Here is a 111823-nt window from a genome sequence, read left to right on the forward strand (position 1 = left end):
CGATCAAGAGATCAACCCGTTCAGTCCTTTCGGTCTCACGCGTCTTGTCCTTGAGGGCGGCGCGGGTGTACTCGACAGCGGCTGCTCCGACTCCGGCCTGCCCCACGGCCTTCAAAAGTCCCGTTGTGCTATTGGCCTCAGCAAGGGCCACCCAAATGCGTGTGCGCTCGTCGGTGCTCAAACGGGAGCAGTAGCGGCCAAGCGCGGGTGCTGTCATCGTTACCTGGCCAATCAGAGAACGCACCTCGTCGGGGGTGGGGCCGAGGCCGAGCCAAGCATCAAGAAGCGTGGTAGCTCGCTCTGCTGCAGGGACCCGGGCCACCTCGTCCACTGGCGGAGCGTCTCCGCCAAACACCGCTCGAACCCCGAGTTTGAGTCGAAGGACAGCCGCCTCTTCGCCTTGAGAGAGTTCGTAATCGTCAAGGCGGTCAGACAGCGACTTGGCGGAGTCCGGGGGAAGCTTTTCGCACAGCTTCAGCCAATTCGTCGTGACCGACGAGGTTAGGCCAAGACTGTGCGGTACGAGTGCCAAGTCCTCGACCAGTGGCTCGGCCAGCCTTGCCTCAGCGCCACTCGAGAGGAAGGTGACGGCGGTATTGAATAGCGCATCTTTGCGGGCCCACAGGAGCGTGGCTTCCTCATCGTCATTATCGGCCCCGTCCCAGCCTACCGCCGACAGTGTGATCGCCAGCGCTTCAGCCAAGTTCGCGGCGTCTATCGCGGACAGTTTGTAAACCTGGCGAGCCAGCGCTGGCAACTCCCTCAGGAAGGCCACATCATTGGAGGTCGCGATGGACGGCAAAATTTTGGAGGTCAGTACGTCCGCAGCCAAGGCAGAAACTGAAGCGTCCTCATCCGCCGGGATGTCCGGCAACAACGGGGACCAAGCGTCCCAGTTGGTCGTCGGGTAGTCGTGTAGACCGAGCAGTGCGTGACGCGCACGGAGAACAGGCGAAGCCATCGGGGCGATGTGACTATCCGCATTGTCCAGCGCCCAGTTCCGAAGTGGCCCGCAGGCCTTCACGGACTGTGCGGACGTGAAGATTTCCGACAACAGACGCTCGCCATCGGAACGAGATGTTGCGATCGCTATCAATTCTTCAAGCCGTTCGATACCCTTGCCGGTGCTTTCCTGCGTTGGCCTGGGGCGGCCAGGCTGAACCGGTGTCGGCTCGGGCGTCTCGAGGTCATTCAGCGTCTCCAGGACGGAATCTCGAACTCGATGCCAGAGTTCCTCGGCGTTCTTGATGGGGGCCTTGCTCAGGGCGGTAAGCAACGGGTGCGGAAGGTCATCGAACCTCTCCGCAAGGATCTCGATCATCGCCAGAGAAGATTCGTCGTCTAGCAGCGGCAACAGCTGTGCAAACCTGTTGAAGAGGCTTTCCAGGTCGGGCTCATGCCGAAGATCGTTGAGGATGTCCTCGACCAACTCGGAGGCATCGGACCAGCAAGCAACCAGGAGAGCACCTGGCAGCGATTCATGCGAGAGCGCGTTAGCCTTAGCCGCCGCAACGAGCGACGGTCCAGCATCGCGAGCGACGACCTCTCGATGTTCTGGGTCCAGGTGTTCGATGAGCTTGCAAGCGGCCTCGTAGGCGAACTTGCGTCCAGGTCCGGTCGCAGTGTCGCCCTCGGTAACCAACAAGGGAATGGCAATTGCCAACGTCGTCGATTCCTGGCCCTCAAACTGGGCGACCACCTGGTCGGGAGCAGTATCCGTGGCGAAGTCGATCACGTCTCCGAGCCGAGGATCACCCAGGGTCTCGCGACCTGCTGCCCCCTGCAGATACAACAGGTCGGGCCGAGGGTCGTTGATCCTCGCGGCAGCGACCTTGGCGAGGTAGGTGGCAAGGTGACGACGCAGCGTGGCGTTCGCTTGCTCGACATGCCCCGAGTGCGCGTCCCCAACGTCTACTAGCAACTCTCCCGCCGGAGCCTCTTCGGCCTTGTCCGGATCTGACTTTGCGGACTCGGCCTCTATCGAGAACCGACGAACTGCCTCGCGCGCTTCGATCGTCTGAGCCTCCTCGTCCCCCCTCAGATACCTGAGTAGGCGAGGTGCGCGTCGCAACTCCTCAGCAACCACGGGAAACTCAGTCTGCAGCACAGTCAGAACGGCCAACTCGTGCGCCCGCTCGAGCCACGAAATGTCTCGCGCCTCGGCAATACGGACAGTGGTCGCGTAGTTGTTCAGAAGGACCTTGACCCGTCGAGGGCTCCGGACGTGGACTGGGACGAGCGCAAAGATGGCGAGTTCGTAGGTGTGCTGACTCCTAGCACGCAACTCCTCCCACACGCCGCCCCGAGAATCGGCAAGATCGCGGGCGAATTTGGTCAGAGCGCGGGAGCGCAACGGTGGGAGCGCGATCTGATGCTGGAAGATCTTGTCGAGGAAAGCCCCGGGGGTTGCGTAGTAGGGTTCATCCTCCCGTACGGGCTTGGCTTGGGGAAGCTTTCGTAGTGCTCGTTCGAGTACCTCTCTATCTGCGGCGACGATGAATGCGCATCCGTCTTGATCAAGAAATGTCTTGAGATCGATCAAGGTCGCCACGACATCTTCGGGAGCGCATCGGTCGAGCTCATCAATGAAGACCACAAGCCGTTCGGTTTTGCCGGAGCGGACCATCTTGACGAGGCTCTGGAATCTCTTGGCGAACTGGTCAGCCCCGACCGGCGCAGGCTTCTTCCTGGTAATGACAGCGCCCTCGAAGGCCTTCGGCCCAACCAAGACCGCCACGAGTGCGAGACCAAATACCGTTCCTGCCTGGGGCAGGAGAGCGGTGGCACTCGCATTGAAGCCTTGGTCAGTGAACGCCATCGCGGCAAGGGCCTGCACGACGACCCATAACGCTGCGACGACTGCGGCAAGCCCGATGCCGGCGAGCAGCGAGCCCCAGTTCTCCTTCACCCACTTCAGGATGCTCAGATGTGCCTGGGTCTGCTCCTGGTAGAGGCCGTCGTCGAACTCCTCCTCCTTGCCTAAACCGAGGTCGTCCGAGATGGAGTCGATGAAGTTACGCTTTAGTTCCTGGCCGCCGTACTTCCAGGCGTCGTATCGGGCCATCCGAACCCTTTTGCCGGCCACGACGCGCAAGTGTCTCTCGATCATCGAGTAGACACTCGACTTGCCCGAGCCCCACGGTCCGAAGAGAGCAATGTTGACCGGCGCATGTGCCTTCAGCGCGATCTCGGCAACGCTCTTCGCGATGGCTTCATGCTCGAGAAGGTCGGTGTAGTCCTCCCCGAGACGGCTGTCTGGGATGAGATCTTCACCGCGCACCACCTCTGTCGGCGGTACAGCCCGTCTTCCCAACATGTGCGCCCCCTATGACCCGCGGGGAAACATTAGTACAACGGCCTGCTTCCGAGGTGCGCACCACGGGAGCAAAACTGCGAACAATTCGTAACTTCCGGGCAATTTAGGCGCATAGCCGGATGTGGCGCCACGGCGTGGCGCGTCGCCTAAGCGGTCGGATGGGGGCACCTGTGCCTACAAGGCACTCGCTTCGAGCCCCTCCGAGCGGCCAGCGTCTGATGCTGCTACTCGGCGACGAAGACGCCTACACCTGGCAAGGTCTCCGTAATTCCCTTGATCCGAAGCACCTGCATTGCGCGGTCGATCACCGGCTCGGTGACCCCGTAGTGCTCGATCAACTCTCGCCGGCTGGGCAGCTTCGACCCGGGCGGGAACTCGCCGGACGCGATGCGTTCGGCGAGGTCGTCGGCGATCTGCTCGTAGCGGTAACGCGGTGGCACTGTCTTCCCCTCGGTTGGCAACACGAGTAGACCACCTACGTCAGCCCTTGACTACCCAACGGTACCTATGGGACGTTGCCGAGGAGGTCGATCCCGTCGGTTGGCGCTGTTGGGCCGTCCTCGCCGGCGTGGATGTCCGGCGCATCCCCCGTGATCGGGCATCCACGCCTCTGCTCGGAGAAGCACGAGCAAGACGGGCTCGGTGGAGGTGGCATGCAGGGCCGGGACGACGAATCGGCGAGCCGGGGTGAGCAGGTCGAGGCGGCTGAGCGGGAGGCGGCGAAGCGACGCCTGCTGGAACAGGCCGAGGCGGAGCGCGTGCCCGTAAAGGACACCACCCGGGGCGATCCCGGACCGGCGGTGGCGCAGTGACCAGCGATGACCTGCCGATCGGGCGCCGGGTGGCGCGCTGGCGGGTACGGCGGCGGATGACCCAGCAGATGCTCGCCGACCGGCTGGGCCGGTCGAAGAGCTGGGTGGACAAGATGGAGCGGGGCGTCCGCGCCCTGGACCGGTACCCGGTGATCCAGGAGATCGCCCAGGTGCTGCGGGTCGACCCGATGGCCCTGCTCGGCCCGCACCAGCCGCCGGCACCGTCCACCTCACAGGCGCTGGACGGTCTGGACGGGATCCGGGCCGCCCTCGCCCGCTACGACAACCCGCCGCCGCAGCCGACCGGCGAGGTGCGGCGGCACATCGAGCACGCCTGGCTGACCTACCAGCACGGGCACTACCCGCAGCTCGTGCGGGTCTTGCCGGGGCTGCTCGACGCCACGCGGAGCGCAGAGCCGGGGCTACGCGTGCAGGCGTACCGGATCACCTCGTCGCTGCTGGTGAAGCTCGGCGAGGCCGACCTGGCCTGGCTGGCCGCCGACCGGGCGATGGGTGCGGCGGGCGGCGATCCGGTGCTCTCCGCGGCGGCGGCCGTGTCGGTCGGGGTGGCACTGCGCGCACTGGGCCGGCACCGGTTGGCCCTCGCCGCGACGCTCGCCGCCGCGGGCCGCCTCGCGCCGGTGCAGGCGCCGGCCGTGCACGGGACGCTGCTGCTCCAGGCCGCCCTGGCCGCCGCCGGCAGCGGCGACGCCCGCCGGGCGGGGGAGCTGACCGACCGGGCGGCCGGGATCGCCGCCGGAATCCGGGCCGGTGACGACCCGCACCGGACCGGCTTCGGTACGGCCGCCGTCGAGCTGGCCCGAGTGGTGGTGGCGGCCGAGCTGGGAGACGACGGCGCGGCGCTGCACAGTCACGGGAGGTTGACCCAAATGCCGGGGTGGCGGCGGCAGCCGGCCGAGCACCGGGCCGCCTACCGGGTGGACGTGGCGCGCGCGTACCTGGCGGTCGGTGACCTGCGCGGGGCGGCCCGCGCGCTGGTCGAGGCCGACGCCGTCGCGCCGGCCGAGGTCCGCTGCCGGCCCCAGGTGCGTAGGGTGATCGCCGAGATCGCCCGGGGCCACCCGGCGCCGGCCGGCGCGGCGCGCCTGGCCACCCTGGTCGGCCTCACCCGCTGACCGGAGACCGAGGCACGAACTCTGGCCGGCTCTGAAGGGGTACGTCAGGTCAGAAGGTGGCGATCGGGTTGACCGGGCTGCCGGACGTACCGGCGAAGCGGACCGGCGCGACCCCGAGGTGGAAGTCCCACTGGCCGAGCTCGGCGGCCGTCGTCGCGCACCCCTCCAGGTCGCAGTTGTCGAGCAGCCACAGACCCATCGCGACGAGGCTCACGGCGTGCACCGGCATCAGCACGTCGTCGTACCCCGACGGCTGAACGTCCTGCGGGGTGTCAGCGCCGATCAGCGCGACCTCCCGTTGATGCAGCCACGGCAGGCAGGACGCGTGCCAGCCGGCCTGCGTGAAACCGCTGGTCGCACCGGACTCGTGCCGGAAGCGGCCATAGCCGGTCCGCAGCAGTACCGCGTCGCCGGGTCGCACCCGCACACCCTGGCGTCGCTCGGCCTGCTCCAGGTCGTCGGGAAACACGCCCTGCCCCGGTTCCAGCCACGGCACGTCACGGACCCGCGCGATGTCCAGCAGGACCCCACGGGTGACGATCCCGTTCGCCGCCGCCGTGACGGCCGCCCACCCCGATCCGGTGGCGGCGTCGACCAGCGAGTGCGACCGCCCGTTGTACATCGTGCCGTCCCAGAAGATGTGGCACGGCGAGTCGAGGTGGGTGACGGTGTTGCCGTGGAACGTGATGCCCAGCCGCTCGGACGAGAAGCCCCAGCGCCGGTCGGCGTGGAAGGCGGGCGGCATGTTCTCGGCACCCGGCATGTCGGCGGCGCAGGGGCACGTCGTCGTCGACCGCTCCATCTCGTCCGCAACCTCCCACGCGCACGACACGCTCCTGCCGTGGCGTACGGCCCGCGCCGCCGCCAGCCGGACGTCGTCGGTGATGTGGTTGAGCGTCCCGAGTTCGTCGTCGTCGCCCCAGCGTCCCCAGTTCGACAGCGTGTCGAAGTACCCGAGCACGTCGTCCTGTGTCGGCGTCGGTCGCTCTGCCGTCATCCCAGCATCGACTCCTCCGGTCACGCGGTTCGCGGCGCCGCAGGTAGGCTATCCCGCCCTCCCGGGAGGACCGCCCGGTTACGGCTTCCAGTCGCGCCGGAGCAGGCCGTAGAGCACGAAGTCGGCGAAGCCGTCGCCGTCGTACTCGCGCTCCCGCTGGGTGCCCTCGTGCGTGAAGCCGCACGCCTCGGCGGTCCGCCGCATGGCCGTGTTGCTGGCCAGCGTCTCCAGTTCCAGGCGGCGCAGGTTGCGGTTGCGGAAGCCGTACCGGCAGAGCAGCTGGATCACCTCGGTCCCGTACCCCTGGCCGCGCGCCTCGGGGACCAGCGCGATGCCGAGGTGGCCGTACCCGTTGAAGGTGTTGATCCCCCACAGCACGCCGCGGCCCAGGAACGTGCCGTCGGCCACGGTCTCGGCCAGCAGCAGCACCGGGCTCTGGCCGTCGGGCGGCTCGATGACCTGCCTCTCCAGGAAGGCCCGGAGCTGGCCGACGTGGCGCGGCAGGAACGGCTCGCCGTCGGTGATCAGGTGCAGCTCGGGATCGTTCTTCAGCCGGAACAGGTTCGGCGCGTCGTCGGGCGTGGGTGGGCGCAGTCGCACCCGTTCGGTGGCGAACACCGCCCGACGCTAACAGCCGGCCCGGTGATCATCGACCGGGTTATTTCCAGCGTCACATGGTGACGACGATCTTTCCGGCGGGGTGGCCGTCCCGGAGGTGCCGGATCGCGTCCGCCGCTTCGGCCAGGGGGTAGGTGCGGTCGACCGCCGGGGTGAGCGCGCCGGACTCGATGAGCGTCCTCAACTCGGCCAGGTCCTCGGCGCGCTCCACGGCGCTGACGCTGCGCAGCCGTTGGCCGACGAACAGGGACAGCAGCGGCGCGCGGACCATCTGCCGGTCGTAGCCGCTGAGCACCGGGCCCTTGGTGTACGAGCCGCCCACCAGCGCCAGCGTCCCGCGTGGGGTGAGGGCGCGGCGCAGCAGCGAGAACGGCCGGTCGCCGCCGGTGTCGATGACCACGTCGTGGACCGGGCCGTCGCGGTCGACCTCCTCGCTGGTGTAGTCGAGGACGTCGTCGGCGCCGAGGGAGCGGACGAACTCGGCTCTGGCCGGTGCGCAGACGGCGGTGACCGTCGCCCCGTACGCCTTGGCGATCTGCACGGCGTGGGAGCCGACGCCGCCGGACGCGCCGATGACCAGCACCCGGTGCCCGGCGCGGACCTGGCCGCTGTCGCGGACCGCGCGCAGCGCGGTCATCCCGGAGACCGGGGCGGCGGCGGCCTGCGCGAACGACACGTTGCCCGGCTTGTGGGCCAGTCGCCGCTGCGGTGCGCTCGCGAACTCGGCGTACGAGCCGCGCAGGCAGGTGCCGAACACCTCGTCGCCCGGCCGGAACCGGGTCACCCGGGCACCGACCGCGGCCACCACGCCGGCCAGGTCCCGGCCGAGCACCGGCACCCGGGGCCGGCGCAACCCGCTGGCCAGCCGCGCCAGGTAGGGGCGGCCGGCCATGAAGATCCAGACGCCGGGGTCGACCGCGGCCGCGCGGACCTGCACGAGGACGTCGTTGTCGCCGATGGCCGGCTGGTCGATGTCGCGGAGCTGGAGCACGTCTGCCGGGCCGTAGGTGTGGTGGACGATGGCCTTCACGGTGCCGCCTCCTCGGGGTACTGGAACACGTCGTCGAGCCGCGCGCCGAACACGCGGGCGATCCGGAACGCCATCTCCAGCGAGGGGGAGTAGCGGCCCTGTTCGATGGCGATGACGGTCTGCCGGGTCACGCCGATCCGGTCGGCGAGCTCGGCCTGGGTCATCTCGTCGTGCGCGAAGCGCAGCGCGCGGATGTTGTTGGTGACGCGGGTCGGCTTCACCACTGCGGGACACCCCGGCGGTAGACGATCACCTTCGCCAGGGAGCCGACCACCGCCGACAGGACGAAGCACAGGTAGATGACGTTGCCGATCCAGAACCAGTCCCACTCGGCCAGCGCCATGAGCAGCGCCGACACCGCGCCGATGATGACGAACGCCTGGCCGACGTGGTCGCCGAGCCGCCCGATCTCCCGGTCGCGTACGTCCTTGACCCGGGACGCCCGCGGGTTCACCACGCCGATGGCGATCTCGGCCACGATGCTCGCGACGATGGCGCCGCCGATCGTCCACAGCAGAACGCCGGCGTAGTGGGTGGCGGCGAGTGGCCCGCCGTCGACCCGGCTCAGGACGACGATGGCGTAGACGGCGTACCCGACCGCGCTGACGACCAGCATGATCCAGGCGCGTTTCTCCTCGTGCGTCATGACCGCCTCCCCGATGTAAAGAATCCTTGACACGGTTCAGAGTAAGGCGTTCTTGACACCGTGTCTAGAAACTTTTACATCGGGTTGTGGCGGGTGACGATCACGACGGGCGTCAGCGGCGGGTCGCGAGGACCACGCCGGTCAGGCAGAGTGCGCCGCCGAGCAGGGCGAGCGGCGCCGGTACCTCGCCCAGCAGCGTCCACGACAGCAGCACGGTCACCGGCGGCGCCAGGTAGGTGGCGGCGGTGGTGCGACCGGCGGTCCAGCGGGACAGCACGTAACCCCAGGTGAGGAAGCCGACAGCGGTCGGGAAGACGCCCAGGTAGAGCATGCCCAGGGTGGCCGACAGCGGGGCAGTGGCGAGCTCCGCGAGGAGCGCGGGCGTGAACGGCAGCAGGGCCGCCGTCCCGGCCAGCGCGCCGAGCCAGGTCATCGTCACCGCGTCCACCCGCGCCAGCAGGCGCTTCTGCAGCAGTACGCCGAAGGCGTACAGCACGGCGGAGAGCACCGCCAGCGCGACGCCGACCTTGTCGGCGTGCCCGGTGAAGCCACCGGCCGCGATCAGGGCGACGCCCGCGAAGGCGACCGCCACCCCGACGCCGAGCCGGCCGGTGAGCCGCTCGCCCAGGACGGCGACCGCGGCCACCGCGACGAGGATGGGCGCGATCGCCACCAGCAGCGCCGCCGTGCCGGCGTCGACCAGCCGCTCGGCGGCGTTGAGCGCCACGTTGTACCCGCCGAACCAGGCCACGCCCCACAGCGCGATCAGCCCCAGGGTGCCGCCCCGGGGCAGCCCGGCCCGGCGGCCCGACCCCGGCGCGGCGTGCGGCGCCCGCCGGCGTCGGACGCCGGCGGTGAGGGCCACGAACGTGCTCAGCGCCACGGACGCCGCCGCCATCCGGCCCAGCGCCATCGCACCGGGGGAGTAGTCGTGCCCGGCGAAGCGGATGCCGACGAACGCCGACGCCCACAGGAACACCGTGGTTCCGGCGGCGGCCACGGTCGGCCAGGACCGGGGCCGCGGGGACGCCGGCGCGCGGGTGGGTGCCTCCCCGACCGCCGAAGGTTGGGCGTCGGAGCTGCTCGGGGCGGCGAGGCTGGCGGTGCGCGCACTGGTCATACGGCGATTCTGGCGCGGCCGACTGTGCAGCACCAGTGAATCTCCCTTCACAACGATTCAGTCGTGCTTTATGGTCGTCCCATGCTCGACGTCCACCGCCTCCGTGTCTTCCGTTCCGTCGTGGCGTCCGGGTCCGTCCAGGCGGCCGCCGCCAACCTCGGCTACACCCCCTCCGCCATCAGCCAGCACCTCACCGCGCTCCAGCGGGAGACGGGCCTCACGCTCCTCGCCCGGGCCGGGCGGGGCCTGCGGCCCACCGCAGCCGGGCACGCCCTGGCCGCCGAGGCCGAGCGGGTGCTCGCCCGGCTCGGCGCGGCCGAGTCGCTGATCGCCGACCTGCGGGCCGGCCGCACCGGCGCACTGTCCATCGCGTACTTCGCGTCGGTCGGGGCGGCGTGGATGCCGCTCGTGGTGCGGCGCGTCCTCACCGAGCACGCCGGTGTCCGGCTCGACCTGCAACTGCGTGAAACCATCCCGGACAGCCGGGAGGAACGCGCCGACGTCCAGCTCGTCGTGGCCCGCTCCGGCTTCGACCCCGGTTCCGGCTTCACCGCCCACCACCTCCTCGACGACCCGTACGTGGCCGTGCTGCCCGCCGGGCACCGCCTCGCCGGGCGGGAGGAGGTGGACCTGGTCGACCTCGCCGACGAGGGCTGGGTCGACAACGACTTCGCCCGCGGCTGGTGCCGCGACAACCTCATCGAGGCCTGCACCGCCGCCGGGTTCAGCCCGGCCTTCCGGGTCGAGGCGCACGACTACCCGACGGCGCTCGCCTTCGTGGCGGCCGGGATCGGCCCGACGGTGCTTCCCGGGCTCGGCGCGGCCCACCTGCCTCCCGGCGTGAGCTGCGTGCGGCTCGTCCGCCCGACACCGACCCGGTCCATCCACGCGGTGCTGCACGATGCGGTCGCCCACGCGCCGGCGGTGCGGACGGCGGTCGCCGCGCTACGGGAGGCCGCGACGTTGGTAGACCCGGCCCGGTGATTCGGCGCCCGCCCTCGTCTCCGCAGTGGCAGGGCCCGGTCAGCGGCGGCGCTGTGCCTCCACCCGCCGGATGAAGGCGTCCATCAGGGCGGCGCACTCGGCCGGATGGGTCTCCAGCAGGAAGTGCGGTCCGTCGAGGATGTGCGCCTCCATCCGCGGCAGCGCCCGCAGCCAGGAGAGGGTCTCGGCGAGGTCGAAGAAGATGTCGTGCCGGCCCCACAGCATCAGCGCGGGCGGCTGCCAGCGGTCGAGATAGTCGGCGATCTCCCCGAAGCGCGCGACGTGGTGGCGGTAGTCGAGCACCAGCGCGCGGTTCGTCTCCAGCCGGCCGGGAAGCGACATGACCCGCCAGTCCTCCGCCCACAGCCGAGGGTCGACGCGCTCGGCGACGTCCTCCGGCACGCCGCCCACGTACTGGTCGCGTACCCCCTCGAAGGTCAGGTGCGCGGTCGCCTCGGCCTCCCGCTCCGGCGTGGGGTCGTCCCAGTAGGCGCGGGTGGCCGACCAGGTGGGCCCCATCCCGCTCTCGTGGGCGTTGGCGTTCTGGACGATGAGGCTGCGCACCCGCCGCGGATCCCGGGTGGCGAGGTGGAGCCCCACCGGCGCCCCGTAGTCGTGCAGGTAGAGGTGGAACGACCGGGCGCCGAGCCGCGCGAGCAGCTCGTCGACCACGTCCGCGAACCGGGCGAACGAGGGCCGGTCGATCGGCGCGGAACCACCGAACCCCGGAAGGTCGGGAGCGATCACGAAGCAGGTCCGCGCGAGGGTGCCGATCACGTTCCGGAACGACGCCGAGGAGGCCGGAAACCCGTGGATCAGAAGCAGCGCCGGCTTCTGCCGATCGCCCGCCAGCCGGACCGCGATCTCAGCACCGTCGATGGCGAACCTGACCGGTTCCGGTTCGCTCGGGGCCGCGTTCACCCGGTAAGGCTGCCACACCACGCCGCCGGAATGGGGGGTGTCCACCCCGCCCGGACACCCCCAGCTCGCCGATACGGAGTCGATCAACCGGAACGGACGTCATCACCTCGGCGGAATCGGGTTCATCGCCCGTTTCCGGGGCATAGCGTCACGGTGGCGGATTCACCGCCAGGCCGCCCGCCGTCGCGCCGGGCGGCCTCGTGCCAACCGAGGAGGCCGACCGTGGACAGGTCCGACGAGGTGCTGTTGCCCGAACTGGACGGGCCGGAGCCGACCGCGCTGCTGCCCCGGGCACTGGGCTGGCTGAGCCTGGCGCTCGGCGCGGGCGCGCTCGCCGCGCCCGGCCCCCTGGCCCGGCTGACCGGAGTGGACGATTCACCGGCGGCCCGCGCGGTGATCCCGGCGGTCGGCGCCCGCGAGCTGGGGCACGCGGCCGGGCTGATCATGGGAGGCCGGCCGGCCGGCTGGGCGTGGACCCGGGTCGCCGGCGACGCGATGGACCTGACGCTGCTCGGTCGGGCGATGGCCGACCGCTGCGACGAGCGGCGCCGGCGGGTCGCCATCACCACCGCCGTGGTCGCCGGCATCGCCGCCATCGACCTGGTCACCGCGGTACGGGCCAGCCGCGCCCGCCGGGCCCGGAACCGGCTGATCCGGATGGAGCTGGCGGTCACCGTCAACCGCACGCCGGCCGAGGCGTACCGGTTCTGGCGGGACGTGGAGAACCTGCCCCGGTTCATGTCCCACCTGGAGTCGGTACGCGCCGAGGACCTGCGCCGCTCGCACTGGATCGCCCGCGGCCCGGCCGGCCGCGCCGTCGAGTGGGACGCGGAGATCATCGACGACCAGCCGAACCGGTCGCTGGCCTGGCGGTCGCTGCCCGGCACCCGGGTGCCCAACGCCGGCCGGGTCCGGTTCGTGCCCGCCCCCGGCGACCGGGGCACCGAGGTGCGCGTGCAGCTGCGCTACGCCCCGCCGGGCGGCGCGCTCGGCCGGACGGTGGCCAAGCTCTTCGGCGAGGAGCCGGAGCAGCAGGTCCGCGACGACCTGCGCCGGTTCAAGCAGGTGCTGGAGACCGGCGAGGTGGTCCGCTCCGAGGGCAGCCCGGACGGCACCTCGGTACGCCAGCAGGTCATGCAACGCCCGGCGCAGCCGCTGCCGGCCGCCACCCGATGACCGACCGACCCGGAAAGGAGAGCCGATGAAGGCCACCGCGTGGATGGGCAAGGACAGCGTCAAGGTCGTCGACGTGCCCGACCCGAAGATCATGAACGCCCGGGACGCGATCGTCCGGATCACCACCACCGCGATCTGCGGCTCCGACCTGCACCTCTACCACGGCTACATCCCGGCGATGCGCAAGGGCGACATCCTCGGCCACGAGTTCATGGGCGAGGTGGTCGAGGTCGGCCCGCAGGTGCGCAACCTGCGGCCCGGCGACCGGGTGGTGGTGCCGTTCCCGATCGCCTGTGGGCACTGCACCTCCTGCCAGCGCGGCCTCTACTCGGTCTGCGAGAACTCCAACCCCAACGCCGGGATCGCCGAGAAGATCATGGGCCACTCGCCGGCCGGCATCTTCGGCTACTCCCACCTGCTCGGCGGCTACGCCGGCGGCCAGGCCGAGTACGCCCGGGTGCCGTTCGCCGACGTCGGCCCGATCAAGGTGCCCGACGAGGTGCCCGACGAGCAGGCGGTGATGCTCGCCGACGTGTTCCCGACCGGCTACATGGGCGCCGAGATGTGCGACATCAAGCCGGGCGACGTGGTCGCCGTCTGGGGCGCCGGCCCGGTCGGGCTGCTCGCCGCGGCCAGCGCCCGGCTGCTCGGCGCCGAGCGGGTGATCGTCATCGACCGGTACCCGTACCGGCTGGGGCTGGCCCGCGAGCACGCCGGCGCCGAGACGATCAACTACGAGGACACCGACGTGCTCGACGCGCTGAACGAGTTGACCGCCGGCCGGGGCCCGGACGCCTGCATCGACGCGGTCGGCCTGGAGGGCCACCACGGCAACGCCGCCATCTACGCGTACGACCGGGCCAAGCAGGCGGTACGGCTGGAGACCGAGCGGCCGTTCGCGCTGCGCGAGGCGATCCTGTCCTGCCGCAGCGGCGGCGTGGTCTCGGTGATCGGCGCGTACGGCGGCTTCGTGGACAAGTTCCCGATCGGCGCGTTCATGAACCGGTCGCTGATCATGCGGACCGGGCAGTGCCACGTGCAGCGCTACACCCGGCCGCTGCTGGAGCGCATCCAGCGCGGCGAGATCGACCCGAGCTTCATCATCAGCCACCGGATGCCGCTGGCCGACGCCCCGAAGGGTTACAAGATCTTCCAGAAGAAGCAGGACGACTGCACCAAGGTGCTGCTCACGGTCTGACCCGGGCGGGCCCGGCGGCCGGCCGACCACTAGCCTGTCGCGAATGGACGCAACGCTCGCGGGGATCGAGCACGAGACCGATGGCCTCACCGTCCGGCTGCGCCCGGTGGCCGAGCCGGATCTGGCGATGTTCCGCCGGTTCGTCAGCGAACCGGGCCTGATCGGGTTGGACTGGAGCGGCTACCGGGACGCCGGCGCGCCGGCCCGGCGCTTCGCCGTCGACGGCTACCTCGGTGCCGACGACGGGCGGCTGGTCGTCGAGGTCGACCCGGAGCGCGCCGTCGGCATCGTCAGCTACCAGGCCGGGCGGTACGCCGGGCCGGCCGGTTACTGGGAGATCGGCATCGCCCTGCTGCCGGAGTGGCGCGGGCGGGGCATCGGCTGGCGGGCCCAGGCGCTGCTCTGCGACTACCTGTTCGCGCACACCCCGGCGCAGCGGATCCAGGCCGGCACCCACCCGGAGAACGCCGCCGAGCAGCGGTCGCTGGAGAAGGCCGGCTTCCAGCTGGAGGGCGTGGTGCGCGCCAGCGAGTTCCGCGCCGGCCGGTGGCGCGACGCCTACCTCTACAGCAGACTGCGCGACGACCCGTCCCCGTGGCCGGCGGAGGCGGGCTGACCGGGCTTGGCGCCCTCCGGGCGGAGGCGGGCTGACCGGGCTTGGCGCCCTCCGGGCGGAGGCGGGCTGACCGGTGCCGGCGCCTCCCGCCGTGATGTGCCGCTCGGCTCCCTGATACCTCAGAGTCATCTTGATGACTCTGAGGTATCACGCTTGCCGGTGAGGGCGGCCTCCGGTCGTAGGGGGCCGGGTCGGACTGACCGCAGCCGCCCTGGTCGGGTGCCGACGATCGGCCGGGGCGTGATCACTCGCTAGGCTGTCGCCATGCTCGTCGTGCCGAAGGCCCTCGCTGAACAGTCGCGATCGGCCGGTCGGCGCGGCCGGCGCCCGGGTGCGGTGCCGGGGCTCGCCGCCCGGTGAGCCGTCCCCGCGTGCCCGACCAGCGGCGGGCCACCGGCGTGGCCGGCTCGGGCTGGTCCACGGTGGCCGACCGGTGCGCCCGCGTCGTCCGGTCCCGGCCGTTCGAGATCGCCATCATCGTGCTCATCATGGCCAACGGGGTGGTGCTCGGCCTCGAGACGTACCGGGACCTCGGCCGGGCCGGGCCGGTGCTGCACGGGCTGGAGCTGGCGTTCCGGGTCGCCTTCGTCGCCGAGATCGTCATCCGGGTGCTGGCCTACGGCAGACGGCCGCAGGACTTCTTCCGGCACGGTTGGAACGTCTTCGACTTCCTGGTCACCCTCGCGATCTTCATCCCCGGTCTGCACGGCGACCCGGCGCTGCTGCGCGTGGTCCGGGTGGCCCGGATGCTTCGGCTGATCCGGTTCTCGCCCGGGCTCCGCACGATCGTGGCGGCGTTGCTGCGCAGCCTGCCCGGCGTCGCCGGCTTCCTCGCGCTGGCCATGGTGACCCTGTACGTCTACGGCATGGCCGGCTGGCTGATGTTCGCCGACACCTACCCGGAGCAGTACGGCGACATCGGGCGGTCGCTGCTGACCCTGTTCGTGCTGCTGTCGCTGGAGACGCTGCCGGACCTGATCGAGCAGGGCATGGCGGTGTCGCCGTGGACGCTGCTCTACTACGTCAGCTACGTGCTCATCACGGTGAACCTGCTGCTCAACATCCTGATCGCGGTCATCGTCAACTCGATGGAGGAGGCCCGCCGGCTGGAGATGACCGAGCGGCTGGCGCCCGGCTACGACGAGGACGGCGACGGCGTGCCCGACGAGGTGGACCGGATCGCGCTCACCCAGCGGCTGGACGACCTGCGGGCCGTCATCGCCGAACTGGAGCGGGAACTGCGCATCGACCGCGAGGACGGGCACGCCCGGCCGCCGCACCGGCACTGAGCCCGGCCACCGCACCGGCACTGACCCCGGTCAGGGCAGCGGCCACTCGTGCACGGGGCGGTTGCTGTGCATCAGGTCGACGTAGTGCCGGACCACCTCGCGCAGCGCCTCCGGCCGGTCCAGGTGGTCGGCGGACTCCAGCCGGTGCAGCGTGGCCACCTGCCAACTCGCCCCGTTCCGACCGGTCAGGCAGCGCTGCTCGATGATGCCGAGCAGCCGGTCCCGCTCGTCCGGGTCCAGTCCCCACCGGTCCAGCCCGTGGTAGGCCAGCGGCAGCAGCCGGCGCAGCACCAGTTCGGTCACCGGTAGGTAGCCCAGGCCGGGCCAGTACACCTGCGCGTCGATGCCGTGCCGGGCGCAGTTGGTGAAGTTCTCCTCGGCGGCGCTGAACGACATCTGCGACCACAGCGGTCGGTCGGCCTCGGCCAGCGCCCGGACCAGCCCGAAGTAGAAGGCGCCGTTGGCGACGGTGTCGAGCACGGTCGGCCCGGCGGGCAGCACCCGGTTCTCCACCCGCAGGTGCGGGCGGCCGCGCAGCACGTCGTAGACCGGCCGGTTCCACCGGTAGATGGTGCCGTTGTGCAGCCGCAGCTCGGACAACTTCGGCACCCCGCCGGCGGCGAGCGTCTCGGCCGGGTCCTCCGGCTCGCAGACCGGCAGCAGCGCCGGGAAGTAGCGCACGTTCTCCTCGAACAGGTCGAAGACCGTGGTGATCCAGCGTTCGCCGAACCACACCCGGGGTCGTACGCCCTGGGCCTTGATCTCCTCCGGGCGGGTGTCGGTCGCCTGCTGGAACAGCGGGATCCGGGTCTCCCGCCACAGCTCCCGGCCGAAGAACAGCGGCGCGTTCGCGCCGAGCGCCACCTGGACGCCGGCCACGGCCTGGGCGGCGTTCCAGTAGTCGGCGAACTGGGCCGGGCTGACCTGGAGGTGGAACTGGGTGCTGGTGCAGGCCGCCTCCGGCGTGATGGTGTCGGCGGTGACCGCCAGCCGCTCCACCCCGTTGATCGAGATCCGCAGGTCCTCGCCGCGGGCCGCGAAGATCTGTTCGTTGAGCAGCCGGTAGCGCGGGTTGGCCGAGAGCGTCTCCGCGGTCAGGTGCTCGGGGCGCAGGGTGGGCAGGATGCCGATCATCACCATGTGCGCGCCGACCGCGCGGGCCTTCTCCTCCGCCGCGTTCAGGCTGGCCCGCACGTGCCGCTCGAACTCGGCGGTGCCGGTGCCGCCCAGCCGGCGGGGCTCGACGTTGATCTCGACGTTGAACTGGCCGAGTTCGGTCTGGAAGCTCGGGTCCGCCACCGCGGCCAGCACGTCGGCGTTGCGCATCGCCGGCATCGAGTCGTCGTCGACCAGGTTCAGCTCTATCTCCAGGCCGGTCATCGGCCGGTCCACGTCGAAGCGGGACTCGCGCAGCATCTCCGCGAAGACGTCCAGACAGCGGCGGACCTTCTCCCGGTAGCGGGCCCGATCCTCCCGGCTGAAGTTGCGTACGCCGACGTCCTCGCCCATGGTCACCACCCTGTCACCGCTGGTTCCACCAAACTCGCACGGAGGTGACGAGCCGGGGAAGACCCCGCCTGGTCCTTTCCCGTACCGGACGGGTGTTAATCCGGCACGGACCGCACCGGGACGGCTGGTCGGGCCGAGTGGGACGCCGGGTAGGATGGCTCGCCGTGACCGCTGACCTCACCCTGCGTACCCGGCTGACCCGGCTGTTCGTGGTGGCCGCGATCGCCGAGGCGTGCTCCTGGGCGGGCCTGCTGGCCGGCATGGCCGTCAAGTACGGCCCGCCCGGCAACGAGCTCGGCGTGCAGATCTTCGGGCCGATCCACGGCGGGCTGTTCGTCGCGTACCTCGCCCTGGTCGCCGTCGTCTCCCGGCTGCACCGGTGGAGCTGGCCGGCCACCCTCGCGGCGCTGGCCTGCGCGGTGCCGCCGTTCGCCACGATCGCCTTCGAGCGCTGGGCGCACCGCCGGGGAATGCTGCGCACGGCCGCCGAGCCGGACCGCACCCCGACCCCGGTCGGCTGACCCGGCCGGGCTCCGGCCGGCAGCGCCCGCCCCGACCCCGGCGGCCGACCCTCAGGTCAGCGCCGACCAGGTGAGCACCGCGGCGACCAGCAGCGCGCCGAGCGCCGCCTGGAGCAGCAGCGGCGGGCCGAGGTGCGACCAGAGGGTCGCCGTACGCGGGGTGAGCAACTGCCCGGTGGTGAGGTTGACGATCTGCTCCACCTTCGGCGGCAGGTCGGGGTCGCGCTGCCGGCGCAGGGTCAGCTGGACGTGGTCCGCCGGGTGCAGGGCGCTCTGCGGCAGGTGCCCGTGCAGTTCCACCTCGCAGAGCTGGCCCACCGTGTCGCGGATCCGCAGCGGGGTCACCAGGTACTCCGGGCCCTTGCGCAGCTCCTTGAACGCCCGCCGGCTGCCGCCGGAGCCGATCGAGAGCAGCGCCCGAACCAGCGCCACCAGCAGCCCGGCCACCCCGGCCGCGGCGAGCACGGCGACCAGCACCGGCTGGCCCACCTTCAGCTCCCGGGCGTAGCCGTCCATCAGCCGGACGACCCGGCCGGTGACGATCCGGCCCGTCGGGTGGACGATCCGCCGGATATGCAGGTCGCTGTCCATGCCCACCACCCAGAGTCCGGTTGCGCTTACTGATGGTATCGGTACGCCTGGGTTGAACGACGTGAATGAACCCTGGTCACGCCCCCGCTCACGGGCCAGGTGACTATCGCAGTCGCGCGGGTAAGCGCAGGGCCGAGCTGGAAAGGGGTCGAGCATGCAGCTGTCCTTCCTGCGCCCGCTCTACGACCGACCCGGGCCGTGGTGCTCGGTCTACCTGGACGCCTCGGCCAACACCGAGGACGCCCATCCGGCGCTCGACCTGCGCTGGCGCGCGCTGCGCGACGAACTCCAGCGGCAGCGCGCCGACGTGGCGAGCATCGACGCCGTGGAACGGGTGGTCCGGGGGCACGATCCGATGGCCGGGGACTATGGCCTGGCCGTGTTCGCCACCCGGGGCCGGGTGGTGCTCTCCGAGTACCTGTCCGCCCCGCCGCTGCGGGACCTTGCCGCGTTCTCCGAACTGCCGCACGTGATGCCGCTGCTCGCCCAGCGCGGCGAACAGGTCGCCTGGGTGCGGGTGCTGGCCGACCGGACCGGCGCGGACGCGATGGCGATCAGCGCCGGCGGCGTGCCGCGCCGCTCCCACGTCCAGGGGCGGGAGAGCTACCAACTGCGCCGGGTGAATCCGGGCGGCTGGTCGCAGTCCCGCTACCAGCGGGCGGCGATGGAGGCCTGGCACCACAACGCCGGCGACGTCACCGCGGCCACCGTCGAGCTGGCCGAGAAGGTCGGCGCCGAGGTGGTGGTGGTGGCCGGCGACGTCCGGGCCACCGGGATGATCGCCGCCCAGATGCCGGAGCGCTGGCAGGACGCGGTGGTGCGTACCGACGCCGGCTCCCGGGCCGGTGGATCCGACCAGACCCTGCTGGACGACATCACCGTGCAGACCATCGCCGAGGTGGCCGACCAGCGGATCACCGCCGCGCTGGACCGGTTCGGCATGCAGGAGGACGTGGGCGCCGGGCTCGACGCCGTGGTCTCCGCCCTGCAACGCAACCAGGTGGAGAACATGCTGATCGTGGACGACCCGTCGGCCAACGGCCAGCTGTGGATCGGCCCGGAGCCCACCGAGATCGCCACCGACCCGCGCGAGTTGAGCGCCATGTCGGTGACCGACCCGGCGAAGGTCCGCGCCGACGCGGCGCTGGTGCGCGCACTCGTCGGCACCGACGCCGAGCTCACCGTGCTGGGCCCGGACGAGGCGCCGGAACTGGTCGACGGCGTGGGTGCGGTGCTGCGCTACGTGGACGCGAGCACCCCCGGGCGGGGCAATGGCTGAGCGCACCGTCGCCGACCTGGTGGTCGAACGGTTGCGGGCGTGGCGGGTACCGCGCGCCTTCGGCTATCCCGGTGCGGCCATCGCGCCGGTGGTGGAGGCCTTGGACGCCGCCGGCGGGGACCCGGCGTTCGTCCCGGCCCGGCACGAGGAGACCGCCTCGTTCATGGCCACCGGGCACGCCAAGTTCACCGGCGGCATCGGCGTCTGCCTGGCCACCCAGGGCCCGAGCGCTGTGCAACTGCTCAACGGGCTCTACGACGCGAAGCTGGACAGCAAGCCGGTGGTGGCGATCGTCGGGGAGGACATCTCCGGCCCGCTCGGCGGCGCGCACCAGGAGATCGGGCTGAGCCGGCTCTTCGGCGACGTGTGCAACCAGTTCGTCCGGCACGCCCGTACGCCGCAGCAGGTGCCGTCCCTGCTGGACCAGGCGTTCCGCACCGCCGCGGCCACCCGCAGCCCGGTCTGCGTGGTGCTGCCCCGGCAGCTGCAGGAGATCAGCGTGCCCGACCTGCAACCGCAGGCGGCCGGGGTGGTCACCGCCACCCCGGGCGAGCCACTGGCCCGGGTGCTGCCGCACGAGGTGGACCTGGACGCCGCCGCCCAACTGCTCGGCACCGGGCAGCGCCCCGCCATCCTGGTCGGGCAGGGGGCGCGCGGGGCGGCGGACGAGATCGTCGCGCTCGCCGACCGGCTCGGCGCCGGGGTGGCCACCTCCCTGCTCGGCAAGCCGGTGCTCGACGAGCGGCTGCCCTTCCACACCGGCGTGCTCGGCGAGGTCGGCACGCCGGCCAGCGCCGAGCTGATGGGCGGCTGCGACACCCTGCTGCTGGTCGGCACCAACGACCCGTGGACCGACTACTTCCCGATGGCCGGTCAGGTCCGCACCGTGCAGATCGACCTCGACGGCCGCCGGATCGGCACCCGCTACCCGGTGGACGTGCCGCTGGTCGGCGACGCCGCGGAGACCCTGCGCGCCCTGCTCGCCCGGCTCCGCAACGACCCCAACCAGGGCTGGCGGGCGACCGTGGAACGCTCGGTCGAGCGCTGGCGCGGCGAGGCGGCGGACCGGGCGGGGGCACCGGCCGAGCCGATCAACCCGCAGCTGGTGCTGCACGAACTCTCCACCCGGGTGCCGCGATCCGGGGCGATCGCTGTCGACGTCGGCTCGGTCATCTACTGGTATGCCCGCCACCTGGAACTGCCCCCGGGGGTCAACGCCCAGCTGTGCGGCACCCTCGGCTCGATGGGCTGCGCCCTGCCGTACGCGGTGGCGGCCAAGCTCGCCGCCCCCGACCAGCCGGTGATCGCGCTGCTCGGTGACGGGGCGATGCAGCTCAACGGCCTGGCCGAGCTGATCACCGTCGCGCACCACTGGTCGCGCTGGCCCGACCCCCGGCTGGTGGTGCTGGTGCTCAACAACCGCGACCAGTCCGGGATGGGCGGCGGCCGGCAACCCACCTCCGATCCGTCCCAGCGCCGGCCCGACGTGCCGTACGCCGGCTGGGCCCGGCTGCTCGGCCTGCACGGGGTGCGGGTCGACCGGCCGGAGCTGGTCGGCGCGGCCTGGGACGAGGCGCTCGCCGCGGACCGGCCCTGCGTGCTGGAGGCGGTGGTCGACCCGGCCGTGCCGTTGGCCCCGCCGGAGCCGGCCTTCGCCGACCTGCGCGGCATCTTCGCCTCCGGCGAGGCGGCCCGCCGGGTCCGCGACCGGATGCTGGCGGCCGGGGTGGCCGTCGAGGCGGAGGATCTCGTTTAGCGGCAGGCGGCCCGGGCAACTGGTGATCGTCAGTCGATGCTGGAGGTCACCTTGTCGGAGCTCGTTGACCGGCGGTACGGTCCCGCGCCCCTGCCGCGCTCGCGCGGGCCCGTCTCGGCGGCGGTGCTCGACGCCCTGCGGCGGCCGCCGCACGACCTGCCGGACAACCTCGCCGCGCGGCTCGACCCGGCCGACCCGCTGACCGACGAGGACCTCCAGCTCACCCTCTTCCTCTGCTACGAGACGCACTACCGGGGCTGGCGCGGCGTCGCCGACGACTGGGAGTGGCAGCCGTCGTTGCTGGCGCTGCGGTCGTCCGCCGAAAGGGTCTTCGAAGCGGCGGTGCGCCGGCTGGTCGGCCCGCTGCCGGCGGTGCGGCCCGCCGGGGTGCCGGCGGCGCTGGCCGACGTGGTCGCCGCCGACGACGGGCCGTCGCTCGCCGCGCACCTGCAGCGGCGGGCCACCCTGGCGCAGTTCCGCGAGTTCGTCACCCACCGCTCGATCTACCACCTGCGGGAGGCGGACCCGCACAGCTGGGCGTTGCCCCGCCTCGGCGGCCCGGCCAAGGCCGCGCTCGTGGAGATCCAGATGGATGAGTACGGCAACGGGCGGCTGGACCGGATGCACGCCGAGCTGTTCCGTACCACCATGGCCCGGCTCGGCCTGGACACCGGGTACGCCGCCCACCTGGACGTGGTGCCGGCGGTCACCCTGGCCACCAACAACCTGATGTCGCTGTTCGGCCTGCACCGCCGGCTGCGCGGGGCGCTGCTCGGGCACCTGGCGGCCTACGAGATGACCTCGTCGCTGCCGAACCGCCGCTACGGCAACGGCCTGCGCCGGCTGGGTCTGGACGAGGTGGCCACCCGGTTCTACGACGAGCACGTCGAGGCGGACGCGGTGCACGAGCAGATCGCCGCGCACGACCTGTGCGGGGGGCTGGTCCGGGTCGAGCCGGAACTCGCGCCGGACGTGGTCTTCGGCGCGGCCGCCGCCCTGGCGGTGGACCGGCTCTTCGCCGCGCACCTGCTGGACAGCTGGTCCGCCGCCCGCACCTCCCTGCGCACCCCCGCCAACCCCACCCGCACCCTCACTGCCCCCACCGCCCCCACAACCACCCCACCCCCACTCCCCGCCGTGGCCTGACCACCCCGGGCACCACTCCGCCGATCATGAAGTTGTTGTCCTGACACGCCGTGCCGGGTGACAACAACTTCATGATCGACGGTGAAATCCGGGGCCTCAGGATTCGCGGTCGGTGCCGGCGCGGAAGCCGATGGCCTTGTGGGTGCCGTCGCAGAAGGGTTTCAGCGCCGATTTGCCGCAGCGGCACAGGGCGACCGTGCCGCGGCGGGCGTCGATGGTCCGGCCGTCCGGGGTGACCAGGGCGAAGTCGCCCCGCACCAGCAGCGGGCCGTCCTGGTACGGGGTGATCGTGGCGGCCGGGGGAGTGTCCTGGTCCTCGCGCATGGGGCGTCAAGTGCCCGTCCCCGTCGGCGCGAAACCCGGCGCGCAAACCCGCCGGGTAACCCGCGGGACGCGGCGCCCACCCGGGACGTCAGCGCCACCCGGGACGGCCGGCCCAGCCGGGACGCGCGGGCCGGGACGGAGCCAACCGTCCGGGACGGCGATGGGCCGGAAGATCACCGGATTGCTCCCGCCCGGTGGAGGATGCCCCGTTTGAACCGCATCGGGACGGGAAGCCGGGCCGCGTGGTGAGCGATCGAGGCAAGGTGGGGCCGGTGCACAAGGTGCACGAGGGGCTCACGGCCGAGGGCGCCGGACTGACCGGCGACCGGGTCGTGACGCCCGGCAGCGCCGCGCGGATCCTGGTCGGCGCCACCGCCCGGGCCCTGCGCGGGGTGGACTGTGCCGATCTGGGGCACGTCGGCCCGCTGTCCCGGTTCACCGGCGCCCCCGAGCCGGTCCGCCGCGCGGCGGCGAACCGGGCCGCCGGCCGCGTCGCCCTGACCCGCGGGCAGACGGCCGAGGTCGAAGCGGCCCGGGTGGCCGCCTGGTTCGTCGGCCAGTACCCGCGGCGGCGCTACCCGGGGGTGCTGATCGGCTCGCCGCACGGCGCGGCGGCGCACCTGGCGGTCGCGCTGGGCGTGCCCTGGTTGCCCGCCGGCTTCGAGATGACCGTGCACTGGGCGCAGGGCGCGGTGGATCGGCCCAAGGCCGCCCTGGACCACGGCGCCGCGCTCGCCGCCCGGCTGCTCGCCGGCAACACCGACCTGCACGTACGCCAGGTGCACTGCCCGGCCAGCCGGGGTGCGCTGGCCGGCGCGACGGTGGCGCTGGCGGCCCGCTGGCAGGCGCTGCCGGAGGCCTACCGGCGGTTCCTGGCCGACCGGCTGGCACCGGGCGCGCCGGTGCTGCTGCTGCGCGACGCGCGCACCTGGCCGGTGCTCGACTCGGCACCCGGACACAGCTTCCAGGTCGGCTGCCCGGCCAGTGGCCTGGACCCGGTGGACTTCCACCCGGACAGCCACGCGTTGCGCCAGGTGCTCCGCTCGGCGGGCGGGGACGGCGCGCACTGGGAGCCGCCGGAGGTCACCTCGCCGACCGGTTACGCCGAACACGTCGTGGAGTCCGGTTTCGAGCTCAGCGCCCGGGAGTGGACCGGCCGGCACGGGCATCCGCTGCACCGGGTGCTGTTCCCCCGGCCGGAGGCACTCAGCGCGGCCACCGCCGACCTGTACCGGGGCTGGCTGCGGGCGGCCGGCAAGACCGGTGACCGGCTGGTGGTCGAGTGCGGGCGGCTGCTCGACCCGTGGCAGGTGGTCCGGGCCGGGCTGGTGCCGTACTGGTGCGAGAACGCCACCCGGCGCAGCGTCGAGGGGGCGGAGTGGTGGCTGGCCGGCAGCGAGCCGTTCAGCTCGGTGGACGTGCTGCCCGAGCCGCCCGGCGTCCGGTCGCCGGCGCTGGCCGGGCTGCCGCAGTGGCTGGCGGTCGCCGGGTTCGGCCGCCGCCGGCGCGCGGTGGACCGCCCGACCGCCCGCGGCTATCCGGTTTCCGCGGTACCGACCCGGCGGGCCACCGAGGTGCTGCGCGCCCAGCCGTACGACCTGCCGGTGCCGCCGCCGATGGCCGTGCCGGCGGCGCTCGCCGCGCTCCGCGCCGGTGGCACCCCGCACGGCCTGCTGGTCTGTTGAGGCCGGCCCGGCGAAACATCCTCGCGAACCGGGGATCCCGTGATTGAGTACCTACGGAGCGGGAACACCGCTGGCTGCGACGGCCTGATCACGCCGCGTAGTGCGGCGCCCGCTGGCACCCCAGTCACGTAACCCACTTCCGGCCCGGTGCGTGGTCCGACCACGCGCACGACCGGTTTCCCAAATCCGGGCGGGGGACCTTCCTGAGGGAGGCGCGGATGTTCGGACAGACCGGCACGACCACACCACCACCCACCGACCGGGGTCTGGAGGACCTCGACGCGGCGGCGATGGCGTACGCGGCGCGGATCGCGGGACTGCCGCCGGAGCGACGGCAGGAGGCCCGCGACGACCTGGTCCGGTTCGCCCTGCCGTTCGCCGGCCGGTTGGCCCGCCGGTACCGGGGGCGGGGGGAGCCGCTGGAGGACCTGGAGCAGGTCGCCCGGCTGGGACTGGTCAACGCGGTCGACCGGTACGACCCGGAACGGGGCTCGTTCACCGCGTACGCGGCGATCACCATCGTCGGCGAGATCAAGCGGCACTTCCGGGACCGCACCTGGGGGGTGCACGTACCGCGCCGGCTGCGCGACCTGATCCTCGAGGTCGGGCAGGCCACCGCGGCGCTGACCAGCGAGCTGTCCCGGGCGCCGACCGTGGCGGAGCTGGCCGCCCGGCTGGAGACCCCGGAGGAGGAGATCCTGGCCGCGCTGGAGTCGGCCGCCGGCTACAGCCCGGCCTCGCTGAACGCGCCGGTCGGCGGGGAGAGCTCCGCCGAGTTCGGCGACCTGGTGGGGGAGTCGGACAACGCGCTGGAATCCGTCGACGACCGGGTGACGGTGAGCGGACTGCTGCACCGCCTGCCCTGGCGGGAACGGCGGATCCTGGCCATGCGCTTCTACGGCAACCAGACACAGGCCGAGATCGCGGCCCGGTTCGGCATCTCGCAGATGCACGTGTCCCGGCTGCTGTCCCGGGCGCTGACCTGGCTGCGCCAGGCGATGCTCGCCGACGCGCCGCCGCCCTGGCAGAACGGCGCCGCCGAGCCGGACCCGGGCCGCACCCGCATCTCGGTGAAGCAGAACGGCGACCGGGTGGTGGTCGAGGTCGGCGGCGAGATCGACCGGGACGGCGCCGACCAGCTGCGCCGGGCCATGCTGGAGGCGGTCACCGGCCAGCCCGCCGAGGTGGTGGTGGACCTGGTGGGCGCCGGCGGGTTCGACGCCGGCGGGATCGCCGCGCTGATGGCCGGCCGGGAGGCCGCCGCCCGCACCGGGGTGCCACTGCGGCTGACCCGGGTGCAGCCGGCGGTGCGCCGCTCGCTCACCGCGGCCGGCCTGTCCCCGGGCCGGGACGGCTGACGGCGAACGCGGCCGGCCGGATGACGGGCCGGGACCGCTGACAGCGGAGGACAACGAGGCAGGGGCCGGCGCGGTGCGCCGGCCCCTCCGCGGATGCGCGGTCAGTTCTCCCGGGTGTCGCCGGGCCCGCGCGGGTGCCGCCACTCGTCGTTGGGCTGCGGCGCCCGCTGCGCGCCGAGGTGGGTCTGCTCCGGCTCGTCGGTCTGCTCGAAGCTGGGCCGGCGCACGTCCTCCGGCTCCGGAACGTCCACCGGCCGGGCGCCCGACTGCGGCGCCGGCTGGTACGCGGCCGCCTCCCGCGCGCCGTGCGCGCCCTCGGCCGCCGGCGACTCGGGTACGTGCTTCTCCATGTGCAACTCCTCGCGGAACGCCTGTGGTGGCTTGGTGGTGCGCTGCGGCAGGTCCCGGCCGAGGTCGGAGACGAGCGGGCCGTACTTGGCGTCGAAGGCGGGCCGCTCGGAGCGGATCCGGGGCATCCGGTCGAAGTTGCGCAGCGGCGGCGGGCAGGTGGTGGCCCACTCCAGCGAGTTGCCGAAGCCCCACGGGTCGTCCACGGTCACCATCGCGCCGTACCGCCAGGACTTCCAGGCGTTCCAGATGAAGAAGAGGGTGGAGGCGCCGAGGACGAACGCGGAGATGCTGGAGAAGGTGTTCAGCGCGGTGAACCCGTCGCTGGGCAGGTAGTCGGCGTACCGGCGGGGGAAACCCTCGTTGCCCAGCCAGTGCTGCACGAGGAAGGTGCCGTGGAAGCCGAGGAACATGGTCCAGAAGTGGGCCTTGCCGAGCCGCTCGTCGAGCAGCCGCCCGGTCATCTTCGGCCACCAGAAGTAGAAGCCGCCGAAGAGCGCGAAGACCACCGTGCCGAAGAGCACGTAGTGGAAGTGCCCGACCACGAAGTAGGTGTCGTGGGTGTGCCAGTCGGCCGGCGGGCTGGCCAGCAGTACGCCGGTGAGGCCGCCGAAGAGGAAGGTGACCAGGAAGCCGATCGCGAAGAGCATCGGCGTCTCGAAGGTGATCTGCCCCTTCCACAGGGTGCCGATCCAGTTGAAGAACTTCACCCCGGTCGGTACCGCGATCAGGTAGCTGAGGATGGCGAAGAAGGGCAGCAGCACCTGCCCGGTGGCGAACATGTGGTGCGCCCACACGGTCATCGACAGCACCGTGATGGCGGCGGTGGCGAGCACCAGACCCGTGTAGCCGAAGATCGGCTTACGCGAGAAGACCGGGATGATCTCGGTGATGATGCCGAAGAACGGCAGCGCGATGATGTACACCTCGGGGTGGCCGAAGAACCAGAACAGGTGCTGCCAGATCATCGGCCCGCCGGTCGCCGGGTCGTAGACGTGGGCGTTGAGCAGCCGGTCGGCCATCAGCCCCAGCAACGCCGCCGCCAGCAGCGGGAACACCAGGATGACCAGCACGCTGGTGAAGAGCATGTTCCAGGTGAAGATCGGCATCCGGAACATGGTCATGCCCGGCGAGCGCAGGGTCAGGATGGTGGCGATCAGGTTGACCGCGCCGAGGATGGTGCCCAACCCGGAGATCACCAGGCCCATCACCCACATGTTGGCGCCGACGCCGGGGGAGTGTTCCGCACTGCTCAGCGGGGTGTAGGCGGTCCAGCCGAAGTCTGCCGAGCCCTGTGGGGTCAGGAAACCCGCCAGCACCATCAGCCCGCCGAAGAGGTAGAGCCAGTAGGCGAGGGCGTTGAGCCGAGGGAACGCCACGTCCGGCGCGCCGATCTGAATCGGCACGATGTAGTTGGCGAACCCGAACGCCGCCGGGGTGGCGAACAGCAGCAGCATCACCGCGCCGTGCGAGGTGAACAGCTGGTTGTACTGCTCCGAGGAGAGGAACTGCAGGCCGGGCCGGGCCAGTTCGGCCCGGATCAGCATCGCCTCGATGCCGGCGGCGAGGAAGAACAGGAACGAGGTGAGCAGGTAGAGCAGGCCGATCTGCTTGTGGTCGGTGGTGGCCAGGAACCGGATCAGCTTGCCGCCCGGGATCGGCTTGCGCAGCGGTCCCGGATAGCCGCCGAACCGGGCCGGGGCCAGGATGGCCGGTCCGCGGTCGCGTGGTTCCGTGGTGACCCGTCTGGGCATTGACTCTCACCCCGCCATGACGACAGAAAGGACGGGCGTGGCTACCCGCCGCTCCGTCCATGTAACCAGGCGAAGGCGGTAATTTCGGTCAATTCACTGGCAGGGTGGCCCAGACGACCTTCCCCTCCCCGGCCGGCACGCTGCCCCAGCGCTGGGTCAGCTCGCGCACCAGCATCAGCCCCCGGCCGCCCTCGGCCTGCGGATCCGGCGTCCCGGGCCGGGCGGCGTCCCGGCTGCCGTCGACCACCGCCAGGTGCAGCCAGGGCCGGCGCAGCGTGAGGGTGACCTGCATCGGCGTGCCCGCGTGCCGGACCACGTTGCCGACCAGCTCGGAGAGGACCACCGAGGCCGGGCCGACCGCCTCCGGCAGGTTCCACCGGGCGCAGGCGTCGGCGACCAGTTCCCGGGCCCGCCGGCAGGCCTCCGCCGCCGGCTCCAGCCGGGCCCGCAGCCGGGGGACCGCCGCGGCGCCGGCCGCCCGGGCCGCCTCGTCGCAGTCCCGGCGGACCGGCACCACCCGGCAGGTGGTCGACTCGGCCAGCCAGGCGGCCGCCTCGGGCGACGGTGCGCAGAGCACCAGCGGCACGGCCGGCCAGTCGGCGGCCTGCCGGGCGGCGGCGGCGAACACCGACAGGGCGAGCCGGTCGTGGACCGTGACGTCGGTGAGGTCGACCACCAGCGCGTCGGGCTGGGTGGTCAGGCACCGGTCCAGCACCCGATGCACCGAGCGCATGGTCGTCAGGTCCAGGTCGCCGACGAGCCGGACGACGGTCGGCGACCCGTCGCACACCTCGCAGCTGATCCGGCTCGACATCTCCGCCCTCGTTCGAGTCTCGTCCGCAGGACTGCGAACTACCCGGGCACGCGGCCGGTCAAACGGGACGGGCCGCCGCCGCGACGACCGTCACGTGATCGTCGGCGGCGGCGGTCCGGCGTAGCGGTGGTGCGCCGTCGGCTGCGGTCGGCCCGCACCGGTCGCGGGCGGTGGCGCCTCAGCGGCGGGCGGTGCCGCGGGTGGTCAGCAGGCCCAGCGCGATCATGCCGACGCCGAGGACGAAATGCAGCCAGGTGACGGCGTCGTTCAGCGGGATGAAGTTCGCCCCGCTGTCGTGCTCGACCACCAGGCCGTAGAGCCAGAGCACGAGGTAGATCGCACCACCGCCGATCAGATAGGCCCGGGCGCCGGCGATCGTCCGGGCCATGACCAGCCCGACCACCCCGAACAGCAGGTGCACGAGGTTGTGCAGCACCGAGACCTGGAACACCCCGAGCAGCATCGCGTCCGACTTGTGGCCGGCGAACCCCAGGTCCTCGTAGTTGCTGGTGATGCCCGGGACGAACCCGAGCAGGCCGATGAGGACGAAGACCCAGGACACGATGGTGGCGGCCCGGCGGACGGGCGCCTTGCCGTCGGCCGGGTTGGATCGGGCGCGTGAGTGCGCCATCGGACCGGTCACCGCGGACTCCCTCCGTGCGACGGTGCAGAGCCGTGGGCGGCTACCCGCTCGCGGTGCCGGCAAACCCGCCGGCCGGGCCCCGCGCGGCGGGACCCGGCCGGGTGGCCGTCCGGCGCCGGTCAGGCCGGTTGCAGGTGGCGGGCCGGGACGCGCCGGCGGACCTGGTCGTAGAGGCGCACGTACTCCCGCGCCATCACCGCCGGCGTGAACCGGACGGCGGCCTCCCGCCGGCACTCGCCCGGGTCGAGCAGGCTGGCCGCCAGCAGCAGCTCGCCCAGCTCCTCCTCGTCCTTGGTGAGCAGGCCGGTGCGGCCGTGCTCGATCAGCTCCGGCAGGCAGCCCCGGGCGGTCGCCACCACGGGCGTGCCGAGCGCGAGCGACTCGACCACCGCGGTGCCGCCGGGCTCCTCCCAGCGCAGCGGGAACAGCGTGGCCCGGGCCCCGGCGAGCAGGTCGTCCCGCTCCTGCCCGGCCACCGTGCCGACCCAGCGGACCAGGTCGCCGTCCACGTGCGGGGCCACCTCGTCCAGGAAGAACCGGACGTCCGGGTTCTGCCGGGCCTCGTCGCCGGCGGCGGTCAGGTCCGCCGGCCGGTGGTACGGGCCGACCGGGCCGGCCAGCACCAGTGGTACGCCGACCTGCTGCGCGAGCCGGGCGCCCAGGTCCTGCCCCTTGCCGGGGTTGATCCGGCCGAGGATGAGCGCGTAGTCGCCCTTGCCCGTGGTGGGCCGGCGGTCGGCGCCGACCGCCAGCGGGGTGGCCAGGTGCACGTGCCCGACCGAGTGCGCCCGCAGCGCCTCGGGCGCCCGGGCCAGCTGGGAGGCGGAGACGCCGTTGACCCGCACCCGGTCGCCGCCGTCGAAGGTGCCGTAGAGCGCCGGGTGCTTGGCCAGGTCCCAGTGCAGGGTGTGCAGCGCGGGCGGGGCGTCCGGTCCCATCGCGGCGAGGGTGGCCAGCCCGACCGCCTCCACGTGGTCGTGCACCAGGTCGATGTCGTCGCGCGAGCGCAGCGCCCGGACCACGCCGCCCAGGTGCGCCTGGGCCACCCCGCAGACCTGGTTGTACGGCCGCTGCAGCTGCGGGAACTGCCCGTCGGGAAAGACCGACACCAGCTCGTCGACCGGCAGCGTGCTGGTCTGGACCGAGGCGAGCACCACCCGTACGCCGAGCCGGCGCAGCTCCGGCACCAGAGTGGCGATCACGTTCTCGATCCCGCCGTAGCCCGGCGGTGGCACGGACAGCCACGGCCCGGCGTTCATCAGCACGGTGAGGCTCATCGCGTCGCCTCCCGTCCGGCGTCGGGACCCGGATTCGCCGCTGCCGGCGGGCCGCCGGCCGGCCGGGGCCTCACGCCGCCACCCGGCGACGCGGCACCCGGTGCCGCAGCTGCGCCAGCGGCGGGCGCTCCTCGATGGAGACGTCGCTGACCACGATCTCCCGCTCCAGGTTCGGCAGCGCCTCCGAGCCACCCCGCCGGAACTGGGTGAGCAGCGCGGCGGGCATCGCGCCGGGGCTGACCCAGCCCCGCCGCTGCAACCGCGACCACGCGGTGAGCATGATCTGGGCCGACATCCGCCCCAACGCCGCGGTGTCCTGGTGGCGGTGCTTGCGCTCGCCGAGGTCCACCTGGGCCAGCGCGTCCAGCCCGACCAGTTCCAGCAGGTCGATCAGCATGGCCGTCTCCACGCCGTAGCCGGAGACGAAGGGGACCTGTTCCAGCACCTCGCGACGGCCGGCGTACTCGCCGGCCAGCGGCTGCACGAAGCCGGCCAGCTCCGGCCAGAACAGGTTGAGCACCGGCCGGGCCATCAGCTCGGTCACCCGGCCGCCACCGTCGGCCTCCACCCCGGCTGTGCCGACCAGCGGCCGGTGGTAGAACCCCTTGACGAAGTCGACCGACGGGTCGGTCAGCAGCGGGCCGATCAGCCCGGTCACGAAGTGCGGGCGGAACTCCCGCAGGTCGGCGTCGACGAAGGCCACCACGTCCCCCTCCGCGGCGGCGAGGCCGGCCCAGAGCGCGTCGCCCTTGCCGGTCAGCCGGGGCAGTCCCCGGGTCATCGCGTCCTGGCTGACCACCTCGGCGCCCGCGGCCCGGGCCACCTGGGCGGTGCGGTCGGTCGACCGGGAATCGACCACGATCAGCTCGTCGACCAGCGGCACCCGGTCCACCAGGTGCTCCCGGATGGTCGACACGATGGCGCCGACCGTGGCCTCCTCGTTACGGGCCGGCAGCACCACGCTGACCCGGGTGTCACCCTTGGCGCGCAGCAGCCGCCGCGCCGGCCAGTCGGCCGCTGACGTCGTCCGGTAGGTGGCCCACGCCTCCACCACCGGCGAAACCGTCGATTCCGTATTCCGCACAGGCACCCCCTGATCGAGGCGGAAAATCCAGGGAGGGTTTTCCCACTTCCCACCACGCGCTAACCGGATCATCCCCGACAGCCTGATCACGAACGTGACGTCCGGGGGTTCCCGGGTCGTGAACGTTTGATTGCGCCGGCCCGCGGGGAGTGCTGACCTCGGAAGGTGTGAACCGTGGGCGGGAGGGGCTTGGATGCGAACGTGCCGGGTGGGACTGGTAGGAGCCGGCGGGGTGGCGCAACGCCACGCCCGGGTGCTCGGCGGCTTCGCCGACGTCGAGCTGATCGGGGTGACCGACGTGCTGCCGGCGGCCGCCGCGGACCTGGCCGCCGCGTATGACACGCGGGCCTGCGCCGACGTCGAGGAACTGCTCGCCGCCGGGCCGGACGCGGTGTACGTCTGCGTCCCGCCGTTCGCGCACGGACCGGCGGAGGAGGCGGTGATCGCCGCCGGGCTGCCGATGTTCGTGGAGAAGCCGGTGGCCGTCGACCTGGCCACCGCCGAGCGGATCGGCGAGCTGATCGCCCGGCGCGGCCTGCGTACCGCGGTCGGGCACCACTGGCGCTACCTGCCGGTGGTGGAGCGGGCCCGTCGCCTGCTGGCCGACCGCCCGGTGCGGATGGTCGCCGGCGCCTGGCTGGACAAGGTCCCCCCGGTGGCCTGGTGGTCGCGGCGGGACCGGTCCGGTGGTCCGGTGGTCGAGCAGGCGGCGCACGTGCTGGACCTGATCCGGGTGCTGGCCGGCGAGGTGAGCGAGGTGACCGCCTACGCCGACGGGACGCCGCCCCCGGTCGACGGTGCGGACATCGACTCGGTCACCACCGCCGCGCTGCGCTTCGCCAGCGGCGCGGTCGGCACGCTGACCGCCGCCTGCGTGCTCGGCTGGAAGCACCGCGCCGGGCTGGAGATCCTCGCCGACGGGTTGGCCCTGGCGCTGACCGAGGACGGCCTGGTCGTCCGGGACGGTGACGGGGAGCACCGGTTCCCCGCCGACCCGGACGCCGCCCGGGTCGCCGTCGACCGGGCGTTCATCGACGCGGTGCGCGGCGTCGGCGACGACATCCGGGTCCCGTACGCCGAGGCGCTGGGCACCCAGCGGCTGGCCGTCGCGGTGGCCGACTCGGCCCGCACCGGCGCGCCCGTCCGGCTGGCCGCCTCGGCCGCCCCGGCGACCCTGCGCACGGGGGTGACGGTCGATGCCTGACAAGGTGATCACGGTACCGGGCCCCGGTCGGGTGGAACTGGTCGAGCAGGACGCCGCCGAGCTGCGCCCGGGCACCTTCCGGGTCCGCACGCTCTACAGCGGCGTCTCCGCCGGCACCGAGCTGAGCTACGTCAAGGGCACCAACCCGTACCTCAACGTCAGCTGGAACGCCGACCTGGGGTTGTTCCAGCCCGGCGGGGCGAGCACCCCGTACCCGGTCACCCGGCTGGGCTACATGCAGGTGGCCGAGGTGGTGGAGAGCGCAACCCCGGCGGTCCGGGTCGGCGCCGTCGGCGCGATGACCTACGGCCACCGCACCGGGCACGTCGCCGACCCGCTCGCCGAGCGGTTCGTCCCGCTGCCCGACGACCTGGATCCGCTGCTCGGCGTCTACGTCGCGCACATGGGGCCGATCTGCGCCAACGGGCTGCTGCACGCCGGCGCCGACCTGTACGGCACGGACGTGCGCGGGCTCGGCGACGGGGTGCGCGGGCGCCGGGTGGCGGTGGTCGGCAGCGGGGTGGTCGCCCTGCTCACCGCGCTGTTCGCCCGCCGGCACGGCGCCGCCTCGGTGGTGGTGCTCGACCCGACCCCGCAGCGGCGGGAGGTCGCCGAGGCGCTCGGCCTGGAGACCCTCGACCCGGAGGCCGACGACCCGGCGGTGGTGCTCAAGACCCGCTGGGCGCACACCGCCGGTGACCGGGGCGCCGACGTGGTGTTCCAGTGCCGGGGTCAGGCCTGGGCGCTGCACCTGGCGCTGCGCCTGCTCCGCCCGCAGGGCACCGTGATCGACCTGGCCTTCTACCAGGCCGGCGCGGACGCGGTCCGGCTCGGCGAGGAGTTCCACCACAACGGGCTGTCGCTGCGCTGCGCCCAGATCGGCCGGGTGCCCCGCGGCCTCACCCCCACCTGGGACCGGGAGCGGCTCTCCGCCGACACGATCGACCTGCTGCGCGCGTACGGGGATCTGATCCGCAAGCACCTGGTCTCGGCCGTGGTGCCGTTCGAGGAGGCCCCCGCCCTGCTCACCGACCTCGCCGAGCGCCGCCGCCAGGAACTCCAGGTGGTGCTCACCGGCTGACCGCTCTCCACCGTGATCTCGCGGTTTCGGCCCCTCCTGCGGCGTCCGCGGCATTCGTCCCGGCCGGCGGGTGCCTGATCGCGGGCCTCGGGCGGCGCGCCCAACGGCCGGGCGGGCCGCCCAAGGTCAGTTGCGTCGCGTACCGTTGCCGCTCATGGGTGTGTCGCAACGGTTGAAGACCAGGTTCCGCCGGTTCCTCCAGCGCCCGGGAACGACGGTCGACCTGGCGCCGCTGGAGAAGCTGCTGCCGGCCATCGAGGCCCGCGAGGAGGAGCTGTCGGCGCTCGACGACGTCGAGCTGACCGAGGCCGCCGGGCGGGCCGAGGGCTACCAGGAGATCTGCGCGATCGGCCGCGAGGCCGCCCGCCGCGGCCTCGACCAGCGGCCGTACGACGTGCAGCTGCTCGGCGCGATGGCGCTGCTCTCCGGCAAGGTCGCCGAGATGGCCACCGGTGAGGGCAAGACGCTCACCGCCACCATCGCCGCGTACGGGCACGTCCGGCTGGGCAACGGCCCGGTGCATGTGCTCACCGTCAACGACTACCTGGCCCGCCGCGACGCCCAGTGGATGGAACCGGTCTACACCCTGCTCGGCCTCACCGTGGGCTGGGTCAACGAGGCCTCCACCCCGCAGGAGCGCCGCGACGCGTACGCCTGCGACGTCACCTACGTCTCGGTCAGCGAGGCCGGCTTCGACTACCTGCGCGACCAGCTGGTCACCGACATCGCCGACCGGGTGCAGCCGGCGCTGCGCACCGCGATCGTCGACGAGGCCGACTCGATCCTCATCGACGAGGCCCGGGTGCCGATGGTGCTGGCCGGCGCGGTGCCCGGCGAGCAGGACCCGGTGCACACGGCCGCCGCGCTGGTGCGCGGGCTGCGCAAGGGCAAGCACTACACGGTGGCCGAGGACGGCCGCAGCGTCGCCTTCACCTCCGCCGGCCTGGCCGCCGTCGAGGCCAAGCTCGGCATCGACCTGTACGACGAGGAGCACGTCGAGCAGCTCTCCGCGGTCAACGTGGCGCTGCACGCGCACGCCCTGCTGCACCGCGACGTGGACTACATCGTCCGGGACGGCTCGGTCGAGCTGATCGACGAGATGCGCGGCCGGGTCGCCCAGCGCCGCCGCTGGCCGGACGGGCTCCAGGCGGCCGTGGAGGCCAAGGAGGGCCTGGACGCCACCGCCGAGGGCGAGGTGCTGGGCACCATCGCCGTGCAGGCCTACATCGCGCTCTACCCGAAGGTGTGCGGGATGACCGCGACCGCGGTGCTGGTCGGCGACCAGCTCCGCGAGTTCTTCGGCCTGGAGGTCGCGGTGATCCCGCCGAACACCCCGTGCGTCCGCGAGGACGAGCCGGACCGGATCTACGCCACCCGGGCCGAGAAGGAGGAGGCGCTGATCGACGAGATCAAGCGCAACCACGAGCGCGGGCGGCCGGTGCTGGTCGGCACCCTGGACGTCAAGGAGTCCGAGGGGCTGGCCGCCGGCCTGAACGCCGCCGGGGTGCCCTGCGTGGTGCTCAACGCCAAGAACGACGACGAGGAGGCGGCGATCATCGCCGAGGCCGGCGCGTACGGCGCGGTGACCGTCTCCACCCAGATGGCCGGCCGGGGCGTCGACATCCGGCTCGGCGGCAGCGACCAGGCCGACCGGGACCGGGTCGCCGAGCTGGGCGGGCTCTACGTGATCGGCAGCGGCCGGCACGACAGCCGGCGGGTCGACGACCAGCTGCGCGGCCGGGCCGGCCGGCAGGGCGACCCGGGCGGCTCGGTCTTCTTCGTCAGCCTGGAGGACGACCTGGTGGTCCGGCACGCCGGGGACACCGTCCCGCCCTCGCCCCGGATGAACGCCGACGGCCTGGTCACCGACGAGCTGGTGGACTACGCCGTCGAGCACGCCCAGCGGGTCGCCGAGGGGGTCAACCACGAGATTCACCGCAACACCTGGCGCTACAGCGTGGTCATCGAGCAGCAGCGCAAGGCCCTCGCCGAGCGGCGCGAGCGGCTGCTGACCACCGACGTGGCGGCGCTGATGCTGCTGGACAAGCTGCCGGACAAGGCCGGCGAGATGGACGAGGACCTGCTCGCCCGGGTCGCCCGGTCGATCGCGCTCTACCACCTCGACCGGCTCTGGGCCGATCACCTGGCTGAGCTGTCCGAGGTCCGGGAGGGCGTGCACCTGCGCGCGCTGGGCCGGCTGGACCCGCTGGACGAGTTCCACCGGGCCGCGGTGCCGGCGTTCAACGACCTGATCCCGGAGATCGAGAAGCGCACCATCGCCACGTTCGAGGAGACCGAGTTCGACGAGGACTGGGAGCCGGACGCGGCGAAGCTGGTCCGGCCGAGCGCCACCTGGACGTACCTGGTGCACGACAACCCGTTCGGCTCCGAGCTCGACCGGCTGATCGCCTCGGTCGGGCGGCGGCTCACCGGCGCTTCCCGCTGAGGCCACGGGGGCCGCGTCCGGCGCCTTCGCGCGCCCGGTCGGGGCCCCCTTTAGGCCGTTTCGACCCATGTTCGCCGGGGTAGTACGCCGGGGCCGCAGAGTCGGGAGATCAAGAGGATGGCACGGGTGATGACAGCACCGGCTGGGTGTTCGGGGGCGGCGGAGGCTGTGGACCGGTGAACCTGGACACGCGGGTGCCGGCGGTCGAGACGCTCGGGGTGCTGGAGACCGCCGCGCTGCTGCGGGAACTGACCGCCGGCCTGATCGCCGTGGACGACTTCGACGCGGCGCTCGCCGCGCTGGTGCGCATCGCCCGGGACGCCGTCGACGGGGTCACCTGGTGCGGCTTCACCGCGCTGCGGGCCGGTGAGCCGGCCGGGGTGGCCGCCTCGGACGCCCGGCTGGCCGGCCTCGACGACCTGCGGCACGGCCCGGACACCCCGGCCATGGAGGCGATCCGGCGCCGGGAGATGATCCGCTCCGAGCACCTGGGCCGGGAGCGGCGCTGGCCGACCTGGACGCTCCGGGCGCGCGACCTCGGCGTACACGGGGTGATCTCCGCTCCGGTCGACGTGGACGAGCAGGTGATCGGTGCGATCAACCTGTACGCCGGTGCCTCCGACGCGCTCACCACCGGCCACCAGCTCACCGCCATGCTGCTGGCCGAGCACGCCGGGCTGCTGCTGGCCGCGGTCCGGGACCGGGCCCGGCAGGCCGCGCTGGCCGGGGAGCGGGACGCGTCGGTGCTGGGCGACGGGGTGGTCGGGCAGGCGATCGGGGTGATCATGACGCAGCGCGGTTGCCCGGCGCCGGAGGCACTGGAGGTGCTGCGCACCGCCGCGTCGTCGCTGTCCATCCCGCTGCGTGAGGTGGCCGAGCGGCTGGTCAACACGGTCTCCCGGCAACGGGACGGCTGAACGCGTCGTTTCGCCCGGTTGGCGCCCGGGTAGCACCCTGGACTGATGGGCTGAGCCGACGACCAGGGGGAGGAACGATGCAGAGCCGGCTGCGGGTGCAGGGGCACCCGATCCAACCGATGCTGGTGACGTTCCCCTACGGGCTCTTCGTCAGCGCGACCATCTTCGACCTGACTGACGTGCTCGGCGGGCCCGCCTTCCTCGGCGAGGTCGGCTACTGGACGGCGGTCGCCGCGCTGGTGGCGGCCGGGCTGACCGCGATCGCCGGCATGATCGACCTGTGGGACGTCCCGGGCGACCGGACCCGCCGGACCGCTGTGACCTTCAACCTGGTGAACACGGCGATGGCCGGGCTGTTCCTGATCGGCTGCCTGATCCGCGCGGACGCGCCGCAGCGCGGCGCGTCGGTGGTGCTGCTGCTGACCGAGGTGGTCGCGCTCGCCGTCGGTGGCATCGGGGTACGGCTCGGCGCCCGGTTGATGCGTCAGTTCGACGCCGGCCGGCGGGCCGAGGCGACCACGTTCGACGCGCTCAACGGGGTGTCCGGCTCGACGGTCGAGATCGTCCCGCCGCGCTCCTGACCGCTGGTCACCCACCCGGCGGCGGCAATTGCGTTGCCGCCGCGAATCCGACCGGCCAGGCTGGCCGGATGACCATCGAGCCGAGCTTCGAGGACCTGCTCGCCGAGGGGGCGGCCGCCCCGGTCGAGGGCTGGGCCTTCGACTGGCTGGCCGGCCGGGCCACCGAGGAACGGCCGCCCTGGGGGTACGCCCGCCTGGTCGCCGCCCGGATGGCGAGCGTGGACGCGGCGCTGGACGTGGACACCGGCGGCGGCGAGGTGCTGGCCGAGGTGCCGGACCCGCCCCGGCTGCTGGTCGCCACCGAGGGCTGGCCGCCCAACGTGCTCGTGGCCCGCCGGGTGCTGCGCCGGGTCGGCGCGAGCGTCGTCGCGGTCACGCCGGACGCCCCGCTGCCGTTCCGGGACGCCGCGTTCGACCTGGTGGTCAGCCGGCACCCGGTACGCACCGACTGGGCCGAGACGGCCCGGGTGCTGCGTCCCGGCGGGACGTTCCTGTCCCAGCAGATCGGCCCCGGCACCGTCCGCGAACTCAGCGAGGCGATCCTCGGGCCGCTGCCGCCGCCGGCCGAACGTCACCCGGAGCAGGCGGTGGCCGCTGCCCGGGCGGTCGGGCTGACCGTGGCAGACCTGCGCCAGGCCACCCTGCGTACGGTGTTCCACGACATCGCCGCGGTGGTCTGGTTCCTGCGCAAGGTGGTCTGGACCGTCCCCGGCTTCACCGTCGACCGCTACCGCCCCCAGCTGGCCCGACTGCACCACCGCATCCGCACCGAGGGCCCCTTCGTCGCCCACGCCCGCCGCTTCCTCATCGAGGCCAACCGCCCCGGGCCACCACCTCGTTGATCATGAGGTTGGCGGCGGTGTCGATCTCCGCCGGTGCCGCCAACCTCATGATCAACCGGGCCGGGTCAGGGTGCGGGGTGGGCGGTGGTGTGGTGGGCGGCCAGGACGTCCTGGCCGAAGTCGCTGGCGGGGCGGCGGAGCACGGTGTGCGCGTGGTTGCCGTCGTCGGTGGTGTTGTCGTACTCGATCAGCAGGTCGTCGCCCTGCACCCGGTAGTAGTGGCGCTGGCCCGGGCGGGTGGGGCCGGCCCAGGCGAAGTGCAGCTGCCCGCCGGCCAGCCGCCGGGCCTCCCGAACCGCCAGCTCCGGCGGGAGCCGGTCCAGGTAGAGCGCGACCAGCTGGTCCAGCAGCGCCCGGGAGGTCGGCCCGAGCCGGTCACCCGGTACGCCGAGCGGCTCCAGCGGCCCGTCCACCCGGGGCCGGGTGGCGCTGATGATGTCCCCGGGCGCCTCGTCGGCGATGATCGCGGCGGCCCGCCCCGCCGGGTCGAGCGCGTCCAGCAGCGCCCGGGCGAGATCCTCCTCCACCCCGAGCGGCCGGGTCACCGGGCGGCCCGCGTACCGGACGGCCGCCGGGTTGGCGCCGAAGAAGATCGGCGCGGGGGAGACCTGGTCGTCCACCACGGTCATGCTCACCGAGAGGTGGTGCCCCTCGACCCGCCACGCCCAGCGGTCGTCGCGGGCCGGGTCGCCGAAGACGGCCACCCAGTAGTCGTCGGCGCGCCGGCCGCGGCGCCACCCCTCGGCCCGGTCCAGCACCTCCTCCAGCGCGACGATCGTCATGGCCTGCGCGTACGCGGTGGGGCTCAACGCCGTGGCGAGCAGCCGGTGCGTGGCCTTGCGTCCGGCCGGATCAAGGTCGGCCAGGCTGACCCCGGGCCGGGGCCGCGGCCGGTACTCCAACCAGCGCCGGGCGGCATCGTCGTCGAACCGGTGGGTCGCGCGGTCGCGGGCCGGCTCGTCGAGCGCGGCGAGCAGCGCCGTGCCGGCGGCGCGCATCTGTTCCGGCAGGGGATCCTCCACCGCCTTTGTATACCGGCCCCGGCCCGATCGCGCCGGAGCTCGGCCGTACCCCGCCGGCCGATTCGGCCGGCCGGTCACGGGCCACCCGGGCTCGGCCATCCGGGGCTCAGCCCGAACCCGGCCGCCGGTGGCGGTCGGACGAGGGCTGGGTCAGTGGGCCTGCAGGCTCAGTCGGTCGTCGGGCCGCTCTCGGGGCGTAGCAGGGCGAGCATCTGCGGCAGGTCGAAGAAGCCGGCGGTGTCCACCGCGGATGGGCTGCCGTGGTCCGGGTCGGCGCCGGCGGCGAGCAGCGCCCGGACCGCCCCCGTACTGCTGCGGAAGACCGCCGCGGCCAGCGCGGTCTGCCCGCGGTCGTTGGTCCGGGAGTGGTCGGCGCCCCGGTCGAGCAGCGCGGCGACGGTGTCCGGGTGGGCGTGGTAGGCCGCGAGGATCAGCAGCGTGTCGCCCTTGTCGTTGGTCAGGTTGACCGGCAGCCCGGCGTCGACGTAGTCGGCCAGTTCCGCGGTGGCGCCGTCGCGGGCCAGGTCGAACATCCGGTGCGCGAACGCCAGCGTCTCGGCGTCGAGTTCCTCGGTCACCGGTCCAGGTTAGTCGGACCGCCGCCTGGTAGGTTCCTCGCCCGGTGATCGGGGGAGGGGCATGGACGATCGGGTGTACGTGGGCAACGCGGGCGCCGACGGCGCGACCAACGCCGGCTGGCTGCTCGGCCATTTCATGCCGCCCGGCGACGCGCGGCACAGCACCGACGTCGAGGTGAAGTGGGGCGTGCACCCGGCCGGTGAGGCGCGTTCGCAATGGGCCACCGGGGAGCGGCGGACGGCGTTGCTGGTGCTGGTGAGTGGACGGTTCCGGGTGGAGCTGCCGGATCGGACGGTGGTGCTCGGCGAGCCCGGCGACTACGTCGTCTGGGGGCGCGGCGTGGACCACTCCTGGTACGCCGAGCGGGAGTCGGTGGTGCTGACCGTCCGTTGGCCCTCGGTGCCCGGCTACCGGGTGGCGCCCCCGGTCCGCCGCTGACCCGGCGCGCCGGCGAGGTCCTTTCCCGACGTCCGCGAACGGCGCTGCTGGTCCCGTCAGATGGGATTACCTACTAAACCTATAGGGTTTAGCGCCTAAGCTGGGCTGGACCCGCCGCCCAGCCCGCGAGGACCGCCGTGACCATCCGACGCCCGCCCGACCTGCTCGCCGCCGCCCGGCGGTGGGCCGCCGATCCGGCCGGCTGGCCGGTGCCGCTGCGCTTCGACCCGGTCAGCCGGTGGTACGCCCGGCTCGCCGTCGACGACGAGCACGAGGTCTGGGCGCTGAGCTGGCTGCCCGGGCAGGGCACCGACCTGCACGACCACGGCGGCTCCAGCGGGGCGTTCCTGGTCGCCGCCGGCGACCTCACCGAGGAGACGGTCAGCGGCGGCGGCCTGCGCCCGCACCGGCTGGCCGCCGGAGCCGGCCGCCGGTTCGGCCCGCGCCACGTGCACGTGGTCACCAACCGGGGCCTCGAACCGGCGGTCAGCGTCCACGTGTACCGCCCGGCGCTGCGCCGGATGACCCGCTACCGGCTCGCCGACGGTCGGCTCCGGGTCGCCGAGGTGGCCGAGGCGGGCGTCGCGTGGTGACCGGCCCCGGGCCGGCGGCCGCCCCGGACCATCGACGACCAGTGGAGGAAACCGCCATGCCGCAGACCAACCCGACCGGCTGTCCGGTCCCGCCACCCGGCTCCCGGGGCATCGACGAGATCCTGGCCGCCGCCCGGGCCCGGCTCGACCGGCTCGACCCCGAACAGGCGCACCTGGCCCACCGGGCGGGTGCGCTGCTGGTCGACATCCGCCCGGCCGCCCAGCGGGCCGCGTACGGCACCGTGCCGGGCTCGCTGGCCGTCGAGCGGAACGTGCTGGAGTGGCGGTTCGACCCGCGTTGCCCCGCCCGGCTGCCGGAGGCGGTCGGCTACCACCTGCGGGTGGTGGTCCTCTGCCAGGAGGGTTACACCTCCTCGCTGGCCGCCGCCGCCCTGCGGGACCTCGGGCTGTACCGGGCCACCGACGTGGTCGGCGGTTTCGCCGCCTGGCAGATCGCCGGGCTGCCCGTGCTCGGTCCCACCCCGCCGCTCCGACCCTCGCATCTCGCGCCCCCGGTCACCGCCGGGCCGGCGCCGTCCTGACCGCCGCGTCCCACCCGGGCGTGTCGGCACCAGCCGTCGCAGGAGGCACCCATGTCCGTCGTCGCCATGTCCCCGCGCCCGTACCCGCCCGGCCGGCTGGACCGGTCCGCGCCGTACCGCCGGCCCGCCACACCGAGCCTGACCATCACCGTCGACCTCGCCCCCGGCGAGCCCAGCCCGCGCCTCGCCCGGCTGCTGGAACTGCTCGGCGAACTCGCCGAGTCGGGGGAGGGGCGGCTGGTCCCGGCCGTCGGTGGCGACCCGTCCGCCGCCCGCGCGCCGGCCGGCCCCTCGGAGCCGACCCACCCGGACACGGTGCACATCCTGGCCGGCTCGCGGGTGGTCCGCCAGGGTGACCGGGTCATCCGGCTGACCCGGATCGAGTACGACCTGCTGCTGTACCTGGCCGAGCGGCCGCACCGGGTCTTCACCCGGCTCCAGCTGCTGGCCGGCGTCTGGGGCTACGGGCACGCGGTGGCCCGCACGGTAGATGTGCACGTGCGGCGGCTGCGGGCCAAGCTCGGCGCCCGCACGCCCGTGGTCACCACCGTGTACGGCGTGGGCTACCGGCTCGCCGACGAGGCCCGGATCGAGATCGAGCGAAACCGCTGACCCGGCCAACACCCCGGGCCGTTCCAGCGTGCCCGCCGCACCGGCCCGCCACCCCGGCCGAAGCCGGTGTGCCCGCTGACCAGCCGCCACGCCAAGCTGCCCGCGTGGCGCCGACCCGGCTGGGCACGGGTCCGCCGCCCTGTGTGTTCCGGGCGACATGTCCCGCCGCCGGGACGGTGGCCGTTCCAGCTGGGAGCGCGCCCGGCCACCCGAGAACTCCTCGGTTGCGACGGTGCGTGGCGAATGTGAACCGGGCGGGCACCCCCCGTATCGGGTCAAGGTGGCGACTCTGCTGTAATCATCTGGCTTCGTACGCAGAGCGAGCAGTCGGCTCCGATGTGTTCGTCAATTGTCACATTCATGCAACGCAGCCGCCCCTTGACCCTCGCACGGGCGCCGGGAAGCATCGATGAAGCGGCGTCCCGGGCCGTGGGGAGATACCCGGACCAGCCAAGGAGGACCATGTCGGTCAGCCCCGCTTCGTCGCGCGCCGGATGGCATACGTCCCAACCCGCGGTTCCCGGTCGACCCCCCGGCGGGCAGCGCCGCCCCGCCAACACAGCAGCCCCGATGCTCACCGTGACCTTGAACATTCCGCTGGCCTGTGAGGAGTCGCTGACCCCGCCGGCCCGCCGGCTGCTCGAGGCGGCCCGGGAGATGCTCGAACGCGGGGAGGGCACGATCACCACGGCGACCACCGTGGAGCGCCGCCCCGAGCCGGTGCCGGCCAACCGCTCGTCCGGCCGGCCGCTGGCCCCGACCATCCCGGCCCTGCACATCCTCGCGGCGTCCCGGTCGGTGCTGCGCGACGGTGAGCCGCTGCCGCTGACCCGGCTGGAGTTCGACCTGCTGCTGCACCTGGTGGCCCACCCCCGGCGGGTGTTCACCCGGTTGCAGCTGCTCAACGCGGTCTGGGGCTACGAGCACGCCGGGGTGCGTACGGTCGACGTGCACGTCCGCCGGCTGCGCGGCAAGGTCGGCGTGGACGTCCCGCTGGTCACCACGGTCTACGGCGTCGGGTACCGGCTCGCCGACGACGCCCGGGTCACCATCGACCGCAGCGGCTGACCCCGGCCCGGGCATGATGGGTCGGGTGCGCGTCCGTCCCATCTCGCCCGAGCGACTCGTCACCGAACTGGCCGGGCGGTTCGCCGCCGCCGCGGGCCGGCTCCGGGTGGCGGTCGACGGCGCGCCGGCCGCCGGCCCGGACGAGTTGGCCGCGGCGCTGGTCGACCCGCTGCGCGCGCTGGGCCGCCCGGTGCTGCACGTACGCGCCACCGACTTCCTCCGGCCCGCGTCGGTGCGGCTGGAGCACGGCCGCACCAACCCGGACGCCTACTACGAGGGCTGGGTCGACGAGGCGGGGCTGCGCCGGGAGGTGCTGGACCCGGCCGGCCCGGGCGGCTCCGGCCGGGTGCTGCCCTCGCTCTGGGACGCCCGTACCGACCGGGCCAGCCGGGCCGACTACGTGGAACTGCCGCCCGGCGGGGTGGTGCTGGTCAGCGGCGCGCTGCTGCTCGGCGGCGGGTTACCCTTCGACGTCGCCGTCCACCTGGAGCTCTCCCCGGCCGCGCTGGCCCGGCGCACCGACCCGGAACGACGGTGGACGCTGCCCGCCTTCGCCCGGTACGCCGACGAGGTCGCCCCGGCCACCTTCGCCGACATCGTGGTCCGGGTCGACGACCCCCGCCACCCCGCCCTGCTGGAACCCCCCACCCCCTGACCGGGCGCCCCCGCACCACTCCGGTGACCCGGCCGAGACGCCGTGGCGCGCGACAAGAACAGGCCGGCGAGGTCAACGTGGTCGACGAGGGCCAGGCCACGACGTCATGGTCAACGCCCAGGAAAATCGGCGGTTTGATCCTTTCGGCGGGTGGGTAATCGCCCGGCTCACAGAGCACGGGTGATCGCCCGCGCGAGAACCACCGTTGCCGGGGCGCACCGCACCGGCGCCCCGATGCAACCACGAGGCCCAGAAAGGCAGGCAGCGATGCTCGTCCACGACACGGTCGACACGGGCCGATCCCAGGCGGAGATCGACCAGATCCGGCGCTCCCTGCAGGCCCGCTACGACGAGCTGTCCGCGGAGTACGAGCAGGCGGTGCTGCAGAGCCAGGTGCTGCGGCTGGTGGAGATCGGCGACACGGCCGGCGACGACCAGGCCGACAGCGGCACCAAGACGGCCGAACGGGACACCGCGCAGTCCCTGCTGCGGACCATCCTCGACCGCCGGGCCCAGTACGAGCACGCCCTGACCCGGCTGGAGGAGGGCACCTACGGCTTCTGCGAGGGGTGCACCGCGCCGATCCCGGTCGAGCGGCTGGAGATCTTCCCGTCCGCCACCACGTGTGTGACGTGCAAGCAGAACCGGGAGCGGCGGGCCGCCTGACCCCGTACTGCGGTTGCCGGTCGGTCCGGAGCGCGGTGGACTCCACCCATGGGTGACATAAAGGTGGGCACCGCGTCCTGGACCGACCGGACCTTGTTGGACTCCGGCTGGTACCCGCGGACCGCGGACACGCCGGAGAAGCGACTGGCCTACTACGCCCGGCAGTTCCCGCTGGTCGAAGTGGACGCCACCTACTACTCGCCGCCGGCCGAACGGACGGCGCGGCTGTGGGCCGACCGCACCCCGGCCGGCTTCACCTTCAACGTCAAGGCGTTCAGCCTGCTCACCGGGCACCCGACGAGGGTGTCCGCGCTCTACAAGGATCTGCGCCCGGACACCGACAAGCGCAACCTCTATCCGGACGACCTGCCGCCGCAGGCGTACGAGGAGGTCTGGACGCGGTTCCTCAGCGCGCTGGACCCGCTGGTCGAGGCGGGCCGGCTCGGCGCGTTGCTGTTCCAGTTCCCGCCCTGGTTCACCATCAAGCGGGACAACAAGCAGTACCTGCTCGAGGTGGAGCGCCGCTGCGCCCCGCTGCGGCCGGTCTTCGAGTTCCGGCACGCGTCCTGGTTCGACGGGTCCAACGCCGACGAGACGCTCGCCTTCCTGCGCCAGCACCGGCTGGCGTACGTCTGTGTGGACATGCCGCAGGGGCACCGCTCGTCGGTGCCCCCGGTGCTGGCCGCCACCGCGGATCTGGCGGTGGTGCGCTTCCACGGGCACAGCGACAAGTGGACCAGCAAGGACATCCACGAGAAGTTCGGCTACCGCTACTCCGATCGGGAGCTGAAGGACTGGGCGCCGAAACTGCGCGAGCTGGCCGACTCCGCCGAGCAGACCCACGTGCTGATGAACAACTGCTACCGCGACTACGCCCAGACCAACGCGGCCACCCTGGCCGGGCTCCTCGACACCGACGGCTGAGCGGCTCGACGCACGGTGGCCGGCCGCGAGGCTCACCCCAGCGGGTCGGGTCGCCGCACGGTGGCTGGCCGCGAGGCTCACCCCGCCCGGGTGACGCGGCCTCACCCGCTCGCCGAGCAGCATCGAGGGTGCGTGCGGTCGACTCGCGAGCCGGCCGCGGAACCGACACCACGGAGGTGCTGGAAATGACGGTTCGGGTGGTACCGGATCGACGACGGGGTGCCGTGCTGCACGTCGTCGGGTCGTCCGGCGACTCCCGGCACGTGCCGCGGGCCGGCCGGGTCAGCCCGACCCGGCAGCCGCGCGGCCCGGTCGGGCCGCCGCGCCGCGACGACGACCGAGGGTGGGATACCGAGGTACGGGGGTGGAGAGATGGCTGAGCAGTTCCAGTCGGCAATCGAGTCCTCGATGCAGAAGACCAACGAGATACTGCGGGACATCGAGCAGGCCTACGGCTGGCCGAAGGAGCAGCGCAACCAGTCCTACTGCGCGCTGCGTACGGTGCTGCACCTGTTGCGCGACCGGATGCCGGTGCAGGAGAGCGTGGAGTTCGCCGCGCAGTTGCCGGTGGTGGTGCGCGGGGTCTACTTCGACGGCTGGAAGCCGATGGACGTGCCGGTCAAGCTGAACCGGGACGACTTCCTGCTGGAGGTCCGGCAGCGCTTCCCGTACGACGTCGAGGGCGGCGCGGAGCGGGTGGTGCAGGTGGTGCTGGACACCCTGCGCCGGCACGTGACCCAGGGCGAGTGGCAGGACGTGAAGGACACCATGCCCAAGGACATGGCCCGGATGATTCCCTGACCGGCGCCTCGACGACGGCTCGCTCCACCCGGGTGGGGCGGGCCGCTCGCGATCTCAGGCCCCGACCGGCCCCGGCGGAAGCGCCGGGCCGGTGGCGTCCGGCCCGGTCGGCACCCGGCTGACCCGCCGGCCGGCCCGCCCGGCCAGGCCGGCGAAGGCGACCGCGTCGAGCACCGCCGCGCCGCCGGGGTCGTTGTTGAAGTAGACGTACGCCGGCTCCACGTCGTCGAACGCGGCGGCCAGCCGGCGCAACCAGGAGGCCAGCGCGGCCCGGCCGTAGCGGGGCCAGGGGTGGGCCCGCCCCTCGTGCAACCGCAGGTAGCCGAAGTCGGTGGTGCGCCACAGCGGGGTCACCGGCCGGCCGCCCCGGTCGGCCCAGACCAGCGCCGCCCGCCGCCGTTGCAGCACGCCCCGGGTGGCGTCGGTCCACCACGAGCGGTGCCGCGGCTCGACCGCCACCCGGACGTCGGCGGGGAAGAGCGCCAGCGTGGCGTCGAGGGCGGCCGGGTCGGCCGGCAGGTTCGGCGGCAGTTGCAGCAGCACCGGGCCGAGGCGGTCGCCGAGCGCGGTGGCCCGGCCGAGGAACCGGGCCACCGGTTCGGCCGGCTCGCGCAGCCGCTTGATGTGGGTCAGGTAGCGGCTCATCTTCACCGCGACGCAGAAGTCGTCCGGGGTGCGGTCCCGCCAGGCGGCGAAGGTGTCCCGTTCCGGCAGCCGGTAGAAGGCGTTGTTGACCTCGACCGTGGCGAACCGGGCGGCGAAGTGCTCCAGCCACAGCCGCTGCGGCAGCCCGGTCGGGTAGAACCGGCCCCGCCAGTCGCGGTACTGCCACCCGGAGGTGCCGAGCAGGATCATCCGGCGGCTACCACAGGTCGAAGCGGAACACCTCGAACGCGACGCCGTAGCGGACGCCGAGCCGGGTGCCGGTCGGCCGGGCCAGCCCTTCCAGGAACTCCTCGGCGTCGAAGCTGCCGTCGCCCAGCCCGGTCAGGTAGGCGTGGTGCGCCCGCAGCGACGCCACTCCCTGCACGAAGGTGTCGGTGACGTCCACGCCGTGCGCCGAGCGGGGGGAGGCGGCGGCCCAGACCTGGCGCACCCCGTTCCACGGCTCGACCCCGTCGGTGAGCTGCTCGGGGAAGATCCACCGGTTGCCGGCGTCGCGGACCGCGTCCAGCACCGCCCGTCCCGTGGCGATGTGGTCGGCCTGGTTGAGCGCGTACGAGCCGTCCCAGGTGTCCCGGAAGTTGTTGGTGAGGACGATCTCGGGCCGGTGCCGGCGGACCACCTCGGCGATCGCGCGGCGCAGCGGCACGCCGTACTCCAGGACGCCGTCGGGCAGCCCGAGGAACTCGACGGTGTCCACTCCGACCAGTGCGGCCGAGGCCCGCTGCTCCTCCTCGCGCACCTGCCGGGCGCGCTGCGGCGGCATCCCGTCGATCCCCGCCTCGCCGCTGGTCACCAGGCAGTAGACGATCCGCTTGCCCTGGCCGGTCCAGCGGGCGATCGCCGCCGCCCCACCGAACTCCAGGTCGTCGGGGTGGGCCACCACCGCCAGCGCGCGCTGCCAGTCCTCGGTCACCGGCTCCAGCGGGGCCACCGCGGTCGGCTCGGTCATCGACACCTCCTGCTCCTCCGGTGCGTCGCGGCAGCGCACACGTCGCGGCCGCGCGCCGATCGGGCCCGCCCCATCCTGCCACCGCGGCCCGCGCCGCGCCGTCCGGCGCGACGCGGGCCGGACGGCGCGGCGGACGGTGTCCGGCCGGGCCGGTTGACGAGGCGGGTCCGGGATGCCAGCATGTGGAAGCGCTCCCATCGACCGACGTCGCCACTCGCCGCCCCCGGGCGGCCCGACGAAGGACAGGGACCGCATGCACCCGCACCGTTCACGAACCCGGCCCGCCCTGCTGGCCGGGGCCCTCGCCCTGGCCACGGTCGCCGCCGTCGGCCTGGGCTTCACCCGGCCCGGCCCGGCCGACGCGGCCACCACCCTGAAGGCACTGGCCGATGCCAAGGGCCGGGACATCGGCGTCGCCATCGACCCGAACCGGCTCAACGAGTCCGCCTACCGGCAGCTCGCGGACGCCGAGTTCAACCTGGTGGTCGCCGAGAACGCGATGAAGTGGGACGCCACCGAGCCCAACCGGCGGCAGTTCACCTTCACCCAGGGCGACGCGGTGGCCAGCTACGCCGCCGCCGGCGGCAAGCGACTGTACGGCCACACCCTGGTCTGGCACTCCCAGTTGCCCGGCTGGGTCAGCGGCCTGTCCGCCACCGAGCTGCGCCAGGCCATGCTCGACCACATCGCCGGGGTGGCCGGCCACTACCGCGGCAAGGTGGTCGCCTGGGACGTGGTCAACGAGGCGTTCGCCGACGGCGGCTCCGGCGGGCGCCGGGACAGCGTCTTCCAGCAGCGCCTCGGCGACGGCTGGATCGAGGAGGCGTTCCGCGCCGCCCGCGCCGCCGACCCGGCCGCCAAGCTCTGCATCAACGACTACAGCACCGACGGCGTGAACGCGAAGAGCACCGCGATCTACAACCTGGTCCGCGACTTCAAGGCCCGCGGCGTGCCGATCGACTGCGTCGGCTTCCAGGCGCACCTGATCGTCGGGCAGGTCCCCGGCGACCTGCAGAGCAACCTGCAGCGCTTCGCCGACCTGGGCGTGGACGTCCGGATCACCGAGCTGGACATCCGGATGCCCACCCCGCCCAGCGCGGCCAACCTGGCCACCCAGGCCGCCGACTACCGCAAGGTGGTCACCGCCTGCCTCGCGGTGACCCGGTGCGCGGGCGTCACCACCTGGGGCATCACCGACCGCTACTCCTGGATCCCGGACGTCTTCCCCGGCCAGGGCGCCGCGCTGATCTGGGACGAGAACTACGCGCCGAAGCCGGCGTACCAGGCGGTGGCCGAGGCGCTCGGCGGTGGCGTCACGCCGACCCCGACCACGCCGACCCCGACGCCCAGCACCCCGCCGCCGGGCGACGGCTGCACGGTGACCTACGTGCCGAACACCTGGAACACCGGCTTCACCGCCGAGGTCCGGGTCCGCAACGACGGCGCCACCGCGGTCAACGGCTGGACCGTCGGCTTCACCTTCGGCGCCGGGCAGCGGATCACCAACGCCTGGAACGCCACCGTCACCCAGTCCGGCTCCCAGGTGAGCGCCCGCAACGCCAGCTGGAACGGCACGGTGCCGGCTGGCGGCACGCTCAGCTTCGGCTTCCAGGGCACCCACGGCGGCAGCAACCCGACCCCGACCGGCTTCACCCTCAACGGCTCGACCTGCCGTACGGGCTGACGGCGAACCGCCCGTGCCGGCCCCGCCGGGCGTCTACGGTGTGGTTAGAGAAGATCCAGCGTGGGGTACCACCCGCTGCACGACGGACCCCGGCGCACGGCGGGGCGGCACACCCGAGGGAGCACCCATGGCACTCAACGACGACGACATGCAGACCACCTCCGGCGGCGGCCTCGAAGGCCCGGCCGACGGTGGCGCGACCCCCGGCCAGCAGGACGGCGGCGCCGACGGGGGTGCCGACCGCGGCGCCGAGCGGGGCGCCGACCAGGGTGCCGACCAGGGCGCCGAGGGTCCGGCCGACGGCGGTGCCACCCCGGGTCAGCACGACGGCGGCGCCGACGGCAGCGCGGAGGGTCCCGCCGACGGCGGAGCCACGCCGGGTCAGCACGACGGCGGCGCCGACGGCAGCGCCTGAGCGGTACGCCATGACGCACATCGACCCGCCGGGCGGCCACGGCCGCCCGGCGGTCCCGTCCCCGGCCGCCGCCCTGGCCCGCTGCGTCTCGGTCGAGCCGGCCAAGTTCGCCGCCGCCCACTGGGGACACACCCCGCTGCTCTCCCGTGCCGACGAGCTGCCCAACCCGGCCGGCTTCACCGACCTGCTCAGCCCCGCCGACGCCGACGAACTGCTCAGCCGGCGTGGCCTGCGTACGCCGTTCCTGCGGGTCGCCAAGGACGGCCAGCTGGTGCCGGCGGCGCGGTTCACCGGCGGCGGCGGCGCGGGCGCCGAGATCACCGACCAGGTCCTCGACGAGCGGGTGCTCGAGCTGTACGCCGGCGGGGCCACCCTGGTGCTGCAGGGCCTGCACCGCACCTGGCCGGCCCTGATCGACTTCACCCGCGACCTCGGCGCCGCCGTCGGGCAGCCGTTGCAGGTCAACGCCTACCTGACGCCCGCCGGCAGCCAGGGCTTCGCCACCCACTACGACACCCACGACGTCTTCGTGCTCCAGGTCGACGGCCGCAAGCACTGGCGGATCCACCCGCCGGTGCTGCCCGACCCGCTGGAGAAGCAGCCCTGGGGCGGGCGAGCCGACGAGGTCTCCGCCACCGCGCAGGGACCGGCCGCGCTGGACGTGGTGCTCGCCCCCGGCGACGCGCTCTACCTGCCGCGCGGCTGGCTGCACAGCGCGCAGGCGCAGGAGTCCAGCTCGCTGCACCTGACCGTCGGGGTCCGGGCGCTGACCCGGTACGCGCTGGTCGAGGAGCTGCTCGCGCTCGCCGCCGAGGACCAGCGACTGCGTGCCACGCTGCCGTTCGGCGTCGACGTGGCCGACCCGGACGCCATCGAGCCGGAGCTCACCGAGACCGTGGAGGCGCTGCGCGACTGGCTGCTGCGCGCCGACCCGGCCGCGGTGGCCGGCCGGTTGCGGCAGCGGGCCTGGTCCGCCGCCCGGCCCGCGCCGATCCGCCCGCTCGCGCAGGCCGCCGCGCTCGCCGCGCTGGACGCCGACAGCCGGCTCGCCCCGCGCGCCGGGCTACGCTGGCAGCTCGCCCCGCGGGGCGACCAGGTCGCGCTGCGGCTGTTCGACCGGACCATCACCCTGCCCGGGCAGTGCGCGCCGGCGGTGCGCGCCCTGCTCACCGGCATGGTCAGCCGGGTCGGTGACCTGCCCGGCCTCGACGACGACGCCGACCGGCTGGTGCTGGCCCGCCGGCTGCTGCGCGAGGCGGTGCTGGTCCCCGCGTGAACCGGCGCTGGCGGGGCGTGCCGCCCCGCCGGCCGACCAGGGCTGGTGGCCGAGCGCTCAGGCGGTACCCACGCCCGCGACCGGACGGACCTCGATCGGCAGCGTGGTGGCCCGGGCCAGCTTCGCCGCCCAGCCCAGCGCCGCGTCCAGATCCGGTGCGGCGATCACGGTGAAGCCGCCGATGTGCTCCTTGCCCTCGGCGAACGGGCCGTCGGTCAGCAGCGTCTCGTCGTCGCGGACCCGGACCACCCGCGCGGCCGGCGCCAGCTCCAGCCCGGCACCGAACACCCAGACGCCGGCCGCGCGCATCTCCCGGTTGACGGCCTCGACGTCCCGCATGATCGGCTCCAGGAACTCCGGCGGCGGCGGGGCGTCCCCGTCGGGCTGGATCACGTTCAGCAGGTACTGGCGCATCACACGCTCCTCCTGGTCGCCTCGGCCGGCGTGCTCCGGCCTCCCACCTCTACACGAACGGCGGCCGGCCGGATCGACACCGCGCCGGCCGGGCGCACCGACCCGGGTCGACGTCGACGGCGCCGGCCCGGGTCGGCGCCCGCCACGCCCGCCGCTCAGCGCCCGGCGACCAGCAGCAGGACGGTGGTCACCAACCCGGCGACGAGCACCACCGTCATCGGCCGCGGGCCGAGCACCGCGTGCCGGCGGTCGGCCAGCCGCTTCGCCGGCACCAGGCCGACCAGCGGCCCGAGCAGCGTCACCACCAGCGCCAGCACCGGCATACCCACCGCCAGGTCGCCGCCGTTGCGCTCGCCCACCGCCCGGGCCGCCACCCCCAGGCCGTACGCCAGCGCCGCGCCGAGCACCCCGCAGAGCGCGAGCAGCGGGTTCACCGAGCCGGGCAGGTCACCCGGCCGGCGGGTGCGGTCGAGCAGCTCGCGCACCCCGTCGAGCAGCAGGGCCGGGTCGCCGGTCGCGCCGGGCGCCGGCCCGGGCGGCGCGCCGAGCCGCCGGGCACCCGGGCCGAGCCGGTCCCGCAGCTGCTGCCACAGGTGGGTCGCCTCGGCGTCCACCCGCTCCTGCGCCTCCCGCGCGTCCACCAGTTCCCGCTCGGCCCGCGCCACCCGCTCGGTGGCCTCGGCGACGGCCCGTTCGGCCGCCGCGCACTGCTGCTCGTACCAGGCGTGCGCCTCGGCCCGCTGGCCCTGCACCCGCGCGGTCAGCTCGGCCAGCCGCCGCACCTGCGCCGCGTACGTCTCACTGCTCACCGGTTGGTTCATCGGGACGGTCCGTAGGGGATGATCACCTGGCCGGTGCGGTGCACCGCCCGGTCGAAGAAGAGCCCGCGCCACGGGCGGGGGTACCAGTCCGGCCCGCCGGTACCCGGGTACAGCGACGAACCCAGCTCGCCGCCGTGCGTGTCCAGCGCGACCCAGGCGCCGATCTGGTCCGTGCGCGCCGCCGGCCCGCCCAGGTCGGCCCGCATCCGGGCCACCCCCCGCCACCAGGCCAGCACGTGGGTACGCCGCTCCGGCCCGTCGTGCAGGATCCGGCGCAGGTGCTCCAGCCCGGTCCGCCGGCCCACCCGCGCGCCCAGCGAACCGGCCGCCGCGTCGACGGCGAAGAGCAACAGGTAGTGCGGGCTGCCGCTGCCGCCCGGCGCGGTCAGGCCGTCGGCGGTCTCGGCCATCAACTCCGCCACCGTCTCCTCGTCGTACCAGGCCGCGTCGTCGGCCAGATCCTCGTACAGCGACCGGGCGGCCGGGTCGGCGTCCGGGTCGAGGCAGGCGATGGAGAACCGGGCGCTGCCCGGCCGGTGCTGGCGGGCCAGTGACCGGGCCGCCGCGTCCAGCACGGCGCACGCCTCGTCCACCCGGGTGCCGAGCACCGCCAGGTTCCGCCCCGGCGCCCGGGGCAGCCGCAGCGCCGCCGAGCGGGCCTGCACGTCGATGATCTCGCCGAGCAGCGCCACCGGATTGCGCAGCGTCCCGGTCTCCGGCGCGGCCAGCGCCCGGAAGTCCGGGGCATCGGCCAGCCGGGGGATCGCGTCGCCGTCGAAGAGCCGGGCGGGCGCAGCGTCCTGCGGCCGCATCCGCCACAGCCGGTGCTGCAGCTCGCTCCAGGTCTCCCAGTCGCTGGCCGAAGGGATCCGGGCCACCTGGTTGCCCTCGGTCATCCCCGACTCGGCGTTGACCACCGCATGGTGCCGCGGCAGCGACTGGGCGGCGTCGTTGCGTTCGGCGAGGATCCGCAGCGCCTTGGGCAGCGCGATGCGCAGGGTGAACTGGGCGACCAGCGCCGGCCGCCCCCACAACGCCTCGATGCCGCGCACGTCCTGTGAGGCGAGCACCAGGTGGATGCCCTGCGACCGGCCCCGGCGGGCCAGGTCCTCCAGCAGGTCGGCCGCCTCCCGGGCCACCACGTCCCGGCCGGCCAGCAGCATCTGGAACTCGTCGACCACCGCGACGATCCGCGGCCAGTGCCCGGTCGGGTCCACCGCGCGCAGCTCGGCCAGCTTGGTCACCTCGTGCTTCTTCGCCGCGTCGGCGCGCCGACGCAGCTCCTCGGCGAGGAAGCGCAGCAGCGCCAGCCCGAACTCCCGGTCGGTGTTGACGTTGATGCCGACCAGCCGCATGTGCGGCAGCCAGCTCGGGTCCCGCCGGCCCTGGGCGAACCGGGCGAAGGACACCCCCTCCTTGAAGTCGAGCAGGTAGAACTCCAGCTCGGCGGGGGAGTAGCGGGCCGCCAGCGCGCCGATCCAGGCGAAGATCAGGTTGGTCTTGCCGGTGCCGGACGGCCCGCCGATCAGCGCGTGCGGCGGGTAGTCGCCCAGGGTCAGCAGCACCGGCCGGCCGTCCGGGCCCTCCCCGATGGGCGCGGTCAACCCGGTCGCCGAGTCCTCCCGCCACATCCGCTCCGGCGGCGGCAGCAGGTCGGTGAACGGGGTCGGGGCGGGGCCGGCGTTCACCCGCGCCGCCACCTGCCGGCAGGTCTCGGTGACCAGCGTGGCCGGCGGCGGCGGGTCCAGGCGTACGGGCAGGCCGGGCGGGGCGCCGACCCGGGCGCCGTCCGGCTCGACCCGGACCCGGGTCACCGTCGGGTCGTCCGGCAGCGACACGCCCCGGACCACCAGGTGCACGCCGCAGGCCGCTCCGGTGCGGACCACCCGGTCGAGTTGGCCGCGCTCGTGCCGGGACAGCTCGTCCCCGCCGAGCAGCACGGCCACCCGCCACGGCTCCGGGCGGCGGCCGGTCGCCGCGGCCAGTTCGCGCAGCGAGCCGTACTCACCGGCCAGCACTGTCTCGTTGATCCGGCGGATCTGCTCCACCAGGTCGTCCAGCAGCCGACCCAGCCCGCCGGGACCGACGAAGGTGAGCAGCCCGGCGGTGCCGAGCGGGGCGAAGCCGGCCAGCCCGCCGCCGAGGTGCTCCGGGTCGTAGCCCACCAGCCGGACGCCGCCCGGGCCGGCCCGGCCCACCGCGCGCAGCAGCAGGGCGGAGACCACCGTCTCGCCGCCGTCCCGGTCCGCGCCGGTCAGCTCCACGTGCCCGGCGTCCAGCAGCGGCACCAGCGCGGGCACCGGCTCGGCGCCGGCGACGCGCAGCGTGCCGATCCGCAACGCGCCGGGCGGTTCGGCCCGTCCCGGCGGGGTCGGCGACCATCCGGCCCACTCGGCGGACGCGGCGCCGGGCGACTCCCGCCCGGCGGCGGCCGCGGCCCGACGGGTCAGCTCGGCGATCCGGGCGGCGTGCCGTTCGTCGATCTCGGCCAGCCGGCGGTCCCGTTCCGCGCCCACCCGCTCCGGCACGGCCGCGGCGGCCCGCCGGATCCGGGCCAGCCGCTCGCGGTCGGCGGTCAGCTCGGCCTGGGCGGCGGACAGCCGGGTGCGGGTGGCGCCGAGCGCCTCGGCGAGCATCCCCCGGACCCGGGTGACCAGTTGGGCGCGGCGGTCAGCCATCGGTTCCCCGGCGCCGGTCCCGGCCGGCCGCCGCGTCCGAGCCGTCCCGGCCGGGCACGCCCGAACCGTTCTGGTGCGGCCCACCGCCGGGCGAACCCGGCCCGCTGTGGCGGTGGGTGGCGCCGGCCGGCTCGCGGCCGGGCTCGGCCGGCAGGTCCCGGCCGAGCCGGGCCAGCAGCACCCCGGTGAGCACCCCGGCGGTGACCGCCGGGTCGGCGGCGTGCGGTTGGTCCTGCTCGCCGCGTCGCGGCGGGGGCATCCGGCAGACCCGGGTCAGCAGGGTGTCCAGCACCGGCGCGGGCAGCCCGGGCAGCAGGTCCCGGACCCGTCCGTCCACCTCGCGGCGCAGCCGGCCCAGGTCGTCCGCCCGCGGCGGGTGGCCGAGCAGTTCGCCGGCGAGGTCGCGCAGCAGCGGCGGGGCCACCGCGGCCAGCCCGAGACCGACGTCGGCGTGCGCCCCGCGCAGCTCGGCGTGCAGCCGGTCCCGGTCCCCGGCGCGGACGCCGCGCACCACCCGGCGCAGCAGTTCCCGGGAGTCGCCGACCCGCTCGTCCGGCCCGTCCGGCGGGCCCTCCCGGCCCCCGGTGAGCTCGGCCACCCGCACCGCCCACCAGCGGCGCATGGTCACCTCGCCGGCCGGCTCGGGTGCGGCCGCCACGGGTGCCGCCTCGCGGGGCGCGTCGTGCCGCGGCCGCCGGCCCGGCTCCTCGCGCGTCGGCGGCGCGCCGTCGGCCGCCAGCCCGATCGCGGCCAGGTACGCGGTGAGCTGCTCCTGGGCGACGCGCAGCGCGTAGTTGGCGGTCTCGGCGTGCTCGGTGGCCGCGGACAGCTCCGGCACCCCCATCGGGTTGGCCGACTCCTGCCGCACCCAGCGCAGCCGTTCGGCGGCCAGGCCGAACTTCTCCAGCGCCTGCCCGAGCAGGCCCAGCGGCAGCTCCTCGGCCGCGGCCCGGACCTGCGCGCCGACATCCTCCACGATGGACATGGCCGGCGCCCTTAGAGGGCCGCGACGTAGAGCTGCGCCTGCTCGACCGCGACCAGGGTGGCGGCGAGGCACTCCTCCAGCTCCTGGCTGGCCTGGGTGAGCGAGGCCTGGGCCGCCTCCACCGTCTCGTGCCCGCTGCCCTCCAGCGCCCCGGCCAGGGTCTGCTGCGCCTCGGCCAGCTTCTCGCCGGCGGCCTGTACGGCGCTCTGGCCGTCGCCGATCTGTTGCAGGGCGACATCGATGGCTGCCTTGAGCTCGGCGACGCTCGCCACGGCGGAACCTCCTGGGGGCGGGGAGGCCTCCATTAGAGCCTATCCCGGTGGGTGAGAGAACAACCGCCCTGTCAGTGTTCCTGCCCCGCTGACCGGTTGTCGACTTCGAGCGCCACAAGTCCGATTGGTGGGACCGCCGGCGGCCGGCCGGTCAGTCCCGCAGCCACCGCGGGCCGTACACCTCGGCGCCCAGCGCGGCGACCCGTTCCCGCAGCTCACGGTCGGCGGTGACGACCAGGCGGCGGCGCCCCGGGGCGGCCGCTACCTCCTCGACGATCGCGTCGTCGCCGGACCGGTCGGCGGCGACCACCCGCACCCCGGCCACGGACGGCACGTCCCGTGCCGCGCCCTCCACGACCAGCACCACCTCCACCGGCGGCGGCAGCCGGTCGGGCAGCCCGGCCGCGCCCACCGGCGCCAGCGTGTCGCGCAGCCGGGCGGTGGCGCCGGCCCGGTCCCGCCACCAGCCGTCCGGGCGCGAGCCCACCACGTTCGCGGCGTCCACGATCAGCAGCGGCGTCGACTCCATGCCGCCAGCCTGCCACCCGCCGACGCGCCGCCGGGCGGGCACCTGCCCCGCGGTGGCACCAGTGCGGCGTTTGTCGGGCCGGCCGCCGGGTAGCCCCTGGCGACCGTGCCGCGCCCGACTGCGGAGGACAGACATGATGGGACCCGGTGACTTCGGCTCCGACCCCTGGGACGAGTTCCTGGCCCGGTACTTCGGCCGGGGCGAGGGTGGGCGCCGGCCCGCGCACCGGGTCGACATCACCCGGCTGATGACCGCCGACGCCCGGGAGATGCTCGCCGACGCCGCCCGGCGGGCCGCCCAGCGGCACAGCACCGACCTGGACACCGACCACCTGCTCTGGGCGGCGTTGCAGCGCGAGCCGCTGCGCGACCTGGTGCGCCGGGCCGGCGCCGACCCGGACACGCTGCTGAACGCGCTCGGCGGGCGGGGCGACGGCGCGCCGGGCGGGGAGGTGCCGCCGAACCTCTCGCTGACCCCGGCGGCCAAGCGGGCGCTGCTCGACGCCCACCAGCTGTCCCGGGCGATGGGCGCCAACTACATCGGTCCGGAGCACATCCTGATGGCGCTGCCGCTGAACCCGGAGTCGCCGGCCGGGCGGATGCTGGCCGCCGGCCGGATCCAACCCGAGTCGTTGCAGGCGGCCAACGCCGAGCGCGGCCCGATGGGCGGCCCGAAGCCGGACCGCGGCACCCCGACCCTCGACCAGTACGGCCAGGACCTCACCGACCTGGCCCGCAACGACCAGATCGACCCGGTGATCGGCCGGGCCGACGAGATCGAGCAGGCGGTGGAGATCCTCTCCCGGCGGACGAAGAACAACCCGGTGCTGATCGGCGAGGCCGGCGTCGGCAAGACCGCGATCGTCGAGGGCCTCGCCGAGAAGATCTGCGACGGCGACGTGCCGCAGACCCTGCTCGGCAAGCGGGTCGTCCAGCTCGATCTGGCCGGCCTGGTCGCCGGCACCCGCTACCGGGGCGACTTCGAGGAACGGCTGAAGAAGGTGATCGACGAGATCCGGTCGCACCGCGAGGAGTTGATCGTCTTCCTGGACGAGATCCACACCCTGGTCGGCGCGGGCGGCGCGGGCAGCGAGGGCGGGATGGACGCCTCCAACATGCTCAAGCCGGCGCTGGCCCGCGGCGAGCTGCGGGTGATCGGCGCGACCACGCTGGACGAGTACCGCAAGAGCATCGAGAAGGACGCCGCGCTGGCCCGCCGGTTCCAGCCGGTGTTCGTGCCCGAGCCGAGCGTCGAGGACACCGTCGCCATCCTGCGCGGCCTGCGGGACCGCTACGAGGCGCACCACCAGGTGCGGTTCACCGACGAGGCGCTGGTCGCCGCCGCCGAGCTTTCCGACCGGTACGTCACCGACCGCTACCTACCGGACAAGGCGATCGACCTGATCGACCAGGCGGGCGCCCGGATCCGGCTGCGCACCCGGACCCCGGCCGAGGACGTGCGCGAGCTGGAGCAGCAGCTCGACGAGGTACGCCGGGACAAGGAGCAGGCGGTCGCCGACGAGCAGTACGAGCGGGCGTCCGCGCTGCGCGACCGGATCGCCGAGCTGGAGGGGCACATCCGGCGGGCCAAGGGCGACGAGGAACCGTCCCAGGTGCCGGCGGTCGGGCCGGAGGAGATCGCCGAGGTGGTCTCCCGGGCCACCGGGATCCCGGCCGCCCAGCTCACCGAGGAGGAACGGGACCGGCTGCTGCGCCTGGAGGGGCAGCTGCACGAGAAGGTGGTCGGTCAGGACGACGCGGTCGTCGCGGTGGCCGAGGCGGTGCGTCGGTCGCGCACCGGCCTGGCCGATCCGGACCGGCCGATGGGCAGCTTCCTCTTCCTCGGCCCGACCGGGGTCGGCAAGACCGAGCTGGCCCGGGCGCTGGCCGAGGCGCTCTTCGGCGAGGCCGACCGGATGGTCCGGGTGGACATGAGCGAGTTCCAGGAGCGGCACACGGTCAGCCGGCTGGTCGGCGCCCCGCCCGGCTACGTCGGGTACGAGGAGGCCGGGCAGCTCACCGAGGCGGTGCGCCGCCGCCCGTACGCGGTGGTGCTGCTGGACGAGATCGAGAAGGCCCACCCGGACGTGTTCAACGTCCTGCTCCAGGTGCTCGACGACGGGCGGCTCACCGACAGCCAGGGCCGGACGGTCAACTTCAAGAACACCGTCCTGATCATGACGAGCAACCTAGGCTCCGAGCTGATCACCGGCACCCAGCGCGCGGTCGGCTTCGGCGCCGGCGCGGAGGGCGGCGAGCAGGAGCGGGACGAGCTGCGCGAGCGGCTGATGCGCCGGCTCCAGGAGAACTTCCGGCCGGAGTTCCTCAACCGGATCGACGAAGTGATCATCTTCCGCCGGCTGGAGGCGGAGCAGCTGCGCCAGATCACCGGGCTGATGCTGGAGGAGACCCGGCGCCGGCTGCACGCCCAGGACATCCAGGTGGACTTCACCACCGCCGGCGTCGACTGGCTCGCCGAGCACGGCTACCAGCCGGAGTTCGGCGCCCGCCCGCTGCGCCGGGTGATCCAGCGCGAGGTGGACAACCACCTGTCCCGGATGCTGCTCGAGTCGTCGGTCTCGCCGGGCCAGAAGGTCGTCGTGGACGCCCGCGACGGCCAGCTCACGTTCGACGTCTCCGCGGGCGAACGCGGCTACACCGCGGCGACCACCTCGCATCCGCGATGACCCGGAGGGCGGAGATGACCGAACCCGAGGAGAGCCAGGACGAGAGCGATCGCACCGATCCGATCGTGGCCCCGCCGACGGCCAACCCGGGCCGGGTCCGGGTGCCGCCGGAGGGCCTGGGTCGGCGCACCGACGACGAGGAGGGGGACCCGGGTTCGTCCGGGCCACCGCCCGGAGAGGAGGGCTGATGGTACGAGAGGCGCGGCTCGATCCCGAGGTGGAGGTGCTCTGGGACGACTTCCACGCCCAGGTGAACGTCCCGTCCGAGAAGCTGCGGCAGTGGCTGCTGACCCGCGGCTCGGGGGAGGAGTCGTTCGGGCCGGACCCGGATCTCGACCTGCCCGAGCCGGGCCGGCAGATCCTCAAGGTGCTGACCAAGCGCAAGGTCGACCTGACGCCGGAGGACATCAAGGTGATGCAGGACGCGATCGACGAGATCCAGAACCTGCTGGAGGCCAAGCCGCCGCGTGGCAACGCCGACGACGACTGGCGCCACGCCCTGCTCGACCTGGGCCACGACGTCCTGGTCGAACGCTGAGGCACCGCACGACGTCGTCGTCACCCCGCCCCGGGGTGACGACGACGTCGGTGTTCGGCCGGGGTCAAGTCCCCTGGTCGGACTCGAGGCTGCCGATGGTGAGCCCGAAGGCGTCGGCGGCGGCCTCACGGTCGGCGCGCTGCCGCTGCTCGCGGGTGAGCAGGTTGGCGTACTCGGTGATGGCTGACGCGTCCGGCACCTCCGGCAGGCGGCGCAGGAAGGCTTCCACGTCCTGTGCGGCGGCGGTGTGCGCGGCGGCGGCCCGGAGCAGCGTCTCCCGGTCGGCGGCGGCGGGGTCGAGGTCGGTCATGCCGGGCAGATACCCGCGCTCAGGCGGTTCGCACCCCGCGCGCCCCGACGACCGGCCCGGCCGCCTTCGGGCCGTGCACCCCGAACTCCGGGTTGCGCATCAGCCAGGCCAGGTACGCCGGGTGCGGCGCCAGCGCGTCGGTGTACGCGGCCAGCGCCGTCTCCAGCACCAGGTCGGCGCCGAGCGCGGCGGGGGAGTCCGGGTGCCAGCCCAGCAGCAGCCGCCAGCGCAGCGGGGTGCCGGCCAGCCGCCGGGTCACCAGGCCGGCCACCGGGCGGAAGGTGGCCTGGCACAGCGCCACCGCCTCGCCCGCGTCCACCAGGTCCACGCAGCCGCGCACGTCGGCCTCGTACACCTTGCGGGGGGTGAAGCCGGAGCGGGCGCAGGCGGCGGCGAAGCAGTCGCCGAAGCAGCCCTCGCCCGGCGCGGCCACCCACTGCTCGTGGCGCAGGTCCACCAGCCGCACCTCGTCCCGGTCGGCCAGCGGGTGGGTCTCCGGCAGCAGCACCATCACCGGGTCGACCGCCACCTCCCGCCAGCACAGCCCGAACTCCGCCGACGGCGCGGAGTCGCCGCACACCCCGATCAGCGCGTAGTCCAGCCGGCCGCCGGCCACCGACTGGGCCAGCTCGTCCGCAGACCAGGACGCGTACGTGCTGATCTGGGCCTGCGGCTGCTCGGCGGCGAGCCGGTGCACCAACCGGCCGAGGATCGGGCTGTTCATCCCGCCGAACCGGTACCGCCGGGGCGCGTCCCCGGCACCGGCCAGCCGGGCCGCCTCGTCCTGCAGGCCCTTCATCGCCGGCAGCAGCACCCGGGCCCGGGCGAGCACCAGCTCACCGAGGGCGGTGGGTCGCGCGCCGCGGCGGTCCCGCTCGAACAGCGGTCCGCCCAGGGTCCGCTCGATGCGCTGGAGCTGGGCGGTGAGCGCCGGCTGGGCCAGGCCGAGCGTCGAGGCCGCCTTGGTCACGCTCCCCGTCTCCGCGATCGCGCAGACCACCCTCAGGTGTCGCAGCTCCAGGTTCATGGATATGACGGTAGGTCCACCGGCAGTCGGCGGGAAGGGTCCGTACGGATCAACGCGTTCCGATATTTGCGGGCCAGGACCGGTCGGCGCGGTGGCCGCCGGTCATCGGTCGGGCGGCGCGGGCAGGTCGGCGAGGTAGGTGGGCCGACCGGAGACCGCGTCGCGCACCTTGTCCACCACCCCGACGGCCGGCTCGACGATCCGGTTCCACGGCGGGGTGGCCGGGGTGGCCGGGTGGGGCCGGGTCGGCGCCGCCTCCTCGGCGATCTCCAGCCGGTTGCCGAGCCGGATCAGCTCCTCGGCGGTGGCCACCTCGCACAGCGCCGCGACCAGCGCGTCGACGCCGGCCACGTGCCGGCGTACCCGCTCGGCCAGCTCGGCCAGGCCGGTCGGCTCCTTGAGCGCGGTGAGCAGCCCGGCGTCCGCGTCGATCTCGTGGTCCACCCGGGCCGCGAGATCCGGGCGGGCCGACCGTACGGCCGGCAGCAGGTACTGCTCCTCCGCCGAGAGGTGCCGGGACAGCGCGGCGGTGAGCACCTCCAGCCCGTCCGCCGGCGGTTCCGGCGTGCCGGTGAGCCGGTCCACCAGCTCCAGCAGCTGACGGTGCTCGCCGGCGACGAGGTCGGCGATGCTGCGTCCGCCGGGCCGGTAGCCCTCCTCGGGCGCGGGCGGCAGCGGCGGCAGGGGGACGGTCATGGTGCCCTCCTCGGTGGCGGACCGCGTGGGGGCGCGGTCGGGTCCGGCGGTACCCGGCGGCGTCTGCGCCGAAACCGTGGCCGGCTGGTATGAAGATGCGATGACGAGCGACGCCGCCTCCGCCCGACCCGACCCCACCACCGAGGTCGTCGACCTCTGCCGTGACCTGCTGCGGATCGACACCACCAACACCGGGGACAACGACACCAGCGTGGGTGAACGCCGCGCCGCCGAGTACGTGGCGGAGAAGCTGGCCGAGGTGGGCGTCGAGCCGGTGATCCACGAGTCCGCGCCCGGCCGGGCGAACCTGGTTGCCCGGATCCCCGGCGCCGACCCGTCCCGCGGCGCGCTGCTGGTGCACGGCCACCTCGACGTGGTGCCGGCGGACGCCGACGAGTGGTCGGTGCACCCGTTCTCCGGCGAGCTGCGCGACGGCTACCTCTGGGGCCGGGGCGCGATCGACATGAAGGACTTCGACGCGATGGTGCTGGCCGTGGTGCGGCACTGGCAGCGCACCGGCGTCCAGCCGCCGCGCGACATCGTGCTCGCCTACACCGCCGACGAGGAGGCGGGCAGCGACTACGGCGCGCACTTCCTGGTGCAGCGGCACGGCGGCCTCTTCGACGGCTGCACCGAGGCGATCGGCGAGGTCGGCGGCTTCTCCTACTCGGTCAACGACGCCCAGCGGCTCTACCTCATCGAGACCGCCGAGAAGGGCATCGACTGGCTGCGCCTGCACGCCAAGGGCCGGCCCGGGCACGGCTCGATGGTGCACGACGACAACGCCGTCACCGCGCTCGCCGAGGCGGTCGCCCGGATCGGCCGGCACCGCTTCCCGGTGGTGGTCACCGACACGGTGCGGGCGTTCCTGGAGGAGGTCTCCGACCTGCTCGGCATCGAGCTGGACCCGGACGACCCGGAGACCGCCATCGCCAAGCTCGGCCCGATCGCCAACATCATCGGCGCGACCATCCGGAACACCGCCAACCCGACCCGGCTGTCCGCCGGCTACAAGGACAACGTGATCCCCGGGCGGGCCACCGCGACCATCGACTGCCGCAGCCTGCCCGGCCAGTCCGAGCTGCTGGAGCGGCAGCTGCGCGAGCTGATCGGCCCGGACATCGCGATCGAGTACATCCAGCGGCAGCCGGCGTTGGAGACCACCTTCGACGGCGACCTGGTCGAGGCGATGTCGGCGGCGCTGCGGGCCGAGGACCCGGGCGCCCGGCCGGTGCCGTACATGCTCTCCGGCGGCACCGACGCGAAGGCCTTCTCGCAGCTCGGCATCCGCTGCTTCGGCTTCGCGCCGCTGCGGCTGCCGGCCGACCTGAACTTCTCCGCGCTGTTCCACGGCATCGACGAGCGGGTCCCGGTGGACGGACTACAGTTCGGCGTGCGGGTTCTCGACCGGTTCCTGCGCACCTGCTAGTCGGGTCCGGCGCACCGACCATCCGCACCGATCCTCCCCATCGCGAAGGGACTGCCTCACATGACCGACCAGCACGGTGAGCTGGACGCCGCCCTCGAGCGCGTGATCGAAGCGGCCCGCCACCACCTGGCCGCCGTCCGCGCCGCGCAGGGCCGCATCGACGACGACGACGTCTGGCAGGCGTACGTGGCGTTGAACAACGCGTCCTACGCCTATGACGAGCAACTCCTGGACGCCTTCGGCGAGGTCACTCCCTGGGACGTCGAGTCGATCGACCCGGACGAGGCCGACCAGCGCTTCGGCGGCGGCGCGGAGGGCGTGGAGGCCACCGACCCGCACCCGCGGGTGATCTCGGTACGCCAGCGCCGGGACTACCGGGTGCCGAGCGTGTCGGCGCTGATCCGGGTGGCCGAGGTGGCTCGCCGGGAGGGCACGCCCGAGGACGACGAGCCGGCGCCGGTGGAGGGCGTCGGCGAGGCGGTGCTGGAGCTGCTGCAGAGCGGCGACGGCTCGCTCGGCGCGCTGGACGTCCCGGAGCTGGAGCCGCTCGACGGGGTGGTGATGGTCAGCGAGGTCGGCACCCCGGTCGACCTGGAGTCGTTCGACGACGACGACCCGGTCGGCCCGTTCCAGCCGGGCGCCGACGACCGGCTGGTCGGCCGGCTCGACGAGCACCCGTTCCTGGAGCTCGACGACGAGCACGACCACGCCCACTAGGCAGGGCGCGACGCCCCGGGGCCCGGCTCACCCGGCACGGGCTCCGGGGCGTCACCGGCGCGGGAGCCCGGCCCCGCGCCCGCGCCTCAGTACGACAGGCCCGGCTGCGGCTGGTTGATCCGCCGGCGACGCAGCATCACCTGCCGCGTACCGTCGCGGAACAGCCGCACCCGGGCCAACTCCCATCCGGAGAACTCCGCTTGGATCGCCAGCTGCGCCGCGGCGGTCAACCGGTCGACGTTCGGCGGCAACCGCAGCGGCGCGTATTCGTAGTCCATGGGCACTATGCTGCCCAGCCCGGCGGCCGTCCGCCACCCCCCCACGCGGTGACCCGCGCCGCTGCCCACGCCCGGTTTCCGCCGCCCCGCGCCGCCTGCCCGACGCCGCCTGCCCGAACCCGCCGGCCCGCGCTGGCCGCCCGGCGCCACTCCCCGCCGGCACCGGCCCGCGTCGCCTGTCCGCCGCCTGTGCGGGGTTGTCCGGCCGCCTGGCCGGGCACGTCTGCCGCCACCGGGCGGCGGAGGTGGGTCAGCCGGCCGGGGTGTTCGCCGCCAGCAGGGTGGCCAGGGCCGGCGCGGCCAGCGCGACCGACCGCGCGGTGCCCGGGTCGACCACGAGCCCCCAAGACCGGTCCGGCCAGTCCGCGAAGAGGTCGGCGCAGGCCAGCGCGACGAACGGCACCCCGTCGCCGGCGAAGGCCGTCAACACCTCCGGCGAGGTGAAGACCGGCAGCAGCGGTGCGCCCACTGGATCGGTGGTCACCGTCCAGGGGAAGTCGGCGTCCGGGCTCGGCTCTGCCGCCAGCGGCACGCACACCGTGGCGGCCGCCAGCACCCCCAGGTACCCGGGGAGGTCGCGCCGACCAGCGGCCTCGGCGAGCAGGTCCGTCACCGTCCGCCCCGCCGTGCCGGAGGACTCCGGGCGGCCGGCCGGTCCGGCCCCAACGGCCGTGAACGGCGGCGTCGGGGGGTCCGGGCGGCCGACGGTTCCGCCCCCGACCGCTGGGGTCGGCTCGTTCGCGGGGTCCGGGCCGCCCGGCGTTCCGGCGCCGGCCACCACGGCCCGCTCGGCGGCGGCGTACGGGCCGACGACCGCGGCCGTCCGGTCGCCGGGCGGCGGAACCGGCAGGTCGGCGGGGGACGGCGGGACCGGCGCGGTGGCCGGCCGCCGGGCGGCGGGGACGGGGACCGGTGTCGGCGGCAGGGCCCGGCAGGAGAGCGCGCCCGGGTCGGCGGTGAGCACCTCGGCAGCGGTCCGCGCCACGAACATGCCGAGCCAGTCGAGCCGCTCCGGAGTACGCGGCGTCTCGTACCACCACCCGCCGTTGCCGTCGGGCGGACGCTGCCAGCCGAGCGCGGCCAGGCGTGCCTCGTCGTAGCCGGGGCAGTGCAGCCGGACCGTCTCCCGGCGCACCAGCAGGTGCAGCCGGCGCGGACCGGCGGCCAGCTCCAGGTCGGTGTCCCGGTCGCAGCGGGCGAGCGTGTCCCGCAGTCGGTCGACGATCTCCGGCCAGCTCGGCGAGGTCATGCCGGCGAGCCGGGCAGCCGCCCGTCCAGCCGTCCCAGCCGGCCGACGGCCTCCTCCAGCCGGCCCAGCGCGGAGAAGTCGCCCGGCGTGCCGAACAGGTCGGTCAGCCCGGCGCCGAGCTTCGCGTCCAGACCCTCGGTGCGCTCCTCGAACTGCTCCGCCGCGGCGGCCTTGGCCCGCCCGTACGCCTCCAGCACCATCTCCGCGAGCCCGTCGGTGCCGGCGCGCAGCGCGGTCGGTGCGAAGCTCAGGTCGGTGAGCGCGCCGGTGGCGTCGACGGTGGCGGTGACCAGGCCACTCTCGTCGGTGGCCGTGCCGGACAGCTCGGACAGGTCGTCCCGCAGGCCGGCGAAGCGGCGTTCGATGTCGGCGATCCGCCCTGCGAGCGCGTCGAACGCGGACAGCGGGTCAGCCATGAGATTCCTCCCCCGTGGACGGTGGCACCGGGGTGGTGCCCGGCGGCGGGGTGATCGTATCGTCGGTGGGCCGCACGCTACGGGGGAGGAACGGCGATGCCACCAGACATCGAAGTCGACGTGCACGCGGTCCGTCGGCTGGAGACCGCCGCGAAGCAGGTCGCCAGCTCGCTGGCCGCCCTGGAGAGCCGGATCGCCTCGGCCGGCGACATACCGTCGGACGCCTTCGGTCACCTGCCGTTCGCCAGCGACATGCTCCGCGACAAGTACGCCGAGCAGGTCGAGGGCGGGATGGAGCTGTTCCGGTCGGCGCACGACGCGTTCGAGCGGGTGGCCACCGCGCTGGCCGGCACGGCCGAGGCGTACGAGCGCAACGAGCAGGACATCGACGCCGGGTTCAAGGCCATCCAGTCCGGGATGTCCCGATGAGCGGGCCGGCCGGCAGCGCCGTCCAGTTGTGGAACGGCATCGACAACGCGCTCTCCGGCGTGCATGAGGCGGTGGACAGCGTCTGCCGCACCCTGGCCTGGCCGCTGATCCAGCTCGTCGACCTGGTCGACGGCGAGCCGGCGGCGCTGCGCGCCAAGGCCACCGAGTGGGACGCGCTGGCCGCGCAGGTGCGCGAGCTGGCCCAGGGCCACCGCGGCGCCCGCGAGGCCGCCCAGGCCGGGTGGCGGTCGCCGTCCGGTGAGGCGTACGGCCGCCGGATGGCCGAGGTGGAGCAGCAGTTGCTCGACCTCGGCGAGCAGTTCGCCGCCACCGCCGAATACCTGCGCGGCGTCGCCGACGGCCTGCAGACCGTGCACGACGTGCTGGTCGACCTCTGCGTCGAGTTCGTGAACTGGATGCTGGTCACCCTGGTCACCGCGCTGCTGATGGCGCCGTTCACCGCCGGGGCGTCCTGGGCGGCCGGCATGGCGATCACGGTCACCCGCGGCATGATCGTGCTGACCCGGATGCTCAAGGTGATCCGGCCGCTGGCCGCGCACCTGCAGAAGGTGATCAAGCTGCTCCAGCGGGTGCTCTACTACCTGCGCAAGCTGCGCAGCCACCTGGACAAGCTGGTCGACAAGCAGAAGTGGCTGCGTACCGGCCAGAAGTACGCCGACAAGCGGAGCGCCGCCGGTAAGGCGGACAAGTGGTACCACAAGGTGATGGATCCGGCCAAGGGCCACTACAAGCTGGGCAAGTCCGGGTCGCCGTTCGACATGGGCGCCTTCGAGCGGATGAAGGTGCTGCGCAACGAGGGCATCAGCAACGGCGCCCAGACGATCGCCCGCGACTGGGCCACCAACCTGCCGTGGAACGTGCCGAACACGATCGTGCACGGGGTCACCTGGGGCACCGTCGCGGTCACCACCGGCCTCTCCGTGCCCGGCGCCGACCTGGTCGGGGACAAGGTCGACCAGGCGGTGCAGGACGGCGCCGACTGGGTCGACCAGAATGTCTTCGGTCAGCCGCCCGCGCAGCAGCCGGCGGGCCGGTGACGGTCGATCGAGGAGGTACGCCGTGAGCGCGAGGAGTGCGTTGGTCCTGCGAGCCCTGCGGTCGCGAACCGAGGTGGCCGCGTGAGCGCGTGGAGTGCGCCGGTCCTGCGGGCCCCGCGGTCACGATCCGGGGTGGCGGCGTGAGCGGTGGTGGGCGGGGCCGGCTCGGGCGGCTCACCGAGGCGGTGCTCGGCGGCGCCCGGGCGGCCCGGGACAAGGCCCGCGAGCTGCGCGACGAGTTCCGTACCAGCGACGAACCGGAGCGTGCCCTGGTCGCGCCGCTGGTGCCCGGGCAGGAGCTGCGCTACGTCGGGCTGGCCCCGGTGCGGGCGCCCGAGGGGCACCGCGCGGGCAGCCAGCTCGTCGACCGGGTCGGCGACGAGATGGCCGAGGCGCTCGACCCCCGCGCGCTGTTCGGGCTGCTCAACATCGTCAACCCGGTGGTCTGGGTGGACGCGGTGATGACCCCGGTGCGGCTGGCCGCGGGCGTCCTCCTGCTCCCCGGCAAGGCCGCCGTGCTCGCGGCGGCCGTGCCCGGCGAGGAGGAGCCGCCGGCCGGGCCGCCGCAGCAGGCGCCGGTCCGGGAACCGCTACCGCTGACCGAGGAGCAGGAGGCGTTCCGGGCGCTGTTCCGGCTCAGCCGGTACCGGCCGCTGGCCGACCAGCTCGCCGAGATCGCCTACCGGCGGCGGTACGTCTTCAGCGGCGACCTCGCCACCCTCGCCGGCAGCCTGCTGCTCTTCCTGGAGCGCTACACCGGCACCCCGCTCGCGGTGACCGACACCCACCTGCACCTGCTGCGGATGGGTCGCCGCCCGGATGAGGGCCGGCCGGACAAGCGCCAGCCCCGGCTGCTGTGGAGCGTGCAGCGCAGCCGGATCGCCCGGATCGACTGCGACCACGGCGGTGCGCGGCTGATGCACTTCCCGTCGACCATCGTGTTCGACGACGGGTCGTGGATCCGGATCGTCAACCCGGCGACCCGGGACGACCAGAACCGGTTCCTCGCCGCGGTCCGGGAGATCCCCGGCCAGCGCCCGGCCGGCTGACCGGGGCGGGCGGCGCCGCTCAGCCGTCCCGCTCCGGGTAGCCGACCGGCACCGAGGACACGTCGTCCAGCGCGGTGGTGATCTCCTCCGGCAACGTCATCCGTTCCACCTGCAGCGCGCCCAGCAGCTGCCCCACCGTCCGGGCGCCGAGGATCGGCGCCACCACCCCGGGGCGGTCGCGGATCCAGGCCAGCGCCACCTCCAGCGGCGACACCCCGAGCCCGCCGGCCGCGGTGGCCACCGCCTCCACGATGCTGGAGCAGCGCGGCTCCAGGTAGGTGGCGACGAACCGCTCGAAGTGCGGCGACGCCGCCCGGGAGTCGGCCGGCCGGCCGTGCCGGTACTTGCCGGTCAACACCCCCCGGCCCAGCGGCGACCAGGGCAGCACGCCCAGCCCGAGCGCCTCGCAGGCCGGCAGCACCTCCCGCTCCACGCCCCGCTCCAGCAGCGAGTACTCCACCTGCGCCGCCACCACCGGGGCCCGCCCCGGCCAGGCGGCCTGCCAGGTGGCGGCGCGGGCGGTCTGCCAGCCGGAGAAGTTCGACACCCCGACGTAGCGGACCCGGCCGCTGGCCACCGCGTGGTCCAACGCCGACAGGGTCTCCTCCAGCGGGGTGTCCGGGTCGTAGCCGTGCACCTGGAACAGGTCGACGTGGTCGGTGCCGAGCCGGCGCAGCGAGGCGTCGAGCGTACGCAGCAGGTGCCCGCGTGAGCCGTCGCGCCGGCGGCCGCTGCCCGGCCGCAACCCCGCCTTGGTGGCGATCAGCAGCTCGTCGCGGGGGACCAGGGTGCCCAGCAGCGAACCGATCACCGACTCCGCGTCGCCGTCGCCGTAGACGTCGGCGGTGTCGACCAGGTTGCCGCCCGCGTCGAGGTAACTCTTCAGCTGGGCGGCCGCATCGTCGGCGTCGGTGTCCCGGCCCCAGGTCATGGTGCCGAGAGCGAGCCGCGAAACCGCCAGCCCGCTTCGGCCGAGCGGTCGCTGTTGCATGGGTGAACCTTATTTCGAACCGGGCCCGGACGGATATCCTCGCCTGGCCGTCAAGTCTGCCGCCCCGGGCCGGTGTCCGCTCGGCCCGGTGCCGGCTGGCCCCCCCGGCCGGTCGGACCCGCCATCCGCCCGACCCGCCGACCGGCCGGACGCCGAGGTCGCGGCGATTCCGGTGAGCCGGTGATCGGCCCCGCGTCCGGCATTGCGTAACCTGGTGCGACCTGTGGTGCGGATGGGGGAGGACCAGTGCGACTCGGGCTCAGCCTCGGATACCAGACGGCGTGGAGCACGCCGGCCGACCACCTGGCCCTGGCCCAGGAGGCGGACCGGCTCGGCTACTCGGTGGTGTGGGCGGCGGAGGCCTACGGCTCCGACTCGCCGAGCATGCTCGCCTGGATGGCCGGCCAGACCGAGCGGATCGACGTGGGCGCCGCGGTGATGCAGATCCCCGCCCGTACCCCGGCGATGACCGCGATGACCGCGGCGACGATCGACGCCCTCTCCGGCGGCCGGTTCCGGCTCGGCCTGGGCGTGTCCGGCCCGCAGGTCTCCGAGGGCTGGCACGGCGTACGCTTCGCCAAGCCGCTGGCCCGCACCCGCGAGTACGTCGACATCGTGAAGCTGGCCGTGGCGCGCAAGGAGGTCGCCTACGACGGCGAGTTCTACACGCTGCCGCTGCCCGACGGCCCCGGCAAGGCCCTCCGGCTCGGCTTCCACCCGCCGCGCGAGCACATCCCGATCTACCTGGCCGCGGTCGGCCCGAAGAACCTGGAACTGGCCGGGGAGATCGCGGACGGCTGGCTGGCCGTCTTCTACTCGCCCGAGTTCGCCGAGGAGCAGCTGGCGTCCGTGCGGGCCGGGCGGGCGAAGGTCGGCAAGGAACTGGCCGGCTTCGACGTGGTCCCGTCCGTGCCGGTGGTCGTCGGCGACGACATCGCCACCTGCGCCGAGCTGGTCCGCTGGTACGCCGCGCTCTACGTGGGCGGCATGGGCAGCCGGCAGCAGAACTTCTACAACCAGCTGGCCACCCGGATGGGGTACGGCGACGCCGCCCGCGAGGTGCAGGACCTCTACCTCGCCAAGCGGCAGCGCGACGCGGCCGCCGCGGTGCCGATGGAGTTCATCGACCGCACCTCGCTGCTCGGACCGAAGGAGCGCATCGCCGAGCGGATGCGGGAGTACGCCGCCGCCGGCGTCACCACCCTGTCGGTGAGCCTGTTCGCCGCCGACCGGGACAGCGGGGTGCAGACCCTGCGTACCGTCGCCGAGGCGTTCGACCTCGCCGGAGTCGGCGAGTGACCTGGGTCGAAGCCATCGTCCTGGGCATCGTCCAGGGATTGACGGAGTTCCTTCCGGTCAGCTCGTCCGGCCACCTGCGGATCACCTCCGCGATCTTCTTCGAGCGGGACGCCGGGGCGTCGTTCACCGCGGTGACCCAGCTGGGCACCGAGGCGGCGGTGCTGATCTACTTCGCCAAGGACATCTGGCGGATCACCCGGACGTGGCTGGTCGGGATCACGGACAAGTCGGTCCGCTCCAGCCTCGACTACCGGATGGGCTGGTACGTGATCGTCGGCTCGATCCCGATCGGGCTGTTCGGCTTCCTGTTCAAGGACCAGATCCGTACCGCCGGCCGCAACCTGTGGCTGGTCGCCACCACGCTGATCGTCTTCGCGTTCGTCCTCGCGTTCGCCGAGTACTGGGGCCGGCAGACCCGCACCCTGCAGAACTTCCGGATGAGCGACGGCGTGGTGATGGGCTTCGCCCAGGCGATGGCGCTGATCCCCGGGGTGTCCCGCTCCGGCGGCACGCTCACCGCCGGGCTGCTGCTCAACCTGACCCGCGAGGCGGCCGCCCGGTACTCGTTCCTGCTGGCCATCCCAGCCGTGGTGATGTCCGGGATCTTCAGCGTCGGTGACGTCTTCGAACCGGCCGCCCCCGGCACCTCGGCGCCGTCGGTCGCCCAGATGATCGTCGCCACGGTCATCGCGTTCGCCATCGGCTACGCGGCCATCGCCTGGCTGCTGCGCTACGTCGCCCACCACACCCTGTACGTCTTCGTGCTCTACCGGGTCGCGCTGGGCACCCTGGTCCTCGCCCTGCTGATGACCGGCACCATCAGCGCCACCTAACCGTCCGCGACCCCCGACGGCCCCCGGCACCGCGAGGCGACCGGGGGCCGTCGCCGTTCCATCCCAGCGCCCCGGCGCGGGTCCTGACGACCTGCCGCGAGGTCGCGCCAGGTCTGGCCGATCCAGGATTCACATCCGCTGGCTGCCGGGTCGGTGACCGGGGGCTGCGACGGCCGGGCCCTCCGCCGGCCGCGAGGCGCGGCTCACGCCTCCCGGGGCCAGGGGCCGCGGGTTCCCGAAAGACAGCGCCGCCCCCGCGGCCTTGTGGGCTGCGGGGGCGGCGCTGGGGTGTCGGTGTGCAGGTCGCCTCTCGGCGAGTGGCGCGACGCGGCTCCAGCCGGACGGTATTCCGCGAAGGCTATAGAGGTGAGGCCCGGGGACACTGAGTCACACCGACACTGGTCTCAACCGGGTAGTGGGTCGGGTTGTTCCCGCTTGCTGGACTGGTTTCGTGCCGGGTGGCGGTCGGCCGCCCGCGCCCCTTGGCTGCACGGCATCGTCCGTCGGCCGGGCCTTCGGGCGCCGATGTTGCGGTGGTCGGGGGTGTGGCCTGGTGCGTTGGGGACAAGGTTGGGGGTGTGGCCCGCCGTGCCCAGCTTCGGGCGGTCAGGCTTGATCCCTGCGCCGGGCACGGCGGGCCACACCCCTGTCCCGGTCGAGCCTCGACCGCCGGTCGCGGTCGTCGGGTCGGTGCCTCGCGCTGTCCGCGTGGGTGTGCGGGACGTGGGTGTGTGGGGCGCTGGTCGAGATCTTGGACAGTTTCGGTTCGCGGCGGACGGTAACTGTCCAAGATCGCCGCCAGGCCGCCGGTGTCAGCGCGCGCCGCTGCCGCCGCCGTGCCGGGTCGGCGGGGATGTTCGGTTCCGCGAGGTGCCGATACCCGGTGGTGGGTGCCCGGTCAGCGGTGGTAGGTGTCGGTCGGTCTGCTGGGAAGACATCGCTGGCCAGCGCCCGCGATCGGGGGCCGGCCCGAGTCCGGGTATGCCGCAGGGCCGGCACCCGTGGTGGGTGCTGGCCCTGCGGTCGGTGGATGTGCTGCTGGCCGGCACCCGGTGTGGGTGTCGGCCAGCAGTCCCCCCATGAGGAAAGTCGGTCCTGCGTGTGTTGGGTTGTCAGTTGTTCCAGTGCTCGGCGACGAGGTCGGCGGCCTGCTGCTCCCACTGGGCGTAGTGGAACGGGTAGGCCGACACCTGCACCGTCTGGGCGGCCTTGGTCAGCGGCATGTCCTGCCAGCCGTCGACCTGCTTGAGGCCCTTCAGGAACGCCGTGGTCGAGTACTCGGGGTCGGTGATCTGCTCGACCGTGCCCCAACCCGAGGACGGGCGCTGCTGGAACAGGCCCTGCGAGTCGTGGTCGTTGCGCTCACCCAGGTGACCCAGGTTCTCCAGCTTCGACTCCTGCAGCGCGGTCGCGATCGCCACCACCGCCGCGCGCTCGTCCATGTCGGACTTCTTCGTCGCCGCGATGATCGCCTTCACGTTCTCCACCTGCTCACCGTCGAGCTCGATGCGCGACTGCTCACCCTGCACACCATGCGGAATCAGCTTCGCCTTATCGACACCCGGCTTGTCAGCCTGCACGGTCACGGCGACCGGCTTCACCGACTCGACCGACGCGGCCTCAGCGTGCATGGCGGGGCCAGCGGCGATGCCACCGGCGAAGGCCAGACCAGCAATACCCAGAACGCTCTTACGCATGATCGTGTTCATCACAAAGCTCCTTCGGGGGATGACGCCACCAAACCCAAGGGGGACGGGCCACAGCAGCGCAAGCACCATCAGGCGCCCAGAAAGACTCAGGGGAAGAACCACTCGGCACTCTCGCGGGGCGGGGGATGCCCTGGCCGGTGCCAGATGCCCGGCAAACCTGCGGGGCGGGGGTGCCCTGCGCGGCCGGACTGTGTGTAACGACCGCCAGCACCCCATCATTCCGGGGCCGGAACCCTCACCCGGCTCTGCCGGGCGGGGTGTTGCTGCGATCGCCGGGGGATGTAACGACCGGCCGCCCGCCATCATTCCGCCGGGGTCACGGGCCTCGGGGCCGGCCGGGCCGGCGGCGTGCCCTTGCTCGATCGTCCGCATGATGTAACGCCCCCGACCCGGCCCCGATTCCGCCACCCGGATGCCGCCGGTCACACCCACAAACCGACAAACACCCCACTCACGGGTCGAACCACCAGCCCGGCCGACGGGCCGGACGGGGAGATCGACTCCGTGTCGCCGATATGGGGCCATCCCGGACGGGTCGATACCGCCACATCGGCGAAACGACGACAGGGCCCACACGCCCACGGCGGGTCCGCACACTCGATGCCCCGGATGCGCGGAAAGTCCGGATGACCGACCCGGGCTGAGGTTTCATCCAGCGGGCCCCATGGAATCCCGAGCGGTGGGTGGGGTCACCGAGGAACGAGCGTGATACCTCAGGGGCATATTGATGACTCAGAGGTATCAACCTCCCGGACAACATGCCCAGCCCCGACGACACGCCCGACCCGACCCAGCCGCCGCCAGCCGCGCCGGACGGGTCGAGCGAACCGGCGCCAGCGCCACGAACGGACCCGGACCACGACAACGGTGGGGCCACCGTGACCGCACGAGCGGAGCCGGACCACGACTACATGTCTGCCCACCGTGACCGCACCGCCGGCCCAGACGTGAATCCGGTCGAGCGGCGGAGGACCACGACGAGGGTGTGGCCCGCCGTGACCGGCGCAGGGATCAAGCCTGACCGCCCGGAGCCGGTCACGGCGGGCCACACCCCCAACCGCAACCACCACCCACCGCGAGCGAACCTGGCACAGGGATCGAGTCGACCGTCCGGAGCCGGTCACAGAGACCCGAAAGCGGGCGCGCCGGGCGGCAGTGGACCCGCACACCCCAGGCCCTAGGGTGGTGACCGTGGCGACCCTTCTGCTTCTGCGACACGGCCGGACGACCGCCAACGCGGACGGTGGGCTGGCCGGCCGCCAGCCGGTCGAGCTCGACGACACCGGCCGGGCCCAGGCGACCGCGGTCGGCCAGCGGCTCCGGGCGGTGCCGCTGGCGGCGGTGGTGACCAGCCCGTTGATCCGCTGCCGGCAGACCCTGGAGCTGGCGCTGCCGGAGGCGTCCCCGGTCGTCGAGGAGGGCCTGATCGAGTGCGGCTACGGCACGTGGGAGGGGCAGCCGCTGAAGAAGCTGGCCAAGGAGCCGCTCTGGCCGGTGGTCCAGCAGCATCCCAGCGCGGCGGTCTTCCCGGAGGGGGAGGCGATGGCGGCGATGGCGGCCCGGGCGGTCGCGGCGGTGCGCTCCTGGGACGCCCGGGTCACCGCCGAGCACGGCCCGGAGGCGGTCTGGCTGGCGTGCAGCCACGGCGACGTGATCAAGGCGATCGTGGCGGACGCGCTGGGCGTACATCTCGACCTGTTTCAGCGGATCGTGGCGGACCCGGCGTCGGTGACCGCGATCCGCTACACGCCGGTGCGCCCGTTCCTGTTGCGGCTCAACGACACCGGCGGCGACCTGGCCGGTCTGGTGCCGCCGCCGCGCAAGCGGCGCCGGCGGGCGGCCCGGGCGGCCGACTCGGACGCCGCGGTCGGTGGGGGAGCGGGGGCGGCGCGGTGAGCCCAGCCGGATCAGGGCCGACCCGGCGGTACGGCGGGGGCGCCGGCGCGAGGGTGATTCGGGGTGTCGGTGGGGTGCGCGTTGCCGTTGCGGGCCGGATAGGGTCGTGGGTATGACCCACCAGGTGCACGCCTTCGAGCCGCCGGAGCGGTTCGTCGCCGGGACCGTCGGGCCGCCGGGGGATCGCACGTTCTTCCTCCAGGCGCGCGGCGGTGGCCGGCTGGTCAGCGTCGCGCTGGAGAAGGTCCAGGTGTCGTTGCTGGCCGAGAAGCTGGAGGAACTGCTCTCCGAGGCGCAGCGCCGGTTCGGGGTCGAGCTGCCCGAGCCGGCCACCGGCGTCGGCGACAACGACCCGTTGGACACGCCGGTCGACGAGGAGTTCCGGGTCGGCACCCTCGGGCTGGCCTTCGACGTGGACACCGCCACGGTGGTGATCGAGGCGATCGCCGCCGGTGAGGCGGAGGCCGAGGTCGAGTTGGGCGAGCCCGACGACGACGAGGACTCCGACGACGACGAGCCCGACGACGATCTCGACCGGCTCCGGGTGCGGCTGACCCCGGAGGCGACACGGCAGTTCATCGAACGGGCCCGGCGGGTGGTCAACGCCGGCCGGCCGCCCTGCCCGCTCTGCGGTCAGCCGCTGGATCCCGCGGGCCACCTCTGCCCGCGGCACAACGGTTACCACCGGTGACGTCGTCCGGTCTGCAACCCCGCCAGGACGGCGACGCCGCGCTCCGGCTGCTCCGCGACGGCGCGCTCGACCTCGAGGGCCGGCTGGTGGACGCCTCGAACACCACCCTGCGGGGGATCCTCACCCTGGACGGGGTGACCGCCCGCTGCGTCTACAAGCCGGTCCGGGGCGAGCGACCGCTCTGGGACTTCCCGGACGGCACGCTGGCCGGCCGGGAGGTGGCCGCGTACCTGGTCTCCCGGGCCACCGGCTGGGATCTGGTGCCGCCGACGGTGCTGCGGGACGGCCCGTTGGGGCCGGGTTCGTGCCAGCTCTGGATCGACGAGCCGGCCGACGCGGAGCCGCTGGTCGGCTTCGTGCCGGCCGACGCGCTGCCGCCGCGCTGGTTCCCGATCGCCGCCGCCCGCGACGATGACGGCACCCCCTACGCGCTGGCGCACGCTGACGACCCGCGGCTGGCCCGGCTCGTGGTGCTCGACGCGGTGATCAACAATGCCGACCGCAAGGGCGGCCACGTGCTGGTCGGCCCGGACGACCGGATCTACGGCGTGGACCACGGGGTGAGCTTCCACGTCGAGGAGAAGCTGCGCACGGTGCTCTGGGGCTGGGCCGGCCGGCAGCTGCCGGCGGACGCGGTGGAGATGCTCGACGCACTCGCCGGGCAGGTCACCGGGGCGCTCGGCGCCGAACTGGCCGACCACCTGACGATCACCGAGATCGCCGAACTGGCCGCCCGGATCGACCGGCTGCGCGACACCGGCCGGTTCCCGCAGCCGCCCCAGGACTGGCCGGCGGTGCCCTGGCCACCCATGTGAGCCGCTGTCGTGATGATCACCCCGGTGCTCGTCCTGCCCCCGTCGTAGCGCTGGCTAGGCTGGCAATCATGGAGTCTTGGGCGGGACATGAGGTGCCGCGGCTGCCCGGCAGGGGCGGGCCGCTGGCGTTGTTCGACTCGGCGCGGCAGGGGGTCCACCCGAGCGAGCCGGACGGCACGGCGACCATGTACGTCTGCGGCATCACCCCGTACGACGCCACGCACCTCGGTCACGCCGCCACCATGATCACGTTCGACCTGGTCCAGCGCGTCTGGCGGGACGCCGGCCTGGACGTGCAGTACGTGCAGAACGTCACCGACATCGACGACCCGCTGCTGGAGCGGGCGGCCCGCGACGGGGAGGACTGGAAGGTCCTCGCGATGCGGGAGACCGCGCTGTTCCGGGAGGACATGGAGGCGCTGCGGATGATCCCGCCGGCGCACTACGTGGGCGCGATCGAGTCGATCCCGGACATCGCCGAGAAGGTCCTGATGTTGCTCAAGGACGGCGCCGCGTACCGGCTGGAGGACGGCACCGGCGACGTCTACTTCGACATCAGCGCGGCGCCCCGGTTCGGCTACGAGTCCAACCTGTCCCGCGAGCAGATGCTGGAGATCTTCCCGGAGCGCGGCGGCGACCCGGAGCGGGCCGGCAAGCGTGACCCGCTCGACCCGCTGCTCTGGCGGGGCGCCCGCGAGGGGGAGCCGTCCTGGCCGGGCGGCGAGCTGGGCGCGGGTCGCCCGGGCTGGCACATCGAGTGTGCGGTGATCGCGCTGGGTCTGCTCGGCGACCGGATCGACGTCCAGGGCGGCGGCAACGATCTGCTCTTCCCGCACCACGAGTGTTCCGCCGCGCACGCCGAGCGGCTCACCGGTGAGGCGCCGTTCGCGACGCACTACACGCACGCCGGCATGATCGGCCTGGACGGCGAGAAGATGTCGAAGTCCCGGGGCAACCTGGTCTTCGTCTCCCGGCTGCGGGCCGACCAGGTGGATCCGATGGCGGTGCGGCTGGCGCTGCTGTCCGGGCACTACCGGGCCGACCGGTCCTGGACCGACGACCTGCTCACCACGGCGCAGCAGCGGCTGGCCCGCTGGCGGCGGGCCGCCGCCGCGCCGTCCGGGCCGTCCGGCGCCGAGTTCCTGGCCGGCGTACGCGCCCGGCTCGCCGACGACCTGGACACTCCCGGCGCGCTGGCGCTCGCCGACGCCTGGGCCGAGCAGGCCCTGGCCGGCACCGCCGACGACCCGGCCGCCCCCGCTCTCTTCGCCGACACCCTGGACGCCCTCCTCGGCATCCGCCTCTGACCACCCCCAACCCCAACCCCGGCCCGCCCGCCTTTGGGCCCGTTGATCATGAAGTTGTTGCCGCGACCCGCCGAGGCGGCCGGCAACAACTTCATGATCGACCGGGCTGGCTCCGGGGGAGAGGAGTCAGGCGAGGGTGAGGCCGGGGTCGGGGTCTGGTTCGGGGGCGGGGGCGGGGATCTTGTACTCCTCGGTGAGCGTGGTGACCGGGCCGGGCCAGGTGGCCTGGGCGACCTCGATCGGCTTGCGGGCGCCGTCGTAGGCGACGTGCAGCAGGTGCAGCACCGGGGTGTCCGGGCGGATCTGCAGGATCTCCGCCTCCTCCCGGCTGGGCTGGCGGGCGCTGATCGTGTCGGTCGCCGAGACGTACCGCCGCCCGGTGGCCTCCTCGGCCTCCTGGTAGAGCGGCCGGCCGTACGCCTCGCTGCGTTCCAGTGAGGTGCCGGCGGCGTCGGCGGGCAGGAACCAGGAAGCGCCGACCTCGACCGGGGAGTCCTCGGTGCGGACCAGGTGCCGGCGGCAGATCAGCTCGGTGCCGTCGGGCACGCCGAACGCGTCGGCCACCTCGGGCGGGGCGGGGGCGCGGCCGACCGAGACGAGTTGCTGCTTGTACCGGGCGGCCAGGTCGGTGTGGTAGCCGCGGAAGCCGCCGTACCGTCCCCGGGAGAGCCGGTTGAGTCGCCGCCGGGTGCCCCGGACGTACGTGCCGGAGCCCGGCTTGGTGATCAGGATGCCCTCGACCCGCAGCTGGTCGACGGCGCGCTGCACGGTCTGCTTGGCCACCCCGAACATCTCGGCGATGGCCGGGATGGACGGCAGCCGCTCACCCGGACCCCAGTCGCCGCGCCGCACCTGCGCCTTGAGCTGCGCGGCGATCTGCCGGTGCGGGAACTCGGCCGCGCCCGGATTGATCTGCATGCCCGCCTCCTCGATCACAGCTAGGTTCCTAGGATGGCCTAGCGGGTGTGACCACGCCACCCCGGACACGCCGAGAACCCTGCCCTCTGCGACCGAGTTCGGGAGCGGTCAAGGTTTCGCGAGCGAAGCCGAGAGCCCAAAGAGGGGCGAGGCCGAGCGCCCCGGGAAAGAGCGAGGCCGAGAGCCCAGAGAAAGTCCGGAGAAACGAACCGGGCCCCGGAACGCATGTCCGGGGCCCGGTGGGCGAACGGGGGAGCGGGCTACCAGGAGCCGGCGGTCGGGCCGGCCGAGCCGCCGCGGCGGCGCAGGTACTTCTCGAACTCCTGGGCGATCTCGTCACCGGTCAGCGGGGTGATGCCCGCGTCGCCGACGCGCTCCTCCAACTCGCGCACGTACTCGCCGAGTTCGGCGTCCTGCTCGGCGGCGCTGCGCACCCGCTGCTCCCACTCGGCGGCCTCCTCGGCCAGGTCGGCCATCGGCACCGGCAGGTCGAGCACCTCCTCGACCCGGTGCAGCAGGGCGAGGGTGGCCTTGGGGCAGGGCGGGTTGTTGGCGTAATGCGGCACGTGCACCCAGAACGAGACCGCGTCGACCTCGGCCCGGGTGCAGGCGTCGTGCAGCACCCCGACGATGCCGGTCGGCCCGTCGTAGCGGGTGGGGGTGAGCTGGTAGCGCTCGGCGGCCCGGGAGTCCGAGGCGCTGCCGCTGATCGGCAGCGGCCGGGTGTACGGCACGTCGGCCAGCAGCGCGCCGAGCAGCACCACCCGCTCGACCTCCAGGCTGTGGCAGATCTCCAGCACCTGCTCGCAGAAGGTGCGCCAGCGCATGCTCGGCTCGATGCCGCGGATCAGCACCACGTCGCGCTCGGTGCCCTCGGGGCTGGCCACCATGAACCGGGTGGTGGGCCACTGCACCCGACGGGTCTCGCCCTCGGCCATGGTGATGGTGGGCCGGCTGACCTGGAAGTCGTAGAAGTCCTCCGGGTCCAGCTCGGTGACCTGCCGGGCGTTCCACACCTGCTCCAGGTGTTCAACTGCGGCGGTGGACGCGTCCGCGGCGTCGTTCCACCCCTCGAACGCGGCGATGGCCACCGGGGACCGCAGCACCGGCAGTCCGTCGAACTCGGTCACGCCGTCACCTCTCCCTGCTGGTCGCGGACGGTGCCGGGGCCGCGCCCGGTGTCCCGCCGGCCGGGCACGGGGGCGCTGCTGTTGTCCTTCACGTCCGCCAGCCTACGTCCCGGGGCCGGGCGCGGCCCGGTGGCCGCGCCGGTCGGCAGGCGGGAAGCAACGGGCATAAGCCTACAGACCAGACAGGGTGATCCCGCTGACAGTATCTGGGACAGGGGTATGGGCCGCGACGTGGTCGGGGGCGGCACACTAACCTGAACGGCGTGCGGACTTCGTTGCTCGACGTACTGGCAGACCGGATCCTCATCGCCGACGGCGCGATGGGGACGATGCTGCAGGCGGCCGACCTGACCCTGGACGACTTCGAGGGCCACGAGGGCTGCAACGAGGTCCTCAACGTGACCCGGCCGGACGTGGTCCGCGGCGTGCACGAGGCCTACCTCGCCGCCGGGGCGGACTGCGTCGAGACGAACACGTTCGGCGCCAACCTCGCCAACCTCGGCGAGTACGACATCGCCCACCGGATCCGGGAGCTCTCCGAGGCCGGCGCCCGGATCGCCCGCGAGGCGGCCGACGCGTTCGCCACCCCGGAGCGGCCCCGGTTCGTGCTCGGTTCGATCGGTCCCGGCACCAAGCTGCCCACCCTCGGCCACGCCGACTACGCCACCCTGCGGGACGCGTACCGGGAGAACGCCGCCGGCCTGATCGCCGGCGGCGCGGACGCCCTGATCATCGAGACCTGCCAGGACCTGCTCCAGGTCAAGGCGGCGGTGGTCGGCGCGAAGCGGGCGATGGCCGAGATCGGGTCGCGGGTGCCGATCATCTGCCACGTCACCGTGGAGACCACCGGCACCATGCTGCTGGGCAGCGAGATCGGCGCGGCGTTGACCGCGATCGAGCCGCTCGGGGTCGACCTGATCGGGCTGAACTGCGCCACCGGGCCGGCGGAGATGAGCGAGCACCTGCGCTACCTCTCCCAGCACGCCGGGCTGAAGCTGTCGGTGATGCCGAACGCCGGCCTGCCGCAGCTGACCGCCGACGGTGCGGTCTACCCGCTCACCCCGGTCGAGTTGGCCGACGCGCTGGAGCGGTTCGTCGCCGAGTACGGCGTATCGCTGATCGGTGGCTGCTGCGGCACCACGCCGGAGCACATCCGGGTGGTCGCCGAGCGGCTGCACGGCGCCCGGCCCGGCCCCCGCGAACCCCGGCACGACGCCGGCGTCTCCTCGATCTACCACCACGTGCCGTTCGCCCAGGACGCCAGCGTGCTGATGGTGGGGGAGCGGACCAACGCCAACGGCTCCAAGGCGTTCCGCGAGGCGATGCTCGCCGGCGACTGGCAGGCCTGTGTGGAGATCGCCCGCAGCCAGGCCCGGGACGGCTCGCACCTGCTGGACCTCTGCGTCGACTACGTCGGCCGGGACGGCACGACGGACATGCGCGAGCTGGCCGGCCGGTTCGCCACCGCGTCCACCCTGCCGATCATGCTGGACTCCACCGAGCCGGCGGTCGTCGAGGCCGGCCTGGAGATGCTCGGCGGCCGGTGCGTGGTCAACTCGGTGAACTTCGAGGACGGCGACGGCCCCGAGTCGCGTTACGCCCGGGTGATGCCGGTGGTCGCCGAGCACGGCGCCGCGGTGGTCGCGCTGCTCATCGACGAGGAGGGCCAGGCCCGCACCAGGGAGTGGAAGGTACGCGTCGCCGGGCGGCTGATCGAGGACCTGACCGGCCGCTGGGGTCTGCGCCGCTCCGACATCCTCATCGACGCGCTGACCTTCCCGATCGCCACCGGCCAGGAGGAGACCCGGCGGGACGGCATCGAGACCATCGAGGCGATCCGGGAGATCGCCACCCGCTGGCCGGGGGTCAACTTCACCCTGGGCATCTCCAACGTCTCGTTCGGGCTCAACCCGGCCGCCCGGCAGGTGCTCAACTCGGTCTTCCTGCACGAGTGCGTGCAGGCCGGGCTGACCTCGGCGATCGTGCACGCCAGCAAGATCCTGCCGATGTCGAAGATCCCCGACGAGCAGCGCGAGATCGCTCTCGACCTGGTCTACGACCGGCGGCGCGAGGGCTACGACCCGGTGCAGCGGTTCATCGAGATCTTCGAGGGCGTGGACGCCGCGTCGGCGCGCGCCGGCCGGGCCGAGGAACTGGCCGCGCTGCCGCTGGAGGAGCGGCTCAAGCGGCGGATCATCGACGGCGAGCGCAACGGCCTGGAGGCCGACCTGGACGCCGCCATGGCCGGCGGCCGGACCCCGCTGTCGATCATCAACGACATCCTGTTGGACGGGATGAAGGTGGTCGGCGAGCTGTTCGGCTCCGGGCAGATGCAGCTGCCGTTCGTGCTCCAGTCCGCCGAGGTGATGAAGACCGCGGTGGCGTACCTCGAACCGCACATGGAGAAGGCCGACGACGGCGGCAAGGGCCGCATCGTGCTCGCCACCGTGAAGGGCGACGTGCACGACATCGGCAAGAACCTGGTGGACATCATCCTGTCCAACAACGGCTACGAGGTGGTGAACATCGGCATCAAGCAGCCGATCACCGCGATCCTCGACGCCGCCGAGGAGCACCGGGCCGACGCCATCGGCATGTCCGGGCTGCTCGTCAAGAGCACGGTCATCATGAAGGAGAACCTCGCCGAGATGGCGTCGCGCGGGGTCGCGGAGCGCTGGCCGGTGCTGCTCGGCGGGGCGGCGCTGACCCGGGCGTACGTCGAGGACGACCTGCGGTCGATGTTCCCCGGGCAGGTGCACTACGCCCGGGACGCGTTCGAGGGACTGTCCCTGATGGACCGGGTGATGGCCGCCAAGCGCGGCGGCGCGCCGGTGATCGACGCGGAGCGGGAGGCGGCGCTGGCCGCCCGGCGGGCGCGCCGGGAGCGGCAGCGGGCCATCGTCAACGAGTCGCTGCCGGAGCTGGACGACGCCTCGGTCCGCTCGGACGTGGCGACCGACGTCGAGGTGCCCACCCCGCCGTTCTTCGGCACCCGCGTGGTCAAGGGCGTGCCGCTGGCCGACTACGCGGCGCTGCTCGACGAGCGGGCCACCTTCCTCGGCCAGTGGGGCCTGCGCGGCGCCCGGGGCGGCAAGGGACCGTCCTACGAGGAACTGGTGGAGACCGAGGGCCGGCCGAGGCTGCGCTACTGGCTGGACCGGCTGATCGCCGACAAGGTGCTGGAAGCGGCCGTGGTCTACGGCTACTTCCCCGCCTACGCCGAGGGCAACGACCTGGTGGTGCTGGACGAGAACGGGCACGCCGAGCGGGCCCGGTTCTCCTTCCCGCGCCAGCGGCAGGAGCGGCGGCTCTGCCTGGCCGACTTCTTCCGCCCCCGCGGTGAGCAGCTGGACGTGGTGGCCCTGCAACTGGTCACCGTCGGCCAGCCGGTCAGCGAGTACGCGGCGAAGCTGTTCGCCCGCAACGAGTACCGCGACTACCTGGAGGTGCACGGGCTGTCGGTGCAGCTCACCGAGGCCCTCGCCGAGTACTGGCACAAGCGGGTCCGCGCCGAGCTGGCGCTGCCGGGTGGCCGTACGGTCGCCGACGACGACCCGGCGGACCTGGCCGGCCTGCTGCGCACCGACTACCGCGGCTGCCGGTACGCGTTCGGCTACCCGGCCTGCCCGGACCTGGAGGACCGGGCGAAGGTGGTCGACCTGCTCGGCGCGGAGCGGATCGGGGTGCAGCTGTCGGAGGAGTTCCAGCTCATCCCGGAGCAGGCCACCGACGCGATCGTGGTGCACCACCCGGAGGCCAGCTACTTCAACGCCAAGTGACGCCTCGCCCCGCCTGAGCTGCGCAAACACGTTCCGGTCAGTCACCCGGGCCGTCGTCATGGCCGTCGGAGGTGTCCGGGCCTGGCCGGTGGAACACGTGCTCGAAGCGTCCAGCCGCCGGCAGGCTCCATCTGATGCGTGACGGAGTGTCAGATGAGGCCTGACCGGCCGGCAGGGGAACTCTTGGTCGTGTCAGGCGTGCTCGGCAAGCCATCGCGCGATGGCGGCAAAGTCTGCGTCTGGTAGCTCTGGCAGGCCGATCCGCGGCGCTACTTCCTCGTTCGCATTGGCCATCCAGGTGGTAGCCCAGACCAGCTCGCAGCCAAGCGTGGTGAGCCGCTTGCCGTGCGTCGGATCGAGCCTCGACAGAAGCGGGTTGGATATCCCGTCCCATGCGGCGGTGGCGTCGACCTTGACTGCATGCCCTTCATGGTCCTTGGGCGGCTCCCCGCCAAGCGGGATGAGTGGTCCATCCACGTCGAGGAAGAGCAAGGGACGCTCGGCGCCAGCGGTCACCGTCGCACGATAGCGGTCCCTGTCCGTGGAGCCTCACCAGCAAATGGAGCCGGCCCGTCACGCATCAAGTGGAGTACGACAGCGCGAAAGGGCGTCGGAGCACCCTCGGCGGGCTCGCCGTCGGGCCACAGGAGTGAGGCGCTCCGAATAGCGCCGGTCAGCCGATGGTCCATCTGATACCTCCGGTCACACTGGCGGTATGAGACGCGACACGTGGGTACGCGTCGGGGCCCTGGCCGTCTGTGTCCTGGTCTCAGCGGCCCTCGGCGGGTGGCAGGGCTGGCGGAACGCGACGGTAGAGCCACCTGCGCCTCCCTCGGTCTGCCCGCTCATCCGGCCGGAGGTGTTCGACCTCCTCGTTCCTGCGCACGGTGCCCTGCGAACCGCGGAGCAGAACGGACCAGGCCTGCGCTCGAACTACTGCCTGACCGAGAGCGCGTCCACGAAGGCAGGCGCACGCGCTCACCTGTGGGTGTCCATCGGGCGTTACGGGCGGCACGAGGGCCGCGGCCCGCGTTGCGTGGACCGAGATGGTCTGCTGACGGTCCTCAACAACGAGAATCATGCCGTTGCGCTCGGCGACCGCGCCGTCTACTTCATCGCGGGCGACCGCGAAACCGGCCGGCGCATCAACCTCTCGGCGTGCTTCGGCACCTACGGAGTGCTGGTCCAATACGAGGCGACCGACGCCGCCGACACGGCGATGGTCGCCTCGGCCACCGCCGTCGCCCAGGAGGTGCTGTCGTGGCTATGAACGGCCCCCCATTTCCGTGGATTCCCGTTCCGGGAGACCTGCGACCCCGCAGCCTCGACCGCCGAATGCTAGTGCGGCAGTGGCTGCTGGCTGCTGCGGCCGTGTCACTCATCATCGCCGCCGGCGTGGTCGCGTGGCACATCGGCCGGCTGGCGGCCCCCACGATCGGCAGGTGGCAGATCACCGTCACCGACGAGGCGAGGGACGCGCCACCGCTACCCGACCTGCCGACATCTCCGTTCGCGCGGTAACCGCGGCGTCGGTCGGGAGCGAGGGCTGCGACGTACGTGGCGTCGGGCGGCGACGTACCGGTGTTGCCGGGTTCAGGCGATGAGCAGACGGAGGCCGAGGTTTACCGCGTCGAGATCGACGAGGTCGCGGTTGCGTTCGGCCCACCGACCCGAGGCGAGGTCGTCACGGAGGTGGCGCACCGCCCGTTGCTCGGCCTCCGGCCCCACTCTGGCCCAGACCGATACTCCACGACGGACATCCTCGTCCAGGTACGCCTCGGGCCGGCGCCAGTGGGCCTCGAAGAATCCGTCGACGCAGTCCCACGGGATGGGCACCGGTTCGACCCGGGCCCCGATCGCCATGGCCAGCTCGGTCAGCGAAGGTCGGCCGACCAGGAGGTCCGCGACCTCGGGCAGGTAGTCACGGGTGAGCCAGAACCGGTGACGCCATCCGGTGTCGGTGGTGTCGTGGGTGAACACCACCACGCGGCGAGCGACGCGCCGCATCTCGCGCAGGCCGGCGATCGGGTCCGGCCAGTGATGGATGGAGGCAACCGCCATCGCTGCGTCGAAGGAGTCGTCATGGAACGGCAGGTGCTCGGCAGATCCCGCCAGGCACGGTGCCGCCTCGGCGGGGCGCTGCGAGCGCATGAGAGCCGACGGTTCCACGGCGAGGACGTGCCGGTCCGGGGGCTCGTAGGACCCGGTGCCCGCCCCGACGTTCAGCACCGTCCGGGCATCGCCGAGCGCGGCCCAGATCTGCGCAGCGATACGCGGTTCGGTGCGCCGGGTCACGGTGTAGGTGGCTCCGATGGTGTCGTACAACTGCCCGCTGGTCATGACTCTGCCCTTTCTGGTCGGTTGCCGCCGTCGTCCCCGCACGCGCCTGCGGCCTGGACAGGCGTATCGATGACCGGAGTTCATTCTCGTTCGCTGGCCGGTGGGGTGGTAGGCCACGCCCCCGATCCCACAGCGAAGCCGCAGGAAGCGTTGCGCGACGAAGTGCTGCGTCCGGGTCATCTGCGGGAGGCTGGCGGCGGCCCGCGACGGAGTCCCGGCGAGCGGACGGCATCGGTCGAACCTCGCCCGGTGGGCGCGGCGGTGGCTGGCGTAGCGGGCGATCCTGCGACGGGCAGCGCGCGGCGACTGCTCCTACGATGACCCGGTGCTGCTCATCGACTGGCTCTCCGAGGCCTGGACGCGGGCCCGGGCGGTGCGCGTCCTCGACGGCGGTCTGGACGGCGGGCCGCTGGCCGAGCGCACCGTGCTGGCCGAGACGCACGATCCCGTTCGGCTGGCCCGAATGCGGCAGCTTACCACGGTTGGCCGGTTCACCGGTGACGTCTGCCGGTGCCTCGGCGGGCCAACCCTGGCCCTGTACGACGCCGACGACACGCTGCTGGGCAGCGCCACTCTGCACGGGCACGGCAGCGTCTCCTGGGAGCGGTCCAGGTTCGCCGACGACATCGAGGTCGACGAGCCCGAGGCGTTGACCCTGTTCCTGGCCGAAGGCGGGGTGACCGGGCTGCTCGTCGACCTGCTCGGCCCGCTCGTGACGACCCTGGGCTACGACGAGGCGCCGGACGGCCCGCAGTTCCGTCCGGTTGGGGCGCCGGCGGTGCTGGCCGACCGGCAGGTGCCCGAGGTGCTCCGCGACGAGCTGGTGGACGTCGCCGGCAGCGACGCCGCCCGGCTTCCCGACGCCCGGGTACGCCGCCTCGCCGAGCGGCTGGCCGGTGCCGAACCGGATCCGGTGGCGCGGGCGGGTGCGCTGCTCAACTGGCTGGGCCGGCTGCCGTACCCGACGGAGGCGCTGTGGGGTGAGGGCGTCCTGGTGCGCCGGCTGCTCGCGGCCCTGCCCGACGCGGACATCGTGACCGCGACGGCATCGGGTACCCCGGTGATGGTGCTCGGCGCGGTGAACTGGGCGGCGCACCAACCGGACGACTGCGTGGTCGCTACCGCTGTCGCGCGCATGATGCTCCGCTGATCCACGGCGGAACCGTACGCGGCGACGGGTTCGGCCGTCGCCGGGCGGGGACCGGGGGAAGCCCGGCAGGCTGTGGGGCGTGACGATTCGTACGGTGGCCATGACCTCAGGTCGTGGTCACATGATCCAATCCCCTGGCAGGGTTGAGTGATGGCCGCTCAGCTCCGCGCTCGTCTGACCGACTGGACCGTGATCGTGCCGCTGCTGGCGGTGCTGCTGCTGATCCTGACCTGGGGACGCGAACTGTCCGGCCCGCTCGTGTTGGTGGTGGCCGCCTTCCTGGCCGGCGCGGTGCTGGCCGCCGTGCACCACGCCGAGGTGGTCGCGCACCGGGTGGGGGAGCCGTTCGGCTCGCTGGTGCTCGCCGTGGCGGTCACCGTCATCGAGGTCGCCCTGATCGTCACGCTGATGATCAGCGGCGGGGAGAAGACCCAGTCGCTGGCCCGGGACACCGTCTTCGCCGCCGTGATGATCACCTTGAACGGGATCCTCGGCCTGTCGTTGCTGCTCGGCGCGCTGCGCCGGGGCGTGGCGGTGTTCAACTCCGAGGGCAGCGGCGGTGCGCTGGCCACCGTGGCCACCCTCGCCACGCTGAGCCTGGTGGTGCCGACCTTTACCACGAGCCGTCCCGGCCCGCAGTTCAGCCCGGCGCAGCTGGCCTTCGCCGCGGTGGCCTCGCTGGCGCTGTACGGGTTGTTCGTCATGGTGCAGACCGGTCGGCACCGGGACTACTTCCTGCCGGTCACCAGCGAGGGCGCGGTGATCGAGAGCGACGGGCACGCCGCCCCGCCGTCGACCCGCAAAGCGCTGCTCAGCCTCGTGCTGCTGCTGATCTCGCTGATCGCGGTGGTGGGGGACGCCAAGTCGGTCTCCCCGGCGATCGAGTCCGCCGTGGTCAAGGCGAACCTGCCGCAGTCGTTCGTCGGTGTGCTGATCGCGCTGCTGGTGCTGCTGCCCGAGACGCTGGCCGCGGTGCGTGCGGCGCGGCGGGACCGGGTGCAGATCAGCCTCAACCTCGCGCTCGGTTCGGCGATGGCCAGCATCGGGCTGACCATCCCGGCGATAGCGCTGGCCATGGTCTGGCTGGAGGGGCCGCTGGTGCTCGGCCTCGGCGGCACCCAGATGACCCTGCTCGCGCTCACCGTGGTCACCGGGGTGCTGACCGTGGTGCCGGGGCGGGCCACCCTGTTGCAGGGCGGCGTGCACCTGGTGCTGCTCGCCGCGTTCGTCTTCCTAGCCGCCAGCCCCTGACCCGGTGCACCGCGGCCCGCGACCCGGCGCCGTCGCCCGCGCCCGGCGCCGCGGCCGACGACCCGGTGCCGCCGCCCACGAGCCAGCGCCGTGGCCCGTGACCCGCGGCCGACGACGACCCGGTGCCACGGTCCGTGACCCGGCGCCAGCGCCCACGAGCCGGCGCCGTCGCGCCTCACCCGCCGTCGAGGCGGTCGGCCCGGGCGTGCAGGTAGCGCTGCTGGGCCAGGTTGGTCGACCGGGCGGCCGCCGCCCGGTAGGCGTCCCGGGCGGCGGTACGGTCGCCGAGCAGTTCCAGCAGGTGCGCGCGGACGGCCGGCAGGCGGGCGTCCGCGCCGAGCCGGCCGTCGGCGGCCAGCGCGTCGACCAGCGCCAGTCCGGCCCCCGCGCCCTGACTCATCGCCACCGCCACCGCGTGGTTCAGCGCCACCACCGGGCTGTCGGAGACCTGCCGCAGAACCTCGTACAGCGCGGTGATCTGGGCCCAGTCGGTCGCCTCGGCGTTGGGCGCCTCGTCGTGCACCGCGGCGATCGCCGCCTGCAGCTGGTACGGCCCGACCCGGCCGCGGGGGAGCGCGGCGGTGACCAGGGCGACGCCCTCGGCGATCTGGTCGGTCTTCCACCGGCTGCGGTCCTGCTCGGCCATCGGCACCAGTTCGCCGTGCGGGCCGGTGCGGGCCGGTGCCCGGGCGTCGGTGAGCAGCATCAGCGCGAGCAGCCCGGTGACCTCGGGATCGTCCGGCAGCAGCCGGTGCAGCAGGCGGGTCAGCCGGATCGCCTCGGCGGCCAGGTCCGCGCGGAGCAGGGCCGGCCCGGCGGTGCTCGCGTACCCCTCGTTGAAGATCAGGTAGAGCACGTGCAGGACGGCGGCGAGGCGCGCGGCGCGCTCGGGTCCGGCGGGCATCGCGAACGGCAGGCCGCTGTCGCGGATGCGCTGCTTGCCGCGGGTGATCCGGCGGGTCATCGTGGCCTCCGGCACCAGGAACGCCCGCGCCACCTCGGCGGTGCTCAGCCCGCCGACGGCGCGCAGGGTGAGCGCGATCTGGGAGGCCGGTGACAGCGCCGGATGGCAGCACAGGAACAGCAGGGTGAGGGTGTCGTCGGTGTCGGCCGGCGGGCGGTCGGCGGCGGGGGCCAGCCGCTGCTCGGGCAGCACCCGGCGAGCCACCGTCTCCTCCCGCCGCCGCCGGGCCTGCTCGCCGCGCAGCAGGTCGGTCAGCCGGCGGGACGCCACGGTGATCAGCCAGCCGCGCGGGTTGTCCGGTACGCCGTCGCGCGGCCAGCCGGTGGCCGCCGCGATCAGCGCCTCCTGGGTGGCGTCCTCGGCGGTGTCGAAATGGCCGTACCGGCGCACGAGCGCGCCGAGGACCTGCGGCGCCAGCCGGCGCAACAGGTCCTCGACACGCTCCGCGGGCATCGCCGGTTCAACCGTCCAGGTCGGCGATGCCCTCGGCGACCGGCCGCACGTCCACGTACTCGCCGGGGGCGTCCGGGTTGACGAAACCGGCGGCGATCTCGGTGGCCCGGTCGAAGCTGTCGCACTCCACGATGGTGTAGCCGGCCAGCACCTCCTGCGTCTCCGGATACGGCCCGTCGGTCACCACCGGCAGCCCGCCGCTGACCTGGACCCGGCGAGCGTGCACCGGGGCGACCAGCCCGCGCGCGTCCACCAGTTCGCCGGATTCGGCCAGCGCCTGGTGGACCTTCTCCATGTGGGCGTGCATCGCGGCGACGTCCTCCGCCGACATGGGCGGCTTGTCGGCGGCGGGCCGGCCGGCCAGCACGTCGTAGTCGCGCTGGGAGCCGTACAGCAGGATCATGTACTTCATCTCGCATCCTCCTCGTCGGCGCCGGTGCGGCGCCCTCACCGGAGACGTCGGCGCCGCCCGCCGGTTCCGGACACCGGGGGTGGAGCCTACGTCCGGGGTACGGGTGCGCGGGCCGATTACCGTCGACGCATGACGATGTGGATGCTGTTCGGCGGGGTGGCGGTGCTGATCCTCGGGGCGTTCGCCTGGGTCGGCTGGCGGGACCGCCGGCGGCTCAGCGGGCCCGACGACACGCGCGCCGACCGGGACGCGCGGGCGGGCCAGCACGCCTACGAGGTGCAGCGGCACGCCTCCCCGGGGCAGGAGTGGTCGGCGCGCAACGACACGCACGGGCCGGGATGAACCCGCGGGGCGGTGACGCCGTAGATCACTGCGAGGGCATGACGGACGTGCCGTCGGGGTACTTCACGGGGCATCGCCGACGCCGGGAGGGGCACTGTGACGGCAGGTAGGCATCGGTGGTCGCGCGGGTCGCTGGCCGGGCTGGTGGTGGCGCTGGTGGCCACCGCCGGGTGCTTCGTCGGCGGGGTGTCCGAACCGGGCACGGAGGAGCCGGCGCCACGGCAGCCCGGTTCGTCGGCGTCGCCCGGGGCGGAGCAGACCCGGGCGGACGGCACCACCAGCGTCGCGGAGTTCCAGCAGGACGTCCGCGACGCGCAGAGCATCGCCGAACGGTACTGGGCCCAGCAGCTCCAGGCCTCGGGGCAGCAGTTCCGGCCGGTCCGGCAGATCATCCCGTACCAGCGCGGCGGCGAGGTGACCTGCGGTGGGCAGGAGATTCCGCGCAACAACGCTGTCTACTGCTCGGCCGGCGACTTCATCGCCTACGACGTGCGCTGGTCGGTGGGGGCGTTCCGCCAGGTCGGCGACGCGTTCGTGTTCTACCTGCTCGGCCACGAGTACGCGCACGCCATCCAGGTCCGCCTCGGCATCCGCTACAGCTTCACCATCCAGCAGGAGCTGCAGGCGGACTGCATGGCCGGGGCGTACCTGGGGGACTCGGTGCGCGCCGGGGTGCTGACCCTCGACGAGGGCGACCTGGACGAGTTCCGCGACGGGTTGCTCGCGGTCGGCGACGACCCCGACCAGCCCTGGTTCGCGGAGGGTTCGCACGGCACCGCCGAACAGCGCACCGAGTCCTTCTTCCGCGGCTACGAGCGGTCCCTGACGGCCTGCAACCTGGGCTGAGCGGTCCCGGTCAGCCCTCGTCCCACCACTGGCTCATCCGCACCGACGCGCCGCCGCCGTTGTCGCCCAGGTTCGGGTCGTTGAAGGAGAAGGTCACCCGGGGGTTCGGGCCGGCGCTGTAATAGAGGATGCAGCCGCTGTCCGTGCCGACCGGGAACCACTGCCCGGGGCCGTAGAAGAGGCCCGTCTTGAACACCAGCACGGACCCATCGGAGACCTTGGCGATCAGCGCGTACCGGAGGGCGTCCGGCGCCGGCCACCCGCTGCCGCCCGGGGGCCACTCGCCGGCGATGGACTTCTGGGTGCCCCAGTGGTCGATGCGGATCTTGCCCTGCGCGGACACCCGGAGCACGTCCCGGTCCCGGATGCCCACCGGAGTCGGCCACACGGTCTGCCGGTTGCCCGGCGCGGACCAGGGCTGGTCGTCGATGTTCTGCGGCGGGGCCAGGTCGTAGCAGCGGTCCAGCGGCAGGTTCGCCGCCGCGGCCGGGGTCGCCGGCCAGAGCGCGGCGGTGGCCGCGAGGACGACCACTGTGCACCGGGAGAGCAGGGATCGGACGCGCATCGGCGACCTCCTCAGGCGACGGGCCGCCGCGGCGGCGGCCGGCTGCGCCCAGTCTGCGACCGGCCCGCAAGCCCGCCGGCCGGTCGCGATCGGAGCCTGGTCGCGGGGGCTGGCCGTCAGACAGGTCACCCGGACGGCACCTCGACCCGGCAGCCGTACGGGAAGTTGAGAGGATCGCGGGGTGACCGCTGATCCGCTGCCCAGCCGCCATCCCGCCGCCGTGCTCTTCGACATGGACGGCACCCTGGTCGACAGCGAGAAGCTGTGGGACGTCGCGCTGCACGAACTGGCGGCCGAGTACGGCGGCACGCTCTCCGACGCGGCCCGCAAGGCGATGGTCGGCACCAGCATGGCCGCGTCGATGCGGCTGCTGCACGACGACCTGGGCCAGCCGGAGCGCGACCCGCAGGTCAGCGCGGCGTGGATCGACGCCCGGATCCTGGAGCTGTTCCGCACCGGCCTGCGCTGGCGTCCCGGCGCGCTGACCCTGTTGCGGGCGGTCCGGGCGGCGGGCATCCCCACCGCCCTGGTCACCTCCAGCGGCCGGCCGCTGGTCGAGGTGGCGCTGGACACCCTGGGCCGGGACAGCTTCGACGCGGTGGTCTGCGGCGACGAGGTGGACGCCACCAAGCCGCACCCGGAGCCGTACCTGGCCGCCGCCCGGCTGCTCGACGTGCCGATCGCCCGCTGCGTGGCGATCGAGGACTCGCCGACCGGGGTGGCCAGCGCGCTCGCCGCCGGGGCGGCGGTGCTCGCCGTACCCGCCGAGGTGCCGATCGCCGCGACGGCCGGCGTACACCAGGTGGAGAGCCTGACCGGCGCGGACCTGGAGCTGCTGGCCGCCCTGCTGGGCGAACCGCCGACCGGATGACGCGATGGAGGGGCCCGCCGGTCGGCGGGCCCCTCCTGCTGCGACGGCGACCTCAGTCGTGGGCGATGGCGCCCAGCACGTTGATCCGGGCGGCCCGGACCGCCGGCAGCACCGCGGCGATCACGCCGACGATCGCGGCCAGGCCGAGCATGACGCCCATCTGGTCCCAGGGCAGCACCAGGTCGGTGATCCCCTCGTCCTTCAACGCCTCGACCACCGCGGCGCCGAGCCCGCTGCCGACCGCCACGCCGAGCAGCGCGCCGAACACCGAGATCACCACCGCCTCGACGGTGATCATGCGCATGGTCTGCGCCCGGCGCAGCCCGATCGCCCGCAGCAGGCCCAGCTCGCGGGTCCGCTCCAGCACCGACAGCGCCAGCGTGTTGATGATGCCGAGCACGGCGATCACGATGGCCAGGGCGAGCAGGATCTGGATCATCGTGAGCAGCCCGTCCAACTGGCCGGCCTGCTGCTCGATGAAGGCGTCCCGGTCGGCCACCGACACCTCGGGAGAGTCGGCCAGCAACGCCTCGACCTGCGGCTGCACCGAGGCCACCGAGGTACCCGGGGCCAGCTGGATGAAGCCCTGGATCGGCTGCGGGATGCTGAAGTCACGGGCCGCCGCCGGCGGCAGCACCACCGGGTTGGTCAGCTGCGAGCTGGCGTAGATGCCGCTGACCGTGTAGGTGCGGGCCTCGCCCCGGGCCAGCTGCACCGGCACCTGGGAGCCGACGGAGAGCCCGCGCGACTTCGCGGTGTCCGAGCTGACCAGCATCTGGTCCGGCGCGAGCCGGTCGATGTCACCGGCGGTCGGGGTGGCCCCGAAGATCTGCCGAAGCGAGGCCACCTCGCTGCTCGCCGCCACCCAGGTCCGCTCGCCGCCGACCAGCGCCATGTCGCCGTACTCGCCGTCGACCAGGCGGACGCCGGGGATCGCCGCGGCCTTCTCCAGCACCGCCGGGTCGAAGCTCGGCGGCCGCGGGCCGCTCTGCACGCCGGCGATCACCAGCTCGGCCTTGATGGTGTCCTGGGCCAGGCCGCTGATGCTGCTCTTCGCCGAGTCCAGGATCACCGTCACCCCGGTGACCAGCGCGATGCCGACCATCAGCGCGGCGGCGGTGATGGCGGTACGCCGCGGGTTGCGGCCGGAGTTGAGCCGGCCCAGCTTGCCCGGCACCGACCAGGCGAAGATCGCCCCGAGCAGGCTCACCACCGGCCGGCTGATCAGCGGGGTCAGCAGCGCCACGCCGATGAAGGCGAACAGCACGCCGCCGAGGATGGTGACCAGGGTGTTGTCGCCGGCGTTGCCGGTGAGGCCCAGGGCCAGCAGCGCGGCGCCGATCGCGGTGACCACCCCACCGGCGATGGTGATCTTGGTCAGCGGCCGGTCCGGGGTGGCCACGTCCTGCATCGCCGCGATCGGCGGGATCCGGGACGCCCGCAGCGCCGGCAGCAGCGCCGCCACCACGGTGATGATCAGGCCGACGGCGAACGCGCCGATCACTGCCGACGCCGGCACGCCGAGCCCGGCCAGGGTGAGCCCGCCGGCGAAGGTGCTGAACAGGTACGCCAGCAGCGCGCCGATGCCGATGCCGGCGCCCAGGCCGAGCACCGAGGCGATCAGGCCGACCGCGATGGCCTCCAGCACCACCGAGCCGATGATCTGCTTGCCGCTGGCGCCGATGGCCCGCATCAGCGCCAGCTCGCGGGTGCGCTGGGCCACGATGATCGAGAAGGTGTTCAGGATCAGGAAGGTGCCCACCAGCAGCGCCACCGCGGCGAAGCCGAGCAGGATCCGGTTGAAGAAGGTCAGCGCCTCCTTCAGCCCGGCCGCCGCGTCGGCGGAGAGCTGCTCGCCCGTCTTGACCTCGTAGCCGCCGCCCACCGCGGCGGCCACCGCGTCGCGCAGCGACTCGTCGGACACCCCGTCGGCGGCCTTGATCGACACGCTGTTGTAGGTGTCCGGCGCGCCGAGCATCAGCTTCTGCGCGGTCGGCGTGGTGAACATGATCTCGTTGGCGCCGCCGATCGAGTCCCGGTCACCGCTGTAACCGAAGACGCCGACAATGGTGAACTCCCGCTTCGGCTCCAGCGTCAGCACGCCGACCCGGTCGCCGACCTTCACCTTCCCGGCCGTCGCGAGCGCCTTGTTGATCACGATCTCGTCGTCGGCCTGCGGCCCGCGCCCCTCGCGCAGCTGCACCAGATCGCTCTCGCCGGTCCAGTTCTCACCCAGCTGCGGCGGGCCGAAGGAGGTGACCACCTTGCCGTTGCTGCCGATCATCCGGGCCCCGTCGGCGGCGACCACCCCGGTGGCCTCGGCCACCCCGGGAACCGCCTTCACCGTGTCGAGGGTCGCCGCCGGGAACGGCGGGCTGACCTGCTCGCCCTCGGTCTCGCCGAGCGCGACCTTCGGCTTCGCGGCGACGTTGACGTCGATCCCCTCGTACGCGTCGGCGAAGATCGCGTCGAAGGAGCGGCCGAGGGTGTCAGTGAGCACGAAGGCGCCGGAGACGAACATGACCCCGAGCACCACCGCCAGGCCGGACAGGATGAGCCGGACCTTGCGGGCCAGCAGGCTCTTCAGTGTCGCCCGGAACATCAGTTGCCCACCTCGGCGGCGTGCGTGTCCAGCTTCTTCATGGTGTCCAGCACCGTCTCGGCGGTCGGCTCGATCAGCTCGGAGACGATCTGCCCGTCGGCGAGGAAGACCACCCGGTCGGCGTACGCGGCGGCGGTCGGGTCGTGGGTGACCATGACGATGGTCTGCCCGTGCTCGCGTACCGAGTTGCGCAGGAAGTTGAGCACCTCGGCGCCGGCCCGGGAGTCCAGGTTGCCGGTCGGCTCGTCGGCGAAGATCACCTCGGGGCGGGAGACCAGCGCCCGGGCGCAGGCCACCCGCTGCTGCTGGCCGCCGGAGAGCTGGGCCGGGCGGTGGTCCAGCCGGTCCCGCAGCCCGACCGTGGCGATCACGGTGTCGTACCAGGCCGGGTCGGGTTTGCGGCCGGCGATCGACAGCGGCAGCAGGATGTTCTCCTTGGCCGTCAGCGTCGGCAGCAGGTTGAACTGCTGGAAGATGAAGCCCACCTTGTCCCGGCGCAGCTTCGTCAGGCCCGAGTCGCCGAGGCCGGTGACCGTGGTGTCGCCGATCGACACGGTGCCCCGGGTGACCGAGTCCAGCCCGGCCAGGCAGTGCATCAGCGTCGACTTGCCCGACCCGGACGGGCCCATGATCGCCGTGAACCGGCCCTGCTCGAACTCCGCGGTCACCCCCCGCAGCGCGACGACCTGCGCCTCGCCGCTGCCGTACACCTTCCACACGTCGTTCGCCCGGGCCGCGGCCTGCGCCTGCCGGCCTACCGTCGCGGTCACGTCATGCACCTCTTCCGTCTGAATTTGATCCGCGCCGCCCCCGCTGGTCCGGCGCGGCAGTCCCCATCATCTGTGCTCCGCGGCGGCGATCCGTCCGACTCCGGGTGGAAGCGGTGCGGATTTCGCGCTGCGGGTGCCCCCCATCGCCGGCTCAGGGTTGCCCCTGAGGCGGCCACCGGGCCAGCGGGTTTCCGCCGGCCGGGACCGATCCTGCACACTGACGCCGCGTCAGGGTCAACCGCGCCGCGCCGTCTTGCGTCACGGTAGGTGACCACGACAACCGGGGCCGTCGCCCCGCCGGCGGCTCTTCGGGTACGCCCCGGGCGGTAGCCCGGTGGCCGCGCGCTACGTCCGGGGGCGGACCAGTCCCGACTCGTACGCCAGCACCACCGCCTGCACCCGGTCGCGCAGCCCCAGCTTGGTCAGCATGTGCCCGACGTGGGTCTTGATGGTGGTCTCGCTCACCGACAGCGCCCGGGCGATCTCGGCGTTGGACAGGCCCCGGGCGACGTGCACCAGCACCTCGCGCTCCCGCTCGGTGAGCGCGTCGAGCGCCCGGGGCGGAGTGGCCGCCGGGTCCGGCAGCACGTCGGCGAAGCGGTCCAGCAGCCGCTTGAGGATCCGGGGGGCGACCACCGCGTCCCCGCCGGCCACCGTCCGGATCGCCGCCACCAGGTCGTCGGCCGGCACGTCCTTGGCCAGGAAGCCGCTCGCCCCGGCCCGCAGCGCCCCGACCACGTACTCGTCGAGGTCGAAGGTGGTCAGGATCAGCACCCGCACCGGCAGCCGGGCGTCGACGATGGCCCGGGTGGCGGCCACCCCGTCCATCCGGGGCATCCGGATGTCCATCAGCACCACGTCGGGCAGCAGCCGCCGGGACAGCTCCACCGCCTCCACGCCGTCGCCGGCCTCGGCGACGATGTCCAGGTCCTCCTCGGCGCCGAGCACCATCCGGAACCCGGTACGCAGCAGCGGCTGGTCGTCGGCGAGCAGGATCCGCACCGGCCGCGCCGGCGCCGTCGGATCGGTCATCGTTCTCCCTGTCCTGCTGTCCCGTTGTCCTGTGCCGCTGTACCGCTGTGCCGCTGTCCCCGCCCTGCCGGGCGGTCCCGTCGCCGCGGCCCGCCGGCGCGGGCCGTCGTCGCTGTCGGGGCGCGCCGTCAGGCCGGGCGGACGACCGCCGGCTCCACCGGAATCCTCGCGTACACCCGGAAGCCCCCGCCGGGGCGCGCCCCGATGCGCAGGACCCCACCGTAGAGGCCGACCCGCTCGCGCATCCCTACCAGTCCGTGCCCGATCCGGTCGGCCTCGGGCAGCGGCCCGCGCCCGGTGTCGGTCACCTCCACCTCGACCGCGTCGACGCCGAAATCCAACCGCACCTGCGCGGTCGCCGTCCCGGCGTGCTTGAGCGCGTTGGTCAGCGCCTCCTGGGCGATCCGGTACACGGTCAACGCCACCCCCTGCTCCATCCCGCCGGGGGTGCCCTCGACCCGCAGGGTGACCGGCAGGCCCGCCTCGCGCACCTGGTCGACGAGCGCCTCGATGCCGGCCAGCCCCGGCTGCGGAGCCAGCTCGGCGGCCGGCTCGGCGTCGGTACGCAGCACGTCCAGCAACCGGCGCAGCTCCCGTAGCGTGGCCCGGCCGGTCTCCTCGATGGTGGCGACCGCCTCGTCGGCCGCGTCCGGGTCACGCCGCAGGACTCGGCGCGCCCCGGTGGCGAGCACCCCCATCACGCTGACGTGGTGGGCCACCACGTCGTGCAGTTCCCGGGCGATGCGCCGGCGCTCGTCGGCGACCGCCTGCTCGGCCAGCGCCCGCTGGTTCTCCTCGGCCACCCGGGCGCGCTCCCGCAACGCCTCCGTCGAGGTACGGCGGGCGTGCACGGTACGCCCCACCGAGAACGCCACCGCCCCGACCAGCAGGTTGTTCAGCACCAGGTAGGCGGGGCCGATCTCCAGCACGCCGGCCGGCGGCGCCAGCATGTTCACCAGCGCCACCGGCAGCCACAGCACGACCGCGGCGGCCAGCGCCTGCCGGACCGGCCGGCGGGCGGCGATGGTGTAGGTGAGCACGATGAAGGTCAACCCCTGGGTGCCCGGCGCGAAGTCCAGCAGCGCGGGCAGCGCCAGGCTCGCCACCGCCAGGCCCACCGCCGGCCAGGGCGCCACCCGCCGCAGGGCCGCCGGGGCGGCGCACAGCGCGCTCCAGCCCAGCGCCGCCGGCAGCGGCCGGGGCCACAGCTCGCGCGGGGTGAGCAGGGTGAAGACCGCCTCCGCCACGATCAGGCCGACGGCGAGCAACGCGTCGGCGGCCAGCGGGTGCCGGCGCGTCCACTCTCTCGGGCCCGAGGTCATACCGCGACGCTAGCCGCCGCGCCGCCGAGGAAAGATCGTCGCCGGCGGTGAGGCGGCCTCCTCCCTGAGGAGGAGACGACCTCGACCGCCCTCAGGGGCAGCTGCGCGGCGCGGTCGGGTGGCGCAGGTTATTCGTCGGCGCCGGGCGGCGCCGGCCGGGAGCGGGCGTCGCGCAGCGGATCCGCCGCCGGCTCCGGAGTGGGAAAGGGCGGCGGAGTGCCGCCGAAGCTCGGGCAGAGCGCCTGGTGGCTGCACCAGTCGCAGAGCCGGCTCGGCCGGGGGCGGAAATCCTGCTGGGCGGTGGCCTGCTCGATCGCCCGCCACAGCGCCACCACCGTGCGCTCGAAGCGGAGCAGCTCGTCGGCGTCCGGCGCGTAGTCGCAGACCTCCGCGTCCTTGAGGTAGAGCAGCCGGAGCACCCGGGGGACCACACCGCGGGTGCGCCACAGCACCAGCGCGTAGAACTTCAGCTGGAACAGCGCGCGGGCCTCGAACGCCTCCCGCGGCGCGCCGCCGGTCTTGTAGTCGACCACCCGCAGCGCGCCGTCCGGCGCGACGTCGAGCCGGTCGAGGTAGCCCCGGATGAGCAGCTCGTCGTCGACCACCGCGGAGATCAGGCTCTCCCGCTCGGCCGGCTCCAGCCGGCGCGGATCCTCCACCGCGAAGTAGCCCTCCAGCAGCGCCGCGGCCGAGCGGAGGAACTCGGCCACGGCCGGGTCGTCGCCCTCGGCGAACAGCCCGGCCAGCTCCGGCTGCTCGGTGACCAGCCGGTCCCACTGGGGGGCGACCAGGTCACCGGCGGCGTCCGGGGTGCGGCCGCCGGCCGGCAGGTCGAACAGCCGCTCCAGCACCGCGTGCACCAGCGTGCCCCGGGCCTGCTCGACGGTGGGCCGCTCGGGCAGCCGGTCGATGCTGCGGAACCGGTAGAGCAGCGGGCAGGTCTTGAAATCCGCCGCCCGCGACGGCGACAGCGAGGCCCGTACCGTCGCCGGCACCTCCGCCGGGGCCGCGGGCTGCTGGGTGATCACCGGTTCCGCCGTCATGCCCGGAAGGTTAGGGCACCGGTGTGACACCGCCACGGCCCGCCGCGCCGCGCGCCGCGACGGGCCCGGTCCGTAGCATCGACCCGGTGGAGGAGCAGAAGGGGCGACCGCGACCCCGGCCCGGTGGGCGCACCACGCTGACCGTGGGGCGGGTGTTCGGGGTGCCGCTGCACCTCAACGGCTCGATGCTGCTGCTGGCGGCCCTGGTGACCGTGATCTACGCCGAGTTCGCCCGCCACCAGCTGAACCTGCCGCAGATCAGCGGCTACCTGATCGGCCTCGGGTTCGTCGTCTCGCTGCTCGGCTCGGTGCTGCTGCACGAGCTGGGGCACGCGCTGACCGCCCGCCGGTACGGCATCGGTGTGCGCGGCATCACCCTGGAGCTGCTCGGCGGGTACACCGAGATGGACCGGGACGCGCCCACCCCGCGGGTCGACCTGCTGGTGTCGCTGGCCGGACCGGCGGTCTCCGCGGTGCTCGGCGCGGTCGCGGTCGCGGTGACCCTCGCCCTGCCCGACCGGACGGTGGCCAACCAGCTCGCCTTCCAGCTCGCGGTGAGCAACGTGATCGTCGCGCTGTTCAACATCCTGCCCGGGCTGCCGCTGGACGGCGGGCGGGCGCTGCGCGCCGCGGTCTGGGCGCTCACCCGGGACCGGCACCGGGGCACCGAGGTCGCCGGCTGGGTCGGGCGGATCGTCGCCGTCGGCACCGCGCTGCTGGTCGCCGCGCTCACCGCCGCCCGGCTGCTGGCGCCGCTGGCGCTGCCGCTGATGCTGCTGGTCGCATTCACCCTGTGGCGGGGCGCCGGCCAGTCGATCCGGGTGGCCCGGGTCAGCCGCCGGTTCCCGCTGATCGACCTGTCCCGGCTGGCCCGGCCGGTGCTGACCGTGCCCACCGGCACCCCGCTGGCCGAGGCGCAGCGGCGGCGGGCCGCCGGCGCCGCGCCGGGCGCCGCCCTGCTGGTCGCCGACTCGGCCGGCCGGCCGGTGAGCCTGGTCGACCCGGCCGTCGCGGAGACGGTGCCGGTGGAGCGTCGCCCCTGGCTGGCGGTCGACGCGGTGGCCCGGTCGCTGGCCGACCTGCCGGCCCTGCCGGTCGGGCTCGACGGGGAGCGGGTGATGGAGGCCGTGCAGGCCCACCCGGACGCGCAGTACGTGGTGACCGCAGGCGAAGATGTCGTGGGCATCCTGCACATCGCGGATCTGGCTCAGCTCCTCGAACCTCAACGGAAGATGAACACGTGACCGCAACTCCCTCCGCCGCCCAGGCCGACCCGGGTGCTCCGGCGCCCGCCGACACCCCGGCGCTGCCCCCCGTGCACCGCGGGCCGTTCCGGCCCGGCGACCGGGTGCAGCTGACCGACCCGAAGGGGCGGATGCACACGGTCACCCTGGAACCGGGCAAGGCGTTCCACACCCACCGGGGCATCCTGGAGCACGACGCGCTGATCGGGCTGCCCGACGGCAGCGTGGTCACCACCTCCGGCGGCGGCACCGCGTTCCTGGCGCTGCGGCCGCTGCTGTCGGACTACGTGCTGTCCATGCCACGCGGCGCGCAGGTGATCTACCCGAAGGACTCCGCCCAGATCGTCGCCATGGGCGACATCTTCCCCGGCGCCAAGGTGCTGGAGGCCGGCGCCGGCTCCGGCGCGCTGAGCTGCTCGCTGCTGCGCGCCGTGGGCACCGAGGGGGAGCTGCACTCCTACGAGCTGCGCGACGACTTCGCCCAGATCGCCCGGCGCAACGTGGAGGCGTTCTTCAACGGGCCGCACCCGGCCTGGCACCTGCACGTGGGCGACGTGGCCGAGTGCGCCGAGACCGGCTTCGACCGGATCATCCTGGACATGCTCACCCCGTGGGAGACCCTCGACATGGTCGAGCGGGCGCTGCTGCCGGGCGGGGTGTTCATCGGCTACGTGGCCACCACCCCGCAGCTGTCCGAGCTGGTGGAGGCGCTGCGCGAGCGCGGCGGCTGGACCGAGCCGCGGGCCTGGGAGTCGCTGGTGCGCGACTGGCACGCCGAGGGGCTCGCCGTCCGGCCGGACCACCGCATGATCGCGCACACCGCCTTCCTGGTGTCCGCGCGTAAGCTCGCCCCCGGCGTGACCGCGCCGCCGCGGCGGCGCAAGCCCAGCAAGGGCACCGAGGCGTACGCGCAGCGCCGGCAGGCACTGCGCGAGGCCGAGGCGGCCCGGCAGACGGCGGCCGCCCGAGCCGCCGGGGCGCAGCCCGACTCGACGGAGGAGATGGACAGGCCGTGACGGCGGAATGGGGCGGCTGGGAGTGAACGGGTGGATCCCGCCGGTCGGTGCGGGCCGGTGGTGCGACCCTCGGACGGTGGCATGAGCGAGCGGATCGGCGGGCTCGGCGCGGTGGTGTCCCGTGCCGGCGCGTGGCGGGGCGGAGTGCCGGCATGAGCCGGCCCGGCTTCGGTGGCGGCGACCTGCCGGCGGTGTTCCCGGACTGGTCGCCCTACCAGGATCTCGAGTCGGCGGCCCGGGCCTACCTGCGGGACCCGGACGTGGCGCTGGAGGCGCTCGGCGGGGTGCTGCGCGGGGCGTCGGTGCTCGGCTTCACCCTGGAACGCTTCGTCAACGAGGTGAACGGGGTGTGGCAGGAGGTCGTGGTCTGCGACGGCAGCCGGCTCGTCCTCTGGCACGGCGAGGACGTCCCGCCGGGGGAGGGGCCGCCCGGGTCGATGACCTCCTCGCTGCGGGTGGTGCCGGTCTCCTCGGTCACCGAGGTGGGCTGCCGGCGCCGGCTCACCCGGGGCGACAACGGCGAGATCCGGGTCGACAGCATCGACGTCTACCTGCTGCTGACCTCGCTCGACGAGGCCCCGCCGAGCGAGGAGATGGCGGGCGCGCCGCGGCACGACGCGCTGCGCTTCGGCAAGACCCTCGACGACGGCGGCGCCGGGCAGATCGCCCGGCTGGAGGAGTTCGCCCGGCTGGTCGCCTCGGTGGTCGGGCGTCCGCTGCTCTGAGCCGGCGGCGGGACGCCGGCCGCCGCCGGACACTGGCCGGGCAGCGGTCAGCCGTCGGAAGGCCGATCGTGGTGTGGTGGCGGGTGGTCGCCGGCCGGCGGCGCGGCGGGGTCAGTCGTCGGCGTCGGGGCCGGCGACCTCGACGCCGTCGCTGTCGCGCACCACGTGGATGCACTCGCCCGGGCACTCGCGCGCCGAGTCGATCACCTCGAGGCGCAGGTGGGCGGGGACGTCGACCCGGTCGCCCGGGGCCTGCCGCAGCTCGCCGTCGGGGCCCTTGACGTACGCCAGGCCGTCGACGTCGAACTCGAAGACCTCCGGCGCGTACTGCACGCACAGCCCGTCGCCGGTGCAGAGGTCCTGGTCCACCCAGACCGTCAGCTGGTCGGTCGCGACCTCGGCCACGGGTGCACCCCCCATGTTCTCCCGTCCCACGCCCCGACGGTACCCGAACGCCCGTACGGCCCCACCGGCCCACCCTTGGCGATCAAGGTTCGGTGACGAGGGCGTTGCGCGGGACCGAATCGGCCTCATAGCGGCTAGTGTTAGGGCAGAACGTTCAAGCCCCCCGGGGAGGTGGGACGTGGCACGCAGCGACGACGCGGACTCGCGCGCCGCACGGTGGGAGAAGGAGGCCCACGATCTCTCCACGCAGGTCGCGTTCCTGCAAGAGGAACTCGCTCTGGTGCGGCGCAAGTTGACCGAAAGCCCCCGACACGTCCGGCAGCTCGAAGAGCGGCTGGCGGCCACCCAGGCACAGTTGGCGCGGCTGACCGAGAACAACGACCGGCTCGTGAGCACTCTCAAGGAGGCTCGCGCGCAGATCGTGACGCTCAAGGAGGAGATCGACCGCCTCGCGCAACCGCCGAGTGGCTACGGCGTCTTCCTGGCGCGGCACGACGACGGCACGGTGGACGTCTTCACCGGCGGCCGCAAGCTCCGGGTGGCCGTCTCGCCCTCGCTCGACGTGGCCGAGCTGCGGCGCGGCCAGGAGGTGCTGCTCAACGACGCGCTCAACATCGTCGACGCGTTCGGCTTCGAGCGGGTCGGCGAGGTGGTGATGCTCAAGGAGGTCCTCGAGAGCCCCGGCGGCGCTCCGGGCGACCGGGCGCTGGTGGTCTCGCACTCCGACGAGGAACGGATCGTCCACCTGGCCGACTCCCTGATCGGTTCGCCGATCCGGGCCGGCGACTCGCTCATGATCGAACCGCGGTCGGCGTACGCGTACGAGCGGATCCCCAAGAGCGAGGTCGAGGAACTGGTGCTGGAGGAGGTGCCGGACGTCGACTACACCGACATCGGCGGCCTCCACGCGCAGATCGAGCAGATCCGCGACGCGGTGGAACTGCCCTTCCTGCACGCCGACCTGTTCCGCGAGCACCAGCTCCGCCCGCCGAAGGGGATACTGCTCTACGGCCCACCCGGCTGCGGCAAGACGCTGATCGCCAAGGCGGTGGCCAACTCGCTGGCCAAGAAGATCGCCGAACGCCGGGGCGAGGAGAAGCACACCAGCTACTTCCTCAACATCAAGGGCCCGGAGCTGCTCAACAAGTACGTCGGCGAGACCGAGCGGCACATCCGGCTGATCTTCCAGCGGGCCCGGGAGAAGGCCGGCGAGGGCACCCCGGTGATCGTGTTCTTCGACGAGATGGACTCGGTCTTCCGCACCCGCGGCTCGGGCGTCTCCTCGGACGTGGAGAACACCATCGTCCCGCAGCTGCTCAGCGAGATCGACGGCGTCGAGGGCCTGGAGAACGTCATCGTCATCGGCGCCTCCAACCGGGAAGACATGATCGACCCGGCGATCCTGCGGCCCGGCCGGCTCGACGTGAAGATCAAGATCGAGCGGCCGGACGCCGAGGCGGCCAAGGACATCTTCTCCAAGTACATCCTCTCCGGGCTGCCGCTGCACCCGGACGACCTGGCCGAGCACGGCGGCGACCCCCAGGCCACCGTCGCGGCCATGATCGACGCGGTCGTGCTGCGGATGTACTCGGAGACCGAGGAGAACCGCTTCCTCGAGGTCACCTACGCCAACGGCGACAAGGAAGTCCTCTACTTCAAGGACTTCAACTCCGGCGCGATGATCCAGAACATCGTCGACCGGGGCAAGAAGATGGCCATCAAGGAGTTCCTCACCTCCGGCCGCAAGGGGCTGCGCCTGCAGCACCTGCTCGACGCCTGCGTCGACGAGTTCCGCGAGAACGAGGACCTGCCCAACACCACCAACCCGGACGACTGGGCCCGCATCTCCGGCAAGAAGGGGGAGCGGATCGTCTACATCCGTACCCTCGTCTCCGGCGGCAAGGGCGCCGAGGCCGGCCGGTCCATCGAGACCGCCAGCAACACCGGCCAGTACCTGTAACACCCGAGTCGACGGGCCCGCGGCACGCCGCGGGCCCGTCGCCGTACCACCGGATGTCCACCCGGCCGGCGCGCGTCCGCCGGGCGGGATGCCGGGCCCGTCGGTAAGCTTCCGGGCACCGCTTCGCCGACCCGCCGAGGAACCGCGTGCCGTCCGAGCTCACCGTCGTCGACCCGCCGGCCACCCCGGCGGCCGAGCCGACCCACCCGGCGACCCGCCGCCGACGCACCGCCGCGCTGGTGGCCGCGGCGCTGCTGGCGGCCTGGCTGGCCCCCGTCGTGGCGTACGCGACGCACCGCACGTGGCTGCTGCCACCGCTGCTCCTGCTCGGCACCGCGAGCCTGCTGCGCGGCGGCCGCACCCTGCTCGACCGGCTGCTGCTGGCCACCATGCTGCTGCTCGGCGCGACCACCGCGGCGGGCCTGCTCTTCGCGGTCTGGCCCTGGGGGCTGCATCCGGTACCGGTCAACGGCACCGCCCTCACCGTGCTCGTGCTCGCCGCCGTGGCCACCGGCCGCCGCCCCCGGCTGCCCCGGCCGGGCTGGGTCGACCTGTTCCCGGTCCTCGGCACCGCCGCACTCGTCGGCTACCTCGCCCAACCGCTGCTGCGCGCCGGCGACCTCGCCACCCGGTTGACCCTGCTCGGCCGCGGCGAGGACAACTACCGCCACCTCGCCCTCTTCGACGTCGTCGGCCGCGCCGGCGGCTACGTCTTCGTCGACCCGGCCGCCGCCCGGGAACAGATCGTCTCCGCCCTCGTCCACTACCCGCAGGGCTGGCACCTGACCACCGCCCTGCTCGACGGCCACCTCACCCCGATCGGCGCCGCCGCCCGCGGCGCCGGCGCCGTCGAGCCCTACCTGTGGTGGACCGTCGCCGGCTTCGGCCTGCTCACTCTCACCCTGCTCTGGGTCGCCCAGCGGATCCCCGGCCCGCTGCACCCCCTGCACCGCACGGTGCTCACCGTCGTCGTCGGCGCCCTGATCCTCGGCACCCAACTGCCGCGGCTGCTCATCGCCGGCTACCCCACCGAGGTGCTCGGCCTGACCCTCGCCGTCGCCCTGGCCGGCCTCGTCATCCGGCCGCTGGCCGGCACCCGGGAACAACTCGTCCTGCTGGGCGCCCTGCTGACCGGCATCGGCTTCAGCTACTACCTCTTCCTGCCCGCCGCCGCCGTGCTGGCGCTGTGCTGGTTCGCCGGCCACTGGCGGGAGGCGCTGCGCGCCTGGCCCACCCTGCTCGCCGTCGCCCTCGCCACCGTCCCCCTCGCCGCCACCACGCCCCTGCTGGGCCTGCTCCGCGCCGACCACGCCGAGGCGCTCGCCGCCCCGATCGGCCGGGACGTCACCCAGACCTGGCGCGCCCTGCTCTGGCTCGGCGGGCTGGTCGTGCTCGCCCTGGTCGTCCAGGTCCGCCGCAGCGACCGCGCCTGGCGCCGCACCCTGCTGGTCATGCTCGTCGGCGCCGGCTTCGCCCTCGCCATCGCGCAGGCCAGCATCAACGCCGGCGGGCAGCCCGCGTACTACTTCAACAAGGCCGGCCACCTGGCCACCGCGCTGTTCATCGTCGGCACCGCCGGCCTGGTCCGGCTGCTGCCCACCCCGCGCCGCGACCGCGGGCTGCCCCGACGGGTCGGCACCACCGCGGCGGCGGCCGTCACCGGCGTCGCGCTCGCCGCCACCGCCGTCACCTACTGCGGTGTAACCGGCTGGCACCGCGGCATCCTGGTCACCGACGAGTGGACCTGGGCGCAGCGCTGGGTGCACCAGCACCTCGAACAGCCCGTCCGCGCCGCGGTGGTGTGCGCGGAGGTCGACCGGGCCTACCCGCCGGTGCCCTGGGCCACCACCTTCATCCTCGACCGCGGTCCCTACCGCTCCTACCTGGAGGGGCTCTGCCTCTCCGCCCTGCAGGGCACCACCGCGCAGAGCGAGCCCGGCGTCTACGGCATGGTCTTCCTCGAACCCGACCGCACCCGGGAGATGCTGCGCCGCACGCCCGGACCGGTCCGGTTCGTGGTCACCGACCCGGGCGCCCGGCGGCGGGTGGAGAAACTGCTCATCGCCGAACCGGAACTGCACCGCCGGGTCACCGTCGAGGTCATGCTGATCCCCGAGCCGTACCGCTGAGCCGCCGCGCGGCCGGCGACACCGCGACCGGCTGCACCGCCACGCCCCCATCCGCGGTGGCGCCGACTACGCTCGACTCGACGGGGGACCGGTCGGGCGAGCGAAGCGGGTAGGTCGATGAGCGTAAGACGGATCATGGGCACCGAGGTCGAGTACGGCATCTCCGTACCGGGCCAGGCGGGGGCCAACCCGATGGTCACCTCGTCCCAGGTGGTCAACGCCTACGGGGCGCGCCCGGAACTCAACCGCGGTGGCCGGGCCCGCTGGGACTACGAGGAGGAGTCGCCGCTGCGCGACGCCCGCGGCTTCACCTACTCCGGGGCCGCCTACGACCCCGCCGAGGCGCTGGCCGACGAGGACCTCGGCCTGGCCAACGTGATACTCACCAACGGCGCCCGGCTGTACGTCGACCACGCGCACCCGGAGTACTCCACTCCCGAGGTGACCAACCCGCTGGACCTGGTCCGCTGGGACAAGGCCGGCGAGCGGGTGATGGCCGAGGCGGCCCGGCGCGCCGCCACCATCCCCGGCACCCAGCCGATCCACCTCTACAAGAACAACACCGACAACAAAGGCGCCAGCTACGGTGCGCACGAGAACTACCTGATGCGCCGGCAGACGCCGTTCGCCGACATCGTCGCGTACCTGACGCCGTTCTTCGTCACCCGGCAGATCGTCTGCGGCGCCGGCCGGGTCGGCATCGGCCAGGACGGCGGGCAGAGCGGCTTCCAGATCTCCCAGCGGGCCGACTTCTTCGAGGTCGAGGTCGGGCTGGAGACCACCCTCAAGCGGCCGATCATCAACACCCGGGACGAGCCGCACGCCGACGCCGACAAGTACCGCCGGCTGCACGTCATCATCGGCGACGCGAACCTGTCGGAGATCTCGACGTACCTCAAGGTCGGCACCACCGCGCTGATCCTCACCATGATCGAGGAGAAGGCGCTCGGCGCGGACCTGGGCATCGCCGACCCGGTCAGCGAGCTGCGCGCGGTCAGCCACGACCCGTCCCTGTCCCACCTGATGCGGCTGCGCGACGGGCGCCGGCTGACCGCCCTGGACGTGCAGTGGGCGTACTACGAGCGGGTGCGGTCCTTTGTCGACGACCGGTACGGCAGCGATGCCGACGAGCAGACCCAGGACGTGCTGGCCCGCTGGGAGGGCGTGCTGGACCGGCTCGGCCGGGACGTGATGCTCTGCGCCGACGAGCTGGACTGGGTGGCCAAGCTGCGGCTGCTGGAGGGCTACCGGGAGCGGGAGAAGCTCGGCTGGGGCTCGCACAAGCTCCAGCTGGTGGACCTGCAGTACTCCGACGTGCGCCCGGAGAAGGGCCTCTACCACCGGCTGGTGACCCGCGGGGCGATGAAGACGCTGCTGACCGACGAGCAGACCCGCACCGCGATGACCGAGCCGCCGGAGGACACCCGGGCCTACTTCCGTGGCCGTTGCCTGGCCCAGTACGCCTCCGAGGTGGTCGCCGCGAGCTGGGACTCGGTCATCTTCGACGTGGGCCGGGAGTCGCTGGTGCGGGTGCCGATGATGGAGCCGGAGCGGGGCACCCGCAAGCACGTCGGCGAGCTCTTCGACCGCTGCCCCAGCGCCAAGGACCTGCTGGAGACCCTCACCGGCGGCTGACCGGGCCGGCCGGTCCGCGGCGCGCGCCGCGTCGGGCCGCCGGCTGGCGTCAGCCGTACGACGGTGACCCTGGCCCGTCGCGCGTACACCCGGCGCGCGGCGGGCCTTTCGTCGCTCCCGCGAGGTAAGTTTCTCGGAAGAGATCGTTGGAGGAGGCACCAGATGGCCACTCGTGACAGCGGCGGGCAGTCGCAGTCGGGCAAGTCCCGCCAGGGCGAAGAGATTGAGGACGTCACCACCGAGGCCAACCCGGAGGTCGCCGAGCGGCACGCGGAGATCACCGAGGACGTCGACGACCTCCTCGACGAGATCGACTCCGTCCTGGAGGAGAACGCAGAGGAATTTGTCCGGGGCTACGTACAGAAAGGGGGTGAATAGGGCATAGACGGGCAAATCGGACATGCCTCGGCCTCTCGACGACCGGGATGACGCTCGTCGTTGCCGTGATTGCGGCGAGTGGAAGCCACTTGAGGAGTTCTGCACCAACAGCAAGCGCCCCGACGGTCGTGGCAGCTACTGCAAGCCCTGCTTCAATCAGCGGTCGAAGGCGAGCTACGCGAAGCGGGTGCAAGAGAAGCACGGCCGGGAGGTTCGCCAGCTTCCGGCCGTGCCCGAGGGGCACCGGCGATGCCCTGCTTGCGGCGAGACGAGGGCACTAGACGACTTCCCGCGAAACCGTTCTGGGCGGGCTGGTTACGGCCGATACTGCAAGCCTTGCCACAACGAGAAGGGCAAGGAGAGCAGGCTCCGGCTCTACGGGGGCAGTCGCGAGTACCACCTGCGGCGGCGGTACGGCATCGGGCAGCAGGAGTTCGACGAGCTCCTGGCCGAGCCGGGCGGGGTCTGCGCCATCTGCGGCGGCGCGGACCCGCAACATGTGGACCACGATCATCGCACCGGTTGGGTGCGCGGGATACTCTGCTTCAACTGCAACGGTGGTCTTGGTCAGTTCCGTGACGATCAGGCGCGGCTGGCCGGGGCGATCACATACCTGAGAGGAACCACGTGGCAGCGGGTTTTGATCCATCCGGGCGTCTACCAGATGTGTTCACCAACGCGGGGACGTCCTCCTTCACCACGTTCCTGAGCAAGGTGGCTCCCGAGATGCTGCCCGGCCGCCGGCCGCTGCCGCCGGGCATGGCCGCCGACCTGGCGCCGCACGCCACCACCATCGTGGCCATCTCGGCCGCCGGCGGCGTGGTGATGGCCGGCGACCGACGGGCCACGATGGGCAACCTGATCGCCCAGCGCGACATCGAGAAGGTGCACCCGGCCGACGCGTACTCGCTGGTCGGCATCGCGGGCACCGCCGGCATCGGCATCGAGCTGATGCGACTGTTCCAGGTGGAGCTGGAGCACTACGAGAAGATCGAGGGCGCGATGCTCTCGCTGGACGGCAAGGCCAACCGGCTCGCCTCGATGATCCGGGGCAACCTGGGCGCGGCGATGCAGGGGCTGGCCGTGATCCCGCTCTTCGCCGGCTTCGACCTGGCCTGCGCCGACCCGGCGGAGGCCGGCCGCATCTTCAGCTTCGACGTCACCGGCGGCCCCTACGAGGAGACCGGCTACGACGCCATCGGCTCCGGCTCGCTGTTCGCCAAGTCCGCGCTGAAGAAGCGGTACCGGGCCGGGCTGTCGATGGACGACGCGGTCCGCCTCGCGGTGGAGGCGCTCTACGACGCGGCCGACGACGACACCGCCACCGGTGGGCCGGACCTCACCCGCCGGATCTACCCGGTGGTGATGACCGCGACGGCGGAGGGCACCCACCGGCTCACCGACGCCGAGACGGCGGCGATCGCCGAGAGCGTGGTCTCCGGTCGGATGGAGAACCCGGGCGGCTGATCCGCCCGCACAGTCAGCAGCCGTCAGCACAGCGCCGTAAGGA

At 73.4% G+C, this 111823-nt stretch carries 109 protein-coding genes and 1 pseudogene (1 of these 110 cut by a window edge); 62 read left to right on the plus strand and 48 right to left on the minus strand.

Annotation, left to right across the window (positions count from 1 at the left end):
• Nucleotides 1-3283: the 5' portion of a P-loop NTPase fold protein gene (locus GA0070609_RS10650; protein ID WP_157748112.1), read on the minus strand. Its footprint begins 296 nt before the window's first position; only the first 3283 of its 3579 coding nucleotides appear in the window; its start codon is at nt 3281-3283; its stop codon lies beyond the left edge, outside the window.
• Between the two features lie 257 nt (nt 3284-3540).
• Nucleotides 3541-3780 (minus strand): winged helix-turn-helix domain-containing protein, encoded by a 240-nt coding sequence (locus GA0070609_RS10655; protein WP_088993664.1) that lies wholly within the window; start codon nt 3778-3780, stop codon nt 3541-3543.
• Nucleotides 3781-3969: 189 nt separating this feature from the next.
• On the opposite strand from GA0070609_RS10655, the gene GA0070609_RS33590 reads away from it, so the two are divergent.
• Nucleotides 3970-4128 carry a hypothetical protein gene (locus GA0070609_RS33590; RefSeq protein ID WP_172899256.1) on the plus strand — a complete coding sequence of 53 codons (159 nt, stop codon included), beginning with the start codon at nt 3970-3972 and terminating at the stop codon, nt 4126-4128.
• Entirely contained in the window at nt 4125-5264 is a 1140-nt protein-coding gene (locus GA0070609_RS10660) for a helix-turn-helix domain-containing protein (protein ID WP_088993665.1), read from the plus strand. The genes GA0070609_RS33590 and GA0070609_RS10660 overlap by 4 nt, the downstream gene beginning before the upstream one ends.
• A gap of 49 nt (nt 5265-5313) precedes the next feature.
• Here GA0070609_RS10660 and GA0070609_RS10665 read toward each other — a convergent pair whose 3' ends face one another.
• From GA0070609_RS10665 to GA0070609_RS10690, 6 genes are all read right to left on the minus strand, one after another.
• Entirely contained in the window at nt 5314-6261 is a 948-nt protein-coding gene (locus GA0070609_RS10665; RefSeq protein ID WP_088993666.1) for a cyclase family protein, read from the minus strand.
• Between the two features lie 78 nt (nt 6262-6339).
• Nucleotides 6340-6879 (minus strand): GNAT family N-acetyltransferase, encoded by a 540-nt coding sequence (locus GA0070609_RS10670; protein WP_088993667.1) that lies wholly within the window; start codon nt 6877-6879, stop codon nt 6340-6342.
• Between the two features lie 52 nt (nt 6880-6931).
• Nucleotides 6932-7909: an NAD(P)-dependent alcohol dehydrogenase gene (locus tag GA0070609_RS10675; RefSeq protein ID WP_088993668.1), complete on the minus strand. Its 978-nt coding sequence runs from the start codon at nt 7907-7909 to the stop codon at nt 6932-6934.
• Nucleotides 7906-8133, minus strand: a complete 228-nt coding sequence (locus tag GA0070609_RS10680; RefSeq protein ID WP_088993669.1) for a helix-turn-helix transcriptional regulator — start codon at nt 8131-8133, stop codon at nt 7906-7908. Before GA0070609_RS10680 ends, GA0070609_RS10675 begins: the two co-directional genes overlap by 4 nt.
• Entirely contained in the window at nt 8127-8555 is a 429-nt protein-coding gene (locus GA0070609_RS10685) for a hypothetical protein (RefSeq protein WP_088993670.1), read from the minus strand. The genes GA0070609_RS10680 and GA0070609_RS10685 overlap by 7 nt, the downstream gene beginning before the upstream one ends.
• 112 nt (nt 8556-8667) lie before the next feature.
• Nucleotides 8668-9675 (minus strand): DMT family transporter, encoded by a 1008-nt coding sequence (locus GA0070609_RS10690; protein ID WP_088993671.1) that lies wholly within the window; start codon nt 9673-9675, stop codon nt 8668-8670.
• 81 nt (nt 9676-9756) lie between these two features.
• Between GA0070609_RS10690 and GA0070609_RS10695 the strand changes: the two genes are divergently transcribed.
• A complete protein-coding gene (locus tag GA0070609_RS10695; protein ID WP_088993672.1) occupies nt 9757-10659 on the plus strand; it encodes a LysR family transcriptional regulator in 903 nt (300 codons plus the stop codon).
• A 39-nt stretch (nt 10660-10698) separates the two neighbouring features.
• Here the strand turns inward: GA0070609_RS10695 and GA0070609_RS10700 are convergent, their stop codons facing one another.
• Nucleotides 10699-11580: an alpha/beta fold hydrolase gene (locus tag GA0070609_RS10700; RefSeq protein ID WP_088997641.1), complete on the minus strand. Its 882-nt coding sequence runs from the start codon at nt 11578-11580 to the stop codon at nt 10699-10701.
• 222 nt (nt 11581-11802) lie between these two features.
• Between GA0070609_RS10700 and GA0070609_RS10705 the strand changes: the two genes are divergently transcribed.
• From GA0070609_RS10705 to GA0070609_RS10720, 4 genes are all read left to right on the plus strand, one after another.
• Nucleotides 11803-12756: an SRPBCC family protein gene (locus GA0070609_RS10705; protein WP_088993673.1), complete on the plus strand. Its 954-nt coding sequence runs from the start codon at nt 11803-11805 to the stop codon at nt 12754-12756.
• A 25-nt stretch (nt 12757-12781) separates the two neighbouring features.
• Nucleotides 12782-13954 (plus strand): zinc-dependent alcohol dehydrogenase, encoded by a 1173-nt coding sequence (locus GA0070609_RS10710; protein WP_088993674.1) that lies wholly within the window; start codon nt 12782-12784, stop codon nt 13952-13954.
• A gap of 43 nt (nt 13955-13997) precedes the next feature.
• Nucleotides 13998-14570 carry a GNAT family N-acetyltransferase gene (locus GA0070609_RS10715; RefSeq protein ID WP_088993675.1) on the plus strand — a complete coding sequence of 191 codons (573 nt, stop codon included), beginning with the start codon at nt 13998-14000 and terminating at the stop codon, nt 14568-14570.
• A 356-nt stretch (nt 14571-14926) separates the two neighbouring features.
• Nucleotides 14927-15859: an ion transporter gene (locus GA0070609_RS10720; protein WP_088993676.1), complete on the plus strand. Its 933-nt coding sequence runs from the start codon at nt 14927-14929 to the stop codon at nt 15857-15859.
• 30 nt (nt 15860-15889) lie between these two features.
• On the opposite strand, the gene GA0070609_RS10725 is transcribed toward GA0070609_RS10720, so the two are convergent.
• Nucleotides 15890-17368 (minus strand): glutamate--cysteine ligase family protein, encoded by a 1479-nt coding sequence (locus tag GA0070609_RS10725; protein ID WP_088997642.1) that lies wholly within the window; start codon nt 17366-17368, stop codon nt 15890-15892.
• Nucleotides 17369-17532: 164 nt separating this feature from the next.
• On the opposite strand from GA0070609_RS10725, the gene GA0070609_RS10730 reads away from it, so the two are divergent.
• On the plus strand, nt 17533-17889 hold the full coding sequence (locus GA0070609_RS10730; RefSeq protein ID WP_231928618.1) for a DUF3817 domain-containing protein: 357 nt from the start codon (nt 17533-17535) through the stop codon (nt 17887-17889).
• Nucleotides 17890-17940: 51 nt separating this feature from the next.
• Here the strand turns inward: GA0070609_RS10730 and GA0070609_RS10735 are convergent, their stop codons facing one another.
• Nucleotides 17941-18489 (minus strand): hypothetical protein, encoded by a 549-nt coding sequence (locus tag GA0070609_RS10735; RefSeq protein WP_088993677.1) that lies wholly within the window; start codon nt 18487-18489, stop codon nt 17941-17943.
• A 145-nt stretch (nt 18490-18634) separates the two neighbouring features.
• On the opposite strand from GA0070609_RS10735, the gene GA0070609_RS10740 reads away from it, so the two are divergent.
• The 3 genes from GA0070609_RS10740 to GA0070609_RS10750 are packed head-to-tail and all read left to right on the plus strand — an operon-like array spanning nt 18635 to nt 22661.
• Nucleotides 18635-19759: a baeRF2 domain-containing protein gene (locus GA0070609_RS10740; RefSeq protein WP_088993678.1), complete on the plus strand. Its 1125-nt coding sequence runs from the start codon at nt 18635-18637 to the stop codon at nt 19757-19759.
• Nucleotides 19752-21515 carry a thiamine pyrophosphate-binding protein gene (locus tag GA0070609_RS10745; protein ID WP_088993679.1) on the plus strand — a complete coding sequence of 588 codons (1764 nt, stop codon included), beginning with the start codon at nt 19752-19754 and terminating at the stop codon, nt 21513-21515. Before GA0070609_RS10740 ends, GA0070609_RS10745 begins: the two co-directional genes overlap by 8 nt.
• A gap of 36 nt (nt 21516-21551) precedes the next feature.
• Nucleotides 21552-22661, plus strand: coding sequence for an iron-containing redox enzyme family protein (locus tag GA0070609_RS10750; RefSeq protein ID WP_408630644.1), 1110 nt, complete (start codon nt 21552-21554; stop codon nt 22659-22661).
• 96 nt (nt 22662-22757) lie between these two features.
• Here the strand turns inward: GA0070609_RS10750 and GA0070609_RS10755 are convergent, their stop codons facing one another.
• Nucleotides 22758-22985 (minus strand): CDGSH iron-sulfur domain-containing protein, encoded by a 228-nt coding sequence (locus GA0070609_RS10755; protein WP_088993680.1) that lies wholly within the window; start codon nt 22983-22985, stop codon nt 22758-22760.
• Nucleotides 22986-23266: 281 nt separating this feature from the next.
• Between GA0070609_RS10755 and GA0070609_RS10760 the strand changes: the two genes are divergently transcribed.
• Nucleotides 23267-24670, plus strand: a complete 1404-nt coding sequence (locus GA0070609_RS10760) for a hypothetical protein (protein ID WP_088997645.1) — start codon at nt 23267-23269, stop codon at nt 24668-24670.
• 218 nt (nt 24671-24888) lie between these two features.
• Complete coding sequence (locus GA0070609_RS10765; protein ID WP_088993681.1) at nt 24889-26028, plus strand: SigB/SigF/SigG family RNA polymerase sigma factor; 1140 nt, start codon at nt 24889-24891, stop codon at nt 26026-26028.
• A 101-nt stretch (nt 26029-26129) separates the two neighbouring features.
• Here the strand turns inward: GA0070609_RS10765 and ctaD are convergent, their stop codons facing one another.
• The 5 genes from ctaD to GA0070609_RS10790 all read right to left on the minus strand — a co-directional run bounded on the left by ctaD (nt 26130) and on the right by GA0070609_RS10790 (nt 31915).
• Complete coding sequence (ctaD, locus tag GA0070609_RS10770) at nt 26130-28130, minus strand: aa3-type cytochrome oxidase subunit I (RefSeq protein ID WP_088993682.1); 2001 nt, start codon at nt 28128-28130, stop codon at nt 26130-26132.
• Nucleotides 28131-28218: 88 nt separating this feature from the next.
• Nucleotides 28219-28944 (minus strand): ATP-binding protein, encoded by a 726-nt coding sequence (locus GA0070609_RS10775; protein WP_088993683.1) that lies wholly within the window; start codon nt 28942-28944, stop codon nt 28219-28221.
• Between the two features lie 178 nt (nt 28945-29122).
• Complete coding sequence (locus GA0070609_RS10780) at nt 29123-29575, minus strand: DUF4383 domain-containing protein (RefSeq protein WP_088997646.1); 453 nt, start codon at nt 29573-29575, stop codon at nt 29123-29125.
• 131 nt (nt 29576-29706) lie between these two features.
• A complete protein-coding gene (locus GA0070609_RS10785) occupies nt 29707-30864 on the minus strand; it encodes a glycosyltransferase (protein ID WP_088993684.1) in 1158 nt (385 codons plus the stop codon).
• Between the two features lie 70 nt (nt 30865-30934).
• Nucleotides 30935-31915, minus strand: coding sequence for a glucosyl-3-phosphoglycerate synthase (locus tag GA0070609_RS10790; protein WP_231928862.1), 981 nt, complete (start codon nt 31913-31915; stop codon nt 30935-30937).
• Nucleotides 31916-32141: 226 nt separating this feature from the next.
• On the opposite strand from GA0070609_RS10790, the gene GA0070609_RS10795 reads away from it, so the two are divergent.
• The 6 genes from GA0070609_RS10795 (at nt 32142) to GA0070609_RS10820 (ending at nt 39019) form a co-directional block, all read left to right on the plus strand.
• Nucleotides 32142-33152 carry a Gfo/Idh/MocA family protein gene (locus GA0070609_RS10795; protein ID WP_088993686.1) on the plus strand — a complete coding sequence of 337 codons (1011 nt, stop codon included), beginning with the start codon at nt 32142-32144 and terminating at the stop codon, nt 33150-33152.
• On the plus strand, nt 33145-34233 hold the full coding sequence (locus tag GA0070609_RS10800) for a zinc-binding dehydrogenase (RefSeq protein ID WP_088993687.1): 1089 nt from the start codon (nt 33145-33147) through the stop codon (nt 34231-34233). Before GA0070609_RS10795 ends, GA0070609_RS10800 begins: the two co-directional genes overlap by 8 nt.
• Before the next feature lie 154 nt (nt 34234-34387).
• Nucleotides 34388-36679, plus strand: coding sequence for an accessory Sec system translocase SecA2 (gene secA2 / locus GA0070609_RS10805; protein WP_088993688.1), 2292 nt, complete (start codon nt 34388-34390; stop codon nt 36677-36679).
• Between the two features lie 176 nt (nt 36680-36855).
• Nucleotides 36856-37596, plus strand: a complete 741-nt coding sequence (locus GA0070609_RS10810) for a GAF and ANTAR domain-containing protein (RefSeq protein ID WP_088993689.1) — start codon at nt 36856-36858, stop codon at nt 37594-37596.
• Nucleotides 37597-37673: 77 nt separating this feature from the next.
• Complete coding sequence (locus GA0070609_RS10815; protein ID WP_088993690.1) at nt 37674-38177, plus strand: DUF2231 domain-containing protein; 504 nt, start codon at nt 37674-37676, stop codon at nt 38175-38177.
• Between the two features lie 68 nt (nt 38178-38245).
• On the plus strand, nt 38246-39019 hold the full coding sequence (locus GA0070609_RS10820; RefSeq protein ID WP_172899318.1) for a class I SAM-dependent methyltransferase: 774 nt from the start codon (nt 38246-38248) through the stop codon (nt 39017-39019).
• A gap of 65 nt (nt 39020-39084) precedes the next feature.
• Here GA0070609_RS10820 and GA0070609_RS10825 read toward each other — a convergent pair whose 3' ends face one another.
• Entirely contained in the window at nt 39085-40041 is a 957-nt protein-coding gene (locus GA0070609_RS10825; protein WP_088993691.1) for a DUF3500 domain-containing protein, read from the minus strand.
• A 167-nt stretch (nt 40042-40208) separates the two neighbouring features.
• Nucleotides 40209-40619: an ankyrin repeat domain-containing protein gene (locus GA0070609_RS10830; protein WP_088993692.1), complete on the minus strand. Its 411-nt coding sequence runs from the start codon at nt 40617-40619 to the stop codon at nt 40209-40211.
• Between the two features lie 61 nt (nt 40620-40680).
• Here GA0070609_RS10830 and GA0070609_RS10835 point away from each other — a divergent pair, with 61 nt between their 5' ends.
• From GA0070609_RS10835 to GA0070609_RS10880, 9 genes are all read left to right on the plus strand, one after another.
• Nucleotides 40681-41058, plus strand: a complete 378-nt coding sequence (locus GA0070609_RS10835) for a cupin domain-containing protein (RefSeq protein ID WP_088993693.1) — start codon at nt 40681-40683, stop codon at nt 41056-41058.
• Nucleotides 41059-41195: 137 nt separating this feature from the next.
• Entirely contained in the window at nt 41196-41651 is a 456-nt protein-coding gene (locus GA0070609_RS10840; protein ID WP_088993694.1) for a cysteine dioxygenase, read from the plus strand.
• Between the two features lie 56 nt (nt 41652-41707).
• On the plus strand, nt 41708-42193 hold the full coding sequence (locus tag GA0070609_RS10845) for a rhodanese-like domain-containing protein (protein ID WP_088993695.1): 486 nt from the start codon (nt 41708-41710) through the stop codon (nt 42191-42193).
• A gap of 51 nt (nt 42194-42244) precedes the next feature.
• Nucleotides 42245-42805 (plus strand): winged helix-turn-helix domain-containing protein, encoded by a 561-nt coding sequence (locus tag GA0070609_RS10850; RefSeq protein WP_088993696.1) that lies wholly within the window; start codon nt 42245-42247, stop codon nt 42803-42805.
• A 462-nt stretch (nt 42806-43267) separates the two neighbouring features.
• Entirely contained in the window at nt 43268-43873 is a 606-nt protein-coding gene (locus GA0070609_RS10855; protein ID WP_088993697.1) for a winged helix-turn-helix domain-containing protein, read from the plus strand.
• Nucleotides 43874-43898: 25 nt separating this feature from the next.
• Nucleotides 43899-44528 (plus strand): nucleoside/nucleotide kinase family protein, encoded by a 630-nt coding sequence (locus GA0070609_RS10860; protein WP_088993698.1) that lies wholly within the window; start codon nt 43899-43901, stop codon nt 44526-44528.
• Between the two features lie 267 nt (nt 44529-44795).
• A complete protein-coding gene (locus GA0070609_RS10865) occupies nt 44796-45194 on the plus strand; it encodes a TraR/DksA family transcriptional regulator (RefSeq protein WP_088993699.1) in 399 nt (132 codons plus the stop codon).
• A 48-nt stretch (nt 45195-45242) separates the two neighbouring features.
• Nucleotides 45243-46118, plus strand: coding sequence for a DUF72 domain-containing protein (locus GA0070609_RS10870; RefSeq protein ID WP_088993700.1), 876 nt, complete (start codon nt 45243-45245; stop codon nt 46116-46118).
• Nucleotides 46119-46490: 372 nt separating this feature from the next.
• The gene (locus GA0070609_RS10880; protein ID WP_088993701.1) at nt 46491-46919 is read left to right on the plus strand and encodes a DUF2267 domain-containing protein; all 429 of its coding nucleotides are present in this window, start codon (nt 46491-46493) and stop codon (nt 46917-46919) included.
• A gap of 54 nt (nt 46920-46973) precedes the next feature.
• On the opposite strand, the gene GA0070609_RS10885 is transcribed toward GA0070609_RS10880, so the two are convergent.
• Together GA0070609_RS10885 and GA0070609_RS10890 are read right to left on the minus strand one after the other, a co-directional pair.
• The gene (locus GA0070609_RS10885; protein ID WP_088993702.1) at nt 46974-47774 is read right to left on the minus strand and encodes a DUF72 domain-containing protein; all 801 of its coding nucleotides are present in this window, start codon (nt 47772-47774) and stop codon (nt 46974-46976) included.
• A gap of 7 nt (nt 47775-47781) precedes the next feature.
• A complete protein-coding gene (locus tag GA0070609_RS10890) occupies nt 47782-48534 on the minus strand; it encodes a PIG-L deacetylase family protein (protein WP_088997649.1) in 753 nt (250 codons plus the stop codon).
• Nucleotides 48535-48787: 253 nt separating this feature from the next.
• On the opposite strand from GA0070609_RS10890, the gene GA0070609_RS10895 reads away from it, so the two are divergent.
• The 3 genes from GA0070609_RS10895 to GA0070609_RS10905 all read left to right on the plus strand — a co-directional run bounded on the left by GA0070609_RS10895 (nt 48788) and on the right by GA0070609_RS10905 (nt 51909).
• The gene (locus GA0070609_RS10895) at nt 48788-50218 is read left to right on the plus strand and encodes an endo-1,4-beta-xylanase (protein WP_088993703.1); all 1431 of its coding nucleotides are present in this window, start codon (nt 48788-48790) and stop codon (nt 50216-50218) included.
• A 127-nt stretch (nt 50219-50345) separates the two neighbouring features.
• Nucleotides 50346-50633: a hypothetical protein gene (locus GA0070609_RS10900; protein WP_088993704.1), complete on the plus strand. Its 288-nt coding sequence runs from the start codon at nt 50346-50348 to the stop codon at nt 50631-50633.
• 10 nt (nt 50634-50643) lie between these two features.
• The gene (locus GA0070609_RS10905; RefSeq protein ID WP_088993705.1) at nt 50644-51909 is read left to right on the plus strand and encodes a cupin domain-containing protein; all 1266 of its coding nucleotides are present in this window, start codon (nt 50644-50646) and stop codon (nt 51907-51909) included.
• Between the two features lie 57 nt (nt 51910-51966).
• On the opposite strand, the gene GA0070609_RS10910 is transcribed toward GA0070609_RS10905, so the two are convergent.
• From GA0070609_RS10910 to GA0070609_RS10935, 6 genes are all read right to left on the minus strand, one after another.
• On the minus strand, nt 51967-52323 hold the full coding sequence (locus GA0070609_RS10910) for a YciI family protein (protein WP_088993706.1): 357 nt from the start codon (nt 52321-52323) through the stop codon (nt 51967-51969).
• A 155-nt stretch (nt 52324-52478) separates the two neighbouring features.
• The gene (locus GA0070609_RS10915) at nt 52479-53144 is read right to left on the minus strand and encodes a hypothetical protein (protein ID WP_088993707.1); all 666 of its coding nucleotides are present in this window, start codon (nt 53142-53144) and stop codon (nt 52479-52481) included.
• The gene (locus GA0070609_RS10920; RefSeq protein ID WP_088997650.1) at nt 53141-55822 is read right to left on the minus strand and encodes an FtsK/SpoIIIE domain-containing protein; all 2682 of its coding nucleotides are present in this window, start codon (nt 55820-55822) and stop codon (nt 53141-53143) included. The genes GA0070609_RS10915 and GA0070609_RS10920 overlap by 4 nt, the downstream gene beginning before the upstream one ends.
• Nucleotides 55815-56807: a hypothetical protein gene (locus tag GA0070609_RS10925; protein WP_231928619.1), complete on the minus strand. Its 993-nt coding sequence runs from the start codon at nt 56805-56807 to the stop codon at nt 55815-55817. The genes GA0070609_RS10920 and GA0070609_RS10925 overlap by 8 nt, the downstream gene beginning before the upstream one ends.
• A gap of 11 nt (nt 56808-56818) precedes the next feature.
• Complete coding sequence (locus GA0070609_RS10930) at nt 56819-57079, minus strand: hypothetical protein (RefSeq protein ID WP_088993708.1); 261 nt, start codon at nt 57077-57079, stop codon at nt 56819-56821.
• Nucleotides 57080-57230: 151 nt separating this feature from the next.
• Nucleotides 57231-57608 carry a hypothetical protein gene (locus tag GA0070609_RS10935; RefSeq protein ID WP_088997651.1) on the minus strand — a complete coding sequence of 126 codons (378 nt, stop codon included), beginning with the start codon at nt 57606-57608 and terminating at the stop codon, nt 57231-57233.
• Nucleotides 57609-57741: 133 nt separating this feature from the next.
• On the opposite strand from GA0070609_RS10935, the gene GA0070609_RS10940 reads away from it, so the two are divergent.
• Genes GA0070609_RS10940 through GA0070609_RS10945 form a run of 3 tightly spaced genes read left to right on the plus strand, consistent with a single transcriptional unit; the run spans nt 57742 to nt 60832 of the window.
• Complete coding sequence (locus tag GA0070609_RS10940) at nt 57742-60294, plus strand: ATP-dependent Clp protease ATP-binding subunit (protein WP_088993709.1); 2553 nt, start codon at nt 57742-57744, stop codon at nt 60292-60294.
• Nucleotides 60295-60308: 14 nt separating this feature from the next.
• Nucleotides 60309-60482: a hypothetical protein gene (locus tag GA0070609_RS33120; protein ID WP_157748113.1), complete on the plus strand. Its 174-nt coding sequence runs from the start codon at nt 60309-60311 to the stop codon at nt 60480-60482.
• Nucleotides 60482-60832: a DUF3140 domain-containing protein gene (locus GA0070609_RS10945; RefSeq protein WP_088993710.1), complete on the plus strand. Its 351-nt coding sequence runs from the start codon at nt 60482-60484 to the stop codon at nt 60830-60832. The genes GA0070609_RS33120 and GA0070609_RS10945 overlap by 1 nt, the downstream gene beginning before the upstream one ends.
• 64 nt (nt 60833-60896) lie before the next feature.
• Here the strand turns inward: GA0070609_RS10945 and GA0070609_RS10950 are convergent, their stop codons facing one another.
• From GA0070609_RS10950 to GA0070609_RS10960, 3 genes are all read right to left on the minus strand, one after another.
• A complete protein-coding gene (locus GA0070609_RS10950; RefSeq protein ID WP_088993711.1) occupies nt 60897-61142 on the minus strand; it encodes a hypothetical protein in 246 nt (81 codons plus the stop codon).
• Between the two features lie 19 nt (nt 61143-61161).
• Nucleotides 61162-62169: a LysR family transcriptional regulator gene (locus GA0070609_RS10955; protein ID WP_088993712.1), complete on the minus strand. Its 1008-nt coding sequence runs from the start codon at nt 62167-62169 to the stop codon at nt 61162-61164.
• A gap of 102 nt (nt 62170-62271) precedes the next feature.
• Entirely contained in the window at nt 62272-62865 is a 594-nt protein-coding gene (locus GA0070609_RS10960; RefSeq protein WP_088997652.1) for a hemerythrin domain-containing protein, read from the minus strand.
• A 100-nt stretch (nt 62866-62965) separates the two neighbouring features.
• On the opposite strand from GA0070609_RS10960, the gene GA0070609_RS10965 reads away from it, so the two are divergent.
• Nucleotides 62966-64294: a M20/M25/M40 family metallo-hydrolase gene (locus GA0070609_RS10965; RefSeq protein WP_088993713.1), complete on the plus strand. Its 1329-nt coding sequence runs from the start codon at nt 62966-62968 to the stop codon at nt 64292-64294.
• Between the two features lie 60 nt (nt 64295-64354).
• The gene (locus GA0070609_RS10970; protein ID WP_088993714.1) at nt 64355-65011 is read left to right on the plus strand and encodes a hypothetical protein; all 657 of its coding nucleotides are present in this window, start codon (nt 64355-64357) and stop codon (nt 65009-65011) included.
• An 86-nt stretch (nt 65012-65097) separates the two neighbouring features.
• Here the strand turns inward: GA0070609_RS10970 and GA0070609_RS10975 are convergent, their stop codons facing one another.
• The 3 genes from GA0070609_RS10975 to GA0070609_RS10985 all read right to left on the minus strand — a co-directional run bounded on the left by GA0070609_RS10975 (nt 65098) and on the right by GA0070609_RS10985 (nt 66954).
• Nucleotides 65098-65289 carry a DUF5703 family protein gene (locus tag GA0070609_RS10975; RefSeq protein WP_088993715.1) on the minus strand — a complete coding sequence of 64 codons (192 nt, stop codon included), beginning with the start codon at nt 65287-65289 and terminating at the stop codon, nt 65098-65100.
• A gap of 250 nt (nt 65290-65539) precedes the next feature.
• Nucleotides 65540-66538: an SseB family protein gene (locus GA0070609_RS10980; RefSeq protein WP_088993716.1), complete on the minus strand. Its 999-nt coding sequence runs from the start codon at nt 66536-66538 to the stop codon at nt 65540-65542.
• Nucleotides 66535-66954, minus strand: coding sequence for a YbaB/EbfC family nucleoid-associated protein (locus tag GA0070609_RS10985; protein WP_088993717.1), 420 nt, complete (start codon nt 66952-66954; stop codon nt 66535-66537). The genes GA0070609_RS10980 and GA0070609_RS10985 overlap by 4 nt, the downstream gene beginning before the upstream one ends.
• Nucleotides 66955-67050: 96 nt before the next feature.
• Here GA0070609_RS10985 and GA0070609_RS10990 point away from each other — a divergent pair, with 96 nt between their 5' ends.
• The 3 genes from GA0070609_RS10990 to GA0070609_RS11000 all read left to right on the plus strand — a co-directional run bounded on the left by GA0070609_RS10990 (nt 67051) and on the right by GA0070609_RS11000 (nt 69490).
• Nucleotides 67051-67383, plus strand: a complete 333-nt coding sequence (locus GA0070609_RS10990; protein WP_088993718.1) for a hypothetical protein — start codon at nt 67051-67053, stop codon at nt 67381-67383.
• A complete protein-coding gene (locus GA0070609_RS10995; RefSeq protein ID WP_088993719.1) occupies nt 67380-68441 on the plus strand; it encodes a WXG100 family type VII secretion target in 1062 nt (353 codons plus the stop codon). The genes GA0070609_RS10990 and GA0070609_RS10995 overlap by 4 nt, the downstream gene beginning before the upstream one ends.
• Before the next feature lie 140 nt (nt 68442-68581).
• Nucleotides 68582-69490, plus strand: a complete 909-nt coding sequence (locus GA0070609_RS11000) for a hypothetical protein (RefSeq protein ID WP_088993720.1) — start codon at nt 68582-68584, stop codon at nt 69488-69490.
• 19 nt (nt 69491-69509) lie between these two features.
• Here the strand turns inward: GA0070609_RS11000 and GA0070609_RS11005 are convergent, their stop codons facing one another.
• Nucleotides 69510-70481 (minus strand): aldo/keto reductase, encoded by a 972-nt coding sequence (locus GA0070609_RS11005; RefSeq protein WP_088993721.1) that lies wholly within the window; start codon nt 70479-70481, stop codon nt 69510-69512.
• 246 nt (nt 70482-70727) lie between these two features.
• Between GA0070609_RS11005 and GA0070609_RS11010 the strand changes: the two genes are divergently transcribed.
• Both GA0070609_RS11010 and GA0070609_RS11015 read left to right on the plus strand, forming a co-directional pair.
• Complete coding sequence (locus GA0070609_RS11010; protein WP_088993722.1) at nt 70728-71780, plus strand: LLM class F420-dependent oxidoreductase; 1053 nt, start codon at nt 70728-70730, stop codon at nt 71778-71780.
• Entirely contained in the window at nt 71777-72613 is an 837-nt protein-coding gene (locus GA0070609_RS11015) for an undecaprenyl-diphosphate phosphatase (RefSeq protein ID WP_088993723.1), read from the plus strand. Before GA0070609_RS11010 ends, GA0070609_RS11015 begins: the two co-directional genes overlap by 4 nt.
• 1112 nt (nt 72614-73725) lie before the next feature.
• Here GA0070609_RS11015 and GA0070609_RS11020 read toward each other — a convergent pair.
• Nucleotides 73726-74322 carry a hypothetical protein gene (locus GA0070609_RS11020; protein WP_088993724.1) on the minus strand — a complete coding sequence of 199 codons (597 nt, stop codon included), beginning with the start codon at nt 74320-74322 and terminating at the stop codon, nt 73726-73728.
• A gap of 1182 nt (nt 74323-75504) precedes the next feature.
• Here GA0070609_RS11020 and GA0070609_RS11025 point away from each other — a divergent pair.
• The 4 genes from GA0070609_RS11025 (at nt 75505) to mshC (ending at nt 79031) form a co-directional block, all read left to right on the plus strand.
• Nucleotides 75505-76218, plus strand: coding sequence for an MSMEG_4193 family putative phosphomutase (locus GA0070609_RS11025; protein WP_088993725.1), 714 nt, complete (start codon nt 75505-75507; stop codon nt 76216-76218).
• Between the two features lie 112 nt (nt 76219-76330).
• Complete coding sequence (locus GA0070609_RS11030; protein WP_088993726.1) at nt 76331-76909, plus strand: DUF3090 domain-containing protein; 579 nt, start codon at nt 76331-76333, stop codon at nt 76907-76909.
• Entirely contained in the window at nt 76906-77724 is an 819-nt protein-coding gene (locus tag GA0070609_RS11035) for an SCO1664 family protein (protein ID WP_088993727.1), read from the plus strand. The genes GA0070609_RS11030 and GA0070609_RS11035 overlap by 4 nt, the downstream gene beginning before the upstream one ends.
• A gap of 68 nt (nt 77725-77792) precedes the next feature.
• Entirely contained in the window at nt 77793-79031 is a 1239-nt protein-coding gene (mshC, locus tag GA0070609_RS11040; RefSeq protein WP_088993728.1) for a cysteine--1-D-myo-inosityl 2-amino-2-deoxy-alpha-D-glucopyranoside ligase, read from the plus strand.
• A 126-nt stretch (nt 79032-79157) separates the two neighbouring features.
• On the opposite strand, the gene GA0070609_RS11045 is transcribed toward mshC, so the two are convergent.
• Both GA0070609_RS11045 and GA0070609_RS11050 read right to left on the minus strand, forming a co-directional pair.
• Nucleotides 79158-79949, minus strand: coding sequence for a GntR family transcriptional regulator (locus GA0070609_RS11045; RefSeq protein ID WP_088997653.1), 792 nt, complete (start codon nt 79947-79949; stop codon nt 79158-79160).
• A 260-nt stretch (nt 79950-80209) separates the two neighbouring features.
• Entirely contained in the window at nt 80210-81079 is an 870-nt protein-coding gene (locus GA0070609_RS11050; protein WP_088993729.1) for a PAC2 family protein, read from the minus strand.
• Between the two features lie 263 nt (nt 81080-81342).
• On the opposite strand from GA0070609_RS11050, the gene metH reads away from it, so the two are divergent.
• Complete coding sequence (gene metH, locus GA0070609_RS11055) at nt 81343-84858, plus strand: methionine synthase (protein WP_172899319.1); 3516 nt, start codon at nt 81343-81345, stop codon at nt 84856-84858.
• A gap of 192 nt (nt 84859-85050) precedes the next feature.
• Here metH and GA0070609_RS11060 read toward each other — a convergent pair whose 3' ends face one another.
• The gene (locus GA0070609_RS11060; RefSeq protein ID WP_197700256.1) at nt 85051-85374 is read right to left on the minus strand and encodes an HAD domain-containing protein; all 324 of its coding nucleotides are present in this window, start codon (nt 85372-85374) and stop codon (nt 85051-85053) included.
• A 343-nt stretch (nt 85375-85717) separates the two neighbouring features.
• Between GA0070609_RS11060 and GA0070609_RS33125 the strand changes: the two genes are divergently transcribed.
• Nucleotides 85718-86128 carry a hypothetical protein gene (locus tag GA0070609_RS33125; protein WP_157748114.1) on the plus strand — a complete coding sequence of 137 codons (411 nt, stop codon included), beginning with the start codon at nt 85718-85720 and terminating at the stop codon, nt 86126-86128.
• Between the two features lie 101 nt (nt 86129-86229).
• Nucleotides 86230-86379 carry a hypothetical protein gene (locus GA0070609_RS11070; protein WP_157748115.1) on the plus strand — a complete coding sequence of 50 codons (150 nt, stop codon included), beginning with the start codon at nt 86230-86232 and terminating at the stop codon, nt 86377-86379.
• A 72-nt stretch (nt 86380-86451) separates the two neighbouring features.
• Here the strand turns inward: GA0070609_RS11070 and GA0070609_RS11075 are convergent.
• Nucleotides 86452-87192 (minus strand): annotated as a pseudogene (locus tag GA0070609_RS11075) (class I SAM-dependent methyltransferase); the annotation flags it as partial.
• Nucleotides 87193-87523: 331 nt separating this feature from the next.
• Here GA0070609_RS11075 and GA0070609_RS33835 point away from each other — a divergent pair.
• Together GA0070609_RS33835 and GA0070609_RS11085 are read left to right on the plus strand one after the other, a co-directional pair.
• Nucleotides 87524-88348 (plus strand): hypothetical protein, encoded by an 825-nt coding sequence (locus GA0070609_RS33835; protein ID WP_197700257.1) that lies wholly within the window; start codon nt 87524-87526, stop codon nt 88346-88348.
• A gap of 150 nt (nt 88349-88498) precedes the next feature.
• Nucleotides 88499-89599 (plus strand): calcium:proton antiporter, encoded by a 1101-nt coding sequence (locus tag GA0070609_RS11085; RefSeq protein WP_088993734.1) that lies wholly within the window; start codon nt 88499-88501, stop codon nt 89597-89599.
• 175 nt (nt 89600-89774) lie between these two features.
• Here the strand turns inward: GA0070609_RS11085 and GA0070609_RS11090 are convergent, their stop codons facing one another.
• Both GA0070609_RS11090 and GA0070609_RS11095 read right to left on the minus strand, forming a co-directional pair.
• Entirely contained in the window at nt 89775-91016 is a 1242-nt protein-coding gene (locus GA0070609_RS11090; RefSeq protein ID WP_088993735.1) for an RNA polymerase sigma factor, read from the minus strand.
• 7 nt (nt 91017-91023) lie between these two features.
• Entirely contained in the window at nt 91024-91428 is a 405-nt protein-coding gene (locus GA0070609_RS11095) for a YciI family protein (RefSeq protein ID WP_088993736.1), read from the minus strand.
• Between the two features lie 129 nt (nt 91429-91557).
• On the opposite strand from GA0070609_RS11095, the gene GA0070609_RS11100 reads away from it, so the two are divergent.
• Both GA0070609_RS11100 and GA0070609_RS11105 read left to right on the plus strand, forming a co-directional pair.
• On the plus strand, nt 91558-91770 hold the full coding sequence (locus tag GA0070609_RS11100; protein WP_088993737.1) for a hypothetical protein: 213 nt from the start codon (nt 91558-91560) through the stop codon (nt 91768-91770).
• A 72-nt stretch (nt 91771-91842) separates the two neighbouring features.
• On the plus strand, nt 91843-92616 hold the full coding sequence (locus GA0070609_RS11105) for a neutral zinc metallopeptidase (protein ID WP_088993738.1): 774 nt from the start codon (nt 91843-91845) through the stop codon (nt 92614-92616).
• A gap of 10 nt (nt 92617-92626) precedes the next feature.
• Here GA0070609_RS11105 and GA0070609_RS11110 read toward each other — a convergent pair whose 3' ends face one another.
• On the minus strand, nt 92627-93181 hold the full coding sequence (locus GA0070609_RS11110) for a hypothetical protein (RefSeq protein WP_157748116.1): 555 nt from the start codon (nt 93179-93181) through the stop codon (nt 92627-92629).
• A 220-nt stretch (nt 93182-93401) separates the two neighbouring features.
• Here GA0070609_RS11110 and GA0070609_RS11115 point away from each other — a divergent pair, with 220 nt between their 5' ends.
• On the plus strand, nt 93402-94052 hold the full coding sequence (locus GA0070609_RS11115; protein WP_088997654.1) for an HAD family hydrolase: 651 nt from the start codon (nt 93402-93404) through the stop codon (nt 94050-94052).
• A 52-nt stretch (nt 94053-94104) separates the two neighbouring features.
• Here GA0070609_RS11115 and GA0070609_RS11120 read toward each other — a convergent pair whose 3' ends face one another.
• The 5 genes from GA0070609_RS11120 to GA0070609_RS11140 form a co-directional block, all read right to left on the minus strand.
• Nucleotides 94105-96654 carry an ABC transporter permease gene (locus GA0070609_RS11120; RefSeq protein ID WP_088993740.1) on the minus strand — a complete coding sequence of 850 codons (2550 nt, stop codon included), beginning with the start codon at nt 96652-96654 and terminating at the stop codon, nt 94105-94107.
• Nucleotides 96654-97424 carry an ABC transporter ATP-binding protein gene (locus tag GA0070609_RS11125; protein ID WP_088993741.1) on the minus strand — a complete coding sequence of 257 codons (771 nt, stop codon included), beginning with the start codon at nt 97422-97424 and terminating at the stop codon, nt 96654-96656. The genes GA0070609_RS11120 and GA0070609_RS11125 overlap by 1 nt, the downstream gene beginning before the upstream one ends.
• A 345-nt stretch (nt 97425-97769) precedes the next feature.
• The gene (locus GA0070609_RS11130) at nt 97770-98456 is read right to left on the minus strand and encodes a response regulator (RefSeq protein WP_088993742.1); all 687 of its coding nucleotides are present in this window, start codon (nt 98454-98456) and stop codon (nt 97770-97772) included.
• A gap of 128 nt (nt 98457-98584) precedes the next feature.
• Nucleotides 98585-99778 carry a sensor histidine kinase gene (locus GA0070609_RS11135; protein ID WP_088993743.1) on the minus strand — a complete coding sequence of 398 codons (1194 nt, stop codon included), beginning with the start codon at nt 99776-99778 and terminating at the stop codon, nt 98585-98587.
• Between the two features lie 128 nt (nt 99779-99906).
• Nucleotides 99907-100821 carry a RecB family exonuclease gene (locus GA0070609_RS11140; RefSeq protein WP_088993744.1) on the minus strand — a complete coding sequence of 305 codons (915 nt, stop codon included), beginning with the start codon at nt 100819-100821 and terminating at the stop codon, nt 99907-99909.
• 152 nt (nt 100822-100973) lie between these two features.
• Between GA0070609_RS11140 and GA0070609_RS11145 the strand changes: the two genes are divergently transcribed.
• From GA0070609_RS11145 to GA0070609_RS11155, 3 genes are all read left to right on the plus strand, one after another.
• Nucleotides 100974-102065 (plus strand): M50 family metallopeptidase, encoded by a 1092-nt coding sequence (locus GA0070609_RS11145; protein ID WP_408630661.1) that lies wholly within the window; start codon nt 100974-100976, stop codon nt 102063-102065.
• Nucleotides 102062-103081 carry a tRNA (adenine-N1)-methyltransferase gene (locus GA0070609_RS11150; RefSeq protein WP_408630645.1) on the plus strand — a complete coding sequence of 340 codons (1020 nt, stop codon included), beginning with the start codon at nt 102062-102064 and terminating at the stop codon, nt 103079-103081. Before GA0070609_RS11145 ends, GA0070609_RS11150 begins: the two co-directional genes overlap by 4 nt.
• Before the next feature lie 152 nt (nt 103082-103233).
• The gene (locus GA0070609_RS11155; protein ID WP_088993745.1) at nt 103234-103806 is read left to right on the plus strand and encodes a hypothetical protein; all 573 of its coding nucleotides are present in this window, start codon (nt 103234-103236) and stop codon (nt 103804-103806) included.
• Between the two features lie 111 nt (nt 103807-103917).
• Here GA0070609_RS11155 and GA0070609_RS11160 read toward each other — a convergent pair whose 3' ends face one another.
• Nucleotides 103918-104211 (minus strand): ferredoxin, encoded by a 294-nt coding sequence (locus tag GA0070609_RS11160; RefSeq protein ID WP_088993746.1) that lies wholly within the window; start codon nt 104209-104211, stop codon nt 103918-103920.
• A 178-nt stretch (nt 104212-104389) separates the two neighbouring features.
• Between GA0070609_RS11160 and arc the strand changes: the two genes are divergently transcribed.
• From arc to prcB, 6 genes are all read left to right on the plus strand, one after another.
• Complete coding sequence (gene arc / locus GA0070609_RS11165) at nt 104390-106171, plus strand: proteasome ATPase (protein ID WP_088993747.1); 1782 nt, start codon at nt 104390-104392, stop codon at nt 106169-106171.
• 146 nt (nt 106172-106317) lie between these two features.
• Nucleotides 106318-108300 carry a hypothetical protein gene (locus GA0070609_RS11170; protein ID WP_088993748.1) on the plus strand — a complete coding sequence of 661 codons (1983 nt, stop codon included), beginning with the start codon at nt 106318-106320 and terminating at the stop codon, nt 108298-108300.
• Nucleotides 108301-108417: 117 nt separating this feature from the next.
• Nucleotides 108418-109935 (plus strand): depupylase/deamidase Dop, encoded by a 1518-nt coding sequence (dop, locus tag GA0070609_RS11175; protein ID WP_088993749.1) that lies wholly within the window; start codon nt 108418-108420, stop codon nt 109933-109935.
• A 162-nt stretch (nt 109936-110097) separates the two neighbouring features.
• Complete coding sequence (locus GA0070609_RS11180) at nt 110098-110313, plus strand: ubiquitin-like protein Pup (protein WP_088993750.1); 216 nt, start codon at nt 110098-110100, stop codon at nt 110311-110313.
• A 22-nt stretch (nt 110314-110335) separates the two neighbouring features.
• Nucleotides 110336-111022 carry an endonuclease VII domain-containing protein gene (locus GA0070609_RS11185; protein WP_088993751.1) on the plus strand — a complete coding sequence of 229 codons (687 nt, stop codon included), beginning with the start codon at nt 110336-110338 and terminating at the stop codon, nt 111020-111022.
• Nucleotides 110941-111780, plus strand: a complete 840-nt coding sequence (gene prcB / locus GA0070609_RS11190; RefSeq protein WP_172899321.1) for a proteasome subunit beta — start codon at nt 110941-110943, stop codon at nt 111778-111780. Before GA0070609_RS11185 ends, prcB begins: the two co-directional genes overlap by 82 nt.
• Nucleotides 111781-111823: the final 43 nt, after the last annotated feature.

Source organism: Micromonospora echinaurantiaca, assembly GCF_900090235.1.
Taxonomy (GTDB): domain Bacteria; phylum Actinomycetota; class Actinomycetes; order Mycobacteriales; family Micromonosporaceae; genus Micromonospora; species Micromonospora echinaurantiaca.

Excerpts from the sequence above, each read along its gene's own strand:
- GA0070609_RS33590 (WP_172899256.1), top strand. The coding sequence starts at position 3,970 with ATGCAGGGCCGGGACGACGAATCGGCGAGCCGGGGTGAGCAGGTCGAG.
- GA0070609_RS10665 (WP_088993666.1), bottom strand. The coding sequence starts at position 6,261 with ATGACGGCAGAGCGACCGACGCCGACACAGGACGACGTGCTCGGGTAC.
- GA0070609_RS10685 (WP_088993670.1), bottom strand. The coding sequence starts at position 8,555 with ATGACGCACGAGGAGAAACGCGCCTGGATCATGCTGGTCGTCAGCGCG.
- GA0070609_RS10690 (WP_088993671.1), bottom strand. The coding sequence starts at position 9,675 with ATGACCAGTGCGCGCACCGCCAGCCTCGCCGCCCCGAGCAGCTCCGAC.
- GA0070609_RS10695 (WP_088993672.1), top strand. The coding sequence starts at position 9,757 with ATGCTCGACGTCCACCGCCTCCGTGTCTTCCGTTCCGTCGTGGCGTCC.
- GA0070609_RS10710 (WP_088993674.1), top strand. The coding sequence starts at position 12,782 with ATGAAGGCCACCGCGTGGATGGGCAAGGACAGCGTCAAGGTCGTCGAC.
- GA0070609_RS10715 (WP_088993675.1), top strand. The coding sequence starts at position 13,998 with ATGGACGCAACGCTCGCGGGGATCGAGCACGAGACCGATGGCCTCACC.
- GA0070609_RS10725 (WP_088997642.1), bottom strand. The coding sequence starts at position 17,368 with ATGGGCGAGGACGTCGGCGTACGCAACTTCAGCCGGGAGGATCGGGCC.
- GA0070609_RS10740 (WP_088993678.1), top strand. The coding sequence starts at position 18,635 with ATGCAGCTGTCCTTCCTGCGCCCGCTCTACGACCGACCCGGGCCGTGG.
- GA0070609_RS10745 (WP_088993679.1), top strand. The coding sequence starts at position 19,752 with ATGGCTGAGCGCACCGTCGCCGACCTGGTGGTCGAACGGTTGCGGGCG.
- GA0070609_RS10750 (WP_408630644.1), top strand. The coding sequence starts at position 21,552 with ATGCTGGAGGTCACCTTGTCGGAGCTCGTTGACCGGCGGTACGGTCCC.
- GA0070609_RS10755 (WP_088993680.1), bottom strand. The coding sequence starts at position 22,985 with ATGCGCGAGGACCAGGACACTCCCCCGGCCGCCACGATCACCCCGTAC.
- GA0070609_RS10765 (WP_088993681.1), top strand. The coding sequence starts at position 24,889 with ATGTTCGGACAGACCGGCACGACCACACCACCACCCACCGACCGGGGT.
- ctaD (WP_088993682.1), bottom strand. The coding sequence starts at position 28,130 with ATGCCCAGACGGGTCACCACGGAACCACGCGACCGCGGACCGGCCATC.
- GA0070609_RS10775 (WP_088993683.1), bottom strand. The coding sequence starts at position 28,944 with ATGTCGAGCCGGATCAGCTGCGAGGTGTGCGACGGGTCGCCGACCGTC.
- GA0070609_RS10780 (WP_088997646.1), bottom strand. The coding sequence starts at position 29,575 with ATGGCGCACTCACGCGCCCGATCCAACCCGGCCGACGGCAAGGCGCCC.
- GA0070609_RS10785 (WP_088993684.1), bottom strand. The coding sequence starts at position 30,864 with ATGAGCCTCACCGTGCTGATGAACGCCGGGCCGTGGCTGTCCGTGCCA.
- GA0070609_RS10795 (WP_088993686.1), top strand. The coding sequence starts at position 32,142 with ATGCGAACGTGCCGGGTGGGACTGGTAGGAGCCGGCGGGGTGGCGCAA.
- GA0070609_RS10800 (WP_088993687.1), top strand. The coding sequence starts at position 33,145 with ATGCCTGACAAGGTGATCACGGTACCGGGCCCCGGTCGGGTGGAACTG.
- secA2 (WP_088993688.1), top strand. The coding sequence starts at position 34,388 with ATGGGTGTGTCGCAACGGTTGAAGACCAGGTTCCGCCGGTTCCTCCAG.
- GA0070609_RS10815 (WP_088993690.1), top strand. The coding sequence starts at position 37,674 with ATGCAGAGCCGGCTGCGGGTGCAGGGGCACCCGATCCAACCGATGCTG.
- GA0070609_RS10820 (WP_172899318.1), top strand. The coding sequence starts at position 38,246 with ATGACCATCGAGCCGAGCTTCGAGGACCTGCTCGCCGAGGGGGCGGCC.
- GA0070609_RS10835 (WP_088993693.1), top strand. The coding sequence starts at position 40,681 with ATGGACGATCGGGTGTACGTGGGCAACGCGGGCGCCGACGGCGCGACC.
- GA0070609_RS10845 (WP_088993695.1), top strand. The coding sequence starts at position 41,708 with ATGCCGCAGACCAACCCGACCGGCTGTCCGGTCCCGCCACCCGGCTCC.
- GA0070609_RS10850 (WP_088993696.1), top strand. The coding sequence starts at position 42,245 with ATGTCCGTCGTCGCCATGTCCCCGCGCCCGTACCCGCCCGGCCGGCTG.
- GA0070609_RS10855 (WP_088993697.1), top strand. The coding sequence starts at position 43,268 with ATGTCGGTCAGCCCCGCTTCGTCGCGCGCCGGATGGCATACGTCCCAA.
- GA0070609_RS10865 (WP_088993699.1), top strand. The coding sequence starts at position 44,796 with ATGCTCGTCCACGACACGGTCGACACGGGCCGATCCCAGGCGGAGATC.
- GA0070609_RS10870 (WP_088993700.1), top strand. The coding sequence starts at position 45,243 with ATGGGTGACATAAAGGTGGGCACCGCGTCCTGGACCGACCGGACCTTG.
- GA0070609_RS10880 (WP_088993701.1), top strand. The coding sequence starts at position 46,491 with ATGGCTGAGCAGTTCCAGTCGGCAATCGAGTCCTCGATGCAGAAGACC.
- GA0070609_RS10885 (WP_088993702.1), bottom strand. The coding sequence starts at position 47,774 with ATGATCCTGCTCGGCACCTCCGGGTGGCAGTACCGCGACTGGCGGGGC.
- GA0070609_RS10890 (WP_088997649.1), bottom strand. The coding sequence starts at position 48,534 with ATGACCGAGCCGACCGCGGTGGCCCCGCTGGAGCCGGTGACCGAGGAC.
- GA0070609_RS10895 (WP_088993703.1), top strand. The coding sequence starts at position 48,788 with ATGCACCCGCACCGTTCACGAACCCGGCCCGCCCTGCTGGCCGGGGCC.
- GA0070609_RS10900 (WP_088993704.1), top strand. The coding sequence starts at position 50,346 with ATGGCACTCAACGACGACGACATGCAGACCACCTCCGGCGGCGGCCTC.
- GA0070609_RS10905 (WP_088993705.1), top strand. The coding sequence starts at position 50,644 with ATGACGCACATCGACCCGCCGGGCGGCCACGGCCGCCCGGCGGTCCCG.
- GA0070609_RS10910 (WP_088993706.1), bottom strand. The coding sequence starts at position 52,323 with ATGCGCCAGTACCTGCTGAACGTGATCCAGCCCGACGGGGACGCCCCG.
- GA0070609_RS10915 (WP_088993707.1), bottom strand. The coding sequence starts at position 53,144 with ATGAACCAACCGGTGAGCAGTGAGACGTACGCGGCGCAGGTGCGGCGG.
- GA0070609_RS10920 (WP_088997650.1), bottom strand. The coding sequence starts at position 55,822 with ATGGCTGACCGCCGCGCCCAACTGGTCACCCGGGTCCGGGGGATGCTC.
- GA0070609_RS10925 (WP_231928619.1), bottom strand. The coding sequence starts at position 56,807 with ATGTCCATCGTGGAGGATGTCGGCGCGCAGGTCCGGGCCGCGGCCGAG.
- GA0070609_RS10935 (WP_088997651.1), bottom strand. The coding sequence starts at position 57,608 with ATGGAGTCGACGCCGCTGCTGATCGTGGACGCCGCGAACGTGGTGGGC.
- GA0070609_RS10940 (WP_088993709.1), top strand. The coding sequence starts at position 57,742 with ATGATGGGACCCGGTGACTTCGGCTCCGACCCCTGGGACGAGTTCCTG.
- GA0070609_RS33120 (WP_157748113.1), top strand. The coding sequence starts at position 60,309 with ATGACCGAACCCGAGGAGAGCCAGGACGAGAGCGATCGCACCGATCCG.
- GA0070609_RS10945 (WP_088993710.1), top strand. The coding sequence starts at position 60,482 with ATGGTACGAGAGGCGCGGCTCGATCCCGAGGTGGAGGTGCTCTGGGAC.
- GA0070609_RS10950 (WP_088993711.1), bottom strand. The coding sequence starts at position 61,142 with ATGACCGACCTCGACCCCGCCGCCGCCGACCGGGAGACGCTGCTCCGG.
- GA0070609_RS10955 (WP_088993712.1), bottom strand. The coding sequence starts at position 62,169 with ATGAACCTGGAGCTGCGACACCTGAGGGTGGTCTGCGCGATCGCGGAG.
- GA0070609_RS10960 (WP_088997652.1), bottom strand. The coding sequence starts at position 62,865 with ATGACCGTCCCCCTGCCGCCGCTGCCGCCCGCGCCCGAGGAGGGCTAC.
- GA0070609_RS10965 (WP_088993713.1), top strand. The coding sequence starts at position 62,966 with ATGACGAGCGACGCCGCCTCCGCCCGACCCGACCCCACCACCGAGGTC.
- GA0070609_RS10970 (WP_088993714.1), top strand. The coding sequence starts at position 64,355 with ATGACCGACCAGCACGGTGAGCTGGACGCCGCCCTCGAGCGCGTGATC.
- GA0070609_RS10975 (WP_088993715.1), bottom strand. The coding sequence starts at position 65,289 with ATGGACTACGAATACGCGCCGCTGCGGTTGCCGCCGAACGTCGACCGG.
- GA0070609_RS10980 (WP_088993716.1), bottom strand. The coding sequence starts at position 66,538 with ATGACCTCGCCGAGCTGGCCGGAGATCGTCGACCGACTGCGGGACACG.
- GA0070609_RS10985 (WP_088993717.1), bottom strand. The coding sequence starts at position 66,954 with ATGGCTGACCCGCTGTCCGCGTTCGACGCGCTCGCAGGGCGGATCGCC.
- GA0070609_RS10990 (WP_088993718.1), top strand. The coding sequence starts at position 67,051 with ATGCCACCAGACATCGAAGTCGACGTGCACGCGGTCCGTCGGCTGGAG.
- GA0070609_RS10995 (WP_088993719.1), top strand. The coding sequence starts at position 67,380 with ATGAGCGGGCCGGCCGGCAGCGCCGTCCAGTTGTGGAACGGCATCGAC.
- GA0070609_RS11005 (WP_088993721.1), bottom strand. The coding sequence starts at position 70,481 with ATGCAACAGCGACCGCTCGGCCGAAGCGGGCTGGCGGTTTCGCGGCTC.
- GA0070609_RS11020 (WP_088993724.1), bottom strand. The coding sequence starts at position 74,322 with ATGAACACGATCATGCGTAAGAGCGTTCTGGGTATTGCTGGTCTGGCC.
- GA0070609_RS11030 (WP_088993726.1), top strand. The coding sequence starts at position 76,331 with ATGACCCACCAGGTGCACGCCTTCGAGCCGCCGGAGCGGTTCGTCGCC.
- mshC (WP_088993728.1), top strand. The coding sequence starts at position 77,793 with ATGGAGTCTTGGGCGGGACATGAGGTGCCGCGGCTGCCCGGCAGGGGC.
- GA0070609_RS11045 (WP_088997653.1), bottom strand. The coding sequence starts at position 79,949 with ATGCAGATCAATCCGGGCGCGGCCGAGTTCCCGCACCGGCAGATCGCC.
- GA0070609_RS11085 (WP_088993734.1), top strand. The coding sequence starts at position 88,499 with ATGGCCGCTCAGCTCCGCGCTCGTCTGACCGACTGGACCGTGATCGTG.
- GA0070609_RS11090 (WP_088993735.1), bottom strand. The coding sequence starts at position 91,016 with ATGCCCGCGGAGCGTGTCGAGGACCTGTTGCGCCGGCTGGCGCCGCAG.
- GA0070609_RS11095 (WP_088993736.1), bottom strand. The coding sequence starts at position 91,428 with ATGAAGTACATGATCCTGCTGTACGGCTCCCAGCGCGACTACGACGTG.
- GA0070609_RS11100 (WP_088993737.1), top strand. The coding sequence starts at position 91,558 with ATGACGATGTGGATGCTGTTCGGCGGGGTGGCGGTGCTGATCCTCGGG.
- GA0070609_RS11110 (WP_157748116.1), bottom strand. The coding sequence starts at position 93,181 with ATGCGCGTCCGATCCCTGCTCTCCCGGTGCACAGTGGTCGTCCTCGCG.
- GA0070609_RS11120 (WP_088993740.1), bottom strand. The coding sequence starts at position 96,654 with ATGTTCCGGGCGACACTGAAGAGCCTGCTGGCCCGCAAGGTCCGGCTC.
- GA0070609_RS11130 (WP_088993742.1), bottom strand. The coding sequence starts at position 98,456 with ATGACCGATCCGACGGCGCCGGCGCGGCCGGTGCGGATCCTGCTCGCC.
- GA0070609_RS11135 (WP_088993743.1), bottom strand. The coding sequence starts at position 99,778 with ATGACCTCGGGCCCGAGAGAGTGGACGCGCCGGCACCCGCTGGCCGCC.
- GA0070609_RS11140 (WP_088993744.1), bottom strand. The coding sequence starts at position 100,821 with ATGACGGCGGAACCGGTGATCACCCAGCAGCCCGCGGCCCCGGCGGAG.
- GA0070609_RS11155 (WP_088993745.1), top strand. The coding sequence starts at position 103,234 with ATGAGCCGGCCCGGCTTCGGTGGCGGCGACCTGCCGGCGGTGTTCCCG.
- dop (WP_088993749.1), top strand. The coding sequence starts at position 108,418 with ATGAGCGTAAGACGGATCATGGGCACCGAGGTCGAGTACGGCATCTCC.
- GA0070609_RS11180 (WP_088993750.1), top strand. The coding sequence starts at position 110,098 with ATGGCCACTCGTGACAGCGGCGGGCAGTCGCAGTCGGGCAAGTCCCGC.
- GA0070609_RS11185 (WP_088993751.1), top strand. The coding sequence starts at position 110,336 with ATGCCTCGGCCTCTCGACGACCGGGATGACGCTCGTCGTTGCCGTGAT.